Source organism: Paracoccus sp. S3-43, from assembly GCF_029027965.1.
Lineage (GTDB): Bacteria > Pseudomonadota > Alphaproteobacteria > Rhodobacterales > Rhodobacteraceae > Paracoccus.
In genome coordinates this window covers 2,465,001-2,577,442 of the sequence record NZ_CP119082.1, presented here as the reverse complement: position 1 = coordinate 2,577,442, position 112,442 = coordinate 2,465,001, and the positions used below count along the sequence as shown (strand labels likewise).

Below are 112,442 nucleotides of genomic sequence, written 5' to 3'. Positions count from 1 at the left end.
CAAGGGCAAGGGGCTGTTCATGCCGCTGCGCAAGGCCGTCACCGGCCAGGCCCATGGCCCGGACATGGCCCAGGTCATGCCGCTGTTGCAGGTGGTCAAGGCGCGCGGCTGAACCGGCGGGGCTTGCCTGATCGCCCTTGGCGATGCTTCCTGCGCGTGATCCACAGCGCAGGAGCCGATCATGCAGGACCAACACGCGACCGAGGCCGTGAAACGCTGGCTGGGCCGGGATCTCGCCTCGCTGGCCGGGACCGAGCGGCGGGTGCTGGATTATCTGGGCCAGCGCCGCACCATCAGCCGCGACACGACGGTGCCGTCCGACGACGGGCTGGGCGCGCGGCTGGCCGACCGGGTGGCCAGCTTCGGCGGTTCCTGGACCTTCATCCTCATCTTCGCGTCCTTCCTGGTCTTGTGGTGCCTGCTGAACCTGACGCTGGGCCGGGCGGGTTTCGACCCCTATCCGTTCATCTTCCTGAACCTGATCCTGTCGATGCTGGCCGCTTTCCAGGCGCCGATCATCATGATGAGCCAGAACCGGCAGGCCCAGAAGGACCGTCTGGCGGCCGTCCACGACTATGAGGTGAACCTGAAGGCCGAACTGGAAATCATGGCGCTGCACGAGAAGCTGGACCAGCTGCGCAGCGACCAGCTTGCCCATCTGATCGCCCAGCAGCAGGCCCAGCTTGACATGCTGTCCAGGGCCCTGCGCCGGCTGGAAGGGCGCGACTGACGCCGCCCGCGGATTGTCGCGAAAACCGCTTGACGCCCCCCGCGCCACCCCTTACATCGCCCCCACCCGTGGCGGAGTAGCTCAGCTGGTTAGAGCAGAGGAATCATAATCCTTGTGTCGGGGGTTCAAATCCCTCCTCCGCTACCACGGTTTTCCACCAGACCATTTCCCCGCCGCCAAGGTGCCTGTCACCGGGGTTCCGGCTGGATCCGGCGAAGGGTGATCTCGCAGCCCGCATCCTCAAGGGCGCGATAGTTTTCCAGGATCACCCGTTCGGACTTGCCGTCGATCGTCAGTTGGCCTTCGTGCGGTGCGGCGATCCGGCTTTCGTCCAGGGCCGTGTCCGCCACAAGACGCGCATAGTCGCCGCCGGTCTCGACAGTGCCGCTGATCTGTTCCAGGCCGTCCAGCGTCAGGGTGGCGTCGGTCATGTGCTTGTCCTCCATTCGAGCCGTCCAGGCACAACGGCCGAACGGCGCAAAAGGGACCAACCAGACCTGACCTGCGGGACCGTCGGTTTCCTCAGTCGTCCACCACGCTGAGGATCTGCGGCAGCGCGGGGCAGGGCAGCAGCTGGTTCCTGGCGACATCGGCCAGCGAATGGTTGTGCAGGAACACATAGACATGCGCCGACAGGCTTTCCCACAGCCGGTTCGACAGGGTCTGCGCCCGCGATCCCGACACGCCCCCCGATGCGCCCGCGCCGATATGCATGGCGCTGACGGTCTCGTCCACGGCTTCCAGGATTTCGGCGATGCGGATCGTCTCGGGCGCGCGGGCCAGGCGGTAGCCGCCGCCGGGGCCGCGCACCGAGGCGACCAGTCCGGCGCGGCGCAGGCGCACGAACAATTGTTCCAGATAGGGCAGCGAGATGTCCTGGCGGCCCGAAATCTCGGCCAGCGAGGTCAGGTCGTCCCCCCGGACCGTGGCCAGATCGACAAGCGCGATGATCGCATAGCGGCCCTTTGTGGACAGTTTCATCGGCTGGCTCCTCCTGTTGCGGCCGGGGTCGGATTGACGGCGCGCGCACTGCCGCGCTATGCCGCCGGGGCGCGTTTCTTGCGCAATCCCGACCGGCATCCCAGATAGCGGTCTAAGAGCGCCACGCAGATGCGTCAAGAAACCACCGTCATGTCGAAGGAAGACGATGCCAGAGTTGATTTTTCCCGGTCCCGAAGGCCGGCTCGAAGGCCGTTACCACCCCCAGCCCGGCAAACCCGACGCCCCCCTTGCCATCGTCCTGCATCCGCACCCGCAATATGGCGGGACGATGAACAACCGCGTCGTCTATAACCTGCACTATGCCTTTCACAAGCTGGGCTTCACCGTGATGCGGTTCAATTTCCGCGGCGTGGGGCGCAGCCAGGGCGAATTCGACCAGGGGATCGGCGAATTGTCGGATGCGGCCTCGGCGCTGGATTACCTTCAGGCGATGAATCCCAACAGCAAGCATTGCTGGGTCGCGGGCTTTTCCTTCGGCGCCTGGATCGGGATGCAGCTGCTGATGCGGCGGCCCGAAATCACCGGCTTCATCAGCATCGCCCCGCCCGCGAACATGTATGATTTCAGCTTCCTGGCGCCCTGCCCGTCGTCCGGGCTGATCGTGAACGGCACCGCCGACCGGGTGGCGCCGCCGAAGGACACCCATAGCCTGGTCGGCAAGTTGCGCGAACAGAAGGGCATCACCATCACCCACGAGGAAATCGAGGGCGCCGATCACTTCTTCCGCGACGACGAGGCGCATATGAAGCCGATGATCGACCTGGTGCAGTCCTATGTCCGCCGCCGCCTGACCGAAACCAGCCGCTGAGGCGGAATGTCCGACCGCATCGCCCGCCAGTTCGCCTTCCTGGCCGAGGCCGACCGCCTGAAGACGGTCGACCGGGCGAATGTGCTGCTGGATCTGTCGCGCCCGGAAAACAGCGCCGAACACAGCTGGCACGTCGCCTTGCAGGCGATGGTGTTCGGTGCCTCGGACCGCGCGATCCGGATGCTGCTGGTCCACGACCTGGTCGAGATCGACACCGGCGACCAGCCGATCCATCTGGATCACGACGCCGCTGTCCTGGCGACCGCCGAGGCGCGGGCGGCGGATCGCATCTTCGGCCTGTCGCCCGACCGGGACCGGCTGATGGCTCTGTGGCTGGACTTCGAGGCGGCCGCCTGCGCCGATGCGGTCATGGCCAAGCGCATGGATCACAGCCAGCCGCTGTTCCAGGTGCTGCTGGCGCCGCAGCCGCTGGCCGATCATCTGGCCATCGTCCGCGACAATATCGGGGGCGGGCGCGCCGCCCGGCTGCGGGGCGAATGGCCCGAGGCGATGGGCTGGGCCGATGCCGTGCTGGCCGGAACGCCGCCGCCCGACAGCGACCTGCACCGCCGCCTGCGTTTCCTGGCCGAGGCCGATGCGTTGAAATCCGTCCTGCGCGCCAGCCTGCTGATCGACGCTTCGCGCCGGGAAAACAGCGCCGAACACAGCTGGCATCTGGCGCTCTACGCGCTGGCCTTCGCGGATCTGGCGGGGCCGGGCGTCGATATCGGCCGGGTGATCCGCATGTTGCTGATCCACGACTTGGTCGAGATCGACGTGGGCGACGTGCCGCTGCATTCCGCCGGGGGGCTGGCGCATGGCTCCGCCCATATCCAGGCCGCCGAGGCCGAGGCCGCCCTGCGCATCTTCGGCCTTCTGCCGGGTCCGCAGGCGCGGGATTTTCTGGCGCTGTGGCAGGAATTCGAGGCCGCCGCGACGCCCGACGCGGTGTTCGCCAAGGCCCTGGACCGCTGCCAGCCGGTCATCCAGAACCTTGGGTCGGGCGGCATCGGCTGGGTGGATTATGGCGTCACCTTCGCCGATCTCGAATCGCGCGTGGGCGGCAGGATCACCTTGGGCGCGCCCGCCTTGTGGGACTGGCTGCGCCCGCGCGTGCGGGACTTCCTGGGCTGACCGTCAGCCCGCCGGGATAGGAATCCTGCGGCATCGCCAACCGCCAGCGGTCCGGGATAGGGCGATTCGCCCTTGTGAGAATTGCATACCGCTGCATACATTCTTTCCTTTCGCGGCTTTCCCGGCTATAGCGGCAGCCGAATCCAACGCCAAAGGGAATGCCCATGTCGAAGATCAAGGTAGCCAACCCCGTCGTCGAGCTTGACGGCGACGAGATGACCCGGATCATCTGGGACTTCATCAAGCAGAAGCTGATCCTGCCCTATCTGGACGTGGATCTGAAATATTACGACCTGGGCATCGAGGAACGCGACCGGACCGAGGATCAGGTCACCATCGACGCGGCCAACGCCATCAAGCAATACGGCGTCGGCGTGAAATGCGCGACCATCACCCCCGACGAACAGCGGGTCGAGGAATTCGGCCTGAAGAAGATGTGGAAATCGCCCAACGGCACGATCCGCAACATCCTGGGCGGCGTGATCTTCCGCGAGCCGATCATCTGCCAGAACGTCCCGCGCCTGGTTCCGCACTGGACCAAGCCGGTGATCGTCGGCCGCCACGCCTTCGGCGACCAGTACAAGGCCACCGATTTCCGCTTTCCCGGCAAGGGCAAGCTGACCATCAGGTTCGTCGGCGAGGATGGCGAAACCATCGAACACGACGTGTTCGACGCGCCGTCCTCGGGCGTGGCGATGGCCATGTACAACTTGGACGATTCGATCCGCGATTTCGCCCGCGCCTCGCTGAACTATGGCCTGAACCGGGGCTATCCGGTCTATCTGTCGACCAAGAACACCATCCTGAAAGCCTATGACGGCCGCTTCAAGGATCTGTTCCAGCAGGTCTTCGACGAGGAATTCGCCGACCGGTTCAAGAAGGCCGGGATCACCTATGAACACCGGCTGATCGACGACATGGTGGCGTCGAACCTGAAATGGTCGGGCGGCTATGTCTGGGCCTGCAAGAACTATGATGGCGACGTGCAGTCCGATACCGTGGCCCAGGGCTTCGGGTCGCTCGGCCTGATGACCTCGGTGCTGATGACGCCCGATGGAAAGACCGTCGAGGCCGAGGCGGCACACGGCACCGTGACGCGCCATTACCGCGAGCATCAGAAGGGCAACCAGACCTCGACCAACTCCATCGCGTCGATCTTTGCCTGGACGGGCGGCCTGAAGCACCGCGCCAAGCTGGACGACAATGCGCAACTGTTGAACTTCGCCGAGACGCTGGAGCGCGTGACCGTGCAGGCGGTCGAGGACGGCCACATGACCAAGGATCTGGCGCTGCTGGTCGGGCCGGACCAGAAATGGCTGACCACGATGGGCTATCTGGAAAAGGTCGACGAATACCTGAACAAGGCGCTGGCCTGATGGAGGGAAGCGGGCCGGGCATTCGCCCGGCCCTTTTCTTGCCTCCGGCGGGGATATTTGGACCAAAGTGAAAGGCTGCTTCACTTTGGCCCAAATATCCTGGAGGAGTCCCGCAGGGACGGGGGCAACGCCCCCTTTCTTCGGGGGCCAAGCTGCGCTATGTCCCGTGGCGATCCTCAGCAGGAGCAATCCCATGAAAGCCGCCGTCATCACCTTTCCCGGATCGAATTGCGACCGCGATCTGGCCGTGGCGCTTGACCAGGCCGGGGCGCAGGTGACGCGCGTCTGGCACAAGGACGACGCGCTGCCCGACGGCACCGATCTGGTCGCCGTGCCGGGCGGGTTTTCCTTTGGCGATTACCTGCGCTGCGGGGCCATCGCGGCGCAATCGCCGATTGCCGGGGCCTTGCGGCGCCATGCGGAACGCGGCGGCCATGTGCTGGGGATCTGCAACGGTTTCCAGGTGCTGACCGAGCTGGGCCTGCTGCCGGGCGCGCTGATGCGCAATAGCGGGCTGACCTTTCTGTGCAGGACGGCGGTGCTGGAGGTGGCGACAACCGACAGCGATTTCACCGCCGGATACGAAAAGGGCCAGCGGATCGCCATTCCCGTCGCCCATCATGACGGCAACTATCAGATCGCCCCGCAAGGGCTGGCAGCCCTGCGCGACGGGGACCGCATCGCCTTCACCTATGGCCCGGCGATCAACGGATCGGTCGCCGACATCGCCGGAGTGCTGTCCGAAAACCGCCGCGTGCTGGGAATGATGCCGCATCCCGAACGCGCCGCCGATCCGGCGCTTGGCGGGACCGATGGCGCGGCGCTGTTTCGTTCGCTGGTGGGCGGGCTTGTCAACGCCTGACTTGAGCGTCCGCGCGTCTGCGCCTAGAGTGCGGCAGTTGTGCAACATGGCCGGACATTATCGGTGATCGAGGAAAGCGAGTCAGAGCGTTGGCGCCCGCGGCTGTCCCAACCGGGCAACCCGTGGTGGCTGCGCATCGCCGTCGCGCTGATCTTCGTCGTCGCGATCGCCTCGATCTGGACCACGAATGCCTGGCTGACCGCGCGTTTTTCCGAAAACACCCGTGTCCGGTCCGAATTGCGGCTGGCGCTGTATACCGGCAACCTGTTGTCGGAATTGCAGCGCACGGCGGTGGTGCCGCTGCTGCTGGCCCGCGATCCGGCGCTGATCGGGTCGTTGAACAGCAACGATTTCTCGTCCACCTCGGCCCGGCTGATGGCGGCGCAGAAAGAGATCGGCGCGGCCTCGATCCGGCTCTTGGATGCGTCGGGGCGCACGGTGGGGTCGACCGACCGGTATCAGCTTGGCACCAACAACGTCCTGTCGCCCTTCTATGTCGAGGCGCTGCGGTCGCGGGACACGGTCTTTACCGTCGCCAACCAGGCCAGCGGCGCCCATGAGTTCACCTATTCCCGCGCGGTGGTGGCCGACGGCAAGACCTTGGGCGTGATCGTCGTCGGCGCCGACCTGTCGCGGCTGGAACGGTCCTGGGCGGGGATTTCCGACGCGGTGGCCGTCACCGACAGCGAAGGCAACATCATCCTGGCGACCGAACCGCGCTGGCGCGGCCTGACCATGCCCGAGGCGCTTGCGGTGCGCGACGCGCCCTCGGCCATCCAGCGGGCCTTCCAGGTGACGGCCGACTGGACCGCGACCCCCGTGGACGCCTATGTCCAGGGCCGCGCCGTCATGCAGGCCGAGACGCGGATCCCGTTCCGCGGCTGGCGGATGATCAGCTTTACCACCTATGCGTCCGTGCGCGAACAGGTCAACGCCGTCCTGGCGCTGGAGATCATGGGCTTCGCCATCCTGCTGGCCGGGACGTTCTATGCCCTGTCGCGCCGGGCGCGCAGCCAATCGGTCGCCTATATGCGCGAATCGGCCGATCTGCGCGCGCTGAACATGCGCCTGACCCGAGAGATCGCGGAACGCGAGCGGATGCAGAAGGAATTGCGTGTCGCCGAACAGACCGTTCAGCAAAGCTCGAAACTGGCGGCGCTTGGGGAAATGTCGGCGGGCGTCAGCCACGAACTGAACCAGCCGCTGGCCGCGATGAAGACCTATCTGGCGGGCGCGCGGCTGTTGTTGCAGCGCGGCCGGGCCGAGGAGGCGCTGTCCAGCTTCCAGCGGATCGACGACCTGATCGAACGGATGGGCGCGATCACCCGGCAGCTGAAATCCTATGCCCGCAAGGGCGGCGAGGCGGTGGAGCCGGTGGATCTGCGCGCCGCCGTCAGCAGCGCCCTGACCATGATGGAGCCGCAGTTGCGCGGCCGCACCATTCGCGTGATCCGCAACCTGCCGCGTCGACCGGTGATGGTGATGGCCGACCGCATCCGGCTGGAACAGGTGATCATCAACCTGCTGCGCAACGCCGTCGATGCCGTGCGCGAGCGTCGCGACGCGCGGATCGAGATCACCGTGGAAACCGGCGCCCATGCCTATGTGCTGGTGCGCGACAACGGGCCGGGCATTTCCGATCTGGAAAAGCTGTTCGAGCCGTTCTGGACCACCAAGAAGCCGGGCGAGGGGACGGGGCTGGGCCTTGCCATATCGTCCAGTATCATGGCCGATTTCGGTGGCCGTCTGACCGCCCATAACGAAGACGAAGGCGCCGTGTTTGCCGTCGAACTGCCGCTGTTGAAGCCAAGGCAGGACGCGCAGCCGCTGGCCGCCGAATGAATGTTCGAGAGAGGAAGACCCAATGTCCCGCAAACTGAAGATTGCGATTGTCGACGACGAACCAGACATGCGGGAATCCGTCAGCCAGTGGCTGGTCCTGTCCGGGTTCGAAACCGAAACCTATCCCAGTGCGGAAGATGCGCTGAAGGTGATCGGGGCCGACTGGCCCGGCATCGTCGTCAGCGACATCCGAATGCCCGGCATGGACGGCATCGCCTTCCTCAAGCGCCTGATGGGGCTGGATTCGGGCCTGCCGGTGATCCTGATCACCGGCCATGGCGACGTGCCCATGGCGGTCGAGGCGATGCGCCTGGGGGCCATGGATTTCATGGAAAAGCCCTTCAACCCCGACAAGATGACGGCGCTGGCCAAGAAGGCCACGCAGATGCGGCGGATGACGCTGGACAACCGCGCGCTGCGCCGCGACCTGTCCGAAGGCCAGCAGGTCATGTCCAAGCTGATCGGCGCCAGCCCGGTGATGGAACGCCTGCGCGAGGATATCCTGGATCTGGGCCAGGCCGACGGCCATGTGCTGATCGACGGAGAGACGGGGACCGGCAAGACGCTGGTGGCCCATGCGCTGCACGCCGTGGGGCCGCGCGCGTCCAAGAAATTCGTGCCCGTGTCCTGCGCCGCCTATAACGACGAGGCGCTGTCGGCCCGCCTGTTCGGCCCGCTGGAGGACGGCATCCCGGCGGTCGAGGAGGCGCGTGGCGGCACCCTGTGCCTGGAGGATATCGAGGCGCTGTCCGAACCGCTGCAAGCCCGCTTGCTGGCCTTCATCAGCGACGGCGGCACCCCTGCGGAAACCCGGATCATCGCCATTTCCAACGCCCGCGGCGAGGGCCGCAAGGCCGAGGATTCGCTGCGTCCCGACCTGTTCTATCGCCTGTCCGCGCTGAAGATCACCCTGCCGCCGCTGCGCGCGCGGGGCGAGGACATCCTGTCGCTGTTCACCCGCATGACCGAGCAATTCTCCGAGGAATACGGCTGCGAACCCCCGCAGGTCAGCGCGCAAGAGGCAGCCCAGCTTTTGCAGGCCCCCTGGCCCGGCAATATCCGCCAGCTGATCAACGTGGCCGAACGCGCCGTCTTGCAGAACCGGCGTGGGTCGGGGTCGATCGCGTCCCTTCTGATGGCGGATGGCGACGACAACCAGCAGGCCACCACGACCGAAGGAAAGCCGCTCAAGGAATATGTCGAAAGCTTCGAAAAGATGCTGATCGACAACACCATGCGCCGCCACAAGGGCAGCATCGCCGGGGTGATGGACGAATTGTGCCTGCCGCGCCGGACGCTGAACGAAAAGATGGCGAAATACGGCCTGCAACGCGGCGATTATCTGTAAAGGCGACAGCGGGGGCGGATTTCTCCGCCCCCGCTGTATCGTGCCGGGCTGTCACAAAAACAAAAAACGGAATACTCAGCCCAATTCAGACCGATCAGACGACGACCGGTCGGGACAGCAAGCGTCCTACACTACACACGTTCGCAATCCTCCAGGGAAACCGTCGCCGGATCCCGAAGGAACGCGCCGCCACACACACAATCTGGCTTGCCGTCCCGCTCTGTCAATGCCGCCCCCCGGACAAGGGGGCGATCGGAAGGGACAAGCCCGCCGGTCGGACGCGACAGGATGTCGGGATATTCGTTCGCATATTCCAACGCCATGATCGCTTCATCCTTGGCCGGGGGCCATCCATTCCTCGGCAGTCCAATCGTTGACTGCCCGATCAACTTACTTGCGGGTCACCCGCCGCTCAACCTGTCCATTTGGTCAATTGGTATGGCGTCCTTGTTACTCCTTTGCTTTTTCAGGAAAATTGCACTTACTGCAAATATGTCTGACTAAAAGGACAATTGCGCCTGTGCATCTGTGGCGGGTGGGCGAGCCGGTCCTTTCGGGCTTGGCCCTTGCGCCTCAGGGTCGGGGGCGCTAACCCGCTGGCGACAGCACAGGGGCATCTCATGGACGACCGTTCCTCCAAGGCACCTCACCCGCGCACGCAGGCCGTTCACCACGGCATCCGCCGCAGCCAGTATGGCGAGATGGCCGAGGCGATCTTTCTGACCCAGGGCTTCGTCTATGACAGCGCCGAACAGGCCGAGGAACGCTTCAAGGGCGCCGGCCCGGACGAATTCATCTATGCCCGTTATGGCAACCCCACCAGCCGCATGTTCGAGGATCGCATCGCCGCGCTGGAAGGGACCGAGGACGCCTTCGCCACCGCCAGCGGCATGGCCGCCGTCAACGGCGCGCTGTTTTCGATGGTGAAGCCCGGCGATCATGTCGTGGCCTCTCGGGCGCTGTTCGGATCTTGCCTGTATGTGCTGGACCTGCTGAAGAAATTCGGGGTCGAGGTCAGCTATGTCGACGGCACCGACCTGGACCAGTGGAAGGCCGCCCTGCGCCCCGGCACCCGCGCGGCGTTCTTCGAAACCATGTCGAACCCGACGCTGGAGGTGATCGACATTCAGGGCGTCGCCGATCTTGCCCATGCGGTGGGCGCCGTGGTCGTGGCCGACAACGTCTTTGCGACCCCGGTCTTTTCCCGCGCCGCCGAACTGGGGGCGGATGTGGTCGTCTATTCCGCGACCAAGCATATCGACGGCGGCGGGCGGGCGCTTGCGGGCGTGATCTGCGGCACCCGCCAGTTCGTGCGCGAAGTCGCCGAGCCTTACCTGAAGCATACCGGCGGCGCGATCAGCCCGTTCCACAGCTGGATCATGCTGAACGGCCTGACAACCATGGACCTGCGCGTGCGCGCCCAGGCCGACAGCGCGCAGAAGATCGCGCAGGCGCTGCAAGGCCATCCGGCCCTGACGCGCGTCATCTATCCGGGCCTGGCCGATCATCCCCAGCATGATCTGGCGATGCGCCAGATGGGCGCCGGCGGCACCATGATCGCCATCGAGGTGGCCGGCGGCAAGGAGGCCGCCTTCGCCGCCCTGAACCGGCTGGGGATCATCAGCATTTCCAACAATCTGGGCGACGCCAAGTCCATCGTCACCCATCCGGCGACGACCACTCATCAGCGCCTGTCGGACGAGGATCGCGCCCATCTGGGCATCACGCCCGGCCTGCTGCGCCTGTCCGTGGGGTTGGAACATGCCGACGATCTGATCGCCGATCTGCGCCGCGCCCTGGAGGGGTAAGGGGAACGGTCGCGCACGCGGCCCGTCCCGACGGATTCGCCCTTTGGATTTCGGCCCCCTGCCCCCATATTGTCGGCGACCGCGCCGCGAGGATACCCGCATGACCGAAGCCCGCCCCTTGATCCCCGCCTATCCGGCCCTGGCGCGCAGCTATGACGCCGATTTCCGGGTCGATGACGCCTACAAGGCCGGTCTGCCCGACCTGCAAAACGGCCCCGCCAGCCTGATCGTGGGCGCCCGCGCGCCGATCCAGCATGTCGGCATTTCCAATTTCCGCCTGCCGATCCGTTACCAGACCCGCCCCGATTCCCATGGCGAGGGCGGCGAGTTGACGCTGGAAACCAGCGTGACCGGCACCGTCAGCCTTGAGGCCGACCGCAAGGGCATCAACATGTCGCGGATCATGCGGTCCTTCTATGCCCATTCCGAACATGCCTTCAGCCTCAAGGTGCTGGAGGCCGCGCTGGACGATTACCAGGCCGATCTGGACGCCTATGACGCGCGCATCCAGATGCGGTTCTCCTATCCGATCCGGGTCGATTCGCTGCGCTCGGGCCTGTCGGGCTGGCAATATTACGACATCGCGATGGAGGTGCTGGATTTCCACGGCCAGCGGCTGCGGATCATGCATTTCGATTACGTCTATTCCTCGACCTGCCCCTGTTCGCTGGAATTGTCCGAACATGCGCGCGAAACCCGGTCGCGGCTGGCGACGCCGCATTCGCAGCGGTCCATCGCGCGGATCTCGGTGGTGATGCTGGGCCCGGAAAAGATCTGGTTCGAGGATGTGGTGGACCTGTGCCGCCGCGCGGTGCCCACGGAAACCCAGGTGATGGTCAAGCGAGAGGACGAGCAGGCCTTTGCGGAACTCAACGCCGCGAACCCGATCTTTGTCGAGGATGCGGTGCGCGCCTTTGCCCAGCAACTGCTGGCCGATCCGCGATTCGGCGATTTCCGGGTGGTGGCCAGCCACCAGGAATCGCTGCATTCGCATGATGCGGTCAGCCTGATGGTCAGCGGGCCGACCTTTGCCCAGGCATCGCTGGACCCGATGACCTTCGCGGGGCTGCGGGCTTAGGAGAGACCGCCGCCGCCGGGGGCGCTTCGCCCCCCCGACGCGCCTTGCGCGTGGGGGGGCAGACAGCCCCCGTTGCCGGTCAATAGGCCGGGCTGCCCGTCCCCTGCGGCAAGGCGCCATAGGGCAGCCAGATCGTCTTGGTCTGCCTGGCGTGACGCAGGAAGGTTTCGCTCTGCGCCCGCGGGCCGCACCAGTCGCGATGGGCGGGCGACCAGACCGGCTTCAGGTTGCCGCCCGCCGCCTTCTCCACCGTCGTCAGATCGCCGCCGATCATCCACATCGCCGCGACCTCATCATGCGCGGCCAGGGTTCTGGCCAGGTCGTCGCGCGGGCCGGTGACGATATTCACCACGCCGCCCGGCAGGTCCGAGGTGCCGAAGACCTGATAAAGATCCAGCACCGGCAGCGGATCGTCCTGCGCGGCAATCGCGACCACGCGGTTGCCCAAGGCGATGGCGGGCATCACCAGCGACATGAACGCGGCCAGCGGCTGCGCGTTCGGGCAACTGATGCCCATCACGCCGAAGACTTCGTTCACCACGTTCAGCAGATGGCCGGGCCGGGCCTGGACATTGGCGCCATCGAACTTGTCCGCCCAGGCGGCGTAATGGAAGGCGCGGGCGATGGCGGCCTGCACCTCGGCCTGACTGGTGCGGCGGGCGAATTCCTCGGTGCGGGCGGAAAGATTTTCCGCGATGTAATACAGCACCTGCGCGCGGGCATGGCCGCCCATCGCGGTCCATCTCCCGGCCTTGGCCGCCGCCTCGACCGCGTTGCGGATGTCCTTGCGGCTGCCCAGCGGCGCGAGCCCGCCCGGCACCGCATAGCTGGCACCGCCATCGGGCCGCTTCTGCGCGCCGCCGATATACAGCTTGGCGGTGCGGTCCAGACCCTCCGGCCCCGGCTGACCTGTGGTCGCGGCGACCGGCACGGTGGGGGCGGGTTCCGGCGCGGAATCGACCGCCGGTTCCGTCAGATAATCCAGCATTCCCATGCGCCCGCCTTCGCGGCCGAAGCCGCTTTCGCGATAGCCGCCGAAGGGGGCGGCGGCGTCGAACAGGTTGGCGCAGTTGATCCAGATCACGCCCGCCTTGATCCGCGCGGCCAGATCGGTCGCCACCGCAGCACTTTCCGACCAGACCGAGGCGGCCAGCCCATAGCGGGTGTTGTTCGCCAGGTCGACCGCCTCATCCGCCGTGCGGAAGGTCGACAGGGTGGCGATGGGGCCGAAGATTTCCTGCTCGAAGCCCGGATTGGCGGGGGCGATGTTCCTCAGATAGCCCGGCGCGATGAAGCAGCCGTCCTGCGCCGCGCCGCCGACCAGGTCCGCCCCGGCATCGGTGGCGGCCTTGCAGATCGACAGGATCCGGTCCTTCTGGGCGGGATCGACGATGGCGCCGACATCGGTGGACTTGTCCAGCGGCGGGCCGACGCGCAGCCGCGCCATGCGGGTCGCCAGCAGCGTCTCGAATCGGTCCGCCACCGCCTCGGCCACCAGGATGCGCGATCCGGCGCAGCAGACCTGGCCCTGATTGAACCAGATCGACTCCACCACGCCCTCGACAGCCGCGTCCAGATCGGCATCGGGCATGACCACGAAGGGCGACTTGCCGCCCAGTTCCAGCGTCAGCCGCTTGGCCGTGCCCGCCAACTGCCCGGCAATGGCGCGCCCCACCTCGGTGGATCCGGTGAAGGCGATCTTGTCCACGTCAGCGGCCACAAGCGCCGCGCCGGTCTCTCCATCGCCGGTGACGATATTCACGACGCCTGCGGGCAGGCCGATCTCTTGGCAGATTTCGGCGAAGGCAAGCGCGGTCAGCGGGGTGTATTCGGCGGGCTTCAGGACGACCGTGTTCCCCGCCGCAAGCGCGGGGGCGATCTTCCAGGCCAGCATCAGCAGCGGAAAGTTCCAGGGGATGATCTGGCCGCAGACACCCAGCGGCGCATGGCCCGGAAAGGCAGTGTCGCGCAGTTCCGCCCAGCCGGCGTGATGATAAAAATGCCGCGCCACCAGCGGCATGTCGATGTCGCGCGATTCGCGAATGGGCTTGCCGTTGTCCAGCGTCTCCAGCACCGACAGGAAGCGTTCGCGTTTCTGCACATGGCGCGCCAGGGCATAGAGATACCGCGCCCGCCCGGTCCCCGTCAGCGCCGCCCAACCCGGCTGCGCCGCGCGCGCCGCCGCGACCGCCGCCGCCACGTCATCGCCCGTGCCCTGCGTCACCTGCGCCAGAACCTCGCCCGTCGCCGGATCGCGGCTGTCGAACAGCGTGCCGGGGTCGGTGAAGGCCCCGCCGATGAAATGGCCGAAGGCGCCGCGCCGGGCCAGCCAGTCGCGCACTGCCCCGCTGTCCTCGACCGAGGGGCCGTATTCCAGTGTTTCCATCAACTCGCTCACGCTGGTCATGCGGTCCTCAGGCAATGGCTTGGCGGTAACTGGCGGCATAGCGGCCCGTCACATGGTGGCTGATCTGGCGCTCGATATCGCCCAGCAGGCTGGACGCGCCGATACGGAACAGATCCGGGCGCAGCCAGTCGCGGCCCAGCTCCTCTGCCATCAGCACCTGCCAGTTCAGCGCGTCCCTGGCCGTCCGCAGCCCTCCGGCGGGCTTGAAGCCGACCACATGGCCGGTCTGACAGCGATAGTCGCGGATCGCCCGGCACATCACCAGCGACACGGGCAGGGTGGCATTCACGCCCTCCTTCCCGGTCGAGGTCTTGATCCAGTCCGCCCCGGCCTGCATCGCCACATGGCTGGCGCGGGCGACGTTTTCCAGAGATTTCAGGTCGCCCGTCGCCAGGATCGCCTTCATCTTCGCATCGCCGCAGGCCTCGCGCATGGCCCGGATTTCGTCATACAGCGCCGCCCAGTCGCCGCGCAGCACATGGGCGCGGGTGATGACGATGTCGATCTCGTCCGCGCCCTGATCGACGGCATAGAGGATCTCGGCCAGCCGCAGGTTCAGCGGCATCAGCCCGGCCGGAAAGCCGGTCGCCACGCTGGCGACGGGCAGGCCGGAATTGCCAAGCGCGCGCTTGGCCGCGCCGACCATCGTCGGATAGACGCAGACCGCGCCGGTGGTCAGGCCGGAAACCCCCATCGCCTCCAGCAGATCGGGCGCCACAGGCCGCATCGCCTTGGCGCAAAGCCGCGCCACCCGGTCATGGGTGTCGTCGCCCGCCAGCGTCGTCAGGTCGATGCAGCGCACCGCGTTCAGCAGCCAGGCCGCCTGATGGTCCTTCTTCAGGCTGCGCCGCGCGGGCAGGGTCGCGGCGCGGCGTTCGACGGCGGGGGTGTTGATGCGGATGTCCGAAAACCCGTCCAGGCGCAGATCGGTGCCGGGATTGCGGGTCACGGCTTCCTCCGCCAAGAGAGGCCGCGTTCCTGGAACTGCGCCCACATCCGCCACAGCAGCGCCAGCAACATCAGCAAGACCACGCAGACGATGGACGCCGCCCAGTTGCGCGGGCGTTCGCCGGGATCGGCCAGCGTGTCGACGCTGATCGCATTGGGATAGGCCGACAGCCAGGGCAGCCGCCAGCCATAGGCGGTGACGCTGACCCATTGCGGGTTGTCGCGGCCCGACCGCAGGTTCGTCGCCTCGGCATGCAGATTGGCGCTGTCGTATTTGAAATAGGGCGGCCAGATCCAGCCGGTATCCTCGTTGCGATAGACGAAGACCTTGCCGTTGGGCCGCACCGTCTCGATGAAGCGCACGTCGCGCTGTCCGGCGGCGTTTTCCACCGTGCCGGCATTGTCGGACGCATAGAAGATCGCGTTCGAGGCCGTCACCGCAGTCAGGCGGTTATAGGTATTGGTGATGCGCACCGTGTTCTTGGACGGCAGCGCATAGTCCAGGAACAGGAACACCGCGATGCCGAAGATCACGCCGACCGCGACCTTGAGATAATGCATGGAAAGCGGTCCTTATTGCCAGTTGACCCAGTAGATGATGCCCATGACCGCAAGATTGGGCAGAACGAAGACCAGAAGCAACAGCCGCGATTTCAGCGTCTTGTCGAAATGGGTCATGGACCTGCGGACGAACGCGCGCCGGGCCGGGCCGTTCCCCGGCATGGCGGGGTGGCGTTCGTCCCAGATCCCTTCCAGCCTTTCGCGGCGCAGCGAGCGGATATAGACCCGCAGCAACAGATAGAACACCGTCTCGGCGATCAGCAGGAACAGGATCAGGCGGAAGAAGGTGGCCAAGGGCGCGGGGTCCGGGGTTGAGGTTTCGGCCCGACGCTAGCACCCTGGGCCGTGGCCCACCAGCGCAAGGACAGATCATGCCCACCGAACAGGACATCCTGCGGCAGTCCATCGCCGCGACCTTCGCCGTGGCGGCCATCGGCGTGGGCTTCGGCGTGCTGACCGGGTCGTCCTCGATCATCTTCGACGGGATCTATTCGCTGACCGATGCCAGCATGACGCTGCTGGCGCTGCTGGTCTCGCGGCTGATCACGCAGCAGATGTCGGAACGCCGCCAGGCGCGGCTGGTCCAGCATTTCACCATGGGCTTCTGGCATCTGGAACCGATGGTGCTGGGGCTCAGCGGGGTGATGCTGACCGGGGCGGCGGTCTATGCGCTGTTCAACGCGGTCCAAAGCCTGCTGTCGGGCGGGCGAGAACTGCAATTCGGCCAAGCCATCGTCTATGCCGTGGTGGTGGTCGCGGTGGCGGCGGGCATGGCGCTGCGCAACCACCGGGCCAACCGGCGCATCCGGTCGGGCTTCGTGGACCTGGACGCGCAGGGCTGGGCCATGTCGGCGGCGCTGACCGGGGCGCTGCTGGCGGCCTTCGTCTTCGGCTGGCTGATCCAAGGCACCGGCTGGGACTGGATGTCGCCCTTTGTCGATCCGGCGGCGCTGGCTCTGGTCAGCCTTGTGGTGATCCCGCTGCCGATCCCGACGATCCGCCGGGCCTTGGCCGATATCCTGCTGGTGACGCCCGCGGACCTCAAGCAGCATGTCGATGCCGTGGCCCGGCAGGCCGTCGCCCGGCACGGTTTCCTGGACTATCGCGCCTATGTCGCGCGGGTCGGGCGGGGCCGGCAGATCGAGTTGTTCTTCATCGTGCCCCCCGGCGAGCCGCCGCGCCGGCTGGAGCAATGGGACGCGATCCGCGACCGGATCGGAGAGGAGATCGGCGGCGAAAGCCCGGATCGCTGGCTGACCATCGCCTTCACCACCGACCTCGGCTGGGCCGAATAGGCGTCAGAAGGGCACGTCGTCGGCGCCGACGGGCTGGACATAGGCCGCCTTGATGTTCTTGAAGCCCGCCGCGAATTGCACGGTCAGCGTATCCTCGGCAATGCCCATGATCGTGCCTTCGCCGAACTTGGCATGGCTGACCCGGTCGCCCACCGCGAAGCGGGCCGCAGGTTCCGCGTCGATCACGACCGGCGTGCGGTGGACCGGCGCCTTGCGTTCGCTGGCCCGCGCCTGCATCCGCTTCCATCCCGGAGAGTTGTAGACATCCGCCTTGGCCGCGCGCTCATGCAGCGCATTGACCGGCCCGCCCCCCGCGAAGGCCATCGCCGCGCCATAGCCGCCGCCATAGAGACCCGGCGGGGTCAGCACCTCGACATGTTCGGGCGGCAATTCGTCCACGAAGCGCGACGGCAGGGACGATTGCCATTGCCCGTAAAGCCGCCGGTTGCCCGCGAAGCTGATCGTCGCCAGACGCTCGGCCCGGGTGATGCCGACATAGGCCAGGCGGCGCTCCTCCTCCAACCCCTTGGTGCCGTTCTCGTCCATGGCGCGTTGGCTGGGGAACAGCCCGTCCTCCCATCCCGGCAGGAAGACGACGGGAAATTCCAGCCCCTTGGCGGCGTGCAGGGTCATGATGCTGACCTGTTCGCTGGCGTCCCCATCGTCGCGGTCCATGACCAGGGCGACATGTTCCAGGAAGCCTTGCAGGTTCTCGAACTCCTCCAGCGCCTTGACCAGTTCCTTGAGGTTGTCGAGCCGCCCCGGCGCGTCGGGCGACTTGTCGTTCTGCCACATCGCGGTATAGCCGGATTCGTCCAGGATCCGTTCGGCCAGTTCGACATGGTTCACCGAGGTGTCCAAGGCGTCGGCGTGCCAGCGGCCCATGCTCTCGGTGAACTGGCGCATATTGGCGGCGGCCTTGCCCGACAGATCGCCCGCCGTCAGCGCCGCGACCGTGCCGTCCAGCAGCGACAGCGCGCGCGCCCGCGCCATCGCCTGGATCGCCTGCAAGCCCTTCTCGCCCAACCCGCGCTTGGGCGTGTTGGCGATGCGTTCGAAGGCGAGGTCGTCGGCGGGGCTGACCGCCAGCCGGAAATAGGCCATCGCGTCGCGGATCTCGGCGCGTTCATAAAAGCGCGGCCCGCCGATCACGCGATAGGGCAGGCCGATGGACATGAAGCGATCCTCGAAGGCGCGCATCTGGTGCGAGGCGCGCACAAGGATGGCGATGTCGTTCAGGCTGGTGCGGCCGACGCTGGCGCGGTGGCCGCCATGGAAGGCCTCGATCTCCTCGCCGATCCAGCGGGCCTCGGCCTCGCTGTCCCAATGGCCGATCAGGCGGACCTTTTCGCCCGGTTCGGCATCGGTCCACAGGGTCTTGCCCAGCCGCCCCTGGTTCGTCGCGATCAGCCCCGATGCCGCCGCCAGGATCTGCGGGGTCGAGCGATAGTTCTGTTCCAGCCGCACCACCTGCGCGCCGGGGAAATCCTTTTCGAAGCGCAGGATGTTGCCCACTTCGGCCCCGCGCCAGCCATAGATCGACTGGTCGTCGTCGCCCACGCAGCAGATGTTGCGATGCCCCTGCGCCAGCAGCCGCAGCCACATGTATTGCGCGACGTTGGTATCCTGATATTCGTCCACCAGGATATAGCGGAACCGGTCCTGCCAGCCGCGCAGCACGTCGGGATGGGCCTGGAACAGCGTCACGCAATGCATCAGCAGATCGCCGAAATCGACCGCGTTCAGCGTCAGAAGCCGGTCCTGATAGGCGGCATAAAGCCTGCCGCCCCAGCCGTCGAAGGCCGCGCCCTCGCCACGCGGCAGGTTGGCGGGCGTCAGGCAGCGGTTCTTCCAGCCGTCGATCAGGCCCGCCAACTGCCGGGCGGGCCAGCGTTTCTCATCCAGGTTCTCGGCCTGGATCAACTGCTTCATCAGCCGGATCTGGTCGTCGGTGTCCAGGATCGTGAAACTGGGCTTCAGATGCACATCGCCATTGCCGATCAGCTCGGCATGGCGGCGCAGGATCTTGACGCTGATCGAATGGAAGGTGCCCAGCCAGGGCATCCCCTCGACCGTTTCGCCCAGCAGGCGGGCAATGCGGTCCTTCATCTCGCGCGCGGCCTTGTTGGTGAAGGTCACGGCCAGGATCTGCCCCGGCCGGGCCTTGCCCAGCATCAGCAGATGCGCGATCCGCGTGGTCAGCGCCCGCGTCTTGCCGGTTCCCGCGCCCGCCAGCATCAGGACGGGACCGTCCAGCGCCTCGACCGCGGCGCGCTGCGCGGGGTTCAGCCCCTCCAGATAGGGCAGCGGCCGCGCGGCGGTCGCGCGCTGCGACAGCGGCACGGCATCGCCGTTATCGGAATCGTCCAGAAGCTCCATCCCGCTAACATAGGCTCAAGAGCGCGCCATGGAAAGCCCATGTTCTGGATTTGTTCAGGACGCTGTATTATTCGGCGGGATGGTGCGTGGATTCCCGCTCCAGCTTTCGTTCCTCGCGGCGAAGCAAAAGCACGCCCGCCCCGGCCACGGCCAGTGCGATGACGGGAACGATGAACTCGAAGAACGTCATTCCTTCACCTCCTTGCGGATCCTGCCCATAACATAGTGCGAAATTCCATGGATTGCGAGTCCGGTCATTCCCCACCACAGCGTGGACAGGTTCGCGTTGGCCAGACTTTCCGTCAAGGGTCGCAAGACGGCAAAGCCCACCAAACCCAACGCTGTGGCATTCAGAAAGTTCGCCAACAGCTTCAATCGCTCGTTATAGGCGGCCAAGGGGTCGCGGATGGTCCGGATCATTATACCGATTCACCGCCCCCGGATCCTGGGATCCATGGCGTCGCGCAGCCCGTCGCCGATATAGTTCACGCACAGCACCGTCAGCGAGATGAACAGCCCCGGCAGGATCACCCGCCACGGATACATGATCATCTGGTCCACCGCGTCGTAAAGCAGCCGCCCCCAGGTCGGGAAATCGGGCGGGAAGCCCAGGCCCAGGAAGGACAGCGCGCTTTCGGTGATGATCGCCGTGGCGATGCCCAGCGTCGCGGCGACCATGATCGGCGACAGCACGTTGGGCAGCACATGGCGCAGGATCATCCGGTGCGGCGGCGTGCCGATAGACCGGGCCGCAAGGATGAACTCACGCTCTTTCAGGCCCAGCACGTCGCCGCGCACGATCCGCGCGGCCTGCATCCAGCTTGTCGCGCCGATGGCCGACACGATCAGGATGAAGGTGCCCAGGGCGGGACCGAAGGACTGCGACAGGGGCTCGCGGAACAGCGTCACCATCAGCAGCAGCAGCGGCAGCAGGGGCAGGGCCAGGAACAGTTCCGTCAGCCGCATCAGCGGCGCGTCCAGCCGCCGGAAATAGCCCGAGGTGACGCCGATCAGGCTGCCCAGCGTGATGGCGATGATCATGGCGGTCAGGCCCACGGCGATGGAGACCCGCCCCCCCGCCATCAGCCGCGCCAGCATGTCCCGGCCCAGCTGGTCCGTGCCCAGCGGATGGGCCGCGCTGAAACCGGAATTGCGGGCGCGGATGTCCACATAGGTCGGGTCGAGCGTCCAGAGATACGGCCCGGCGGTCACGAACAGGATCGTCGCCACGAACAGCGCCAGGGCCACCATGGCGCCGCGATGGCTGCGAAACTGGCGCCAGATGTCGCGCCACTGGCTGCGCGTCTCGCCCCCCGCGACCTGCGGCGTGTCGGGCGGCAGCCCGGCGACCGCCCCGGCCGAGGCGGCGGTGGCGTCCACGGTTTCCGTCACCGACAGGCCGTGCTGGCGTTCCGTCTCAGTCATAGCGGATCCTCGGGTCGAGAATGCCATAGAGGATGTCGGCAATCAGGGTGAACAGCACGATCAGGATCGCGAAGATGAAGGTCAGCGTCAGCACCATGGGAATGTCGTTGCCGTGGATGGCGGTGATCAGCAACTGGCCCAGGCCATTCACCTTGAACACCTGTTCGGTGATGATCGCGCCGCCGAAGACCGCGGGCAGGCCAAGCGCGATCACGGTGATGACCGGGATCAGGCTGTTGCGCAGCACATGCTTCAGCACCACGGTCTTTTCCGACAGGCCCTTGGCCCGCGCGGTGCGGACATAGTCCTGGCCCAGGTTGTCCAGCATGGATGCCCGCATGAAACGGCTGATCTGGGCGGCGTTATACAGGGCCAGCACCGTCACCGGCATGATCATCTGCCGGACCTGCGCCCAGAAGCTGTCCCAGTCCCGGACCTGCAAGGTTGTGTCATAGACCGACGGGAACCATTGCAGCTTGACCGCGAAGATGATGATCAGCACCACCCCGCTGAAGAAGACCGGCATCGAAAAGCCGATCATCGACACGAAGGTGCCCAACTGGTCGAACCAGGAATACTGCTTGTAGGCCGAGACGATGCCGATCGGGATGGCGATCAGCACCCCCACCAGATAGCTGAACCCCACGACGGTCAGCGTCTGCGGGATCCGCTGCGCGATCACGTCGAAGACCGGGCTGCGCGACTGGAAGCTGATGACCCGCTGCATCCCGGCGCTGAACCGGGTGCCGAAGATCTGGTCGAACCAATACAGCGGCTCGACCCAGAAGAACTGCTTCAGCCACAGGACATAGCGGATATACCACGCCTGCCCCAGGCCAAGCGCCTCTCGCATCCGTTCCTTGACCTCGGGCGGCACGGTCAGGGGAACGTCGCCCAGGGGATCGCCGGGCGAGGCTTCCAGCAGCAGGAAGATCACCAGCGAGATGAACAGCAGCGTCGGAATGGCCAGCAGCAGGCGGCGGATGGCGAATGTCAGCATCGGATGCCTCGGGTGGGTGTCATTCGGCGCGGCTCCAATCGGCGATGTTCCACAGGCTGCCCTCCCACCCGTTCGGGACGACGCCCGCCAGCGTGTTGGCATGGGCCGAGATCATGCCGCGATGGATCAGCGGCAGCACGACATGGCCGTCGGCGGTCAGCATGTCGGTCATCTCCCTTGCGATGCGGTGCCGGCTCTCGGGCGCGCCGGTCTGGTTCAGGGTGGTCATGCGTTCGTCGAAACCCGGATCGCAGAAGCGCACGGAATTGTTGCCCTGCCACTGGTTTTCGTCGTCGGGCACCCGGTCGCAGACGAATTCGTCCAGAAATGACGCGGGATTGGGCAGATAATAAGCGTCGGTGAACATCTGCGCATCGGCCAGGAACCGCGCCTGCGAATCCGGGTTGCCGGAATCGCCGCCGAAGAACACCGTGCCGTCGATGGTCTTGAGGTCGGTTTCCACGCCGATTTCCGACCACCATTGCTTGACCAGCGACTGCACGTCCTGGCGCACCGCGTTGACCGTCGTCTGGAACACCAGATGCAGCCGCACGCCGTCCTTTTCGCGGATGCCGTCCGCGCCGGGCAGCCAGCCCGCCTGATCCAGCAGCGCCCTGGCGCCCTCGATATCCTGCGCAAGGCATTCGTCGCGCCCCGAGGTGAAGGCCGCGGGCGCCGGGACGATGGTGCAGGTCGGCTTGCCCGCCGGACCATAGGTCAATTCGGCCAGCAGCGGCCGGTCGATGGCCATCGACAGCGCGCGCCGCACCGCCGGGTCGGTCAGGAACGGATGCGGATGCGCCAGGGTCGAGCGCGCATCGCCAAGCGCCGGGGACGGGTCGGTCTGGTTCAACTCGATCCGTTCGACCATGGTGCCGAAGGATCCGACCAGCTTGCCCTTGCCCGCGGCCTCCAGCGGCGCGACGAGATCGGGCGCCAGTTGCAGGTTCCAGGCAAAGTCGAACTCGCCGGTCTCCATGACGGCGCGCGCCGCCGCCATCGCATCGCCGCCGCCCTTGATCGTCACGCGGGCGAAGGCGGGCTTGTCGGGGTCGCGGTAATGGGGGTTGGCCTCGTATATGGCGACGTTGCCGGGTTCGAAGCTGGTGACGCGGAACGGGCCGGTGCCGATGGGGCCGAAGTTCTGGTCGGTGCAGCTTGCCCCCGCCGCGCCCAGGCAGGGCTGGAACTGCGCCCGTTGCAGGATCGGCGTGCGGCCGCCCACGAAGGCTTGCAGCGGCGGATATTTGGGCGCGGCATAGCGGATGCGCACCGTCCGGTCGTCGACGGCCTCGACCGTTTCGATCCCGTCGAATTCCGCCAGCACGGCGCAGCCGAAGCCGGGCGCCATGCAATATTGCGCGGTGAAGGCCACGTCCGCCGCCGTGACGGGCGTGCCGTCCGACCAGGTCAGGCCGGGCTTCAGCCGCCAGGTGACCGAGGCGAAATCCTCGGCGATGCCGCCGTTCTCGACCGTCGGGATCTCGGCCGCAAGCACCGGGATCAGCGAGCCGTCATCCGCGACCAGGGCCAGCGGTTCCAAGATCATCGAGGCCGGGTCCACGTCCTTGGCGCCGGTCGACAGATAGGGATTCAGGACCGACGCCGCCTGCCAATACAGCACGCGCAAGTCCCCGTCGCTGCCGCGTTCCGCCAGGGCGGGGGTGGCCATCATCAGCGCCAGGGCCGGAACCAGAGCTTTCTTCACGTTCAACCTTTGTCTTGTCGGAAACCGGCCCTGCGACGGATCGCAGGGCCGGGGCAGGGGCTGTTACTGCACGCGGGTCCAGTCGGCAACGTTCCACAGTTCGGAATCCCAGGCGTTCATCTGGACACCGCCCAGCGTGTTCGAATGGGCCGAGGCGGTGCCGCGATAGATCAGCGGGATGATCGCGTTGCTGTCCTTGGTCAGCATGTCGTTCAGCTTCCGGCCGATCTGGCCGCGTTCGGTCGGATCCACGGTCTTCGACAATTCCACCATCATCGCGTCATAGGCCGGGTCGCAGAAGCGGCTGATGTTTTCGCCCTGCCACTGGTTGTCGGGGCCGGGCGCCTTGTCGCAGGTCCATTTCGCCAGATAGGGCGCCGGGTTGCCGCCCTCGAAGTTGTCGGCATACATCTGCACGTCGGCATAGAACTTTTGCAGCGTGTCGGGCGACCCGGCGTCGGTTCCGAAGAACACCGAGGCATCGACGGTCTTCAGCTCGGTCTCGATGCCGATTTCCGACCACCACTGCTTGATCAGCGCCTGAAAATCCTGGCGCACCGCGTTGACCGAGGTCTGGAAGACCATCTTCAACGGCACGCCGTCCTTTTCGCGGATTCCGCTGCCGCCGACGGTCCAGCCCGCCTGGTCCAGCAGTGCCTTGGCCCCCTCGATGTCCTGGGTCAGGCAGTCCTGGTTGGGCGAGGCCCAGGCCTCGGGCGCGGGGACATAGTTGCAGGTCGGCTGGCCCGCGCTGCCATAGCCGATTTCCGCCAGCAACTGCCGGTCGATGGCCATCGACAGCGCCTTGCGGACCGCGGGGTCGGACAGGAACGGGTGGGGATGCGCCCTGGTCGACCGCTCGCCCTCGGGAAGGGACGACGACGGGTCGGTCAGGTTGACATGGATGCGTTCGACAAGGCTGCCGAAGGCGGCGCTGACCTTGCCCTTGCCCATCTGCTCCATCCCGGCGATCACGTCGGGGGCAAGCTGCGTGTTCCAGGCATAATCGTATTCGCCGGTTTCCAGCACCGCGCGGGCCGCCGCCGCCGCATCGCCGCCGCCCTTCATGGTGGCCGTGGCGAATGCGGGCTTGGCCGGGTCGCGGTATTCGGGGTTCGCCTCGAACGTGATCACGTCGTTGGTCAGGAACCGGGTGACGCGGAACGGGCCGGTGCCGATCGGGTTGAAGTTCTGGTCGGTGCAGGTGGGCGCATTGGCGCCCAGGCAGGCTTCGAACTGCGCCTTCTGGATGATCGGCGACTGCGCGCCGGTGAAGGCCGAGAACGGGTCCGGCATCGGCTCGGTGAAGTTGATGCGCACCGTCAGGTCATCGACCGCCTCGACGCTTTCCACGCCCTCGAACTTGGCAAGCTGCGAGCAGCCGCCCTCGGGATGCATGCAGTATTCGGCCGAAAAGACCACGTCGGCGGCGGTCAGCGGCGTGCCGTCCGACCACTTGACGCCTTCCTTCAGCTTCCAGGTGACCGATTTCAGATCCTCGGCGATGCCGCCGTTCTCGATCGAGGGGATCTCGGTCACCAGGCTCGGGACCAGCTTGCCGTCGGGCGCGGCCTTGGCCAGCGGCTCAAGCACCATGCTGGAGGCGATCACCTCCTTGGTGCCGCCGGTCAGATAGATGTTCATCGTGGACGGCGCCTGCCACATGATGATGTTCAGCGCCCCGTCGCTGCCCCGTTCGGCCATCGCGGCGGGCGCCAGGGCCAAGGTGGCGGCGGCGCCCATCAGCAAAGTCTTCAGCTTCATGAGTTTCTCCTGTCGGAAGTTGCGGCCCCTCAGGGGCGGTCCAGAACGGCAAGGTGCCTTTTTTGCAGGCTTTCTGGTCTTGTTTCCTCCGGTTTCTCCGGGCGTTGTTCTGGTCCGCAGGCCTGCGGAATGGCGCCAGTTTCAATCGAAGCCCATTTGGAAAGCAAGTGCTATCGCGCGCCCGACGGAAGGTTGTTTCGACTTTGACTTTTCCTGCCCACTCGTTAGCCTTCGGCAGGGGCAGAACCGGGAACCGATTGATGCTGGATGACAGGCCGCTTGTTTCAATTGAAAAACTTCGGGTCGAGTTCGAGACCGGCGACGGCGTCGTGGTCGGCGTCAAGGACATCAGCTTTGCCATCAAACCGGGCGAATGCGTCTGCGTGGTGGGCGAATCCGGGTCGGGCAAGTCGGTCAGCTCGCTGTCGCTGATGCGGCTGGTCGAATTCGGCGGCGGCACCATCGCGGGCGGGCGGCTGATGTTCGATCCCGGCGACGGGCGGGTCATCGACCTGGCGCAGCAGTCGGCGCCCGCGATGCGCGACATCCGCGGCAACCAGATCGGGATGATCTTCCAGGAACCGATGACGGCGCTGAACCCGGTCTTCACCGTGGGCGACCAGTTGACCGAGGGGCTGATCGTCCATCGCGGCATGACCAAGGACCAGGCCCGCGCCCGCGCGTTGGAGATCCTGCGCCAGGTCCGCATCCCCGAGCCCGAACGGCGGCTGGACCAGTTTCCGCACGAACTCTCGGGCGGGATGCGCCAGCGGGTGGTGATCGCCATCGCCATGGCCTGCGAACCGCGCCTGCTGATCTGCGACGAACCGACGACCGCGCTGGATGTGACCATCCAGGCCGAGATCCTGGCCCTGATCGACCGGCTGAAGCGCGAAAAGCAGATCGCCGTGCTGTTCATCACCCATGACATGGCGGTGGTCGCCCAGATGGCCGACCGCGTGGTCGTCATGTATCGTGGCGACAAGGTCGAGGAAGGCACGGTCGAGCAGATCTTCGAGGCCCCGCAGCAGGACTATACCAAGATGCTGCTGGCCGCCGTCCCCCGGCTGGGCGAGATGACCGGCAAGCCCGCGCCCGAACGGATGCGCCTGATGCGCGACGGTACGGTCAGCACGCCCGAGCCGATCGTCGTTGCCGATCCGAAGCCGCTGCTGACGGTCCAGAACCTGACGACGCGCTTTGTGGTCAAGGGCGGGCTGCTGCGCCGCACCGTCGCCCGCGTCCATGCGGTCGAGGATGTCAGTTTCACCATCAATGCGGGCGAAACCCTGTCGCTGGTGGGCGAATCCGGCTGCGGCAAATCCACCTGCGGTCGGTCGATCCTGCGGCTGGTGGAACCCGAATCGGGAAGGGTCGATCTGGGCGGGACCGACATCCTGGCGCTGTCGCCGGGCAACCTGCGCCGCGCGCGCCGCGACATGCAGATGATCTTCCAGGATCCCTTCGCCAGCCTCGACCCACATATGAAGCTCTATGACCAGGTGGCCGAGCCGATGGAGAATTTCGGCATCGGCAGCCGGTCCGAACGCCGCGACCGCATCGCCGCGCTGTTCGACCGGGTGGAACTGCCGCGCAGCTTCATGCGCCGCTATCCGCACGAGATGTCGGGCGGGCAGCGCCAGCGCATCGCCATCGCCCGCGCGCTGGCGCTGAACCCCAAGCTGATCATCGCGGACGAGGCCGTGTCGGCGCTTGACGTGTCGGTGCAGGCGCAGGTTCTGAACCTGCTGATGGAACTGCAGCAGGATCTGGGCATCTCGATGCTGTTCATCAGCCATGACATGGCGGTGGTCGAACGGGTCAGCCACCATGTCGGCGTGATGTATCTGGGCCGCATCGTGGAAATGGGCACGCGCGCGCAGGTCTTCGAGAATCCGCAGCACGCCTATACCCGGCAGTTGATGGCCGCCGTGCCGGTCGCCGACCCGCGCCAGAAGAAGATCAGCGAGGATCTGAACTTCAAGCCGATCCCCTCGCCGATCCATCCGGTCGCCTATCAGGCGGTGCCGTCGCTGTATCGCGAGGTCGCGCCCGGCCACAAGGTTCTGATCGAACCGGCGACGCATCACTGATGCAAGGCCCGCCCATCGCGGCCGATGCCGCCCCGCAGTTTCGCGCGCCCCTGCCGGATGCCGCCGACGTGGTGGTGATCGGCGGCGGCATCGCCGGGGTGACGACGGCGCTGTATCTGGCGCGCGACGGGCTGTCGGTGGTGCTGTGCGACAAGGGCCTGGTCGCCGCCGAACAGTCCAGCCGCAACTGGGGCTGGGTCCGGGCGCAGGGCCGGGACGAGGCCGAGATCCCCGTGATGCTGACCGCCCGCCGCCTGTGGCAGGGCTTGGCGCGGGAACTGGGCGACGTTCTGGGCCTGACCACCTGCGGCGTCAGCTATCTGGCGCGGGATCAGGCGACGCTGGCGCGATACGAGGCCTGGCTGGGGGTCGCCCGCAGGCATGGGCTGGACAGCCGCATCCTCGACCGGGCCGAGTTGGCGACGGCGCTGCCCCATAGGGCGGGCTGGGCCGGTGCCTTGCAGACGCCATCCGACATGCGCGCGGAACCCGCCACGGCGGTTCCCGCCATCGCGCGGCTCGCGGCGTCCCAGGGCGTCTCGATCCGCGAACATTGCGCGGTCCGCGCCCTGGACGTGAAGGCCGGCCGGGTCGCAGGCGTCGTGACCGAGGATGGGCCGATCCGCGCCGGGCGCGTGCTGCTGGCGGGCGGCGCCTGGTCGGGGCTGTTCGCTGCCAATGCCGGGCTGCACCTGCCGCAGCTGTCCGTCCGCGCCACCGTGGCCGCGACCAAGGCCTTGCCCGAGATCTGGCCGGGTGCCGCGACCGATCCCGACCTCGCCTTCCGCCGCCGCGCCGACGGCGGCTATACGCTGGCGCCCGGCACCGGGCATGATTTCTGGATCGGACCCGCCGCCTTCCGCCACCTGCGCGCCTTCTTGCCGATGATCCGCCGCGACCTGTCGCAGACCCGCCTGCAAGCGGCGGCCCCGGCGGGCTATCCCGACGCCTGGCGCACCCCGCGCCGCTGGCGGCCCGACCGGCCCACCCCGTTCGAGGCGATGCGCGTCCTGAACCCGCCCCCGAACCCGCGCCGGTTACGCAAGCTGCAAGCGGATTTCGCGGCAGCCTTCCCGCAGATCGGGCGGCCCGCCCTGCGCGCCGCCTGGGCGGGGATGATCGACACCACGCCCGACCAGGTGCCGGTGCTGGACGAAACCCCGATCCCCGGCTTCTTCATCGCCACCGGCCTGTCCGGACATGGCTTCGGCATCGGTCCCGGCGTAGGCCATGTCATGTCGCGGCTGATCCAGAACCGCGATCCGGGCCACGACCTGACGCGCTTTCGCTATTCCCGCTTTGCCGACGGATCGCCCGTCGTGCTTGGACCCGATCTTTGACCGCAGCAGATGCTTGCAGACTCTGCACAAAGGGTTCACCCTGTCGCCGCTGTAGGAGACCAACATGCCCGTCAAGAACCGATTTGCCGAACTGCTGCCCGAGATCACCGCCTGGCGCCGCGATTTCCACGAACATCCCGAACTGCTGTATGATGTCCACCGCACGGCGGGCCGGGTGGCCCAACTGCTGCGCGACTTCGGCTGCGACGAGGTGGTGGAAGGCATCGGCAGGACCGGCGTGGTCGGCGTCATCAAGGGCAAGACCGACAGCCAGGGCCGGGTGATCGGGTTGCGCGCCGACATGGACGCCCTGCCGATCATCGAACAGACCGGGCTGGACTATGCGTCCAGGACGCCGGGCAAGATGCACGCCTGCGGCCATGACGGCCATACCGCGATGCTGCTGGGCGCGGCGAAATACCTGGCCGAGACGCGGAATTTCGACGGCACCGCCGTGGTGATCTTCCAGCCCGCCGAGGAAGGCGGGGCAGGGGGCGAGGCGATGGTCCGGGACGGGCTTGTCAGCCGCTGGAACATCCAGGAATTCTACGGGATGCACAACATGCCGGGCATCCCCGTGGGCACCTTCGCCATCAAGCCCGGGGCGATGATGGCGGCCACGGACCAGTTCGACATCACCGTCACCGGCAAGGGCGGCCATGCCGCCAAGCCCCACGAATGCATCGACACCACCCTGACCGCCGCGCAGATCATCGTGGCGGTGCAATCGGTCGTGTCGCGCAACGTCGACCCGCTGAAGAACGCGGTGGTTTCGGTCTGCGTGGTGTCCACCGATTCGACCGCGCATAACGTGATCCCGCAGGTGGTCACGCTGAAGGGCACCGCCCGCAGCCTGGATCCCGCCGTCCGCGAACAGCTGGAAGAAGGCATCCGCCGCATCGCCACCAATATCGCCGCCGCCATGGGCGCCGTGGCCGAGGTCGATTACCAGCGCGGCTATCCCGTCACCATGAACGACGACCAGGCGACCGAATGGGCCGCCGAGGTCGCGCGCGAGATCGCGGGCGACGTGAACCTGTCCATGCAGCCGATGATGGGCGGCGAGGATTTCAGCTATATGCTGAACGAACGTCCCGGCGCCTATATCTTCGTCGGCAACGGCGACACGGCGATGGTCCACCACCCGGCCTATAACTTCAACGACGACGCGATCCCGGCCGGGTCCAGCTGGTATGCCGGCATGGTCGAATCGCGGATGCCCGCCGCCTGATCCCGCCTTGCCGCCGGGGGATGTCGCGGCTACCCCCGGCGGTGTCGGAAATGCGATTGTCATCGCGCCGCATTCGTCCGAAATGCTGTCAGACCCGGACAGCCAAGGAAGCGGACCCCCCTCATGAAAAGCTATACGCTGCGCGTCACCTGTGCCTCGACCCGCGGGATCGTGGCCGCGCTTTCCGGCTATCTGGCCGGGCATGACTGCAACATCACCGACAGCGCGCAGTTCGACGACGTGGAAACCGGCCGCTTCTTCATGCGCGTCAGCTTCCGCTCGGAAGGCGAGGCGACGCTGGGCCAGTTGCAGCACGGCATCGCCCCCATCGCCGGGCGTTTCGGGATGGAGGCCGAGTTCAGCGACGATGCGGTGAAGAAGAAGGTCGTCATCATGGTCAGCCGGTTCGGGCATTGCCTGAACGACCTGCTGTATCGCTGGCGGATCGGCGCCTTGCCGATCGACATCGTGGCGGTGATCTCGAACCACATGGACTATCAGAAGGTCGTGGTGAACCATGACCTGCCCTATTACTGCATCAAGGTCACCAGGGAAAACAAGGCCCAGGCCGAGGCCGAGCAGATGCGCATCCTGCGCGACACCGGCGCGGAACTGATCGTGCTGGCGCGCTATATGCAGGTGCTGTCGGACCAGATGTGCCAGGCCATGTCCGGGCGGATCATCAACATCCACCATTCGTTCCTGCCCAGCTTCAAGGGCGCCAACCCCTACAAGCAGGCCTATGAGCGCGGCGTGAAGCTGATCGGCGCGACCAGCCATTACGTCACCGCCGACCTGGACGAAGGCCCGATCATCGAACAGGACACGGTGCGCGTGACGCACGCGCAGTCTCCGGGCGACTATGTGTCCCTGGGCCGCGATGTCGAGGCGCAGGTGCTGGCCCGCGCCGTCCACGCCCATATTCATGGCCGGGTCTTTCTGAACGGCGAGAAGACCGTGGTCTTTCCCCCTTCGCCCGGAAGCTATGCCAGCGAGCGGATGGGGTGACGGAAGAAGGGGGGCTTTGCGCCCCCCGCCGCGCTGCGCGCGACTCCCCCCGCAGGATATTTTCGCCAAGGCAAAGAGGCGAAACCATTTCTTAACCTTGAGCCGCTATGACAGGGTTACGGTACAGGCGGGGACGCCGATGACCGTCCAAGGCAAAGCGCCCCGTTTCCTTTCGGAAGCGGGGCGCGATTGCTTTTGCCTTGGTTGAAATATCCCGGGGGGGAGTCCCCTTGGGGACGGGGGGCAGCGCCCCCCTTCTTACTGGGGAAGCTCGGCCGTGATGCCTTCGACATAGAAGTTCATGCCGGACAGTTCCTCATCCGTCGCCGTCTGCCCCTCGGCCAGCCAGACGCTGCCGTCGGCCTTGTTCAGCGGGCCGGTGAAGGGGTGGTATTCGCCCGCCGCGATCTTGTCGCGCAGCGCCTCGGCCTCGGCCTTGACCTCGGCGGGGACCGCCTCGGTGATCTCGCCGATGGCGACGATGCCGTCGCCGATGCCGCCCCAGATCGCCTCGGGCTTCCAGGTGCCATCCAGGATCCGGCCCACGCTTTTCACGTAATGCGCGCCCCAGTTATTGTAGACCGAGGAGACCCGCGGCGTCGGCGCGAACGAGGCCATGTCGCTGGCCTGGCCGAAGCCGATCTTGCCCGCCTTCTGCAACTGCGCCAGCGGCGCGGTCGAGTTGGTGTGTTGCAGGATCACGTCCACGCCCTCGGCCATCAGCGCGTTCGCCGCATCAGCCTCTTTCGCGGGATCGAACCAGCTATAGGCCCAGACGACCCGCATCTCGACCTCGGGGTTCACCTTCCTGGCGTGGATATAGGCCGAGTTGATGCCCTGGATCACCTCGGGGATCGGGAAGGTGGCGATATAGCCGATCTTGTTCGACTTGGTCATCCGGCCCGCGATGGTGCCGGTGACGGCGCGGCCTTCGTAGAAGCGGCCGTCATAGGTGCCCACGTTGTCGGCGCGCTTGTAGCCGGTATTGTGTTCGAACTTCACGTCGGGAAACTTGGCCGCGACGTTGATGACCGCGTCCATGTAGCCGAAGCTGGTCGCATAGATCACGTCGTTGCCCGCCAGGGCCAGTTGCGTCAGCGCGCGTTCGGCATCGACGCCCTCGGGGACGTTTTCCAGATAGGTGGTCTCCACCCGGTCGCCGAATTCCTGTTCCACGGCCAGGCGGCCCTGGTCGTGCTGATAGGTCCAGCCGCCGTCGCTGACCGGGCCGACATAGATGAAGCCGACCTTCAGCGGTTCCTCTTGCGCCCAGCTTGGCAGGGCGAGGCTGATCGTCGTCATGGCGGCGACGCTGGCAATAAGGTTTCTGCGGTTCATGCTTGCCTCTCTGTGTGGTCCCCGCGCGCCTAGCGCAGGGCATGAAAATCCTGTCCCAGCGATCCCGGCGCGGTGCTGCCCGCGCGGCGGCTGAATTTCTGCCGGGCCGAGATCGCCACCAGCACCAGGATGGTCGCCAGATAGGGCGCCATCGACAGAAGCTGCACGGGCACCCGCACGCCCGCCGCCTGAAGGCGCAGTTGCAGCACCGTCACGCCGCCGAACAGCCAGGCCCCCGCCAGCACCCCCGGCGCGGTCCAGTTGGAAAAGACCACGATGGCCAGCGCGATCCAGCCCGCGCCCGCCGTCATGCCTTCGGTCCATTGCAGCACCGTCGCGACCGAAATGAAGGCCCCGCCGATCCCCGCCATGGCGCCGCCGAAGGCGATGGCGGCGATGCGCACGCGGCGCACGTCATAGCCCAAGGCGTGGGCGGCGTCGTGATTCTCGCCCACGGCGCGCAGGATCAGGCCCGCGCGCGAGCGGTTGAGGAACCACCAGATCAGCGGCACCATCAGCAGGCCCAGCCAGACGATCCAGTTGAGATCCAGCGGGCCGGGTGCCATGGCGGGGGCCTTGACCCCTTCCAACGGCTTGCCGAACAGCGCGGCAAGTCCCAGGCCGAACAGCGTCAGCGCCAGCCCCGATGCGACCTGGTTCGACAACAGGAACTGCGTCAGCATCGCGAAGGGCAGGGCGATCAGCGCGCCCGCCAGCGCGGCGGCGGCAAAGCCCAAGGCCGGGTTGCCGCTGTGATGGGCGGCGGCGAAACCGGCCAGGGCGCCGGTGATCATCATCCCCTCGACCCCCAGGTTCAAAACGCCCGCGCGTTCCGCGACAAGCTCTCCCAGGGCGGCGAACAGGATCGGGGTCGAGGCGGTCAGCAGCATCAGGAACAGCGCGACGGGGTCGATCATGCCGCGATCCTTCTGGCGATGCGATAGCGGGTCAGCAGGTCGAAGCCCAGCAGGAAGAACAGCAGCATCCCCTGGAACACCTGTACGGTCGCGCCGGGCAGGTTCAGCGTCAGCTGCGCCAGTTCGCCGCCGATATAGGTCAGCGCCAGCAGCAGCCCCGCCAGCAGGATGCCCAAGGGATGCAGCCGTCCCAGGAAAGCCACGATGATCGCGGTGAAGCCGTAGCCCACGCCGATCTTGTCGGTGATCTGGCCCGCGGGGCCCGCGACCTCGAACAGGCCCGCCATGCCCGCCAGCGCGCCGGACAGGCCCAGGCAGAAGGCGACCAGCGTTTCCGGCCTGACCCCGGCGAAACGGGCGGCGCGCGGCGCGGTTCCGGCGGCGCGGATGTGAAAGCCGCGGATATGGCGGCTCATCAGGAACCAGGTGGCCAGCACCGCCAGGACGGCGGCGACCACGCCCCAATGCGCGCCGGTCCCGGCGATCAGTTCGGGGTTCGAGGCGGCGGGATATTGTTGCAGGTTGCGCGAACCGGGCATCCCGAAGCCCTCGGGGTTCTTCATCGGCCCGAAGGCCATCCAGGCGGCGATGCGCTGCGCGACATAGACCAGCATCAGCGACACCAGGATTTCCGAAGCGCCGAACCAGTTGCGCAGCAGCGCCGGGATCATGCCCCAGGCCCAGCCGCCAACCGCGCCCGCGATCACCATGGCGGGAAAGATCCACATTTCGGGGGCGGGATAGGCGGCCAGGGCGACCGCCGCGCCGGTAAGGGCGCCGATGATGTATTGCCCCTCGGCCCCGATGTTCCAGATGCCCGCGCGGAATCCCACGGCAAGGCCCGAGGCGATCAGGATCAGCGGCGCGGCCTTCACCAGCAGTTGCGGGCGGGAATAGCTGGCGGCGGGGCCGAACAGCGGATCCCAGAAGATCGTGCGGATCGCCGCCACGGGGTCATAGCCCATGATCGCGAACAGGATGCCGCCCGCCAGCATCGTCGCCAGCACCGCAAGAATGGGCGTGGCGACCTGCAACAGGGCGGGCGTGTCGGTGCGAGGGATCAGTCGGATCATAGGTGGGCGACCTCCATCCCATGTGCGCCGCCCAGCATCAGGCCGATCTGGTCCAGGCTCAGCCCCTCGGTCGGGCGAGGGTCGGAGAGGCGGCCTTCGTTCAGCGCGCAGAACCGGTCGGACAGTTCCAGAAGCTCGTCCAGATCCTGGGAAATGACGATGACGCCCGCCCCTGACCGCGCCAGATCCAGCAGCGACTGGCGCAGGGCGGCGGCGGCGCCCGCATCGACGCCCCAGGTCGGCTGGTTCACGACCAGCACGCGGGGGGCCTGCATCACCTCGCGCCCGATGACGAATTTTTGCAGGTTGCCGCCGGACAGCGCCTTGGCGGCGGTCTCGGGGCCGGGGGTGCGCACGTCGAAGGCGCGGATCACCGCCTCGGCATAGGCGCGGGCGGCGGGGCGGTCGATCAGGCCCCGGCGGACCAGCCCCTTGCGCGCGCCCGCCGTCAGAAGGGTGTTGTCGGTCAGGCTGAAATCGGGGACGGCGGCATGGCCCAGCCGATCCTCGGGCGCGGCCAGCAGACCGGCGGCGCGCCGCGCCTCGGGTCCAAGACGCGACAGATCCGCGCCTTCCAGCAGGATCGTGCCCGGCGCGCTGCGGATCTCGCCCGACAGCGCGGCCAGCAATTCGTCCTGGCCGTTGCCCGCGACGCCGCCGACGCCCAGGATCTCGCCCGCGCGCAGGGTCAGGGCCACGGATTTCAGCGACGTTCCCTCGGCCGTGGGGGCGGGCTGGGACAGGGCGCGGATCTGCAACAGCACCTCGCCCGCCTGCCGCCCGCTGCGGTCGATGGGGCGCATGTCGCCGCCCACCATCATCGCGGCGAGGGCGCGGGCGGAATGGGCGCGCGGGTCGCAACTGTCCACCACCCGGCCATGGCGCAGGATCGTGGCGCGGTCGCAATGGCTGCGGATCTCCTCCAGCTTGTGGCTGATATAGAGGATCGCGGTCCCCTGCGCCGCCAGCTTGCGCAGGGTCGCGAACAGCAGGTCCGCTTCCTGAGGGGTCAGCACGCTGGTCGGTTCATCCATGATCAGCAGGCGCGGGTTCTGCAACAGGCAGCGGATGATCTCGACCCGCTGGCGTTCGCCCGCCGACAGGGTGACGACGCGGCGGGCGGGGTTCAGCGGCAGGCCGAAATCCTGGCTGACCTGGGCGATCCGGGCCGACAGCGCGCGCCGGGGCGGCGGGTTCTCCATCCCCAGGGCGATGTTTTCCGCGACCGTCAGCGCGTCGAACAGGCTGAAATGCTGAAACACCATCGCCACGCCGGCGGCCCGCGCCGCGCGGGGGTCGGTTGGCTGATGCGGCCGGCCGTTCAGCAGCATCCGCCCGTCATCGGGGCGCACGAGGCCATAGATCATCTTGACCAGGGTCGATTTGCCCGCGCCGTTTTCCCCCAGCAGGGCGTGGATCTCTCCGGGCGCCACGGCAAAGGACACATCGTCATTGGCGCGCACGCCGGGATAGGATTTGCCGATCCCCTCAGCCCGGAACACTGCGCCCTCGGTCAAATTTTGTCCCCCTGGTCAAAGTCTTTTCCATGCTTATCGCGCAAGTGACGCCCAGGGCAATTGCGCTGTTTCGGCAGGTTGCGATAGATGTCCGACCATGCCCGCGAAAAATCCCCGATTCATCCATCTTCGCACCCATTCCGAGCATTCTCTGCTGGAAGGCGCCATCCCCGTGGGCAAGCTGCCCACGCTTGCGGCGGATGCCGGGATGCCCGCGGTCGCGCTGACCGATACCAACGCGATGTTCGCGGCCCTGGAATTCAGCGTCAAGGCGATGGACAAGGGCGTCCAGCCGATCGTCGGTTGCCAGATGACCCTGCTGGACGGCGCGACCGGGCCGGTGGTCCTGCTGGCCCAGAACGAGGCGGGCTGGCTGAACCTGATGGCGCTGTCATCCTGCCTCTATCTGCGCGAGGGCGGCGCGCTGCCGCATGTCACCGTGGACGAGTTGTGCGCCCATGCCGAGGGGCTGATCTGCCTGACCGGCGGGGCGACGGGGCCGCTGGGCCTGCTGATCGCCCAAGGCGCGCGCGACAAGGCCGATGCCCTGGCCGACCGGCTGGCCGCCGCCTTTCCGACGCGCCTGTATGTCGAATTGCAACGCCATCCGGGCGAGAACGGCGCGCTGATGCCCGCCGAGACCGCGTCCGAATCCGGGCTGATCGACCTGGCCTATGCGAAATCCCTGCCGCTGGTCGCCACGAACGATGTCTATTTCCCCAAGGCCGAGATGTTCGAGGCCCATGACGCGCTGATCTGCATCGCCGAGAAAGCCTATGTCGACCAGTCCCAGCCCCGCCGCCGCCTGACGCCGCAGCATTACTTCAAGTCGGCCGAGGAAATGGCCGTGCTGTTCGCCGACCTGCCCGAGGCTTTGGACAACACGGTGGAAATCGCCCGCCGCTGCGCCTTCGCGGTCAGGAAGCACGCGCCGATCCTGCCGCGCTTTGCCGATGACGAGGTGGACGAGTTGCGTCGCCAGGCCCGCGCCGGGCTGGACGCGCGCCTCAAGGTCATCCCCCACGCCGTCCCGGTCCCGGAATACCACGCCCGGCTGGACTTCGAGCTGGGCATCATCGAGCAGATGGGCTTTCCCGGCTATTTCCTGATCGTGGCCGATTTCATCAAATGGGCCAAGGATCACGACATTCCGGTGGGTCCGGGCCGGGGTTCGGGGGCCGGGTCGCTGGTCGCCTATGCCCTGACCATCACCGATCTGGATCCGCTGCGTTATAACCTGCTGTTCGAACGCTTCCTGAACCCGGAGCGCGTCTCGATGCCGGATTTCGACATCGACTTCTGCATGGACCGCCGCGAAGAGGTGATCCGCTATGTTCAAGAGAAATACGGCAAGGACAAGGTCGGCCAGATCATCACCTTCGGCGCGCTGCTCTCCAAGGCCGCCGTCCGTGACGTGGGCCGGGTGTTGCAGATGCCCTTCGGCCAGGTGGACCGGCTGTCCAAGATGATCCCGGTCGAGGGCGTGAAGCCCGTCAGCATCGCCAAGGCCCGCGCCGACGAGCCCCGCCTGCGCGAGGCCGCCAAGGAAGAGGTCGTCGCCCGGCTGCTGGACTATGCCGAGCAGTTGGAGGGGCTGTATCGCAACGCCTCGACCCATGCGGCGGGCGTGGTGATCGGCGACCGGCCGCTGGACCGGCTGGTGCCGCTGTATCGCGATCCGGCATCCGACATGCCCGCGACGCAGTTCAACATGAAATGGGTGGAACAGGCCGGGCTGGTGAAGTTCGACTTCCTGGGCCTCAAGACCCTGACGGTGATCCAGAACGCCGTGGACCTGATCAATGGCGGCGGGCGGCCGCTGCATGTCGCAGCGGATGGGCGGACGCTCTATGACCCGGCGCCGGGCACGGAAAACCAGATCAACCTGATCCCGCTGGACGACAAGGCGACCTATGACCTGTTCGCCAGCGCCAAGACGGTCGCGGTGTTCCAGGTCGAAAGCAGCGGCATGATGGATGCGCTGCGCCGGATGCGGCCGACCTGCATCGAGGATATCGTGGCGCTTGTCGCCCTGTATCGCCCCGGCCCGATGGAGAACATCCCGACCTATTGCGAGGTCAAGAACGGCGCTCGCGCGCTGGAATCGCTGCACCCCAGCATCGACCCGATCCTTGCCGAGACGCAGGGCATCATCGTCTATCAGGAACAGGTGATGCAGATCGCCCAGGTCATGGCGGGCTACAGCCTAGGCGGCGCCGACCTGCTGCGCCGTGCCATGGGCAAGAAGATCGCCGCCGAGATGGCCAAGGAGCGCCCGAAATTCGTCGATGGCGCGGTGGCGAACGGGGTGGACGCCAAGAAGGCGGGCGAGGTCTTCGACCTGCTGGAAAAATTCGCCAATTACGGATTCAACAAGTCCCACGCGGCGGCCTATGCCGTGGTCAGCTATCAGACGGCCTGGCTGAAGGCGAACCATCCGGTCGAATTCATGGCCGCGGTGATGAACTGCGACATCCACCTGACCGACAAGCTGGCGATCTACAAACGCGAATGCGACCGCATGGGCATCGCCATCGTGCCGCCCTGCGTGAATCGGTCAGCCCCGACCTTCAGCGTCCGCGAGGGCCGCATCCATTACGCCCTGGGCGCGCTGAAGGGCGTCGGCGTGGACGCGATGAAGCTGATCCAGGACGCGCGGGGCGACACCCCCTTCCGCGACATCCACGACTTCGCCCGCCGCGTGGACATGAAGCGCGTGGGCAAGCGCCCGCTGGAAATGCTGGCCCGCGCCGGGGCCTTCGACCTGCTGGACGACAACCGCGCCCGCGTGGTCAAGGGGCTGGACGCGCTGTGTGCCTGGTCGGCGGCGGTGCAGGAGCAGGCGGCCTCCAGCCAGACCTCGCTGTTCGGCGGGGGCGAGGATCTGCCGCCGCCGCGCGCGCCCATTTCAGGCGTCTGGCTGCCCACCGAAAAGCTGGCCGAGGAACACAAGGCCGTCGGCTTCTATCTGTCCGGCCATCCGCTGGACGATTACCTGCCCGCGCTGAAGCGCAAGAAGGTCCAGACCCTGGCCGAGATCAGCGCCGACGCCGCAAACGGTCCCCTGGTCGCCAGCATCGCGGGCACGGTCGCGGCGCGGATGGAACGCAAATCCGCCAAGGGCACGCCCTATGCCTTTGTCAGCCTGTCCGACCCGACCGGGCTTTACGAGGTGACGGTGTTTTCCGACCTGCTGACCGCATCCCGCGACCGGCTGGAACCGGGGCAGAACGTGGTGTTGCAGGTCAAGGTCGAACCCTCGGGCGACCAGGTGAAGATGCTGGCGAACTCGGTCGATCTGCTGGACAATGTCGTGGCCGATGCCGGCGCGGGCTGCCTGGCCGTGGACATGCAGGGCGCCGACACCATCCCGCGCATCGCCGAAACCCTGGACCGCATCCGAACCGAGATTACCGTTCCCGCCCGCTCGCGCGGCCCGGTCCTGCTGCGCATCCGCGAGGGCGAGGAGGTGATCGAGATCGAGATCGCCAACGACGCCCCCCTGACCACCCCCGCCCGCCAGGCCCTGCGCGCCGTGCCGGGCGTCCTGGACGTGGTCGAGGAGTAGGCTTTGCCCCTAGGCAGATGTTCGCGTTTCGTGCTAATCCTTGGGAAAACCGGAAGGGCAGGCTATGCGCGTCCTGGGCATTGATCCCGGATTGAGGAATATGGGCTGGGGCGTGATCGCGGTGGACGGATCGCGCCTGCGCCATGTCGCCAACGGCGTGATCCAGACGGACGGGGGCGACCTGGGCGCGCGGCTGTCGCGGCTGTATCGCGGCCTTTGCGCGGTGATCGCCGCCCATGCGCCCGACGCGGCGGCGGTCGAACAGACCTTCGTGAACAAGGACGCGGTCGGCACGCTGAAGCTGGGCCAAGCGCGCGGCATCGCCCTCTTGGCCCCGGCCGAGGCGGGGCTGGCTATCGGCGAATACGCCCCGAACGCCGTCAAGAAAACCGTGGTCGGCGTCGGCCATGCGGGCAAGGAACAGGTGCAGCACATGGTCAAGGTCCAGCTTCCGGGCGTGGTTTTCGACAGCGCCGACGCCGCCGACGCGCTTGCCATCGCCATCTGCCACGCCCGCCACCTGCAAGGCCGCAGCCTGCGCATCGTGGAGCGTTCCGCATGATCGGCCGCATTGCCGGGATCATCCTGCACCGCGCCCGCGATCACGTCCTGATCGACGTGCGCGGGGTGGGCTATATCGTCCATGTCAGCGAACGCACCGCTGCCGGGCTGCCGCCGGTGGGGCAGGCGGTCGCGCTGTATACCGACCTGATGGTGCGCGAGGATCTGCTGCAACTGTTCGGCTTTCCGACCATGCTGGACAAGGAATGGCACCGGCTGCTGACCAGCGTTCAGGGGGTGGGGGCCAAGGTGTCGCTGGCGATCCTGGGCACGCTGGGGGCCGAGGGGCTGGCGCGGGCGATCGCGCTTGGCGACTGGGCCTCGGTCCGCAGGGCGCAGGGCGTGGGGCCGAAGCTCGCGCAGCGCGTGGTGCTGGAGCTGAAGGACAAGGCGCCCTCGGTGATGGCGCTTGGCGCGACGCTCAGCGTGGATATGGGCGTGCCGGTGGTTGACGCCGATGCCGTGATCGAACCCGCGGGCGCCCCCGCGCCCCGGCCCGCCGCCCCGACGGACGCGATGCTTGCCGCCCGCGCCACCGCCGATGCCCTGTCCGCCTTGGGCAATCTGGGTTATGCTGCCAGCGAAGCCGCGCAGGCCGTGGCCGAGGCGCAGGCGCGGGAACCGGGCGCCGCCACGCCCGCGTTGATCCGAGCGGCGCTGCGGCTGCTGGCGCCGAAGGAATAGGGGGCGCTTGATGCACGGGAACGCAAAGGTCTTTATCCTGATGGCCGCCATGACCGCCCTGGTCATGGCGCTTGGCTGGATGCTGGGCGGGCAGGGCGGCGCGGTGATCGCCCTGCTGCTGGCGGGCGGCATGAACGTCTTTTCCTGGTGGAACAGCGACAAGATGGTGCTGCGCCAGCAGGGCGCGGTCGAACTGTCGCCGCAGCAGGGGGGCGATCTTTATGCGCTGACCGCCGAACTGGCCCGGCGGGCGGATCTGCCGATGCCCAAGCTGTATCTGCTGCCCACCGAACAGCCCAACGCCTTCGCTACCGGCCGCAATCCCGAAAACTCCGCCGTGGCGGTGACGCAGGGTCTGGTCCGCAGCCTGTCGCGGGATGAGCTTGCGGGCGTGATCGCGCATGAACTGGCCCATATCAAGCATCGCGACACGCTGACCATGACCGTCACCGCGACCATGGCCGGGGCCATCGCCATGATGGGCAACATGATGATGTTCACCGGCGGGCGCGACGACCGGGGCGGCGGCCTGGGCGCGATCCTGGCGATGATCTTCGCGCCCTTGGCGGCGATGATGGTGCAGATGGCGATTTCCCGCGCCCGCGAATACGAGGCCGATGCGACCGGCGCGCAAATCAGCGGCCAGCCGCAGGCGCTGGCCTCGGCCCTGGCGAAGATCTCGCAACTTGCGGGGCGGGTGCTGAACATTCCCGCCGAACGCAACCCGGCGGCGGCGGCCATGTTCATCGTGAACCCGCTGAACGGGCTGCGCATGGACCGCCTGTTCGCCACCCACCCTGCGACCGAGGATCGCATCGCCCGGCTGATGGCGATGGATGGCGGGCCGCGCGAACGCGCCTCCTCCATCCCGCGCAGCGGGCGCGACGACGGCCCCTGGGGACGCGGATGATCCAGCCCGATCCGACCCTGCGCCCGGAACCGATCGAGGGCGACTCTGAAGACCGCGCCCTGCGCCCGCAGATGCTGTCCGAATTCGTGGGACAGGCCGAGGCCCGCGCCAACCTGCGGGTCTTCATCGAAAGCGCCAAGATGCGCGGCAAGGCGATGGACCACACGCTGTTCTTCGGCCCGCCGGGCCTGGGCAAGACCACGCTGGCGCAGATCATGGCCCGCGAACTGGGCGTGAACTTCCGCATGACCTCGGGTCCGGTGCTGGCGCGGTCCGGCGATCTGGCGGCGATCCTGACCAATCTGGAAGCCCGCGACGTGCTGTTCATCGACGAAATCCACCGCATGAACCCGGCGGTCGAGGAGATCCTCTATCCCGCCCTGGAGGATTTCGAACTGGATCTGGTGATCGGCGAAGGCCCCGCCGCGCGCACCGTGCGGATCGAGTTGCAGCCTTTCACCCTGGTCGGCGCCACTACCCGCCTGGGCCTGCTGACCACGCCGCTGCGCGACCGTTTCGGTATCCCGACGCGGCTGGAATTTTATACGATCCCCGAACTGGACCTGATCGTGCAGCGCGGCGCCCGGCTGATGGGTATCGCGGCGGACCCGGACGGGACGCGCGAAATCGCTCGCCGCGCCCGCGGCACGCCGCGAATCGCGGGGCGGCTGCTGCGCCGGGTGGTGGATTTTGCCCTGGTCGAGGGGGACGGACGTCTGACGCGCCAGATCGCCGATACGGCGCTGACCCGGCTTGGCGTGGACGACCTGGGCCTGGACGGCGCCGACCGGCGCTATCTGATGCAGATGGCCGAACATTACGGCGGCGGCCCGGTCGGCGTCGAAACCCTGTCGGCGGCGCTGTCGGAAAGCCGCGACGCGATCGAGGAAGTGATCGAGCCTTATCTGCTGCAACAGGGCCTGATCGCCCGCACGCCGCGCGGGCGGCAGTTGACGGCGGGCGCCTGGCGGCATCTGGGGCTGTCCGCGCCGACCGCGCCGTTGCAGGCGACGCTGTTCGACGGCTGACCGGAGGGCAGGGGGCTTTGCCCCCGCCGCGCGTGCCGCCTGGCAGCAGGCAAGGGGGGCGCGAAGCCCCCGGCGCGGGCCCGTGCGCCCCGGTGCCGGGCTCAGGGCGTCAGGCCGTCGGGATCGGGCAGGCCGTTGGCGCGCGCGGTCGCGGTCAGCGTATTGGCCAGCAGGCAGGCGATGGTCATCGGCCCGACGCCGCCCGGAACCGGCGTGATCGCATCCGCGACCCTGGCCGCGCTGTCGAAATCGACATCGCCCACCAGCCCGTCCTCGGTGCGGTTGATGCCCACGTCGATCACCGTCGCGCCCGGCTTGATCCAGTCGCCCTGCACGAAATGCGCGCGGCCCACTGCGGCAACCACGATATCGGCTTGGCGGCAGAGATCGGGCAGGTTCGCGGTGCGCGAATGGGCCACCGTCACCGTGGCGCTGTCGCGCAGCAGAAGCTGGGCCATCGGCTTGCCGACGATATTGCTGCGGCCGATCACCAGGGCGTTTCTGCCCGACAGGCTGCCCAAGTGGTCGCGCAGCAGCATCAGGCAGCCCAGCGGCGTGCAGGGCACCATCGCCTTCTGCCCCGTCGCCAGCAGCCCGACATTCAGGATGTGGAACCCGTCCACGTCCTTGGCCGGGTCGACGGCGTTGATGACGGCGGATTCGTCCATATGGGACGGCAGCGGCAATTGCACCAGAATGCCGTTCACCGCCGGGTCGGCGTTCAGCCGGTCGATCAGCGCCAGCAGGTCGGCTTGGGGCGTGTCGGCAGGCAGGCGGTGTTCATAGGAGTTCATCCCCACCTCGCGCGTCATGCGGCCCTTGGACCGGACATAGACCTGGCTGGCCGGATCCTCGCCCACTAGGACGACGGCCAGGCCGGGGGTAATCCCCTGGGCGGCCATTGCCGCGACCTGGGTCGCGATGCGGGCGCGCAGGGCGGCGGCGAAAGCCTTTCCGTCGATCAGTTTCGCGGTGATGGGCAGCGATGCGGTCACGGGCGGTCTCCGTTCAGATAGCGATCTTCCTGCGCGATGGCGGCTTCGATCAGTTGCCGCCAGACAGTCTGGATCAGCACGGGGTCCAGCCCGCGCGATGCGGCATGGCGGCCGACATTTGCGACCACTTCCTCGACCCGGTCATCGATTCGGGCGGGCAGGCCGACCTGTTCCTTGATCCGGGCGGCGCGGGCGATCAGGGCATGGCGCTGCGCCAGAAGCGCGACAAGCTGTTCGTCCAGCGCGTCGATATGGGCGCGCAGCGTTGCCATGTCTGGAATGTCGTCGATCTGCATCGGCCCCTCCGTTCACCTGGGCAGGGGGATGCACCGGGCGGCATCGGGGTGCAAGGCGTAAAGGAAAACCCCGGCGCAGGGCCGGGGTTCCGGGTGTCATGCCGGGGCGGGATCGCCGCCGGGCGCGGGCTTGCCCGCCTTGGGGATCGCGGTGACCGAGGGGATCACGCTGCCCGGCGTGTCGTCGTCGCCGCCCAAGGGTTCGCCGCGCAGGATCTTGCCGATCTCCTCGCCGGTCAGGGTTTCGTATTCCAGAAGGCCCTGGGCCATGCGCTCGAATTCCTCGGATTTTTCCAGCAGGATGCGGCGGGCTTCCTGATAGCCTTCCTCGATCAGGTCGCGGACTTCCTGCTCGATCAGTTCCTTGGTCGCGGCCGAGATCGAGAAGCCGCCGGTCGAGCCGTTATAGCCCTCATGCGCCTCGGCATAGTCGATATTGCCGACCTTGTCGGACATCCCCCAGCGCATCACCATGGCGCGGGCCAGCTGGCTGGCCTGCTGGATGTCGCCTGCGGGGCCGTTCGACACGCCTTCCTCGCCATACTTGATGATCTCGGCGGCCTTGCCGGCCATGGTCATCGCCAGCTTCTGCTTGGCCTCGTCCTTGTGGAAGTTCAGGCGGTCCATTTCCGGCAGCGACACCACCATGCCCAGGGCACCGCCGCGCGGGATGATCGTCGCCTTGTAGACCGGATCGCATTTCGGCATGGACAGGCCAACCACGGCGTGACCGGCCTCGTGATAGGCGGTCTTTTCCTTCTGTTCCGGCGTCAGAACCATGCTGCGGCGTTCGACGCCCAGCATCACCTTGTCCTTGGCATTCTCGAAATCTTCCATGCTGACGAAACGGCGACCGATGCGCGCGGCCATCAGCGCGGCCTCGTTCACCAGGTTCATCAGGTCGGCGCCGGAAAAGCCGGGCGTGCCGCGGGCGATGATTCGCAGGTCCACGTCGGGACCGACCGGCACCTTGCGGGCATGGACCGACAGGATCTTCTCGCGCCCCTTGATGTCGGGATTGGGGACATGGATCTGGCGGTCGAAGCGGCCGGGTCGCAGCAGGGCGGGGTCCAGCACGTCGCGGCGGTTGGTGGCGGCGACGATGATGATGCCCTCGTTCGCCTCGAACCCGTCCATCTCGACCAGAAGCTGGTTCAGGGTCTGTTCGCGTTCGTCGTTGCCGCCGCCGATGCCCACGCCGCGCGCGCGGCCCACCGCGTCGATCTCGTCGATGAAGACGATGCAGGGGGCGGATTTCTTGGCCTGTTCGAACATGTCGCGGACCCGGCTTGCGCCGACGCCCACGAACATTTCCACGAAGTCGGACCCCGAGATGGTGAAGAAGGGCACGCCCGCCTCACCGGCGATGGCGCGGGCCAGCAGCGTCTTGCCGGTGCCCGGAGGGCCGACCAGCAGCGCGCCTTTCGGGATCTTGCCGCCCAACCGGCTGAATTTCTGCGGGTTGCGCAGGAATTCGACGATTTCCTCAAGCTCCTCCTTGGCCTCGTCGATGCCGGCCACGTCGTCGAAGGTCACCCGGCCGTGCTTTTCGGTCAAGAGTTTCGCGCGCGACTTGCCAAAGCCCATCGCCCCGCCTTTGCCGCCGCCCTGCATCCGGTTCATGAAGAAGATCCACACGCCGATCAGCAGGATGAAGGGCAGCCAGACGCCCAGCAGCGACATGAAGCCGGACTGCTGCTGCGGCACGACCTTCACATCGACGCTTTTGGCGATCAGGCGGTCGGCGATATCCTCGCCCTGCGGGCGGATCGTGGAATACTGGTTGCCGTCGGTGCCGGTGACGGCCAACTGTTCGCCGTCGATGGTGACGGCGGCGATCTGGTCGTTGTCGACCCGCTGGATGAAGTCCGAATAGCTGATCTGCCGGCTGTTCATGGTCGTCGCGCCGTCGCTGAACAGATTGAACAGCGCCAGGATCATCAGGAAAAGGACGACCCAGAAGGCCAGGTTGCGTGCGTTGCCCAAATCGGACCTCCGGCGGAAAGCGGTTTGGCTTGAAAATAGGGATTATCGGGGCAGGTTCAATGCGCCATGACAAGCCTGTGGAAATCTGACGCAACCCGGACCGGACGCAGGTCATAGGGCGCCGCCGGGCGGATCAGCGGCGCGGCCACCAGCCGGTCGCCTTCCCAGATGGCGGGGCTGGCGGCGGCCTCGTCGCGGCCCAGGCAGGACAGGCGCCATTTGACCCGCGCGACCTGGCCCAGCCCAAGCGCCGCGACATGCTGGCCAGGCTTGAGGCCGCTGACATGCCAGCGATTATCCCAGATGCCGTTCCACGCGTCGGGGGCGCGCAGGGCGGCGGCGGTTTCCCGGAACAGCCGGATCCGGTCGCCCTCGGGCTCGATCAGGGCGCCGTCCAGCGTGACCCGGTGGCCGGTGGCGATGGCGTTCAGCGCGTGCAGGGCGGTGTTGCGGCGCGGCGGGTAATCGGCCCCGGTGATCCAGCGGCAGGCGGCGACGATCAGGCGGCGGCGAATCTCGGGCGGGGCGTCGCCATAGGCGCGGCGCGGCAGGGTCAGGCTGCCGTCCTGGGCCACGGCGTCGCGCGCGGCATGGGCGGCGTAATGGGACAGGGCGTCCCGCGCTTCCTGGATATGGTTGGCGGCGCGGGCCAGGGCGGGGACATCCAGGCCCATCGCCTGGATCGCCTTACGGATGCGGATGCGGTCGAAATCCTCGTTCTCGTTGCTGGGATCGTCGATCCAGCCAATGCCGCGCGCCCGCAGCCAGTCGCGCAGCGGCTGCCGCCCGGCCGCCAGCATCGGGCGCAGCCAGCGGATGCCGAATCGGTCGCGCCATTCCGCCATCGAGGCCAGCCCGTCGATCCCCGACCCCCGCGCCAGCCGCATCAGCAGGGTTTCGGCCTGGTCGTCCGCCGTATGGCCAAGCGCCACGGCGGGCAGGTCGTTGCGCTGCGCCCAGCCGGCCAGCAGCCGCAGCCGGGCGTCGCGGGCATTGGCCATCAGGTTGCCGGTCTCGGTGCCGCGCTGCCAGACCAGCGTGGCATGGGGCAGGTCAAGCGCGCGGGCGGCGCGGCCGACCTGGCGCGCCTCGGCCGTGCTTTCCGGGCGCAGGCCGTGATCCACGGTGGCGACCATGATCCTGCGGCCGCGACCCCATTCGGCCATCATGTGCATCAGGGCGATCGAATCGCCGCCGCCCGACACGGCGATGCCGATGGCGGGCAGGTCGCCCGCCAGCCGGTCCAGGGCTGCATGGACGCGAAAGGCTGGATCGGCGGGCGGCAGGGACATGGATGCGCTATTGCCCTTCGCCTTCGGCCAGGTCGGCCTGGGCGGCATCGCCGGGCAGAGGTTCCAGGTCGTTGCTGCCGCAGGCAAGGCGGCTCATCCGGGTTTCCGCCTCGGCGGCGAAGGGGGATCCGGGAAAGCGGGCGGGGATCTCGGCCAGGTAAAGGCAGGCCGCCGTGGCGTCCCCCTCGGCCTCGATGACGCGGGCGATGCCCAGCAGGCTTTCGGCGGCGCGCGGACCGTCGGGATCGGCCGAGAACCCCTCCAGCCAGGCTGCCGCCGCGCCCTTGGCGTCGCCCGCGCTGTCCAGGGCGGCGCCGCGCAGGAACAGTGCCTCGGCCGTCAGCGCGCCCCCGGCATGGGTTTCGGCCACGGTGCCGAACATTTCCGCCGCGCGGCGGAAATCGCCGCTGGCCATGACCTGCCGTGCGGCGTCGAAATCAGCCTGCTCGCCTGCGGAGGCAGGCTTGCCGCCGCCCTGCTGGGGGGGCGGCGGAGGCAGGGGCACGGTCGCCACGCGGCCGGGATCGGGGGTGGTCAGGGCGGACAGGTCGCAGGTCTCGTCCATCTCGCACAGGCGGAATTCCATGTCGGCGATACGGCGGTTGCTGTCGGCGACGATCCGGTCGATGCGGTTTCCCAACTGCTCGGTCCGGTCGGTCAGCCGCGCCAGCCGCTGCTCCATCGCGTTCATGCGGTCGATGGCGGCATCCCCGCCCGCCGCCTGGAACCCCGCCGCGCCCGAGGCGACCAGTTCCGAGCGCAGGGACTGCAACTGGCCGCGAATCTCGGACAATTCCGCCCGCAGATCGGCAAGCCGGGGTTCGTCCGCCAGCGCAGGCAGCGCCACCGTCACGGCCAGGACGGCTGCGGCAATGGCGCGCAGGGTCACGATCCCGCCCCCGTGGCGCTGACCACGGTCACGGCGCGGCGGTTGTTGGCATAGCAGGCCTCGTCCGAGCAGACCTCGCGCGGGCGTTCCTTGCCAAAGCTCAGCGTGCGCAGGCGGTCCGACGCGACGCCCTGGGCGATGAGGTATTCCTGGACCGCGCTGGCGCGGCGCGCGCCAAGCGCCAGGTTGTATTCGCGGGTGCCCGTTTCTTCGGCATGGCCCTGAACCACGGCGGTGAAGTTGGTGTGCCGGTTCAGCCATTCGGCCTGGCGCGCCAGGATCGCGCGGGCGTCGCCGGTCAGCGCCGTCTGGTTGGCCGCGAACAGGACCGTGTTGCCGATGGTATTGTTGAAATATTCCGCCGTCGCCTCGGCCCCCAGGGTGCCGCCGGCCAACTGACCCTGATACAGCGCCCCGCCCGCGGCGTTGGCATAGGGGTCGACCACGGTCTGCGTGACCGGCGGCGCGGGTTGCGCGCAGGCGGCAAGGGCCAGCAGCAGGGCGGCGGCGACAGGCTTTTTCCAGGCGATCATCGGGTCATCCTTCCGGTCGGTGTTCCGGTGCGGGCTTCAGGGCATCAATGGACCCCAAGAGGGATCCGAGGCGGCAAAGTCAAGGCTCAGCGGTCGCATATTGCGCCCGGTGATGTCCACGGAATGCAGGCGCGGCTGGCCATTCCCGCCCGGCGCGACCCGCGTGAACATCACCACGCGGCCATTGGGTGCCCAGGTGGGGGACTCGTCAAGGAAAGATTCGGTCAGGGTCTTTTCGCCCGATCCGTCGACGCGCATCGTGGCGATGTGGAACCGTTCGCCCACCTGCTTGGTGAAGGCGATCAGATCGCCCTTGGGCGACCAGGCGGGCGACCCGAAGCGCCCGTCGCCGAAGCTGATCCGGGTCGGCTCGCCCCCGCCGACGCCCACGACATACAGCTGCGGATTGCCGGACCGGTCGGATTCGAACACGATCCGCTGCCCGTCCGGGCTGAAGCTGGGCGCGGTGTCGATGGCGGGCGACTGCACCAGCGGGCGCTGCGCCCCGGATGCCGCGTCCATCAGCCAGATGTCGGTATTGCCGCCCTGTTCGCGGGAATAGGCGATCCAGCGCCCGTCCGGGCTGAAGCGGGGCGAGAACGCCATGCTGTCGGCGTCCTGCGTCAGCGCGCGGGAGGTGACGGTCGCCACCTCCATCACCCGGATCTGCGGGAAGCCGCTGTCGAAGCTGGTATAGACCAGCCGCCGCCCGTCGCGGGAAAACTGCGGCGCCAGCACCAGCGAGGAACTGTCGGTCATCCACAGGATGTTCTGGCCGTCATAATCCATTACCCCGATCCGCTTGATCCGCGCATCCTTGGGACCGGTTTCCTGCACGAAGGCCACCCGGCTGTCGAAATAGGGCTGTTCGCCGGTCAGCCGGGCATAGATCTGGTCGGCGATCTTGTGCGCCGCGCGCCGCCAGTCACCGGCGCGGGCGTCGAACTGCATCCCGTCGCCCTGGGCCTGGCCCGCATAGACGTCGAACAGCCGGAACTTGACGCTGATCGCCTCGCCCGATTGCGTGACCTCGGCGGATACGAGAGCCTGGGCGCTGACGGAGCGCCAGTCCTCATAGGCGATGGCCTCGCCGAAGCTGCCGGGGCGGGCGACCTGGGCGTCGCGGGGGATTTCGCGGAACAGCCCGGTGCCGGTCAGGTCGGCGGCCACCACGTCGCGGATCCGCTGGGCCACGGCGGCGTCGCCGTGGAAGGCGGGAATGGCGATGGCCATCGGTTCGGTCACGCCGTCGGTGATCTCGATCCTCAGGGGGCCGTCCTGCGCCAGGGCGGGCAGGGCGGCCGATGCGGCGGCAAGGGCCATCGACAGGGTCAGGGTCAGCGTCCGAAGCATCATATCCTCATCATCCTTGCGACGGGACCGGGAAACCGGCCTCAGTCAAATCCGATACCGTCGGGGCGAAACTCGACCACGACATCGCGCCAGCGGCTGTATTTGTCGAAGGGCAGCGGGAAACCCGCGCCCCCGCACATCATGATCGCGCGCCGGGCGACCTGGAAGGCGTGGTCGGCCCCCGATTCCGGCCCGCCCCGGTAACCCGCCATGCGCAGGCTGGCCGCGATCGGCCTGCCGTCGGCGGTCATGCTGAACGCGACCGAGACCGACATCCGCCGCGCCTCGACCGACAGCGCGCCTTCGTTCCAGCATTGGCGCAGCGCCGCGCGGAAGGCGTCCTTTTCGGCCAGCGACAGCGGCTGGGCCTGCGACAGGCTGGACATGTCGATGCCGCCGTCCAGCGGAGCCGGGCGGATGGCCGAGGGGGCAAGCTGCATCGGCTCGACACCCGCCGCCCCGCCGGACGGGCTGTCCGTGGCGCCGCCGCCCGACATCGCCCCGGCCAAAGCCGCCGCCAGCGGATCCTGCGCGGCCGAGGCGCCCGACCCGCCGTCGATCATCTGGCTGTTGCCGCCCGCCGCGTCCCCGGTCGAGGCGGTATCCGTGCCCTCGGCCCCGGCATTGCCGTCCTGCGCCTCGCGCAGCGCGTCCTCCAGCGCCTGCTGGCGCGCGGCCTCGGCCTGGCGGTCGGCTTCGGCGCGTTCGGCGGCCTCTCGTTCGGCGGCGGCGCGGCGTTCTTCCTCGGCACGCCGCTCGGCCTCGGCGCGTTCGGCGGCCTCCCGTTCGGCGGCGGCGCGGCGTTCCTCGGCTTCGCGTTCGGCTGCGGCCTCGCGGGCCTCGGCTTCGCGCCGTTCCGCCTCGGCGGCCTCTGCCGCCCGGCGTTCCTCGGCCTCCCGACGCTCGGCCGCCGCGCGACGTTCCTCGGCGGCACGCTCGGCCTCTGCTGCACGGCGGTCTTCCTCGGCGCGCGCGGCCTCGGCTTCGCGCTGTTCGCGGGCCTCGCGTTCGGCGGCCTCTCGGCGTTCCGCCGCCTGGCGCCGTTCCTCGGCAGCCTGCCGTTCGGCCTCGGCCTCGGCTTCCGCCTGGGCCTGCCGCTCTGCCTCCTCGGCGGCGGCGCGCTCGGCCCGGCGCGCTTCCTCGGCCGCTTCCCGCTCGGCGGTCAGGCGGCGTTCCTCGGCGGCCGCTGCGGCGGCTTCGGCTTCCGCGCGGGCGGCCTCGGCCGCGGCCTGGCGTTCGGCCTCCTGCCGGGCAAGGCGGGCATTGCGCTGCTCGACCAGACCTTCGGGCCGCAGCCGGGGCAGGGCCGAACGATCCAGAGCCAGTTCCGACCGGGGCGCCACCGGCTGCGCGGCGGGCGCGGCATCGGGCGGGGTCTCGGGCTGCGGAGCCGCCGGGACCGCGTCCGCTGCCGTCTGGTTTTGCGCCGGGGCGCCCAGATCGGTGGCGACCGCGACCGGATCGGGGCGGGCGAAATCGGACAGGTCGGGCCGCGCCTCGGGCCGGTCGGGCTGGGCCAGATCCTGCGCGGCCTCCTGCGCATCGGGCCGGCTGGCGGCGGCGGGGGCCTGGGCCGCGGCGTCGGCATCCGCGGGGGCGGGCATCGTCGCCACCGCCGTGGCGTCGCGCCCCACCGGACCGGCCCCGCGCGATGCGGCGGCAAGCGCCTCGAACTCGGCCCCGCTCATGGTGGCGACCTCGGTCGTGCGCAGCGGTGTCGAGGGCTGCGGGCGGAAGAACACCCCGCCCAGGATCGCCCACAGGATCAGCGCCCCATGCGCCGATCCTGAAACCCACCAGCCGATGCGCCCGTCGCGTTCGTCCATCGCCTCAGCCGTCCATCCTCGGCCCGCCGGTATCCGTGACCAGCACGATGTCGGACAGGCCCGCCGCGTTCAGTGCGCCCATCACCTGGACGACGCGGGCATAGGGGATCGTCCCGTCGGCCCGCAGGAACACCCGCTGGCTTTCGCGCGTGGCCAGGATTTCGCGCAGCCGGGTGACGATCTGGTCCTGCGCCACCGGCGCATCCATCAGCGTCACGTCGCCATCGGCGGGAATCGAGATGACCAGCGGCTCCTCGGGTTCGGTCGGCACGGCGGTGGCGGCGGTCTGCGGCAGGTTCAGCGGCACGCCCGCCGTCATCAGCGGCGCCGCGACCATGAAGATCACCAGCAGCACCAGCATCACGTCCACGAAGGGGGTGACGTTGATCTCCGACATCGGCGCGTTGCGGCGGCGACCCCGGCCCTTGCGGCTGACCCGCTTGACGACAGCGGTTGACATGCTCAGGCCTCGTCCATCTGGCGCGACAGCAGGGTCGAGAATTCGTCGGCGAAGGCCTCCCAGTTGCCGGTCACCCGTTCCGCGTCGCCCGACAGCTTGTTGTAGAAGACCACCGCCGGGATCGCGGCCAGCAGGCCGAGCGCGGTCGCCAGCAGCGCCTCGGCGATGCCGGGGGCGACCACGGCAAGGCTGGTGTCCTGGGACATGGCGATGCCTTCGAAGGCGGTCTTGATCCCCCAGACGGTGCCGAACAGGCCGATGAAGGGCGCGGTGGATCCGACGGTGGCCAGGAAGGACAGGCCCCGGAACAGCCGCGCTTCCTCGCGCTGGATGGCGACGTTCATGGCGCGGTCGATGCGGGCCGGGCCGCCGGGGATCAGCGCGCCGTCATCGCGGTGGCTGCGGCGCCATTCGGTCATGCCCGCCGCGAAGATCCGTTCCGACGCGCCCGAGGGGCGGTCGCCCAGCCGGTCATACAGGTCGTCCAGCGGCTCGCCCGACCAGAAGGCGCGGTCGAAACGCGCGGCCTCCCTGCGGGCATGGGCGAAAACCAGAAACTTCTGGATGATGATCGCCCAGGACCAGACCGAGGCGATGATCAGCAGCACCATCACCGCCTGCACCGTCAGCGAGGCGCGCAGGAACAGCGCCATCAGCGAGAAATCAAGGGCCTGCGCGGCCTGGATCGGTTCCATCTTCACTGCCTTTTCGTCGTGATCCATCGCGGACCCGGCCGGCGTGCCGGTCGGTTTGCGGGCCTTCTAGCGCCTTCCTAGCAAAGGTTGCAGCCCCTTGCCGCAACACAATGCCGTCACTTTTCATCATTGCCCGAAGGGGTTGCCAGCCGCCGGGCCAGCGATGCCGGAAGCCGGACCGGCCGACCGGCCGCGTCCAGGCAGGCCAGCGTGACGCGCGCCGTGAACAGCACCGCATCGCCGCGCCGGACAGCCTGGTCCATGACGATCCGCGCGGCGGTCGCCTGGGCCAGCGTGGTTTCCACCGTCAGCAGGTCGTCAAAGCGGGCGGGGCGCAGATAGTCGGCCTCGATCCGGCGGACGGCGAAGACGCGCCCGCCTTCCTTCAGCGCAACCTGATCGACGCCAAGCGCGCGCAGCCATTCCGACCGGCCGCGTTCGATGAATTTCAGATAGTTGGCGTAATAGACGATCCCGGCAAGGTCGGTATCCTCGTAATAGACGCGGACGGGCAGGCTGTGCATCACGCGCGCTCCATCCGCGCCGCCAGCCGCAGCGCATGGGCCGGATCCGTCGCCGCGACCGGCAGCACCGGGTCATAGGCCGCCCGGATCAGCGCGGCCATCGGGGGCGAGGGCGCGATATCCTGCGCGAAGGTCAGCGCGCAGCGCATGAAGACCGCCTCGGCCAGTTGTCCCGGATGGCTGTCGGCCAGCGCGCCCGACATGCGCAGGAACGTCATGCAGGCGCGGATGCCGCCATCCGCGTCGAACCGGAACATGCGGTATTGATCGGCATCCGCGCGGGCCAGCCGGCCGGGAAGGCCGGGTGCATCGGTCAGCCGGTCCAGGTCGGGAATATTCGCCATCTCGGCCCAGTCGCGGACGAAGAACAGCATCAGGTTCGCGCCCATCTCGGGGTCGGTCTCGGCCAGCGGATGGCGCGCATGGGCAAAGCCCGCCCGGATCGCGCCGCGAAAGACGTCCAGGCTTTCGTCGGCCAGCCCGAAGATCACCGGCGCCACCGGCCGCCCCCAGCGGGCGCAGAGGAACGTCCCATCGGCGCGGGTGAAGGTTGCTGCGATCTGATCGGCGGTCATGTCTGGCCTTTCACTTTGGCTGAAATATCCTGGGGGGAGTCGCCGGAACGGCGACGGGGGGCAAGGCCCCCCGCCGACAGTCCCGCGATGCGCGACAGATCAGCCGACGATGGTCGCCTCGGTCGCGGCGCGCAACTCGTCCTCGGTCACGCCCTCGGCGCATTCGACGATCTTCAGCCCGCCGGGCACCACATCCAGCACGCCCAGGTTGGTGATGATGCGGTCCACCACCCCCTTCCCGGTCAGCGGCAGGGTGCATTCGCGCAAGACCTTGGATTCGCCCGCCTTGTTGGTGTGGTCCATGACCACGATCACCCGGCCCACGCCGGCCACCAGATCCATGGCCCCGCCCATGCCCTTGACCAGCTTGCCGGGGATCATCCAGTTCGCCAGATCGCCGTTCTCGGCCACCTCCATCGCGCCCAGGATGGCGGCGGCGATCTTGCCGCCCCGGATCATGCCGAAGCTGGTGGCGCTGTCGAAATAGGACGTGCGCGACAGTTCGGTGATGGTCTGCTTGCCCGCGTTGATCAGGTCGGGGTCTTCCTCGCCCTCGAACGGGAACGGACCCATCCCCAGCATCCCGTTTTCCGATTGCAGGGTGATGTCCTTGTCGCCGACATAGTTCGCCACCAGCGTCGGAATGCCGATCCCCAGGTTCACATACCAGCCGTCTTCCAGTTCCTGCGCCGCCCGCGCGGCCATCTGGTTGCGGTCCCAACCCTTCACGTCCTGGGCCATCATGCGTCCTCCCGCTTGCGAACCGTGCGCTGTTCAATGCGTTTCTCGTGCGGTCCCTGCACGATCCGGTGCACATAGATGCCGGGCAGGTGGATCAGGTCGGGATCCAGCGACCCGCGCGGGACGATTTCCTCGACCTCGGCCACGCAGACGCGGCCGCACATCGCGGCGGGCGGGTTGAAGTTGCGGGCGGTCTTGCGGAACACCAGGTTGCCGGTGTCGTCGGCCTTCCAGGCCTTCACGATGGACAGGTCGGCGACGATGCCGCGCTCCAGGATGTAATCCTGGCCGTCGAAATTCTTGACCTCTTTCCCCTCGGCGATGACCGTGCCGACGCCGGTTCTGGTATAGAAGCCGGGAATGCCGCAACCGCCCGCCCGCATCCGTTCGGCCAGCGTGCCCTGGGGGTTGAATTCCAGCTCCAGCTCGCCCGACAGATACTGGCGCATGAACTCGGCGTTCTCGCCGACATAGGAGCTGATCATCTTCTTGATCTGCCGGGTTTTCAGCAGGATCCCCAGGCCGAAATCGTCGACGCCGCAATTGTTCGAGGCCACCGTCATATCCTTGGTGCCCGCGTCGCGGATCGCGGCGATCAGCAGTTCGGGGATGCCGCACAGCCCGAACCCTCCGGCGGCAATGAACATGCCGTCATGCAACAGCCCGTCCAGCGCCTCGCCCGCCGTGGCGTAAACCTTTTTCATCGTCCCTCCCCAGAATGACCGCAGCCGATTTGTCGCCCGCGTCCGGCGCCAAGTCAATGCGGCGGCGCGGCATGGTTGACTTTGCCGGAACGCCGCGCCATCAGGGCGGCATGAAACATGCTGCCGCCTTCACGACCTATTACCGCCCGCTGACATAGCGGGGGCAGCATCATGTCAACCGCGCGAGGGTGCGGTTGACGGCGACAGGACAACGACCTTTGCGCAAGCCGAAAGGTCCGTCCCATGTCACCCCGTCCCGTGTCCCCGCCTCCCGAAACCCTGTCCATCATCGGCCTCGGCGCCTTCGGCCAACTGATCGCCCGCCACTTGCGCCCGCATCTGGCGCTGACGGTCTGCGATCCGCAGGTCCGGGCGAACGACCTGCCGCAGGTTGACGCGGCGCAGGCGGCGCTTGCCGATATCGTCGTGCTGGCGGCGCCTCTGTCGCGGATGGCCGGGGTGCTGCGCGCCATCGCCCCGCATCTGCGGCCGGGGACGGTGGTGATCGACGTGGCCTCGGTCAAGGTCGAACCGGCGCGGCTGATGCTGGATCTGCTGCCGGGGCATGTGCAGGTCATCGCCAGCCATCCCCTGTTCGGCCCGGCCAGCGCCGCCGAGGGCGTGGCGGGCCACCGCATCGCCTGGTGCCCGCTGCGGGGCAGGGCGCATCGGCGGATCGCGGCCTTCCTGCGCGCCCAGGGGCTGGAAGTGATCCGGACCACGCCCGACCAGCACGACCGCGACATGGCGGTGGTCCAGGGGCTGACGCATCTGATCGCGCGCAGCCTGTCGCGGCTGGGGCCGCTGCCGCAGAGGATGGCCACGCGCAGCTTCGCCCTGCTGGTTCAGGCCGCCGCGATGGTGCAGGACGATTCGCCGGAACTGCTGGCGACGATCCTGCGCGACAACCCCCATGCCGAGGGCGTCCGCAGCCGCTTCCTGGCCGAGGCCGCGGGCATCGCCGCTGGGATCTGACGAACCGTCGGTATGGCCCGCCGCCGCCGGACCTTCGCTATTCCGCCGCTTTCTTCGCCGGTTTCTTCGGCGCGGCCTTTTTCGCGGTCGCCTTCTTGGCCGCGGGCTTTGTCGCCGCCTTGGCCCTGGGCGCGGCCTTCTTCTTCGCGGGCGATTTCGCAGCCTTCGCCGCGATCAGCTCCAGCGCCTGCCCGACGGTCAGATCCTCGGGCGCGACATCGCGGGGCAGGGTGGCGTTCACCTTGTCCCATTTCACATAGGGACCATAGCGGCCGTTCATCACCTGGATCGCGCCGCCATCCGGGTGTTCGCCCAGGTCGCGCAGGGGCGCGGCGGCCGCCGCACGGCCACGGGTCTGCTTGGCGGCCAGCACCTCGACGGCGCGGTTCATGCCGAGGGTGAAGACCTCCTCGACATCCGGCAGGTTGGCGTATTTCGTCCCGTGCTTCACATAGGGACCGAAGCGGCCGATCCCGGCCTCGATCAATTCTCCATCCTCGGGATGCGGGCCGACCGGGCGCGGCAGCGACAGCAGTTGCACGGCGCGGTCCAGATCCAGCGTCGCCGGATCCCAGCCCTTGGGGATCGAGGCGCGGGCGGGCTTGGGATTGTCCTCGGTCGCCTCGCCCCGCTGGACATAGGGGCCGAAGCGCCCGGTCTTCAGGCTGATCGGATCGCCGTCATCCTCGCCCAGGATGCGGTCGCCCACCGCCGCCTCGCCATCGAGGGCCGAGATCGGGCGCGTATAGCGGCATTCGGGATAGTTCGAGCAGCCGATGAAGGCCCCGCCCGACCGCGCCGTCTTCAGGTTCAGCCGGCCCTTGTGGCACAGCGGGCATTCGCGCGGATCGCCGCCATCGGCGCGCGGCGGATACAGATGCGGGGCCAGCGCGTCGTCGATGGCGCCCAGAACCTCGGTGATGCGCAGTTCCGAGGTGCCTTCCAGCGCCTTTGAAAAATCTTTCCAGAAGCGCCCCAGAACCTCGCGCCACATCAGGTCGCCCGCGCTGATCTCGTCCAATTCGTTTTCCAGATCGGCCGTGAAGTCATAGCTGACATAGCGCGGGAAGTATTTCGTCAGGAAGATCGTGACCAGCCGGCCCTTGTCCTCGGGGATCAGCCGGTTCTTGTCCTTGCGGACATAATCGCGGTCCTGGATCGTGGTGACGATGCTGGCATAGGTGGACGGGCGGCCGATGCCCAGTTCCTCCATCCGCTTGACCAGCGTCGCCTCGGTATAGCGGGGCGGCGGCTGGGTGAAATGCTGGCGCGCGGCGACGGCGGCGGTTTCATCGGCAATGAAGCCTTCTGCCGTAAGCTGCCCGGCCGCGGCCGTGTCGATCAGCGCATCCTCCGAGGACGATGCCTTTTCATAATCGGACAGGAAAGCGTCACGCACCAGCGTCGCGGCCTCGCCTTCCCGGATCGCGGGCAGGCGGGCGCTGTCCTCGCCCTCGTCGTCGTCGCGGCCCTGGTCGTAGACGCGCAGGAAGCCGTCGAACAGCACCACCTGGCCGGTGGCGCGCAGCCCGACCTGATTGTCGGGGCTGGCGATCTCGACCGTGGTGCGTTCCATCCGGGCGGCTTCCATCTGGCTGGCAATGGTGCGCTTCCAGATCAGGTCATACAGTTTGCGCTGATCGTCCGCGCTGACGTTCAGCCTGTCGGGCGACAGCATCATGTCGGTGGGGCGGATACATTCGTGGGCTTCCTGGGCGTTCTTGGCCTTGTTCTTGTACATGCGCGGGCTGGATGGGACGTATCTGTCGCCGAACTTGGCCTTGATGGCGTCGCGCGCGGCATGGACCGCCTCGGGCGCCATGTCGATGCCGTCGGTCCGCATATAGGTGATCAGCCCCGCCTCATACAGGCGCTGCGCCGCCGACATGCAGGCCTTGGCGCCCATGCCCAGCTTGCGGCTGGCCTCTTGTTGCAGGGTCGAGGTCATGAAGGGCGGCCAGGGGTTCCGCGTCGCGGGCCTGGCCGCGACGCTGGTCACGCGCAAGTCCCGGCTGGCGACGGCGCTGACGGCCATCGCGGCCTTTTCCGCGTCGGGCAGGTCGAACCGGTCCAGCTTCGCGCCCGCCAGCGAGACCAGCGTCGCGTCGTATTCCGCGCCTTCGGGCGTCGCCAGACGGGCATGGACGGACCAGTATTCGCGGGCCTTGAAGGCCTCGATCTCCATTTCCCGGTCGACGATCAGGCGCAGGCAGACCGATTGCACCCGGCCCGCAGATTTCGCCCCGGGCAGCTTGCGCCACAGCACCGGCGACAGGTTGAAGCCCACCAGGTAATCCAGCGCGCGCCGCGCCAGATAGGCATCGACCAGCGGCTGGTCGATCTGGCGGGGACGGGCCATCGCCTCGGTCACGGCGGCCTTGGTGATGGCGTTGAAGGTGACGCGGTTGACCTCGGCGCCCTTCTTCAGGGCGGGGGACAGCGCCTCCAGCAGGTGCCAGGAAATCGCCTCGCCCTCGCGGTCGGGGTCGGTCGCCAGGATCAGGGTCTGATCGTCCTTCAGCGCGTCCTTGATCGCCTTGATGTGCTTCTTGCTGTCGGCCGCGACCTCCCATTTCATGGCGAAATCGTCGGCGGGATCGACGCTGCCGTCCTTGGGCGGCAGGTCGCGGACATGGCCGAAGCTGGCAAGCACGCGATAGTTGCCGCCCAGATATTTCTCGATGGTCTTGGCCTTGGCCGGAGATTCCACGACGACAACGGGCATTCTTACCTCAAGGCGCATATGCGATGGGCCGGGAACATGGGTCGGGCGCCTGCCGGTGTCAACCGGGCGCAATCAACCGTCCCGTGCGGCGCCCTCAGCCAAGCGCCAGCCGCCCGCCCGGCACCCGCAGCAGCCGCCCCTGCAATTCCAGCGACAGGATCGCCGCATTTGCCGCGGCGGCAGGCAGGCCCAGGTCGCGGATCACATCATTCTCATCCGAGGGCGAGGGGCCAAGCCGCGACAGGATCCGCGCCTCCAGCTCTCCGGGTTCCACGGGTTCCCGACAGGGGGCGGGGGCGGAAACAACGGGTGCCTCGGTCATCGCCACGGCCTCGGCCTCGCGGCCAAGCGCGGCGCAGACATCCGCCGAATTCCTGACCAAGAGCGCGCCGTCGCGGATCAACTGGTTGCAGCCGCCCGCGCGCGCATCCATCGGATGGCCGGGGACCGCCATCACCTCTCGGCCCTGGTCCAGGGCGTTCTTCGCGGTGATCAGGGTGCCCGAGCGATGCGCGGCCTCGATCACCACCACGGCCAGGGACAGGCCCGAGACGATGCGGTTGCGGGTCGGGAAATGCCGGGCCTGCGGTTCGGTGCCGGGGGGCTGTTCCGAGACCAGCACGCCCTTTTCGGCGATCTGGGCGGCCAGGACGAGGTTTTCGGCGGGATAGATCACATCGACGCCCCCCGCCATCACCGCGACGGTGCCGGTCGGCAGGGCGGCGTTATGGGCGGCGGTGTCGATGCCGCGCGCCAGGCCCGCGACGACGGTATGCCCAGCCTCGCCCAGGCCCGCCGCCATGCCGCGCGCCATGCGCAGCCCCAGCGAGGATGCGTTGCGCGCGCCGATGACCGCCACCGGGTTCTTCGCCAGCCAGGCCGGATCGCCACGCACCCACAGGATCGGCGGCGCCCCGTCGATCTCGCGCAGCGCGGCGGGATAGAGCGGCGAATCGCAGCGGATCAGCCGGGCGCCCGCCTTGCGGCCCGCCGCCAGTTCCGCCGCTGCCACGCCTTCGGGGCAGGATTCGTAATCCGAGATGCCCGCCGCCGCCGCGATGGCGGGCAGGGCGTCAAGCGCCGCCCGCGCGCTGCCATGTTCGGCGATCAGCCGGTGATAGGTCGCGGGTCCGACGCGGCGTGACCGGATCAGGCGCAGCACCGTCAGGTCATCGTCCTGCGTGCCTGGCCGTGTGAAAGGAAGATGCCCGGTATCCATGCTGCCCCCGCCTTGTCCGGGAATCATCCTTACCGGCAAGGCGTTAACAACTGGTTAGCGATCCCTTATGCCGCCGAGCCGCCGACCGTCAGCCCGCCGATCAGCAGCGTCGGCTGGCCGACGCCGACCGGCACCCACTGGCCCTGCTTGCCGCAATTGCCGATGCCGGGATCCAGGGCCATGTTGTTGCCGATGGCGCGTATCTGCTTCAGCGCCGTGGCCCCGTCGCCGATCAGTGTCGCGCCCCGGATCGGGTCGCCCACCACCCCGTTCTTCACGCGATACGCCTCGGTGCAGGAGAACACGAACTTGCCGTTGGTGATGTCCACCTGTCCGCCGCCGAAGCCCACGGCATAGATGCCGTCGCGCAGATCCGCCAGGATCGCCGCCGGATCAGCATCGCCGCTGGGCATGTAGGTGTTGGTCATCCGCGGCATCGGCGCATGGGCAAAGCCCTGCCGCCGCCCGTTGCCGGTCGGTTCCACCCCCATCAGGCGCGCGTTCTGGCGGTCCTGCATGAAACCCACCAGAATCCCGTCCTCGATCAGCACGTTACGGGCCGGGGGCATGCCTTCGTCGTCGACGCCGATGCTGCCGCGCCGGTCGGGGATGGTGCCGTCGTCCACGACCGTGACGCCGGGCGCCGCGACCCGGCTTCCCATCAGCCCGGCAAAGGCCGATGCCTTCTTGCGGTTGAAATCGCCTTCCAGCCCGTGGCCCACGGCCTCGTGCAGCAGGATGCCGGGCCAGCCGGGGCCGAGCACCACGTCCATCACGCCAGCCGGGGCGGGGACTGAGCGCAGGTTGACCAGGGCGATGCGTAGCGCCTCGTCCACGGCGGGCTGCCAGTTCGCCGGATCCATCAGGCCGGCCAGCGACACCCGCCCGCCGCCGCCATGGCCGCCGGATTCGCGGCGGTCGTTGTTTTCCACGATCACGCTGACGTTCAGCCGCGCCATCGGGCGGATGTCGGTGACAAGCCCGCCTTCGGGGCGCAGGATTGCCACCTGCTGCAACGAGGAGGCCAGCGACACCGTGACCTGCACCACGCGCGGATCGCGGGACCGGGCGTAATCGTCGATGCGGCGCAGAAGCTCGATCCGGGTGGCGAAGGCGATGCCCTCGGCCGGGTCGGCGGCCATGTACATCGGCTGGACCTGCATCGGCGCGGCGGGCGCCATCACGCCGCCGCCCTGGCCCACCGCCAGGCGGGCCGTTTCGGCGGCGCGGCGCAGGGCGGGTTCCGAAATCTCGGTCGAATGGGCATAGCCCGTCACCTCGCCCCGGACGGCGCGCAATCCAAAACCCTGTTCGGCGGTATAGCCGGAATTGCGCAGCCGCCCGTCGTCGAAGACCAGCGTTTCCGATACGGAATGTTCCAGGAACAGCTCTCCGTCCTCGGCCCCCGCCGTGGCGTCGCGCAGGATCGCCAGCGCGCGGTCGCGGTCCAGATCGGTGGCGAAGGGGTCGAAGGGGGTGCTGCTCATGGCGGGGCGTCGTCTTTCTCTCGGCGAAACAAGGCTGCGAACTGGCCTGGGGGACTGTCCCGGCCCGTGGATTTTGTGAAGGCAGGCTTATGTATCACTTGCCCGTAGGGACGAGATATGGTCATAGAACGGTCAGTGTTAAAGGAAAAGGGGCGGTCTTGGGGCACCCCTGCGGTCGCGCGGCCGCGCCAGGATAACGGGATGGAATGATGGCAATAGCGATGATTCGCCGTGCAGTCGCGGCAGCTTCCGGGCTGGCGGCAGCGGGGATGGTAGCCAACGCGGCTTGGGCGCAGGATGTGCTGGGGGATCTGCCGGTGATCGGCAAGCCCCATGCGCGGGGCGTGAATTTCCAGCCCGCCGCGACCGAACTGGCCCATGACCAGCAATGGCTGGATCATTTCGTGCTGATCATCATTTCGGTCGTGACGCTGGTGGTCTGCGCGCTGCTGCTGTTCGCGATCCTGCGCTTCAACAGCCGGGCGAACCCGGTCCCGGCGAAATTCACCCACAACACACCGCTGGAAATCGCCTGGACGCTGGTGCCGGTGCTGATCCTGGTCGCCATCGGGGCCTTTTCGCTGCCCGCGCTGTTCCGCAGCCAGGAAATGCCCGCCGATCCCGACGTGGTGATCAAGGCCATCGGCAACCAGTGGTACTGGTCCTATGAATATCCCGAAAACGGCATCAGCTTCGACTCGATCATGCTGACCAAGGAAGAACTCGCGGATTACGGCTATAGCGAGGACGAATACCTGCTGGCGACCGATACCGCCGTGGTCGTGCCGGTGGGCCAGACCGTGCTGCTGCAAGTGACCGCGAACGACGTGATCCACAGCTGGACGATCCCGGCCTTCGCGGTGAAGCAGGACGCGGTTCCGGGCCGGATCGCCCAGGCCTGGTTCAACGTCGAACAGGAGGGCGTCTATTTCGGCCAGTGCAGCGAGCTGTGCGGCATCAACCACGCCTATATGCCGATCGTCGTGAAGGCGGTCAGCCCCGAAACCTATGCCGCCTGGGTCGCCGAACAGGGCGGCACCCTGGAAGGGACCGCGGAAACCGCCTCGGCCGCTTCCGCCGACACCGTGACGCTGGCCGGGGCCGACTGAGCGGCGGACCGACCAGCGACAAAGCCAGGCCGAAGGAAAGATGACCGATATCAACACCTATGAAGGCGCCCCCGAGGCCGAGTTCCGCGATTTCGTCGCGCTGCTCAAGCCGCGGGTGATGTCGCTGGTCGTCTTCACCGCCTTCGTGGGGCTGTGGGTGGCGCCGGTCGATCTGCATCCCTTCGTGGCCTTCTGTTCGGTCCTGTTCATCGCACTTGGCGGCGGCGCCTCGGGCGCGCTGAACATGTGGTACGACGCGGATATCGACGCGGTGATGCGGCGCACGCAGAACCGGCCGATCCCCGCCGGCCGGATCGAGGGCGGCGCGGCGCTGTCGCTGGGCCTGATCCTGGCCGGGTTCGCGGTGATGATGCTGGGGCTGGCGGCGAACTGGTTCGCGGCGGGCTTCCTGGCCTTCACGATCTTCTTCTATGCCGTGGTCTATACGATCTGGCTGAAACGCTGGACGCCGCAGAACATCGTCATCGGCGGCGCGGCGGGCGCGTTCCCGCCGATGATCGGCTGGGCCTGCGCGACGGGCGGGATCAGCATCGAATCGCTGCTGATGTTCGCGCTGATCTTCTTCTGGACGCCGCCGCATTTCTGGGCGCTGGCGCTGTTCATGAAGTCCGATTACCACGAGGCGAAGGTGCCGATGCTGACGGTGACGCATGGCCGCGCCGTGACCCGCCGCCACATCTTCGCCTATACGCTGGTGCTGGCGTCCTTCGCGATCTGGCTGGGGCTGACCCAGATCGGGGGGCCGATCTATCTGGCGGCCTCGGTCGTGCTGAATGCGCTGTTCATCCATGGCGGCTGGCGGATCCTGCGCCGGTCCGAGGATGCGGCGATCGCCGACGACTATGCGGTCGAAAAGCGGGTCTTCAAGCTGTCGCTTTATTACCTGTTCCTGCATTTCGTCGCGCTGTTGGTTCAGAACGCAATGGGGGGCTGGTGATGCCGCTGCACGCCGAACACGAAATCCACGTCCGCCGCCGGTCGCGCAATGTCGGGCTGGGGCTGGTGCTGCTGGCTTTTGTCGCGCTTGTCTTCGGTCTGACGGTGGTGAAGGTCCAGCAGGGCGACATGATGGAGGCGTTCGACCACCAGCCCCGCGTGTCCGTCCTGCCGCCCGAGGAGCCTGCGGAATGACCCGGCGCATGTCGCCGGAAACCCGGACCGTCACCGTCCTGGTGGGCATCGTGGTGACGATGGGCGCGCTGGCCTGGGCCGCCGTGCCGTTCTATGACTGGTTCTGCCGCGTTACCGGCTTCGCCGGCACCACGCAGGTCGCGCAATCCGCGCCCGACCAGGTGCTGGACGAGGTCGTCCGGATCCGTTTCGACGCCAATGTCGACAAGAACCTGGACTGGACCTTCCGGCCGATGCAGACCAGCATGCAGCTGAAGATCGGCGAACCCGGCTTGGCCTTCTATGAGGCGGTGAACAATTCCGACGTGGCCGTCACCGGCACGGCCAGCTATAACGTCGCGCCCGAAGTGTCGGGATATTATTTCGACAAGATCGAATGCTTCTGCTTCACGGAACAGACTCTCCAGCCGGGCGAGCGGATCGAGATGCCGGTCAGCTTCTTCGTCGATCCCGACCTGGTCACGGACCGCGACGCAGGCTGGGTCAGGGACATCACCCTGTCCTATACCTTCCACCGCACCCAGCCGAAGCAGGCCGCGCTTGACGCGGCCCCGGCCGGTAACGTCAACTGAACCAAGAGGAGCCGACGGGGACAGCTCATGGCGCACGCAAAGAACCACGATTACCACATCCTTCCGCCGTCGATCTGGCCCTTCGTCGCCGCCGTCTCGGCCTTCCTGATGCTGTATGGCGCGGTCGGCTGGATGCATTCGGGCGATGTGCAACTGCTGTTCATCCCGGTCAACGGCCCCTGGCTGTTCCTGATCGGCTTCGTCGGCGTGCTGTATGTGATGTACAGCTGGTGGGCCGACGTGGTCCGCGAAAGCCAGGCGGGCGATCACACCCCCGTGGTGCGGATCGGCCTGCAATACGGCTTCATCCTGTTCATCATTTCGGAACTGATGTTCTTCACGGCCTGGTTCTGGAACTTCATCAAGAACGCGATGTATCCGATGGGGCCGGAAAGCCCGATCAAGGACGGCGTCTGGCCGCCCGAGGGCATCGTGACCTTCGATCCCTGGCACCTGCCCTTCATCAACACGCTGATCCTGCTGCTGTCGGGCGTCGCCGTGACCTGGGCGCACCATGCGCTTGTCCACGACAACGACCGCAGGACCACCATCAACGGGCTGTTCGTCGCGGTGGTCCTGGGCGTGGTCTTCACGATCCTGCAAGCCTATGAATACAGCCACGCCGCCTTCGGCCTGGCCGACACCTCCTATGCCAGCGCCTTCTATCTGGCGACGGGCTTCCACGGCTTCCACGTCATCATCGGCACGATCTTCCTGGCCGTCTGCCTGCTGCGGATGCTGAACGGCCAGATGGACCAGGAAAAGCACATCGGCTTCGAGGCCGCCGCCTGGTACTGGCACTTCGTCGATGTGGTCTGGCTGTTCCTGTTCGCCGTCGTCTATATCTGGGGCAGCTGATCCCCGCCGAAACCGGAATAGGACGCGCGGGGATGGTTCCCGCGCGTTTTTCTTTTGCGACTGGCTGATCCACTCATGCGCCGCATCCTGATTCCCCTGGTCTTCGGCATCGTCGGCTGCGCGATCCTGGTCAATCTTGGCCTGTGGCAGTTGCGCCGCCTGGACGAGAAAGAGGCGATGCTGGCGCGGATCCGGGCCGCCATCGAGGCCCCCGCCGTGCCGCTGCCCGCCGCCGTCGATCCGTCGATGAAATACCTGCCCGTCACCGTCAGCGGCACCACCACCGGGGCCGAGATCGACGTGCTGTCGGGCAGCAAGGAACAGGGCGGCGGCTATCAGATCGTGTCGCGCTTCATCACCGATGACGGGCGCGCGATCCTGCTGGACCGGGGCTTCGTGCCGCAGGAATTGCGCCATGCCGAACGCGGGCCGACCCGGCTGGCGGTGCGCGGCCACCTGCACTGGCCGGACGAAAAGGGCAGCGCCACGCCCGAACCGAACCTGGACGAAAACATCTGGTTCGCCCGCGACGTGCCCGCCATGGCCAAGGCCCTGGACACCGAACCGATCCTGGTCGTCGCCAGCCTCATCGAGGGCGATGCCCAGGGGGTCCAGCCGATCCCCGTCGCCATCGACGGGATCCCAAACAACCACCTGTCCTATGCCGTGCAATGGTTCCTGATCGCGGCCACCTGGGCAGGGATGACAGCCGGATTGATCTGGCGTATCAGGCAGCGGCAATACTGAGGGAATACGGATGCGCTATGTCTCGACGCGGGGTCAGGCCCCGGTGCTGAACTTCGAACAGGCGATGCTGTCGGGCTTGGCCCGCGACGGCGGCCTGTATCTGCCCGAGACGATTCCCGCCTTCGGTGGCCTGCGCGACCTGGACGGCCTGCCCTACGACGAGGTCGCCTTCCGCGTCATCCGCCCCTTCACCGGCGACAGCTTCACCGACGATGAACTGCGTGGCGCCATCGACCGCGCCTATGCCCGGATCGAGCATGTGGCCAAAGCGCCGCTGCGCCAGCTTGCCCCCGGCCATCACCTGCTGGAACTGTTCCACGGCCCGACGCTCGCCTTCAAGGACTTCGCGATGCAGTTGATCGCGCAGCTGTTTCAGATCGCGTTGAAGCGGTCCGGCCAGAAGATCACCATCGTCGGCGCGACCTCGGGCGATACCGGGTCGGCGGCGATCGAGGCGTTCAAGGGCATCGACAATGTGGACGTCTTCATCATGTTCCCGCATGGCCGCGTCAGCGAGGTGCAGCGCCGCCAGATGACCACGCCCGACGCGGCGAATGTCCATGCGTTGTCGGTGACCGGGCATTTCGACGATTGCCAGGCGCGGCTGAAGGATCTGTTCAACGACCATGCCTTCCGCGACCGGGTGGGGCTGGCGGGCGTCAACAGCATCAACTGGGCGCGGGTGGTGGCGCAGATCGTCTATTACTTCACCGCGACCGCCAGCCTGGGAATGCGCGACACCGACTTCACCGTGCCCACCGGCAATTTCGGCGACATCTTCGCCGGGTCCATCGCCCGCGCCATGGGCCTGCCGATCCGGCGGCTGATCGTGGCGACCAACCAGAACGACATCCTGCACCGCGCGCTGACCACCGGCGAATATCGCGTGGGCACGGTCGAGCCGTCGATCAGCCCGTCGATGGACATCCAGGTCAGCTCCAATTTCGAACGCGCGCTGTATCTGGCCTATGGGGGCGACGCCTCGGCCATCGGGCAGTTGATGGACGAATTGCGGCAGGGCGGCTTCACCATCAGCCAGGGCGCATTGCAGACGCTGCGCGAGCAATACCTGTCGGGCCGCGTCAGCGAGGAGGAGACGCTGGCGATGATCCGCACCATCCGCGCCGAGACGGGCGAGATCCTGTGCCCGCACAGCGCGGTGGGCGTGGCCGTCGCGCGCCAGCATGTCGAACCGGGCGTGCCCATGGTGACGCTGGCCACCGCTCATCCGGCCAAGTTCCCCGATGCGGTGGAAGCCGCCATCGGCGTCCGGCCCCCGCTGCCGCCGCATATGGCCGGGCTGTTCGACCTGCCGGAGCGCGTGACGCGGGTTGAAAACGACGTGCAGGCGCTTAAATCGCTGATCCTTGACCGGAGAACCCAGTGAACCAAGACCCGACCCCGCAGATCACGACCCTTCCCAACGGCCTGCGCGTCGCCACGCGCCTGATGCCGGGGCTGCATTCCACCGCCCTGGGCATCTGGGTCAATGCGGGCGGGCGCAACGAACGCTCTGACCAGAACGGCATCGCGCATTTCCTGGAACATATGGCCTTCAAGGGCACCGCGACGCGGACCGCCTTGCAGATCGCCGAGGCGATCGAGGATGTGGGCGGCTATATCAACGCCTATACCTCGCGCGATGCGACGGCCTATTACGTCCGTGTGCTGGAAGACGATGTCGATCTGGCCTTCGACGTGATGTCCGACATCGTGCTGAACCCGATCTTCGACGAACGGGAAATCGAGGTCGAGCGCGGCGTGATCCTCCAGGAAATCGGGCAGTCGATGGATACGCCCGACGACATCATCTTCGACTGGCTGCAAGAGGCGGCCTATCCGAACCAGCCGATGGGCCGCACCATCCTGGGACCGGCGGAGCGGGTCAGCCGCTTCGGCCGCGCCGATCTGGCGGGCTTTGTCGCGGAAAACTATGGTCCCGGCCAGATGATCGTCGCGGCGGCGGGGGCCGTCGATCACGACCGGATCGTGCGGCTGGCCGAACGCGCCTTCGGCCATCTGGCCCCGGTGGCGCAGGCCCCCAAGGAAGCCGCGCGCTGGCAGGGTCTGGAAACCCGCAAGGTCAAGCGGCTGGAACAGGCCCATTTCGCGCTGGCGCTGGAAGGGCCGGGCTATCTGGCGCCCGATTTCTATGCCGCGCAGATCTTTTCCTCGGCCCTGGGCGGGGGGATGTCGTCCCGGCTGTTCCAGAAGATCCGCGAGGAACGCGGGCTGTGCTATACGATCTTCGCGCAGTCGGGGTTCCATGACGATACCGGGATGCTGACCATCTATGCCGGCACCGGGGCCGAGGATCTGGCGGATCTCTCCACCCTGACCATCGACGAGATGAAGCGGGCCGCCGAGGATATGTCCGAACCCGAGGTCGCCCGCGCCAAGGCGCAGTTGCGCGCCAGCCTGCTGATGTCGCTGGAAAGCCCGTCATCCCAGGCGGAACGCATGGCGCGGACACTGGCGATCTGGGGCCGGGTGCCCAACGCGGCCGAGGTCGCGGACCGCATCGCGGCCGTATCGGTGGCCGAGGTGCGGGCCCATGCCGAACGTCTGATCGGACAGGCCCGGCCCGCCTTGGCGCTCTATGGTCCGGTCAAGGCGGCGCCCGCCCTGGGCACCCTGGCCGAAAGGCTTGCCGCCTGATGTTCCTGCGCGCGCGGCCGGTCAGGCTGGAGGCCGAACGGATCGTGCTGCGCCTGCCTGCCCACGGGGATTTCCACGCCTGGACCTCGCTGCGCCAAGCCAGCCGCGACTTCCTGACCCCGTGGGAGCCGGTCTGGTCCCCCGACCACCTGTCCCGTAAAAGCTTCGTCAACCGCGTCTACTGGGCCGCGCGCGCCAGCCGGGGCGGCACCGCGCTGCCCCTGTTCCTCGTGCGCCGCGACGGCCTGTTGCTGGGCGCGATCACGCTGGACAACATCCGTCGCGGCCCGGCGCAGTCGGGAACCATCGGTTACTGGATCGGCCAGCCCTTCGCCCGTCAGGGCTATATGCGCGAGGCGATCGGCGCGCTGGTCCATCATGCCTTCACCGTCATGGACCTGTCCCGCGTCGAGGCCGCCTGTCTGCCGGAAAATGCCGCGTCGCGCGGTGTCCTGGAAAAGTCGGGCTTCAAGTATGAGGGCGTGGCGCAAAGCTATCTGCAAATCGACGGACGGTGGCGGAACCATGTGCTCTATGCCAACCTGCGCGGCGACCGGCGCGGTCGCAGCGATGCGCGCTGAGGGCCTTGCGTCCCGCGACGCCGGGGGGTGAGGAGCGCCTGGAAAAAGGTCCGCTGGACCTTTTTCAGCGACGAACGGGCGAAGCCCAGCCCCCGGATCTCCGGGGATATTTGGATGAAGAAGAAGGGCGGGCGATGGGATTGAATCCGGCGGATGAGCGGCTGGCGGCGCGGCTGCCGCAGGGCGTTCTGCGCGAGGCGGCGCCCGCCTATCTGGAGGAGCCGCGCGGGCGCTATCGCGGGCGGGCCGGTCTGGTCGCCGCCCCCCGCGATACCGAGGAGGTGGCGGCGGTGATCCGTGCCTGCGCCCAGGCGGGGGTGGCGGTGGTGCCGCGGGGCGGCGGCACAGGGCTGGTTGGCGGGCAGGTGATGCCCGAGGGGCCTGCACCCCTGCTTCTGTCGCTGGAACGCATGACCGCCATCCGCGCCGTCCACCCCGAGGAAGGGGTGATCCTGGCCGAGGCGGGCGCCACCCTGCAACAGGTCCGCGAGGCCGCCGCCGCCGTGGGGCGGCAGTTCCCGCTGGCGCTGGCCTCGCAGGGGACCGCGCAGATCGGCGGGGTGCTGTCGACCAATGCGGGCGGGGTGAACGTGCTGCGTTACGGCAATGCCCGCGCGCTGTGTCTGGGGGTCGAGGCGGTGCTGCCGCAGGGCCAGGTCATGCACGACCTGAAACGGCTGCGAAAGGACAACACCGGCTATGACATCCGCGACCTGCTGATCGGGGCCGAGGGCACGCTGGGCATCATCACCGCCGCATCGCTGGTGCTGGCCCCGGTCCCGCCCCAGATCGGCGTGGCGATGCTGGTCGTCGAATCGCCCGAGGCCGCGCTGACGCTCCTGTCGCTGGCGCAGGCGAAGATGGCGGGGGGCGTGACGGCGTTCGAGCTGATCTCGGGCCAGGGGCTGCGCTTCCTGGACGCGGCCTTTCCGGCGCTGCGCCAGCCCTTCGCGGATCGCCCCGACTGGCTGGTGCTGATCGAGGTCGGCCTGCCCTCGGGCCTGTCGGCCGACGCCGCCCTTGAGGGGCTGTTCACCGAGGCTGCCGAGGCCGGGCTGGTCAGCGACGGCGTGATCGCGCAGTCCGGCCAGCAGGCCGCCGATCTGTGGGCGATCCGCGAAACGATCCCCGACGCCAACCGCCATATCGGCGCCATCGCCAGCCACGACATCAGCCTGCCCCTGTCCGAGGTGGCGCGCTTCATCCGCGATTGCAGCGCCATGCTGGCGGGCAAGGCCGATTTGCGCATCAACTGCTTCGGCCATCTGGGCGACGGCAACCTGCATTTCAACCTGTTCCCCGCCGAGGGGAAGACCCGCGACGCCTATGACGACATCCGCAAGGGTCTGTCCCGCGCGGTGCACCAGATGGTCGTGGCGCGCGGCGGGTCGTTTTCGGCCGAACACGGGGTCGGGCGGCTGAAGGCGGCAGACCTGGCGGAATGGGGCGACCCGGCGCGGCTGGCGGCGATGCGGGCGATCAAGGCTGCGCTGGATCCGGCGGGGATCATGAATCCGGGGGCGGTGCTGGCATAGCTGCGCATATAAGCACCTGCCCCCGTTCACTCCCCCTCGAAACTCGTCAGCGCATGAACCTCATGCCCCAGCCCCTCCAACAGCCGCCGCCCGCCCAGATCCGGCAGGTCGATCACGAAGGCGCAGCCGACCACCTTCGCGCCCAGCCTCTCGCATAACGAAATCCCCGCGGCCGCCGTGCCGCCGGTCGCCAGCAGATCGTCCACGATCAGCACCCGCTCGCCCGGCTTCAAGGCGTCGTCATGAACCTCGACCACGGCCTCGCCGTATTCAAGCTGATAGGCTTGGGAAATCACCGCGCCCGGCAGCTTGCCCTTCTTTCGGATCGGCACGAAGCCGGTGGAAAGCTGATGCGCCACAGCACCCCCAAGGATGAAGCCGCGGGCCTCCAGCCCCACCACCTTGTCGATGCGCGCCCCGGCATAAGGGGCCAGCAGCCGGTCCACCGCGATGCGGAAGCCGCGCGCGTCCGCGAACAGCGTGGTCACGTCGCGGAACATGATCCCTTCATGCGGGAAATCGGCGATGGTGCGGATATAGTCCTTGACATTCAGGCTCATGCGGGGCGTTCCATTTCGAACAACTGGGTAACGGCGGCATAGTCGTGATAGCCCAGCCGGGCGATCCAGCCGCCCGCCGCGCGCGGATCGAAGCGCCCATCCACCACGCAATCGTCGCGGATATGCACGCCGGTCACGACGCCGAAGACGACGAAATTCGCCTGGCCCGCCAGCGGCAGCACGCGGGTCATCCGGCATTCCAGCGCCGCGGCGGCCCCCGCCACGCGCGGGCAGGCGATGGTCTCGCATTCGGCCGCAGGGATCCCGGCGGCATCGAATTCGCTGACCCCGGCGGGCAGGGTGGCCGAACTGGCGTTCACCTGGTCGCGCAGGTCGCCGGTGGCGATGTTGACGCAGAAGACGCCCGATTCGATGATCTGCGCCACGCTGTCCTTGGTGCCCTTGCGGTCTGGCTTCGCACTGGTCGAGGCGAACATCACCTGCGGCGGCACGTAAGCCACCGCGTTGAAGAACGAATAGGGCGCCAGGTTGTCGCCCGCCCTCCCGCGCGTCGAAATCCAGCCGATGGGGCGGGGCGCGATGATCGCGTTGAAGGGATTGTGGGGCAGCCCGTGTCCGGACTCGGGGCGGTAGAACATCGGGGGCCTCCTGACTTGTCGGCTCAACCTGCCATTCGCACGGCCGCGCCGCAATGCCCCGGATGTTTCATCCTCTCCGCCCCCATGCTAAGGGGCGCCAAGACCCGAGAGGAGGCGCGATGTACGAGATCTGCCCCGAGACGCCCGCCGACGAGCCCGAGGTCGAGGGTCTTTACGACCTGTGCTTCGCGCCGGGGCGGACGGCTCTGTCGTCCTATCGCCTGCGGGACGGGGTGCCCAAGGTCGGCGACCTGTGCCTGGTGCTGCGCGACGGGTCGAACACGCTGATGGCCGCGATCCGCTTCTGGCCGGTGCGGGTCGGGGGCCGGCCGGTGCTGCTGCTGGGTCCGATCGCCGTGCATCCCACCGCCCAGGGCGAAGGGCTGGGCGGCCTTCTGATGCGCGACAGCCTGACCCGCGCGCGCAAGCTGGGCTGGGACCGGGTTTTGCTGGTGGGCGACGCGCCCTATTACAGCCGCTTCGGCTTCGCGCGGCTGGATGACGTGGTCATGCCGCCGCCGACCAACCCTGCGCGGGTTCTGGGGCTGGAACTTCGCCCCGGCGCCTGGGTTGATGTCATGGGACCGGTGACGCGCGAAACCCTTCCCGATGCAGGGAAATTGTCGCGCGGCGCCAATGACCTGTCGGCCTGCGTCACGGTCGACCATCCAAAAGAGGATACCGATGCCCGCCACTCCGCAACTGGTGCTTCCGCCGATCAATGATCCCTCGGTCCATGCCCAGGTCGACCGCCTGGCGCGGCGCTATCTGGATGCGGGCGGGCTGGGGATGGAATTGATGACCGCCGTCGGCAACAGCGCCGAGGGGCTGATCGAGAAACTGCCCGGTTTCCTGCGCAGCCGCATGGACCGCATCACCCGCGCCGGGCTGAACCGGGCCTTCGCGGCGGCGACCAGTTCGCGGCGGGTGGTGCGCGACCGGGGCGACTGGTTCAACCGCATGGCCTCGACCGTCAGCGGGGCGGCCGGGGGTGTCGGCGGCTTCGCGGGCGCGATGATCGAGCTGCCCTTCACCATCACGCTGCTGCTGCGGGCGATGCTGGACATCGCGGTGGAACACGGCCTGGATCCCGACAGCGACGAGGTGCGGATGGAATGCCTGCGCATCTTCGCCGCCGCAGGCCCCATGGCCGAGGATGACAGCACCGACCTGGGCCTGCTGGCCGCGCGCATGTCGGTGACGGGCCAGACGGTGCAGGGGCTGATTTCCAAGGTCGCGCCGCGCCTGTCGGTGTCGATGGGCCAGAAGCTGGCCGCCCAGGCGGCGCCGATCTTCGGGGCGGTGGTGGGCGCGTCGATCAACTATACCTTCACGCGCTATTACCAGGAACTGGCCCGCGTTCATTTCGGCATCATGCGCCTGTCGCGCGAAACCGGCATTCCCAAGGAAGCCCTGGTCGAGGCGCTGCGCCTGTCCATCGAACGCCTGGACCACCGCAAGGCGGCGCGCTGATCGGCTCTTTGCCTTGGGTTAAATATCCCACGGGGGTCCGGGGGTGTGAAACCCCCGGCTTTTAATCGTCCTCACCCGCCAGGGTCAGGTCGGCGACCGGCGCGTCCAGGTCATCCGTGCCCAGCGGCGCCGTGGGCCGCGCCAGCCGCGATTTCGTCACCCAGAACAGCCGTTCCTGCGCGCGGGTGATGGCGACATAGGCCAGCCGCTTCCACAGGGGGATCCCGGCCTCGGTCCGGTTCGACCAGGCGGCGGCGCTGATGTCGGGGCCGAAAACCTGAACCTCGGGCCATTGCGAGCCTTGCGACTTGTGGATCGTCACCGCCGCGCCGTGCAGGAAGGTCGCCCCCATGCGGGCGGCGAAGGGGATGAACGGCTCTTCCTCGTCCGGCAGTTCGATCTTGACGATGCTGGCGGCGGACAGGCGCGGATCCTCGGCCCCGATGACGTGCAGCCGCGAGAAGCCCGGCTTGCGGCCCGGTCCCAGATAGACGACCTGCGCCCCCTTGATCAGCCCGCGCGCCTCCAGGTCGATGCGCTTCTTGCGGTGCTTCAGGGGCAGTTCGATCCCGTCGCAGATCAGCGGCTCTCCGGGCAGCAGCGCGTCGCCCGGCGCGCCATAGGCGGCGCGAAAGGCGTGGATCAGCCGGATCCGCGTGGCGTTGCGCCAGACCAGCACCGGACTGCGGGCCATCAGGTCGCTTTCCACACGCTCGGCCCAGACCACCCGGTCGTCGCGGCGGGCGGCGGCGCGGATCTGGCTTTCGAAGCCCTCGAAGGACAGGCTGTCGTCGGACAGCGCATGGGCCAGATCCAGGATCGGGCTGTCATCGGCCTGCCGGTGGATGCGGTTCAGAATCAGCTTCTGCGACGGGGCCAGCGTGTCGAAGACCATCTCGCCCGACTGGCCCACGGGGGCCAGCTGGGCAGGATCGCCGAACAGGACCAGCAGGGGAAAGATCTCGCGCAGATCCTCGAACTGCTTTTCGTCCAGCATGGACGCCTCGTCGATCAGACCCACATCCAGCGCATCCTCGCGCCGTTTCCAGCCGCGGATGAAATCCGACCCGCGCAGGCCCGCCGCCGCCAGCGCGCCGGGGATCGAGGCGTTCTGGTCGTAAAAGGCCTTGGCCCGATCCAGCGCGGCATCCGTCATGCCCTCGACCGCGGGGCGGTCCCCGGTGCCGGTCAGCCATTCGGCCAGCTTTTCATAGTCCGGGTCATAGACGGGGGTATAGAGGATCCGGTGGATCGTCGTCGCCGGAACCCCGCGCATCCGCAGCACGAAGGCCGCCTTGTTGGTCGGTGCCTGGATCGCCACGCTGCGCCGGTCCTTGCGCTTGCGGCCTTCATAATCGCCGCTGACGACCTCGACCCCCGCATTGCGCAGGGCCTTGGTGATCTGCGACAGCAGCAGCGTCTTGCCCGACCCGGCCTTGCCGATCACGGCCATCACGCGCCCCTTGCCGGGCTGGGGCGGGCGCAACTCGCTGGACAGCAGGTCGATGCCTGCCGCCCCGAAGGCGTCGGCAAGACTGTCCCAAGCCTCGGCCTGGTCGGGGGAAAGGGTGGGGGCAAGGGCGTTCATGCCGGGGTCTTACCCCGCCTGCCGCCAAAAGCGAAGCCGCCATGTCGGCGGCCCCGCATTCGCGTCGTCAGATCACGCCGAAGGCGCGCATCGGTTCGGCCACGCGGATGAAACCGGCGATATTCGCGCCGATCACGTAATCGCCCGGTGCGCCGAATTCCTCGGCGGTGGAATAGCAGGCGTCGTGGATGTCGCGCATGATCTCGGCCAGGCGGGCCTCGGTCTTTTCGAACGTCCAGCGGTCGCGGGACGCGTTCTGCTGCATCTCCAGCGCCGAGGTCGCCACGCCGCCGGCGTTCGCCGCCTTGCCGGGGCCGAACTTGACGCCCGCCTGATGGAAAACGCGGATCGCTTCGGGGGTGCAGGGCATGTTTGCGCCTTCGCCGACCGCCTGGATGCCGTTCTTGACCAGCGTCTTGGCGTCCTTGCCGGTCAGTTCGTTCTGCGTGGCCGAGGGGAGCGCCACCTGGCAGGGCACGTCCCAGATCGACCCGTCGCCCGCCTTGACGAAATAGACGCCGCTGCCTTCGCCCTTGATCCGCGCATAGTCGCGGATCCGGCCGCGCCGCACTTCCTTGATCTCCTTGACCAGATCCAGGTCGATGCCGTTTTCGTCGACGAGATAGCCGCCGCTGTCCGAACAGGCGACGACCGTGCCGCCATAGGACTGGACCTTCTCGATCGTGTAGATCGCGACATTGCCCGACCCCGACACCACGACCGTCTTGCCGTCGAAATCGTCGCCGGTGGTTTGCAGCATGGCGCGGGTGAAATAGGTGTTGCCGTATCCGGTGGCTTCCTTGCGGGCCAGCGAGCCGCCATAGAACAGCCCCTTGCCGGTCAGCACGCCCGCCTCGTAGCGGTTGGTCAGGCGTTTGTATTGGCCGAACATGTATCCGATCTCGCGCGCGCCGACGCCGATGTCGCCGGCCGGCACGTCGGTATATTCGCCCAGATGGCGGTAAAGCTCGGTCATGAAGGACTGGCAGAAGCGCATCACCTCGGCATCCGAGCGGCCCTTGGGATCGAAGTCCGATCCGCCCTTGCCGCCGCCGATGGGCAGGCCTGTCAGGGCGTTCTTGAAGGTCTGCTCGAAGCCCAGGAACTTGATGATCCCGACATTCACCGAGGGGTGGAACCGCAGCCCGCCCTTGTAGGGGCCCATCGAGGAATTGAACTGCACCCGGAAGCCCCGGTTGATCTGGACCTGGCCCCTGTCGTCGGTCCAGGGCACGCGAAAGATGATCTGGCGTTCGGGTTCGCAGATCCGCTCGATCAGCGCCGAATCCAGGTATTCGGGATGCTTGGCGACGACGCGGCCCAGGCTTTCCAGCACCTCTCGCACTGCCTGATGGAATTCGGCCTCGCCCGCGTTGCGGCGGACGACCTCGTCATAGATGGGGGTCAACTTGTCGTCGATCTGCGGCATGGCACTGTCCCTTTTGTGATTCTGACAGGGCGTTAGCCGTTATTTCAGGCAAATTAAATGGGCTGTCGCGACATATTCGGGCAAGTCGCGCAAGTTACGGGCAGAACGGGAGGGTCCATGCATCTTTTCCCGGTCTTGCCGCGTGATCGGGCGGTCGCATGGAAATGCCGCCTGCCCGAGGCAGGCGACACCCGGATCCGACGGCGGCCGGTTCAGCCGCGACGGGCTTCCAGCGCATCCTCGAAGGTGCGCAGCCCGGCGGTCGGGGCCTGCACCAGCACCGCCATGTTGCCCGGCTTGTGCTGGTTGCGATACATCTTCAGATGCGCGGCCGGGATTTCCGCCCAGGGAAAGACCTCGGACATGCAGGGATCCAGGCGGCGTTCCAGCATCAGCTTGTTTGCCGCGGACGCCTGTTTCAGATGCGCGAAATGCGACCCCTGGATGCGTTTCTGGTGCATCCACAGATAGCGCACGTCGAAGGTGCAGTTGAAGCCGGTGGTGCCCGCGCAGATCACCACCATGCCGCCTTTCTTGCAGACCAGGGTGCTGACCGGGAAAGTCGCCTCGCCCGGATGTTCGAAGACGATGTCGACGTTGTTGCCCTTGCCGGTGATGTCCCAGATGGCCTTGCCGAACTTGCGCGCCTCGGTGAACCAGTCCTTGTATTCGGGGGTGTTCACGGTGGGTAGCTGGCCCCAGCAGTTGAATTCCTTGCGGTTGATGACGCCGCGCGCGCCAAGGTCCATGACGAAATCGCGCTTGTCTTCTTCGCTGATGACGCCGATGGCGTTGCCGCCGGCGGCGTTGATCAGCTGGATCGCGTATGACCCGAGCCCGCCCGAGGCGCCCCAGACCAGCACGTTCATGCCGGGCTTCAGCTCATGCGGTTCATGCCCGAACAGCATCCGGTATGCGGTGGCCAGCGTCAGCGTATAGCAGGCCGATTCCTCCCAGGTCAGGTGGCGGGGGCGGGGCATCAACTGCTGGGACTGGACACGGGTGAACTGTGCGAAGCTGCCGTCCGGGGTCTCGTATCCCCAGATCCGCTGGGTCGGCGAATACATCGGATCGCCGCCGTTGCATTCCTCGTCGTCGCCGTCGTCCTGGTTGCAATGGACCACGACCTCGTCGCCGACCTTCCAGCGCTTCACCTTGTCGCCCACCGCCCAGACGATCCCCGAGGCATCTGACCCGGCGATGTGATAGGGCGCCTTGTGCCCGTCGAAGGGGCTGATCGGCTGGCCCAGCCCCGCCCAGATGCCGTTATAGTTGACGCCCGCCGCCATCACCAGAACCAGCACCTCGTTGCTGTCGATGCCGGGGGTTTCGACGACTTCCAGCTGCATCGCCTTGTCGGGTTCGCCATGGCGTTCGCGGCGGATCGCCCAGGCGTGCATTTTCGCCGGGACATGGCCCAAGGGCGGCATCTCGCCGATGTCGTACAGATCCTTGATGGGCGCGTCGTAGGGTGCGATCGGAGTGGGTGAGTCGAGGGCCATGCGGGTCTCCTTGTCGTGCCGCGGCGCAGAATCGCCGGATGTGTGGCACAAGTGGTATGAAGCCTTGCGCAACATTGCAACGACGATGCGCCAAAAATCGCAATAAAATGTCTGACAGTCGCATTCTCTTGCCGCGCTGCGGCGAATTGACGACGCATGTTTGTTTCTGTATCGCTTGTTCGACCGAAAGATTGTTGCGAGATGACCGATGGCTGACAAGGACAAACCCTGGCTGTTCCGCACCTATGCGGGCCATTCCACGGCGGAAAAGTCGAACGCGCTCTATCGCGGCAACCTGGCCAAAGGGCAGACCGGGCTGTCGGTGGCCTTCGACCTGCCCACGCAGACCGGCTATGACAGCGATCACGTCCTGGCGCGGGGCGAGGTCGGCAAGGTCGGCGTGCCGATCTGCCATCTGGGCGACATGCGGGCGCTGTTCGATCAGATCCCCTTGGAGCAGATGAACACCTCGATGACGATCAACGCGACGGCGCCCTGGCTGCTATCGCTCTATATCGCGGTGGCCGAGGAGCAGGGGGCCGACATTTCGCGGCTGCAAGGCACGGTGCAGAACGACCTGATCAAGGAATATCTGTCGCGCGGCACCTATATCTGCCCGCCCAAGCCGTCGCTGGCGATGATCACGGATGTCGCGGCCTATACGCGCGAGCATCTGCCGAAATGGAACCCGATGAACGTCTGTTCCTATCACCTGCAAGAGGCCGGGGCGACGCCGCAGCAGGAACTGGCCTATGCCCTGGCCACCGCCATCGCGGTGCTGGACGACCTGAAGGGCAAGGTGCCGCCCGAGGGCTTCCCGGATATGGTCGGCCGCATCAGCTTCTTCGTGAATGCGGGCATCCGCTTCGTCACCGAGATGTGCAAGATGCGGGCGTTTACGGAGTTGTGGGACGAGATCACCCGCGACCGTTACGGCATCACGGACGAGAAATACCGCCGCTTCCGCTATGGCGTGCAGGTGAACAGCCTGGGCCTGACCGAGCAGCAGCCGGAAAACAACGTCTATCGCATTCTGCTGGAAATGCTGGCGGTCACGCTGTCGAAGAACGCGCGGGCGCGGGCGGTGCAGCTGCCCGCCTGGAACGAGGCGCTGGGCCTGCCGCGTCCCTGGGACCAGCAATGGTCGCTGCGGATGCAGCAGATCGTCGCCTATGAGACCGACCTGCTGGAATATGGCGACCTGTTCGACGGCAACCCGGTGATCGCCGCCAAGGTCGAGGAGTTGAAGCAGGGCGCCCGCGACGAACTGCGCCTGCTGGACCAGATGGGCGGGGCGATCGCCGCCATCGACTATATGAAGGCGCGGCTGGTCGAATCGAATGCCGAGCGGCTGGGACGGATCGAGACGAACGAGACGGTCGTGGTCGGCGTGAACCGCTGGCAACAGGGCGAGCCCTCGCCGCTGACGGCGGGCGATGGCGGCATCATGGTCGTCGATCCGGCGGTGGAGCAGGACCAGATCGCCCGGCTGCACGCCTGGCGGCAGTCGCGCGACGAGGGCGCGGTGCAATTGGCGCTGGACGCGCTGCGCGATGCGGCCAGCCGGGGCGAGAATGTCATGCCCTGGTCCATCGCGGCGGCCAAGGCCGGGGCCACCACCGGCGAATGGGCGGGCGTCATGCGCCAGGTCCATGGCGAATATCGCGGCCCGACCGGCGTGTCCTCCAGCCCGTCCAACCGCACCGAGGGGCTGGAGGAGATCCGCGAGGCCGTCGATGCCGTCAGCGCCCGCCTGGGCCGACGGCTGAAATTCGTGGTCGGCAAACCGGGACTGGACGGCCATTCCAACGGCGCCGAACAGATCGCCTTCCGCGCGCGCGATTGCGGCATGGACATCACCTATGAAGGCATCCGCCTGACGCCCGAGCAGATCGTCACCCGCGCGCAGGAAGAAGACGCCCATGTCATCGGCTTGTCGATCCTGTCGGGCAGCCATATGCCGCTGATCGAGGATCTGATGGCGCGGATCCGCGCGGCGGGGCTGGGCCATGTCCCGGTGATCGTCGGCGGCATCATCCCCGACGAGGACGCGGCGCGGCTGCGCGTCCTGGGGGTGGCGCGGGTCTATACGCCCAAGGATTTCCAGTTGAACGCGATCATGATGGATATCGTGGCGCTGGTGGAGCCGGGGGCAGAAGCCGCCTGAAGGCCCGGTTATTCACCTTTGCCCAAATATCCCGGGGGAGTCCCGCAGGGACGGGGGCAGCGCCCCCGCTTCCGTTCCGCAAACGAAAAACGCCGCCCGATCGGGGCGGCGTTCTGCAATTCCGGTGGGGGCGATCAGAAGCCCAAGCCTGCGTATTTCGACTTGAACTTCGACACGCGGCCGCCGGTATCCATCAGCTTGGCCGAACCGCCGGTCCAGGCGGGGTGCGAGGTCGGGTCGATGTCCAGTGCCATGGTCGCGCCTTCCGAACCCCAGGTCGAGCGGGTCTGGTAGGTGGTGCCATCGGTCATCTTGATCTCGATGGTGTGGTAATCGGGATGAATGTCTTTTCTCATCGGATGATCCCTCAGGCTTTCGCGTCGGACAGCGGGCGATAGTTGGTTTTCTCGACGATCCGGGCCGATTTGCCGCGACGGTCGCGCAGGTAATACAGCTTGGCGCGGCGGACCTTGCCGCGGCGGACGACCTCGATCGAATCGATATTGGTCGAATAGAGCGGGAACACCCGTTCCACGCCCTCGCCGAAGCTGATCTTGCGCACGGTGAAGCTGGCGCTGATGGTGCTGCCGCCCTTGCGGGCGATGCAGACGCCTTCATACATCTGCACGCGCGACCGGGTGCCCTCGGTCACCTTGTAGCCGACGCGCACGGTGTCGCCGGCCTTGAAATCCGGGATGGTCTTGCCGAGCGAGGCAATCTGCTCGGCTTCGAGTTCTGCGATCAGGTTCATCGCCTGGGTTCCTTGTCATGCTCGCGGTAGCTCCGCGATTGGTCTGATGCGCCCGAGAGCTGTCGGTCCTTTGCCGGGTCCAGGGGCCCTTCGGCCCATGCCCGCCACAGGTCGGGGCGGCGTTCTTTTGTCAGCCTCTCGGCCTCACTGGCCCGCCAATGATGAATGGCCGCGTGATTGCCCGAGAGAAGAACTTCCGGGATCTCGCGGCCTTGCCACTGGGCGGGCTTCGTGAACTGGGGGGCTTCAAGAAGGCCCCGATTGCCGATGGAAAAGGATTCCTCGGCCAGAGAGTCATGATTCCCCAGCACGCGCGGTATAAGGCGAACCGTCGCGTCGATCAAGACCTGAGCGGCGATCTCTCCGCCCGTCAGGACATAGTCGCCGATGCTGATTTCCTCGACCTGATGCGCGTCCAGAACCCGCTGGTCGACGCCCTCGAACCGGCCGCAGATCAGCGTGACGCCGTTGCCCTGCGCCAGATCGCGGGCGCGGGCCTGCGTCAGCGGGGCGCCGCGCGGGGACATGTAGATCACCGGGCGGGCTGGACCCTGGCGCGCCTCGCGCAGGGCCGCGTCCATCACGTCGGCGCGGATCACCATGCCCGCGCCGCCGCCTGCGGGTGTGTCGTCGACATTGCGATGCCTGCCGATGCCATGGTCGCGCAGGGGGATGGTGCGCAGGTTCCACAGCCCCTGTTGCAGCGCCTTGCCGGTCAGGGACAGGCCCAGGATGCCGGGGAAAGCCTCGGGGAACAGGGTGACGATGCTGGCGGTCCAGGCGCCCGCCACCTGCGGTTCGGCCATCAGCTCGCGCGGGCGCAGGCTGGCGGAGATGGACAGGCGGCCATGGGATTTGGGCGGCTCACTCATCGGTGGCGGGAGGATCGGCGACGATGCGTTTCGCCGTCAGATCGACGGTCGGGACCACCGCACGGGTAAAGGGGAGCAGCAGCACGTCCTTGCCGCCCACGACCTCGAGGATGTCGCCCGCGCCGTGGTCGAAGATCGCCCGCACCCGGCCCAGGACGACGCCGCCGGTATCGACGACCTCCAGCCCCATCAGGTCGGCGTGATAGAATTCGTCGTCGGGCAGCGAGGGCAGCGCGTCGCGCGGCGCCCACAGGGTGGTGCCGCGCAAAGCCTCGGCATCCTCGCGGGTGGCGACGCCCGACAGGCGCGCGCCCAGGCCGCCGGTGACGGGGCGGGTCAGTTTCACGGTGAAGGACCGCGTGCCGTCCGCGGTCGTCAGGGGGGCGTAGCGCGCGATGTCGGCAGGTTCGGCGCAGAAGCTCTTCAGCCGCACCTCGCCATGGACCCCGAAGGCCCCGGCGATCGCGCCCACGCAGATGCGGTCTTCAGTCATGCGGCCCCCGCGATGGCAAAGGGCGGGGTTTGCCCCGCCCGTCGTGATTATTCGGCCTCGACCGGGGCGGCGGCTTTCGCGGCCTTTTCCGCCGCGCGAGCCGTGGCTTTCTTGCCCGGCTCGGCCTTCTTCATGTTGGCGCGGGTGGCTTTCTCGCGGACGCCCGCGGCTTCCAGGAAGCGGGCCACCCGGTCGGTCGGCTGGGCGCCCTGGTCCAGCCAGTGCTTGGCGCGGTCCAGATCCAGCTTGATGCGGTCCTCGCTGTCCTTCGCCAGCAGCGGGTTATAGGTGCCCAGCTTTTCCAGGAAGCGGCCGTCGCGCGGCATCCGCGAATCGGACACGACGATGGCGTAATGCGGGCGCTTCTTGCTGCCGCCACGGGCCAGACGGATTTTCGTTGCCATTGGGTTTCTCCTTGTGAATGGCGTGGTGGGGCGGCGCCCCGTCAGGATTGGAAGGTCTCGTGATGCCGGATCACTTCGGCGATCACGAAGTTCAGGAATTTGCGCGCGAAGTCCGGGTCCAGGTCGGCCTCGCGCGCGAGGCGTTCCAGCCGCTCGATCTGCTGCGCTTCACGCGCGGGATCGGACGGCGGAAGATCATGTTCGGCCTTGAGGCGGCCGACGGATTGGGTGTGCTTGAAGCGTTCGGCCAGCGTATAGACCAGGATCGCGTCCAACCGGTCGATGCTGGCGCGATGGTCGCGCAGCAGGGCGGCGGCGCGGGCGACGGGATCGGCGGGGGCGTCCATCATTTCTTCCCGAACAGGCCCGACAGCCCGCCGGGAAGCCCGGCCTTGCCCAGTTGCCCGCCAAGGCCCTTGGGATCCTGCAACATCTTCTGCGCCTCGGCCATCTTGGCGGGGTCGAAGTTCTCCAGGTCGGGCAGGCCGCCGCCCTTGCCGGTCATGGCGCGCATGGCCTGCTTCAGCATCCCGCCCTTGCCCATCTTGCCCAGCTTCTTCATCGTGTCGGCCATCTGCTTCTGCATCTTCAGAAGCTTGTTCAGCTCGGACACCTCCATCCCCGCGCCCGCCGCGATCCGCTTCTTGCGGCTGGCTTGCAGCATGTCGGGATTGGCGCGTTCCTTTTTCGTCATCGAATTGATCAGCGCGATCTGCCGGGCGATGGCGCGGTCGTCCATGCCCGCGGCCTCGGCCTGCTTGGCCATCTTGGCCATGCCGGGCATCATGCCCATGATGGACTGCATCCCGCCCATCTTCTGCATCTGTTCCAATTGGCCCTTCAGGTCGTTCATGTTGAACAAACCCTTCTGGAACCGCTTCATCATGCGCTCGGCCTGCTCGACCTCCAGCACCTGCTGGGCCTTTTCGACCAGGGCGACGATATCGCCCATGCCCAGGATCCGGCCCGCGACGCGCTGCGCGTCGAAGGTCTCCAGCGCGTCCATCTTTTCGCCCAGACCCACGAAGCGGATCGGCTTGCCGGTGATGGCGCGCATCGAGAGGGCCGCGCCGCCGCGCCCGTCGCCGTCCATCCGGGTCAGCACGACGCCGGAGACGCCGACCTTGGCGTCGAATTCGGTGGCGACATTCACCGCGTCCTGGCCGGTCAGGCCGTCGACCACCAGCAGCGTCTCGCGCGGCTGGGCGATGTCGCGGACGGCCTGCACCTCGTCCATCAACTGCTGGTCGATATGCAGGCGCCCGGCGGTGTCCAGCATCACCACGTCATAGCCGCCCAGGCTGGCCTGCTGCCTGGCGCGCTGCGCGATCTGGGTGGCGGTCTGGCCGGGCACGATGGGCAGGGTATCGACGCCGATCTGGCTGCCCAGGATCGCCAGCTGCTCCATCGCCGCCGGGCGGTTGGTGTCCAGCGACGCCATCAGCACGCGCTTCTTCTCGCGGTCCTTCAGGCGCAGCGCCAGTTTCGCGGTGGTGGTGGTCTTGCCGGACCCTTGCAGCCCGACCATCAGGATCGGCGCGGGGGGGTTGTCGATGCGCAGCGCGTCGGGCGCGTCCTCGCCCTGCAAGACCTTGATCAGCTCGTCATGGACGATCTTCACGACCTGCTGGCCGGGGGTGATCGACTTGGTGACGGCCGATCCGGTGGCCTTCTGCGTCACCGCCTTGACGAAATTGCGCGCCACCGGCAGCGACACGTCGGCTTCCAGCAAGGCCACGCGGACCTCGCGCATGGCGGCGGCCACGTCGTCCTCGGTCAGGGCGCCCTGCTTGGTCAGCCGGTCGAAGACGCCGCCCAAACGGTCGGAAAGGTTCTCGAACATCGCCGGGCCTCCTTCGGTCCAAAACGGGTTTGCCCCCGTGGGCGCGACGCGCTGACGGGGGGCGATCCCCGCGCATAAGGCAGGGACCGGAAGGGCGGTCCTTCCGGGAATCCGGGGGCTGATACGAAAAAACGGCCCGCGAGTCAACGCAGGCCGTCATAACTCTTTACCTCGCGCGTCCAGACGCTCTCAGGCGGCCAGCTTTTCCAGCGCGTCCTGCGCGCGGGCAAGGCCAGCCTCGCGGTCCATCGCCAGACGGTCGGCGGCCACGAACTCGACATCGGTGATGCCCAGGAATCCCAGCATGAAGCGGATATAGTCCGAGGCATGGTCCAACTCGGATCCCAGCGGCGTGCCCGCCGCGCTGTAGGCGATGATGGCGCGCTTGCCCTTCAGCAGGCCTTCGGGACCGGCTTCGGTATAGCGGAAGGATTTCCCGGCCCGCGCGATCTGGTCCAGCCAGTTCTTCAGCTGCGCGGTCAGGGTGAAGTTATAGATCGGCATCCCGATCACCACCACGTCGGCGGCCTGCACCTCGGCCAGATAGGCATCGGAGATATCGATCAGCTTCTGCTGGTCCGGCGTGGGATTCGCCGGGGCCAAGCGCACGGCCTTGAACCAGTCGGTGTCGATGGCGGGCACGCCCTGGTTCAGGTCGCGATAGGTGACGGTCGCATCGGGGTTGGCGGCGGTCAGCTTGGCCACGATGTCGGCGGTCAGCTTGCGGGAAACCGAGGCCTCGCCCGTGATGGCGCTGTCGATATGCAGGATGTTCATGGGGTTAGTCCGTTATCCATAATGATGTGGGGCTGATTTAGGTCTATGCCTGCGCGAACGAAAGGGCGATAAGCGCGCATCGTCTGTGCGGGGATGCACATGAATATCGAAAGCTGGGACGACCTTCGCATCGCGCTTGCCGTGGCGCGCACCGGCACCGTCAGCGCCGCGGCCGCGGCCCTGGGCATCCACCACGCCACCGTGATCCGCCGGATCGACGGGCTGGAATCGCAACTGGGCGTCAAGCTGTTCCAGCGCCATCCGCGCGGCTATGCCCTGACCGAGGCGGGGCGGGCCATGCTGACGGTGGCGGGGGATGCCGACGAACGCTTCGCCCAGCTTGCCGCGCGGATCGCGGGCGGGGCCGACCGGATCGAAGGCGAGTTGGTCGTGACCTCGCTGCCCGATCTGGCGGACCGGGTGATGCCGCCGCTGGTCGGCCTGATGCGCCGGCATCCGGCGCTGCGGATCAACTATGTCACCGATGTGCGGCTGTTCCGCCTGGACGCGGGCGAGGCGCATGTCGCGATCCGCGCGGGCAGCCAGCCGACGGAACCGGATTACGTCGTCCTGCCGATGGGAAAGATGCGCCACCCGATCTATGCCGCGCCCGCCTATGTCGCCGCGCATGGGCCGGTGACGGGGATCGAGGGCCATCCCCTGGCCCTGCCGGGGCCGCAGGCGCGCAAGGCGCCGCTGATGGTCTGGCTGCGCGACCGGATCCAGCCCCAGCAGGTCGTGCTGACCGCCAATGACGACATCGCCCGCGAAGCCGCGATCCGCGCGGGCCTGGCCATCGGCCCGTTGCCGCCAACCCGCGCCGCAGGCCTGGTCGAGGTGATGGCCCTGCCCGAATGGGAATCGCGGCTGTGGCTGGTGACGCATGTCGATCTGCACCGCACGCCCAAGGTGCAGGCGGCGGTCGCCGCGCTGCGGGGCGACTGACCCCCTTCACAGTCTGCAATCGCCGCGCCAATCTGCCCCGCAGGAGGAACCCGTCATGACCCACCCCATCAGCCGCTTCGCGGTGCCCGACCTGAAGACCCTGCCGCAGGACATGCAGGATGCCATCGCCAAGGTGGCCGAGAAATCCGGCTTCGTGCCGAACGTCTTCCTGGCGCTGGCGCATCGGCCCGACGAATTCCGCGCCTTCTTCGCCTATCACCAGGCGCTGATGGACAAGGATGTCGGGCTGTCCAAGGCCGAACGCGAGATGATCGTGGTGGCCGTCAGCGGCATCAACAACTGCCAGTATTGCGTGGTGGCCCATGGCGCGATCCTGCGGATCCGGGCGAAGAACCCGCTGATCGCCGATCAGGTCGCGGTCAACTGGCGCAAGGCCGATCTGTCCGACCGCGAACGGGCGATGCTGGCCTATGCCGAAAAGGTCACGACCGCCGCCCATCAGATCGGCGATGCGGAACATCAGGCGCTGCGCGAGGCAGGCTTCGATGCCGACGAGATCTGGGACATCGGCGCCATCGCGGCCTTTTTCGGCATGTCGAACCGCATGGCCAATGCCGGGGATTTCCGCGCCAACGATGAATTCTACATGCTGGGCCGCCAGATGCCGGTCGCCCCGTGACGCGGACCGAGGCGCTGCGCGGCCATGCGGCGATGCTGCTGTTTTCCGCCCTGGTGGCGGGGTCGTTCTCGCTGGGCGTGAGGGCGGCGAACCTGATCGACCCGGCGGCGATCACGGTGGCGCGCTTCATCATCGCGGCGGGGGTGCTGGTCGGGGTCGTGCTGCTGGTCCCCGGCGCGGGCAGGCCGCGCGCGCTGTTGCAGGCGCCGTGGCGGTATCTGCTGCTGGGCGGCGCCTTTGCCGGCTATTTCGTGCTGATGTTCGAAGGGTTGAAGACCGCCCCCGCCGTGTCGGCAAGCGCGGTCTTCACGCTGACGCCGATCATGGCGGCGGGATTCGGCTGGCTGCTTTTGCGCCAGCGGATGACCGGGCATCTGGCCGTGGCCCTGGCCTTGGGCGGGGCGGGGGCGCTGTGGGTGATCTTTCGCGGCGACCTGGCGGCGATGGCGCGGTTCCAGATCGGCCGGGGCGAGGCGATCTATGTCATCGGTTGCGCGCTGCACGCGCTCTACACCCCGCTGGTGCGCAAGCTGAACCGGGGCGAGGGGCCGCTGATCTCGTCCCTGGGGACGCTGGTGGCGGGCGGGATCCTGACGGCGGTCTGGGGCTGGGGGGCGCTGACCGCGACCGCCTGGGGGCAGTTGCCCGCGATCGTCTGGATCACCATCTTCTATGTCGCGATCTTCGCCAGCGCGATCACGACGATGCTGGTGCAATACGCGGCGCTGCGCCTGCCTTCGGCCAAGGTGATGGCCTATACCTATCTGACGCCGCTATGGGTGATCGTTCTGGAAGCTGCCCTGGGCAAGGAAACGCCCGGCATCGTCCTGCTGCCGGGCATCCTGGCGACGCTGGGCGCGCTGGCCCTGCTGCTGCGGTCGGATCAGCCCGCAGGGCTTAGCCGCGTCCGCTGAGGCGCGCCCACAGGCTGCGCGGCGCGGGCCGGGGCGTCACGGTATGGCCGGTCAGGATGCGGCCCCCGGCCTCGATGCTGACCCGCCCGTCGGGAAGGCGGCCGACGATCGGTCCCTGCGCCTGCTGGCGCGGGCCCACGGAAATGGTGGCATAGCCCGGATCCCGGCGGTGGCCGGGCAGGTCGTCCATCCACAGCGCCACGGGGCTGACGACGGCCGTCGGCGTCTGAAGCGCAAGGCCGGTGATGAAATTCGGAGTCATGTCGGTCATCCTCCCTCTGGTCGCCGTGCAGGCCTGGGACCATTAGGGCAGAGGGGGACCGCCTTGGCAAGAAAAATCTACTTTCCCGGTCGTGATTGTGTCCTGTCCCGCCCCGCACGATCCGGCAGGCGCGGCTTTGCGGCATCAGCGGCCGGGCGATCTCGCCGGGCGGCGCTTTCCTTCGTGCGGCGGCGCGGCTAGGGTCCGCGCCGACATCAGGACCGGCAAGGGGCGGCTGTGGCGCATATCATCGTTGTGGGAAACGAAAAGGGCGGGTCGGGCAAATCCACCACCTCGATGCATGTGGCGACCGCCCTGGTGCGCATGGGACACCGGGTCGGCGGGCTGGATCTGGACGTCCGCCAGCGCAGCTTCGGCCGTTATTTGGAAAACCGCGCCCATTTCGCCCAGCGGGAAGGGCTGGACCTGCCCATGCCGGTCATCGGCGCCATGGGCGATGGCGGCGATCCGCTGACCCCGGCGCTGACCCAGCTGGAAAAGACCTGCGATTTCATCCTGCTGGACTGCCCCGGTTCGCACACGAAATTAAGCCAGATGGCCCATACGGTCGCGGACACGCTGATCACGCCGATGAACGACAGCTTCGTCGATTTCGACCTGCTGGCCCGGCTGTCGCCCGAGGGCAAGATCCTGGGGCCGTCGATCTATGCGGAAATGGTCTGGTCGGCCCGGCAGATGCGCGCGCAGGCGGGGGCGGGGCCGATCGACTGGCTGGTGCTGCGCAACCGGCTGGGCACGCAAGCGATGCACAACAAGCGCAAGGTCGGCGGCGCGCTGCAAACCCTGTCCAAGCGGATCGGTTTCCGGGTGGCGCCGGGCTTTTCGGAACGGGTCATCTTCCGCGAACTGTTCCCGCGCGGGCTGACGCTGCTGGATCTGAAGGACATCGGCACCGAACAGCTGTCCATGTCCAACATCGCCGCGCGGCAGGAACTGCGCGACCTGATCGCGGAACTGAACCTGCCGGGCGTCTCGGTCACCTTCTAGAGGGCGGCGACGGCGCGCGTTGTTGGCGCGGCAATCTGTCGATATGGTCGTGCTGCCAATCCTGGGGATGTCGGGCCGATCCATGCGCCTTCTTGCCGTTCTTCTTGCCGCCCTCGCCCTGCCGGCATCCGCCTGGGCCAACGAACCCGCATCCGCATCGGAACCCCCCGCCCGCACGGCCCCGGCGGTCACCGTCGCCACCGCCGCGATGGCCGAGGTTCAGGCCCGCATCCCCGTCTCGGGCAGCATCGTCGCCCGCCAGCTTGTGCAGGTCTTCCCGCAGGTCTCGGGTTACGAGGTCACCGAAATCCTGGCCGAGGCGGGGGACAGCGTGACCAAGGGCCAGGTGCTGGCGCGGCTGTCCACCGACACGCTGTCGGCGCAACTGGAACAGGCCGAGGCGGAATTCCTGCGGGCCGAGGCGGGCGTGGGCCAGGCGCACAGCACCATCGACAGCGCGGCGGCGTCGCTGACCCAGGCGCAGACCACCTTGCAGCGCGTGCAGCGCCTGCGCCAGGCGGGCACCGCGTCGCAATCGGCCCTGGACGACGCCGTCGCGGCCGAGGCGAACGCGCGCGCACAGGCCGCATCCGCCGCCGACGGGCTGGCGGTGGCGCGCGCGGCGCTGGCGCAGGCCCAGGCGGCGCGGCGGATCGCGCAACTGAACCTGGACCGGGCGCAGATCGCCGCCCCGGTCGCCGGGGTGGTCGTGACCCGCAACGCCGAACTGGGCGCTTTGGCGGGCGGCGGCACGGAGCCGCTGTTCACCCTGCTGGCCGATGGCGCGGTCGAGATGTCGGCCGAGGTGATCGAGACCGCGCTGCCCGGCCTGAGCGTCGGCGACCCGGCCCAGATCAGCGTCGCGGGCGTCGGCTTCGTGTCGGGAACGGTGCGGCTGGTTCCCGCCTCGGTCGATCCGGTGACGCGGCTGGGGATCATGCGCGTCGCGCTGGATGCCGCCAGCGGCGTCAGGACCGGGCAGTTCGCCAGCGGCTGGATCATCACCGACCGCCGCCAGGCCATCACCGTTCCCGCAGGCGCGGTCCTGGCCGACGACGCGGGCGAACGGGTTCAGGTCGTCCGCGACGGCGTTGTCGAAACCCGCCCGGTGCGGGCGGGCCTGTTGTGGGACGGGCGGCGCGAAATCCTTCAGGGCCTGGCCCTAGGCGAACAGGTCATCGCCCGATCCGGCGCGTTTTTCCGCAGCGGCGACCAAGTTCGCCCGTCCCCGGCCGAGGGGGCGGGGCCATGAACTTTTCCGCCCTGTCGATCCGCCATCCGGTCCCGCCCATCGCGGTCTTTCTGGTGCTGGTAATCGTCGGGCTGCACAGCTTCATGCGGCTGCCGGTCACGGCGATGCCCAATATCGACCTGCCCATCGTCCAGGTCACCATCGACCAGCCGGGCGCGGCGCCCGCCGAACTGACTACCCAGGTCATCCAGCCGGTCGAGGACAGCATCGCATCCGTCACCGGGGTCCGGCACATCACCTCGACCGCGACGGACAGCACGGCGCTGATCGTGGTCGAGTTCGAACTGGAGACCGACAGCGACCGCGCGGTCAACGACGTCAAGGACGCGGTGTCGAACGTCCGCCAGCAGATGCCCGAAAGCATCAGCGAGCCGCTGGTCCAGAGGCTGGACGTGACCGGGATGCCGATCCTGACCTATGCCGTCAGCGATCCGACCCAATCCATCGAATCGCTGTCGAAATTTGTGGACGACGTGATCGGGCGCGACCTGTCCACGGTCGATGGCGTCGGCAAGACCGCCCGCATCGGCGGGGCGGCCCGCGAAATCAAGGTGGAGCTGGACCCCGACCGGCTGCTGGCCCATGGGCTGACGGCGGCGGATGTCTCGAACCAGTTGCGCGCCCGCAACATCGACCTGGGCGGCGGACGCGGCGATCTGGCGGGGCGCGAATATTCGATTCGCACCCTGGGCGCCGCCGGCAGCGTGGACCAGCTTGCCGCCGCGCCGATCTCGATCGCCGAGGGCCGCACGATCCGGCTGGACCAGTTGGGCCGCGTGATCGACGGCCCGGCCGAGGAACGCAGCTTCGCCCTGCTGGACGGCCAGCCGGTCGTGGCCTTCGGCATCTATCGGACCACCGGCGCCTCGGATCTGACGGCGGGCGACGGGGCCAAGGAACGGCTGGCCCGGATCGGCGAGCGGTTTCCCAACGTGCGGATCAGCCTGATCGACGATGCCACCACCTATACCCAGGCCAGCTATCACAGCGCCATGGAGACGCTGTACGAAGGCGCGGCATTGGCGGTGATCGTGGTGTTCCTGTTCCTGCGCAACTGGCGCGCCACGCTGGTCGCGGCGGTGGCGCTGCCCCTGTCGATCATTCCCACGTTTTTCGTGATGCACTGGCTGGGTTTTACCCTGAACGGCATCAGCCTGCTGGGCATCACCCTGGTCACCGGCATCCTCGTCGACGACGCCATCGTGGAAATCGAGAACATCGTCCGCCATATCGGCATGGGCGTGCCCCCGTATGAGGCCAGCGAGGAAGCCGCGAACGAGATCGGGCTGACCGTCATCGCTATCAGCTTTTCCATCGTCGCGGTCTTTGCGCCGGTCAGCTTCATGGGCGGGATTCCGGGGCAGTATTTCAAGCAGTTCGGGCTGACGGTCGCGGTCTCGGTCCTGTTTTCGCTGCTGGTGGCGCGGATCATCACGCCGATGATGGCGGCCTATCTGATGCGCGGCACGGTCCATGGCACCGAACAGCGCGACGGTTTCGTGATGCGGAACCTGATGCGCGTCGTCGGCTGGACCATGCGCCATCGCGGCCTGACGCTGCTGACGGGGATCGGGATCTTCGCGGGCTCGATCTATTCCGCGACGCTGCTGCCGACCGAATTCATCCCGGCCTCGGACATCGGCCGCAGCCAGATCGAGGTCGAACTGCCCCCCGGCGCCACCATCGCCCAGACCGAGGACGCCGCCCGCCGCCTGTCCGCCCGGATCGCCGACCTGCCGGAAACGCAATCGGTCTTTGTCTATAGCGACGGGTCCGACGTGACCCATGCGCGGGTGATGATCAACTATGGCAAGAAGGAAACCCGCGAACGGTCGCAATTCGTGCTGGAGGAAGAGTTGAAAAGCCGCCTGTCGGGCACCCCCGACATGCGCATCAACTTCCAGAACGAGAACGGCCAGAACGACCTGACCGTCAACGTCCTGGGCAGCACCGAGGAGGGCGCCGCCCTGGCCGCCGAACGCCTGACCGCCGCGATGGCGCAACTGCCCTCGCTGGAAAGCGTGACCAGTTCGGCCAGCCTGCAACGCCCGGAAATCCAGATCACGCCGCGCGCCGATCTGGCCGCGCAACGGGGCGTGTCGGCCAGCGACATGGCGACGACGCTGCGGGTCGCGACCCTGGGCGATACCGAGGCCAACCTGGCCAAGTTCAACGCGGGCGACGAACAGATCCCCATCGTCGTGCGGCTGAACGCCGCCGCGCGGGCCGATCTGATGACGGTGCAGAACCTGCGGGTCAACTCGTCCCAGGGCCAGGTGCCGCTGGGGGCGGTCGCCGATGTGGCGCTGTCGGCGGGCGCGACCGAGATCGGGCGATACGACCGCCAGTTCCAGACCACCGTGAACGCCAACCTTGCCGACGGGCAGCTGCTTGGCCCGGTCAGCGCCCAGGTGACCGAGCTGCAAGGCCGGATCGAGCTTCCGCCGGGCACGCGCATCCAGCCCTCGGGCGACGCCGAGATCATGGCCGAGGTGTTCGGCGCCTTCGGCACCGCCATGGGCGCGGGGGTGATGCTGGTCTATGTCGTGCTGGTTCTGCTGTTCCACAATTTCATCACGCCGGTCTCGATCCTGCTGTCGCTGCCGCTGGCCATCGGCGGGGCGATCCTGGCGCTGTTCGCGACCGGCCATTCGATCAGCATGGCGGTGGTGATCGGCTTCCTGATGCTGATGGGGATCGTCACCAAGAACTCGATCATGCTGGTGGAATTCGCGCTGACCGCCATCGAGAAGGGCGTGCCCAAGCGCGAGGCGATCCTGGACGCCGTTCACAAGCGCGCCCGCCCCATCGTCATGACCACCATCGCGATGAGCGCGGGGATGATCCCGTCCGCCCTGGCCACGGGCGAGGGCGGCGAATTCCGCGCGCCGATGGCGATTGCCGTGATCGGCGGGCTGCTGCTGTCCACGGTCCTGTCGCTGCTGTTCGTGCCCGCGCTGTTCTCTCTGATCCAGGGCGGGCAGGGTCGGCTGACCGGCTGGATCGCGCGGCGGATCGGGCTGAACCGGCCCCGGCAGGCGGCGGAATAGGCCGGAACTTCGGCGGCGGCCTCGCATTGGGTGGGCTGATGCGAAACAGGAGGCCATCATGGCGAAGGTTCTGATCGTGGCGTCGGACGGGTTCGAGGAATCCGAGCTGTTCGTGCCGCTGGAAAAGCTGAAGGACGCCGGTCATCAGGTCGAGATCGCCGCCCCCGAGGCAGGCAGGATCACCGGCTGGAACAAGGACGACTGGGGCAAGTCGGTGTCTGCCGAGCGGGCGATTTCGGATGTGGAGGCCGGGGATTACGACGCCCTGGTCCTGCCCGGCGGCGTCATCAACCCCGACACCCTGCGGCAGGATCAGACGGCGGTGGCGCTGATCCGCAGCTTTGCCGACGCGGGCAAGCCGGTCGCCGCCGTCTGCCACGCGCCCTGGCTGCTGATCGAGGCCGGGCTGGCCAAGGGCCGCCGGTTGACCGGCTATGGCTCGATCCGCACCGATCTGCGGAATGCCGGGGCCGAGGTGGTGGATGAGAAGGTCGTGGTGGATCGCGGCGTCATCACCAGCCGCAACCCCGACGACCTGGATGCCTTCGTGAGCGCGGTCGAGGACGCGTTGCGCTGATTGCGTTCTGCGAGCGCCGGGGGCTGTCTGCCCCCGGCGCCGGCCGGTTCTCGAACCAGGGGCGCACCGACCGGCGTCCCCCGAGGATATTTAAGCCAAGGCAAAGATGCGAAGGGGGCGCCCACGGAGGCGCCCCCTGTCAGGCGTCAAGATGGCTGGCTCAGGCCAGCATCCCCATCGGGTTTTCCAGATGGGTGACGATGGCTTCCAGCAATTGCGCGCCAAGCGCGCCGTCGATGACGCGGTGATCGACCGAGAGGGTCATCGACATGACGTTGCGGATCACCACCTCGCCCTTTTCCACCACGGGGGTCTGGATGCCCGCGCCCACCGCCAGGATCGCGCCATGCGGCGGGTTGATGACCGCGTCGAAATTCTCGATCCCGAACATGCCCAGGTTCGAAATGGCGAAGCTGCCGCCTTGGTATTCGTGGGGGGCGAGCTTCCTGGTCTTGGCGCGGGCGGCCAGATCCTTCATCTCGGCCGACAGGGCTGACAGCGTCTTCTGATGCGCGTCCTTCAGGACCGGGGTGAACAGCCCGCCCTCGATGGCGACGGCGACCGCCACGTCCGAGGGCTTCAGCTTCAGGATCCGGTCGCCCGCCCAGACGGCGTTCGCATCCGGCACCTCTTGCAGAGCAAGCGCGCAGGCCTTGATGATGAAGTCGTTGACCGACAGCTTCACCTTGCGGGCTTCCAGCTGCGTGTTCAGCGTCGCGCGGAATGCCATCAGCGCGTCCAGCTTGGCCGACCGGCGCAGATAGAAATGCGGGATGGTCTGCTTGGCTTCGGACAGGCGCGCGGCGATGGTGCGGCGCATCCCGTCCAGCGCGACCTCGGTCGTGTCGCGGTCGGCATATATTTTCAGCACGGTTTCCGCAGACGGACCGGCGGGCGCAGCGGCGGCGATCGGCACGGCGGCGGGTTGCGCGGCCTCGGGCGCCGGAGCGGCGGCGGGCTTGGCCGCGCCGGGCGTGGCGCCTTCGACATCGGCCTTGACGATCCGGCCATGCGGGCCGCTGCCGATGATGGCCGACAGGGCGATGCCCTTTTCGGCCGCGATGCGCCTTGCCAGCGGCGAGGCGAAGACGCGCTTGCCGTTGTCAGCCTTGGCGGCCTCGTCAGCCTTGGCGGCCGCCGGGACAGCGGCGGGGGCCGCGGCTTTCCGGGCCCCGGCGGCGGTTTCGGCCTTGGGCGCCTCTGCCGTGGTTTCGGCTTTCGGCGCGCTGCCGATGGCGTCGGCGCTTTCGCCCTCTTCCAGCAGCACCGCGATGGGGGTGTTCACCTTGACCCCGGCGCTGCCTTCGGCGATCAGCAGCTTGCCGATGGTGCCTTCGTCGACGGCCTCGAACTCCATGGTGGCCTTGTCGGTCTCGATCTCGGCGAGGATGTCGCCGGACTTGACGGCGTCACCTTCCTTGACCAGCCATTTGGCCAGCGTGCCTTCCTCCATGGTGGGGGACAGGGCGGGCATCAGGATTTCTGTCGGCATCTCGATAATCCCTTACCTGTAGGTGACTTTTTTGACCGCCTCGACCACCTCGGCGACGGTGATCAGGGCGTGTCTTTCAAGGTTGGCGGCATAGGGCATGGGCACGTCCTTGCCGGTGCAGTTGATGACCGGGGCGTCCAGGTAATCGAAGGCGTTTTCCATGATATAGGCCGACAGGTGGTTGCCGATGGAGCCCACGGGGAAGCCTTCCTCGACCGTCACGGCGCGGTTGGTCTTCTTCACCGAGTCGAGGATGGTGGCATAGTCGAGGGGTCGCAGGGTGCGCAGGTCGATCACCTCGGCCTCGATCCCGTCCTGGGCCAGCTTGTCGGCGGCTTCCAGGGCATGGGCCATGCCGATGCCGAAGCTGATGATCGTCACGTCCTTGCCGGATCGCGCGATGCGCGCCTTGCCGAAGGGGATGGTGAAATCGGCCAGATCCGGCACCTCGAACGAGCGGCCATAGAGGATCTCGTTTTCCAAGAAGATCACCGGGTTCGGGTCGCGGATCGCCTGTTTCAGCAGGCCCTTCGCGTCGGCGGCGGTATAGGGCATGACGACCTTGAGGCCGGGAATCGCCGAATACCACGCCGCGTAATCCTGGCTGTGCTGCGCGCCCACGCGGGCGGCGGCGCCGTTCGGGCCGCGGAAGACGATGGGACAGCCCATCTGCCCGCCCGACATGTAGAGCGTCTTGGCGGCCGAATTGATGATGTGGTCCATCGCCTGCATGGCGAAGTTGAAGGTCATGAACTCGACAATGGGGCGCAGGCCCGCAAGCGCGGCGCCCGTGCCGATGCCCGCGAAGCCGATCTCGCTGATCGGGGTATCCACGACGCGGCGGGAACCGTATTTGTCCAGCAGGCCCTGGCTGATCTTGTAGGCGCCCTGGTATTCGCCGACTTCCTCGCCCATCAGGAAGACGGTTTCGTCGCGGGCCATCTCCTCGTCCATGGCCTCGCGCAGGGCTTCGCGCACGGTCATGGTCTTCGTTCTGGTGCCTTCCGGCCAGTCGGGGCTGCGGTCGGGTTCGGGGGTCTTGATCTGTTCGACGGCGGATGCGGCGGGGGCTTCGGCCTTCGCCTCGGCGGGCGCGGCTTCTGCCGGTGCGGCTTCGGTCTTGGCGTCGTCTGCCGATTCGCCTTCCTCGACCAGCACGGCGATGGGGGTGTTCACCTTCACGCCCTGCGAGCCTTCGGCGATCAGGATCTTGCCCAGGATGCCTTCATCCACGGCCTCGAATTCCATCGTCGCCTTGTCTGTCTCGATCTCGGCGATGATGTCGCCGGATTTGACCGCGTCGCCTTCCTTCTTCAGCCATTTCGCCAGGGTGCCCTCCTCCATCGTGGGGGACAGGGCGGGCATCAGGATTTCGGTAGCCATTCGTTCAACCCTCCCTCAGGCCATTTCTTCGGCGCTGCCCTGGGGCAGGTTTTCGGCGTAAATGTCGGTCCACAGTTCTTCCAAGGCCGGTTCCGGGCTTTCCTTGGCGAATTCGGCCGAATCGTTGACGATATCCTTGATGTCCTTGTCGATGGCCTTCAGGTCATCTTCGCTGGCATGGCTGCCCTGCAGCAGCAGTTCGCGGACATGTTCGATGGCGTCGCGTTCGTCGCGCATCTTCTGCACCTCCTCGCGGGTGCGGTATTTCGCCGGGTCGGACATCGAATGGCCGCGATAGCGATAGGTCATGACCTCTAGGATATACGGCCCCTTGCCGGCGCGGCAGTGGGCCACGGCCTTTTCGCCCGCCGCCTTTACGGCCAGCACGTCCATGCCGTCGACCTGTTCGCCGGGGATGCCGAAGGCCTCGCCCCGCCCGAACAGCGTGGTGGACCGGGTGGACCGCTTCATCGAGGTGCCCATGGCATACTGGTTGTTCTCGATCACGAAGACCACCGGCAGATCCCACAGCACGGCCATGTTGTAGGTCTCGTAGACCTGGCCCTGGTTGGCGGCGCCGTCGCCGAAATAGGTGAAGGTGACGTTGTCGTTGCCCAGGTATTTGTCGGCGAAGGCCAGGCCCGCGCCCAGCGGCACCTGGGCCCCGACGATGCCATGGCCGCCGTAGAAATGCTTTTCGCGGCTGAACATGTGCATCGAGCCGCCCTTGCCCTTGGAATAGCCGCCCTCGCGGCCGGTCAGCTCGGCCATGACGCCGCGCGCTTCCATGCCGCAGGCCAGCATATGGCCGTGGTCGCGATAGCTGGTGATGCGCTTGTCGCCGTCCTTCGCGGCCGCTTCCAGCCCGACGACGACCGCTTCCTGGCCGATATACAGGTGGCAGAAGCCGCCGATCAGGCCCATGCCGTAAAGCTGGCCGGCCTTTTCCTCGAACCGGCGGATCAGCAGCATGTCGCGGTAATATTTCAGCAGTTCATCCCGTGATACGTTCGACGGTGTCTCGGGGGCCTGTGTCTGGGTTGCGGGGGCAGGCTTCCTGGCCATGCGGGGGTTCCTCCTCGAAGCGCGGTCAGAATAGTTCAGCGTTAAACTATCCGTAGCGCATCGGTATGGGGGGTGCAATCCGCGAACCGCAGCGCGGCTTTCAGCGCAGGATCACCTCGTCGGCGCGGATCAGGCCCAGGATTTCGCGGGCGCGTTCGTCCAGCAGATCCAGGTCCAGATATTCGTCCGACATGCGGCGCGTCAGGTTCTGCATGTCCTGGACCTCGGCCTTCAGCCTGTCGCGTTCGATGGCCAGTTCGGCGGTTTCGGATTCGATCTGGATGCGGCGCAGAATGCCGGACGGGCCTTGCACGGCGGCGAAGGCGAAATACAGGCCCAGGGCCACGGCCAGAGCCAGAAGCACGGTGGCGCTGAGGGAAAGACGCTGCGACATGACGGGGCCGTTTCAGTTGGTCGGGGGATCATGCCACAGGGGCGGGGGCAGGGGAATCCCCCGGTTCAGGCATTGGCGCGGAAGATGGCGTCCAGCCGCGCGGCCTCGTCGGCCAGCCCGAAGGGGGCGTTCAGCACCCATATGCCCGATCCGATCATCGAATGGCCGGGGCGGGCCGGGGGGAAGGACACCTGGGACAGCAGGGCCGAGGGATGGGCGACGGTCAGCGCCTCCAGCATCGGCGCATGGCGGCCGTCGGTCAGGACCGGATACCACAGCGCGATGACGCCCACGTTCCATTTGCGCGCGATCAGCCCGATCTGACGCGGGATGGCGGCATAATCCGCCTTCACCTCGTAACTGGGGTCGATCAGGATCATCCCGCGCCGGGGCGTGGGCGGGCAGACGGCCTGCGCCATCTGGAAACCGTCCTGGCGATGCAGCGTGGCAAAGCCCGCCACCTGGGTCAGGGCGTCGTATTCGGCGGGGTGAAGCTCGGCCAGATGCGCGGCGTCGCCCCGGCGCAGGAAATGCGCGGCGATCAGCGGCGATCCGGGATAGGACTGCGGGCCATGGCTGCGGCGGACCTGCGCCAGGGCGCGCATCAGCGGGTGGTCCGGCGGCAGCCATCCCTGCGCCTCGGCCCGCTGGATGCCGGCGCGCGCCTCGCCGGTCTTGGCGGCCTCGGCCCCGTCCAACCGGTAAAGGCCGCGCCCGGCATGGGTCTCCAGATAGGACAGCGGCTTGTCTTTGCGCGTCAGGTAATCCAGCGCGGCGGCCAGCAGCGCGTGCTTGTGCAGGTCGGCCAGGTTTCCCGCATGATAGGCGTGTTGATAGCTGAGCATGTCGCGCCCTTAGCCCGCGCCGCCCTGGGGGAAAAGCCCTATGTCGTCCTGCGCAGTTCGGAATGGCTTTTCAGCACCCGGCCGCCATCCTGCTGTTCGATCAGAGAGGCGGGATTGTCGGGGTCGGCATTGCGCCGGATCATGGCGCCCTGGATGGTCCGTTCCACGGGTTCGGGGGCGCAGTTCCGGTGGCTGAAACGAAAAGCGGCGGCGCCCAGGGAGGAGGAGGGGCGCCGCCGCAGAACGCTGGCCCAGGGAGGAGGGAGGGCCGCGTTTGGGGTGCGGCACGGCCAGGGAGGAGGAGAGCCGATGCCGCCAACGATCGGACCAATGGGAGGAGGGGTCCGTCGCATCCGGGTGCCGCAAATGGGGCGGCTATATGGGGGCGGCGGCGCCCAGGGAGGAGGAGGGGCGCCGCCGCAGAACGCTGGCCCAGGGAGGAGGGAGGGGCCGCGTTTGGGGTGCGGCACGGCCAGGGAGGAGGAGAGCCGATGCCGCCAACGATCGGACCAATGGGAGGAGGGGTCCGTCGTATCCGGGTGCCGCAAATGGGGCGGCTATGGGGTGCGGATCAGCCGGGGAGGAGAGAGGCTTCACCGCAGACGGCGCACCCGTGGGAGGAGGAGAGGGCGGGCCGTATCGGGTGCCGCGATCAGGGCGGCTATGTCAGGTCGCGGCGACCCCATGGGAGGAGGAAGGGACCGCCGCCTGTCGCTGGAACCCTGGGGGAGGAGACGGGTTCCGGCGCTGTCTTTGGGCGGCATCCTCGGGGGGAGGAGAGAGAGGATGCCGCCGGTTTCCGCGCCCCAGGGAGGAGGGGGGGCGGAAAATTCCGTCGTTATTTCGTGCCCCAGGCCGCTTCGTGGGCCAGGCGACCGATCATTGCGCGGTTGATGCCCAGATCGGCCAGGTCGCGGTTGGTCAGCACGTTCAGTTCGCGGACCGTCTGGCGATAGATCGCACGGCGGGCGCGGTTTTCCTGCATGTGCTGGATCGCAGCCATCAAACGACCGGCGAAGCCCGTGGCGGCGGCGGCGTTGTGGGTATGTGCGATGGCAGCCATGATGTATCCTTTCAGCGTCTCTTGCGTCTGCGCCCTGCCCGGATGGCCCGGCGCCGTTTCGATGCACCCAAGATGGCGCTGATGCTGCGACTGCACAATGGGTCATTGGGGAATGCTGCCATGCAGCAACCGCATGACTGGCACATCAATTAGCCGCAAGCCCATTAATATTCATGTCAAAAAAATAACAGGCCCGGTGCGTTAGCGTTCACGCCGCGCCGCAAAAATGCGCGGATCCGGGGGTGCGGCGGTCATCTTGCCACATATTGCGGCGGGCGGTTGATGCCGCCGCCGGTGTGGACCATGGTTGCGTCAATCTCTCAAACAGGTCCTGACATGTCCGTGAACCGCGAAGCTGCCCTAAGGGAAATCTCTGATATCGTCCTGCCGGACGGCCGAACGCTGGAAAAAGCCGATCTGGTGCGGGCATTTTCGGTCGATGGCGACACGGTCAGATTCGTGCTGGAGGTGGCGGATGCCGCCGCGGCGCGCAGCCTTGCCTCCGTCGAGACCGAGGCCCGGCGCCGCCTGGAGGCCATGCCGGGCGTGGCCAGGGTCCAGATCGTCATGACCGCGCCCGCAGGCAAGGCGGCCCCCGCCCAGCCGGTGCGCAGTTCCGGCGCCGCGCCGTCCTTGCAGATCGGCCGTCATCCGACCGGGCAGGCCGGGCCGCAGCCGATTCCCGGCGTGAAGAACATCATTGCCATCGGGTCGGGCAAGGGCGGCGTCGGCAAGTCCACCGTCACCTCGAACCTGGCGGTGGCGCTGGCGCGCGCGGGGCGGCGGGTCGGGCTGCTGGACGCCGACATCTATGGCCCCTCGCAGCCGCGCATGATGGGCGTGTCGGGCCGCCCGGCCAGCCCCGACGGCCAGCATATCGAGCCGCTGCACGCCCATGGCGTCACCGTCATGTCCATCGGCCTGATGCTGAAGGAAGGCGAGGCGGTGGTCTGGCGCGGCCCGATGCTGATGGGGGCGATGCAGCAGATGCTGCAACAGGTGAACTGGGGCGAGCTGGACGTGCTGCTGATCGACCTGCCGCCGGGCACCGGCGACGTACAGCTGAGCCTGTGCCAGAAGGCCGCCGTGACCGGGGCGATCATCGTTTCGACCCCGCAGGACGTGGCGCTGCTGGATGCGCGGCGCGCCATCGACATGTTCAACAAGCTGAAGGCTCCGATCCTGGGGCTGATCGAGAACATGTCCACCTATATCTGCCCGAGTTGCGGGCACGAGGCGCATCTGTTCGGCCATGGCGGCGTCGCGGCCGAGGCAGATGCCCTGGGCCTGCCCTTCCTGGGCGAGTTGCCGCTGGAACTGGACGTGCGCCTGGCGGGCGATTCGGGGCGTCCGGTGGCGCTTGGCGACGGCGCGACGGCCGATGCCTATGCCCGGCTGGCGGATCGGCTGATCAAGGACGGCCTGGCCTGATTCCCTGGCTCTGGGAAAACGCGGGAATAGGCAAAGAAGCATCCGCGCCCGCGTTGCCTGACGGGATCACCCCACCGTGAGGCGGCGTGAAGGCGCATAGCCGCATTTCTGCTTTCTTGTGGATAAGTGGCAACAGGTCCGCCCGCGCGGGAAGCTGTGCTGGCCATGGATCCGGGCCTGTATCAAATATTAATCCTCGATATCTTGAGTGAATCGAAGCTTTGAACCCAAGGACTTGGGTTTCAAGGCGATTCGTCGTGATTTCGTCACAATCCGCGACATTTCGCTGTTCGCGGTTTGGCTTCCTCACCGGGCGCAGAATTCCATTGCTTCCCATGAATTCCCATGCCACAACCTGATCACGAAGACGGGCAGTAAAGGGGCGTCCAAGACCCCAAAAAGGCGAAGCAGGCTTTCATACAGGCGTCCGTTTTCCAACAAAGCCGTCCGCAGGCGCGAGCAGCACCTCCCCCAGGTGGCGCCTGACAAGGACGGACCCCGAAAACGGGGAAGACCGTGGGAACGAGGGCGGCGGATCGGGCAGTGGCAGCAGCCCGGTCCGCCCTTTCTCTTTCAGGCGGGCGGAAGGGCTGGGCAGTGAGGCAGGGCCAAGGTGGCGCGGAAGTTCAGAGGCACTGAATCCGTCAAGGTCGATGGCAAGGGTCGGATGTCGATCCCCGCCCGGCTGCGCCGCGTCTTCGATGCCGGCGATCCCGGATTTGCCAGTGCCAATACCGGCCGCACCCAACTGGTCGCCGTCTATGGTCCCGACTGGTGGAACTGGATCGAACTTTACACCATTGAAGCCATTGAAGAAATCGACGAACAGATCGACAAGCTGACGCGCGGGTCGCCCGAACGGCGTTGGCTGGAAATGCTGATGAACGGCCAGTCCACCGATCTGGAAATCGACCGCGAGGGCCGTCTGGTCCTGCCCCAGAAGCTGCGCGAGAAGCTGGGCTTCACCGAGGGCGCCGAGACGATCTTCGAATCGCGCGGCGACTATATCCAGGTCTATCACCCCGATACCCGTCCCAAGGATGTCGCCGCGCTGGAGGATTTCACCGCCCGGCACGGCCCGGATTTCGACCCGCGGTCCTTCCTCGACCAGGTGGACGAGGGCTGAGCAATGGCCGAATCGCATGTGCCCGTCCTTCTGAACCCCCTGCTGCGGACGGTCGCGCCTGTCGCCGGTGTCTGGCTGGACGGCACTTTCGGGGCGGGCGGGTATGCGCGGGGCCTTCTGGCGGCGGGGGCCGGCCGGGTGATCGGCGTCGACCGCGATCCGCTGGTCTTCGACATGGCCGCCGGATGGGCGGGCGAATACGGCGACCGGCTGCGGCTGGTCGCGGGGACGTTTTCGGATCTCGATTCGCTGGCGGGCGAGCCGCTGGACGGGGTGGTGCTGGATCTGGGCGTCAGCTCGATGCAGCTCGACCTGGCCGAACGCGGCTTTTCCTTCCTGCGCGACGGCCCGCTGGACATGCGGATGGAGCAGGCGGGACCGTCCGCCGCCGATCTGCTGAACAGCGCCGACGAATCGGTGATCGCCGATGTGCTGTATCACTATGGCGAGGAACGCGCGGCCCGCCGCATCGCCCGCGCCATCGTCGTCGCGCGGCCGCTGACCCGGACGGCCGAACTGGCCGAGGTGGTCGCCTCATGCCTGCCGCGCCCCAAGCCGGGCCAGAGCCATCCCGCCACCCGCAGTTTCCAGGCGATCCGCATCTGGGTGAACGATGAATTCCGCCAACTGGTGGACGGCCTGTCGGCGGCCGAACGCGCGCTGAAGCCCGGCGGCAAGCTGGCCGTTGTCAGCTTCCATTCGCTGGAAGACCGGATCGTCAAGCGCTTCATGCAGGCGCGGTCGAACAGCGCGGGCGGCGGCAGCCGCTATGCCCCCGCGCAGGACATGGCGCCCCCGGCCTTCGCCATGCCGTTCCGCCGCGCCATCGGTCCCGATCCCGACGAGGAATCCGCCAACCCCCGCGCCCGGTCCGCCCTGCTGCGCGTGGCGATCCGCACCGACGCGCCCGCCGGGGCGGTGGATGCCGATGCCCTGGCCATGCCGCGCCTGCCGAAAGGGGGCCACTGATGCGCCCGCTGACCTATCTGGCCTGCGCGCTGCTGGTGATGGGCCTGGCCTTCTGGGCCTATCGGGAAAATTACCGCACCCAGGCGTCGCTGGCCGACATGCGCCAGATCCAACGGGAAATCGCGGGACTGCGCGAGGATCTGGGCGTGCTGCGCGCCGAATGGGCCTATCTGAACCGTCCCGAACGGCTGCGCGAACTGGTCGATCTGAACTTCGACCGCCTGCAACTGATTCCGCGCGAATCCGGGCAGGTGATGGGCCTGGGCCATATCGACTATCCCAAGCCGCCCCCGCCCCCGGAACCCGCCCCCGAAGCCGGGGCCGTCCCCGGCGCCGACGCCGCCCCACAGGAGTGACCGTCATGATCCGCACCCCCCTGCGCCCCCTGGCCAAGATCCTCCGCGCCCGCGAGCGGGGCGAAAATCCCGACGATATCGAGGCCGAGGCCCGCCGCCAGCGGCACGAGGCCGTCCAGGACAAGGCCCGCCGCCGGGCCGAAGGGCGGCTGGCGCTGATGGCCAGCTGCTTCGTGCTGGCCTTCGGCGTCGTGGGGGTGCGCATGGGGACGCTGGCCTCGAGCGACCCGATCGAGCCGCAGAACGAGGTGATGTCGGCCCAGATCGTCTCGCAGCGCGCCGACATCACCGACCGGCAGGGCCGGGTTCTGGCGACGAACCTGCTGACCCATTCGCTGTATGCCCATCCCCACCAGATGGTCGATCCGGTGGGCGCGGCGAACGAACTGGCGCGGATCTTCCCCGACCTGGACGCGACCGAGCTGACGAAGGATTTCACCGGCAGCCGCAAGTTCCTGTGGATCAAGCGCAAGATGTCGCCCGAACAGATGCAGGCCGTCCATGACATCGGCGAACCCGGCCTGCTGTTCGGCCCGCGAGAGATGCGCGTCTATCCCAACGGCCATATCGCCAGCCATATCCTGGGCGGATCGGGCTTCGGCAACGAGGGCGTGGACAGCGCCGAGGTTCTGGGCGTGGCGGGCGTCGAAAAGGCCTTCGACGGCTGGCTGCGCGATCCCGCCAATGACGGCGCGCCGTTGCAGCTGTCCATCGACCTGCCCGTCCAGTCGGCGATGGAGCAGGTTCTGGCCTCGGGCATGGAGGTGATGAGCGCCAAGGGTGCCACCGGCATCCTGATGGAAATCGAATCGGGCGAGATCCTGGCCATGGCCAGCCTGCCCGATTTCGATCCGAACGACCGCCCGCGCCCGCTGCTGAAGGGCGATCCGTCCGACAGCCCGCTGTTCAACCGCGCGGTGCAGGGACAATACGAACTGGGTTCGACCTTCAAGATCTTTCCGGTCGCCCAGGCGCTGGATTTGCAGATCATCAACCCCAACAGCGGCATCAACACCACGACGCCGATGCGGATCGGCAAATACCGGATCAGCGACTTTTCGAACTATGGCCCGCAGCTGTCGGCGACGGACGTGATCGTGAAATCCTCGAACGTCGGCACGGTCAGGATCGCGCAGATGATCGGCGTGGACCGGCAAAAGGCCTTCCTGCAAAAGCTGGGCTTCTTCGACCCGCTGCCGATCGAGATGGTCGAGGCCCCGACCGGCAAGCCGCTGGTGCCCAACCGCTGGCCCGCCGTGACCGCCGCCACCGTGTCCTTCGGCCACGGCCTGGCCGCCAGCCCGCTGCATCTGGCCGCCGCCTATGCGACCGTCGCCAATGGCGGCGTGAAGGTGACGCCGACGCTGATCCACGGCCGCACCCGGCCTCAGGGCGAACGGATCCTGTCGGAACGCGCCGCCGCCCGCGCGGTGGACATGCTGCGCCAGGTCGTGACGCGCGGCACCGCCAGGCAGGCCGAGGTCGAGGGTTACGAGATCGCGGGCAAGACCGGCACCGCCGACAAGCCGCGCCCCTCGGGCGGGTATTACGACAACAAGGTGGTCTCGACCTTCGCGTCGGTCTTTCCGGCAAGCGCGCCGAAATATGTGATGATCGTGACGCTGGACGAACCCTCGGTCACCGGGCCGGGTGGGGAAAGCCGCACGGCGGGGGCCACCGCCGCGCCGGTCGCCGCCGCCATCGTCCGCCGCCTGGCGCCCCTGGTCGGGCTGAAACCCCTGAGCGACGAAAACCTGCCGGTCATCGCCCCGCGCTTCGCGCCCCGTGTTGAATCGCGACCGGGCGATGAGCTAAAGCTCAGCGCAAATCAATGACGGGTGAGACGGTGCAGGGCAGAAAGACGCTGTCGCAGTTGGGGCTGCGGGCAAGGGACGGGCGCGACCCGCAGATCACCGGGCTGTCGCTGGACAGCCGCACCGTGAAACCCGGCCATCTGTTCGCGGCCCTGCCGGGATCGGCGCTGCATGGGGCGGACTTCATTCCCTATGCCCTGCGGATGCAGGCGGCTGCCGTTCTGACCGACCGCGCGGGGGCCGAGATGGCGGCCCATGCCCTGTCCGGCTGGGACGGCGCCGTGGTCGTGGCCGAGGATCCGCGCGCCGCCCTGGCCGGCGCCGCCGCGCTGTGGTTCGAAGCGCAGCCCGATCATGTCGTGGCCGTCACCGGCACATCGGGCAAGACCAGCGTCGCCAGCTTCACCCGCCAGATCTGGCAGCATCTGGGCCACAAGGCGATCAGCCTGGGCACCATGGGCGTTCAGGGCGATTTCCAGGCCAAGCTGGCCCATACCACGCCCGACCCCCTGACCCTGCACCGCATCCTGGCCGAGGCCGCGGCGGCGGGCGTCACCCATGCCGCGATGGAAGCCTCCAGCCACGGGCTTGATCAGCGACGCCTGGACGGCGTGCGGGTCGAGGCCGGGGCCTTCACCAATTTCAGCCAGGATCACTTGGATTACCACGCGGGTTTTGACGACTATTTCGCCGCCAAGGCGCTGTTGTTCAATCATATCCTGGAAGACGGCGGCTCGGCCGTCATCAACGTGGACGGCGACCGGGGACGGCAGATGGTCGACATCGCCACCGACCGAGGCCTGGCCGTCACCACCGTTGGCACGCGCGAGACGGCGATGCTGCGGATCCTGGGTCAGCGTTACGATGCGACCGGGCAGGATCTGCGATTCTCGGTCATGGGCCAGCCGCACATGGTCCGCCTGCCGCTGATCGGCGGGTTCCAGGCGGAAAACGTGCTGGCGGCGATGGGGCTGGTGCTGGCGGCGGGCGATCCCGCCGATGCCGTCCTGCGCGCGCTGCCGGAACTGCATACGGTGCGCGGCCGGATGCAGCTTGTCGCGCAGCGCGAAAACGGCGCGACGGTCTTTGTCGATTACGCCCATAAGCCGGGCGCGGTGATCGCCGCGCTTGGGTCGCTGCGCCCGCATGTGATGGGCCGGATCGTCTGCGTGATCGGCGCGGGCGGCGACCGCGACCGGGGCAAGCGCCCGCTGATGGGGCAAGCGGCGCGCGACTTCGCCGATGTGGTGATCGTCACCGACGACAACCCCCGCACCGAGGATCCCGCCCTGATCCGCGCCGCCGTTCTGGAAGGCGCCGGTCCCGACGCCACCGAGATTCCCGACCGGGCCGAGGCGATCCTGCGCGGCGTCGATGCGCTGCTGCCGGGCGACGCGCTGCTGATCTGCGGCAAGGGTCACGAGACCGGCCAGATCATCGGCACCGACGTCTATCCCTTCGACGACGCCGAACAGGCATCGGTCGCGGTCGCGGCACTGGACGGCAAGATATGACCTTGTGGACCGCCAATGATGCCGCCGCCGCGACAGGTGGACGCGCGCAAGGCGACTGGACCGCGACGGGCGTCTCCATCGACACCCGCACGATCCGGCCGGGCGACCTGTTCGTGGCGCTGACGGACGCGCGCGACGGTCACGATTTCGTGGCGCAGGCGCTGGACAAGGGTGCCGCGGCAGCCCTGGTCAGCCGCATCCCCCAGGGCGTTTCGCCGACCGCGCCGCTGCTGATCGTGCCGGATGTGCTGGCGGCGCTGGAATCGCTGGGCCGGGCCGGGCGCAGGCGCATGGCGGGCAAGGTCATCGCCATCACCGGATCCGTGGGAAAGACCTCGACCAAGGACATGGCGCGGCTGGCCTTGGCGGGGCAGGGACGCGTCCACGCCGCCGAGGCCAGCTATAACAACCATTGGGGCGTGCCGCTGACGCTTGCGCGGATGCCGCGCCACACCGATTTCGCCATCATCGAGATCGGCATGAACCATCCGGGCGAGATCGCGCCCCTGTCGCGACTGGCCCGCCCGCATGTGGCGATGATCACCACCGTCGCCGCCGCCCATCTGGAAGCCTTCGGCGCCATCGAGGGCATCGCCCGCGAAAAGGGCGCGATCTTCCAGGGGCTTGAGCCCATCGGCCATGCCATCATCCCCGAGGATCTGCCCGTTACCCAGATCCTGCGCGATTGCGCCGACGAGGCGGGCGCCTTGGTCATGGGCTTTGGCCGCGACGGCCAGGCGAAGCTGGTCCAGGCCAGGGCTGAACAGGGCGCCTTGAGATGCCGCGCGCGGATCGGCGGCGAAACGATTGATTTCAAGTTACAAACCACCGGCGCGCATTTCGCGATGAACGCGGTCGGCGTGCTGGCCGCGCTGGCCGCCGCCGGGGCGGATGTGAAGGAAGCGGGCAAGCGCCTTGGCGACTGGCTGCCGCCCAAGGGGCGCGGCGCGGTCGAGGAATTGGCGGGCCTGCGCCTGATCGACGATGCCTATAACGCCAACCCCACCTCGCTGTCGGCGGGGCTGGCGACGCTGGCCGGGCTTCGGGGCGGGCGCCGCGTGGCGATCCTGGGCGACATGCTGGAACTGGGCGCGGAGGAGATGGCGATGCACCGCGCCATGGCCGAGGATCCCGCCATGGCGCAGGTCGATCTGGTCCACAGCGCCGGTCCCCGGATGCGCCATCTGCATGACGCCCTGCCGGCCGCCAAGCGCGGCCTCTGGGCGGAAACGGCGGCGGACCTGGCGGTGCGTGCTGCCGATCTGGTCAGGCCCGGCGATATCGTGCTGGTGAAGGGCTCCAAGTCCTCGAAGATTTCGACCGTCGTTGACGCCTTGCGGAAAACGGCGCAGACGCCCGTCCCTGAAACGAAAGAATAACCGATGCTCTATTGGCTAAGCAGCCTTTCCGAGGGGGGCGACCTCTTCAACCTGTTTCGCTATATCACCTTCCGGGCGGGCGCGGCCTTCTTCACGGCGTTGATCTTCGGTTTCATCTTCGGGCGTCCGCTGATCAACTATTTGCGCCGCGTCCAGAAAAAGGGCCAGCCGATCCGCGACGACGGCCCCGAGGGTCATTTCGTCAAGGCCGGCACCCCGACGATGGGCGGCATCCTGATCCTGTCGGCGCTGTTCTTTTCGACGCTTTTATGGGCGCGGCTGGACAACGGCTATGTCTGGATCGTGCTGCTGGTGACGGCGGGCTATGCCGCGATCGGATTCGCCGACGATTACGCCAAGGTCAGCAAGCAGAACACCAAGGGCGTCTCGGGCCGGGTGCGGATGGCCCTGGGGCTGGCGCTGGCCTTCGTCGCCTCGGCCTGGGCGATGTGGCTGCATCCGGCGGATCTGTCGGGGCAACTGGCCCTGCCGGTCTTCAAGGACGCGCTGCTGAACCTGTGGCTGTTCTTCATCCCCTTCGGGATGCTGGTGATCGTCGGATCGGCCAATGCGGTGAACCTGACGGACGGGCTGGACGGGCTGGCGATCATGCCGGTGATGATCGCCGCCGGGACGCTGGGCGTGATCGCCTATACCGTGGGCCGGGTGGACTTCACCACCTATCTGGGCGTCAATTATGTGCCCGGCACGGGCGAGATCCTGATCTTCGTCTCGGCCCTGATCGGCGGGGGCCTGGGCTTTCTATGGTATAACGCCCCCCCGGCGGCGGTCTTCATGGGCGATACCGGGTCGCTGGCCCTGGGCGGCGCGCTTGGCGCCATAGCGGTAGTGACCAAGCACGAGATCGTGCTGGCCATCGTCGGCGGGCTGTTCGTGGTCGAGGCGCTTTCGGTCATCATCCAGGTCGCCTATTTCAAGCGCACCGGCCGCCGGGTCTTCCTGATGGCGCCGATCCACCACCATTTCGAAAAGAAGGGCTGGGCCGAACCGCAGATCGTGATCCGCTTCTGGATCATCTCGCTGATCCTGGCGCTGATCGGGCTGGCGACGCTGAAGCTGCGGTGATCTCTGCCTTGGCTCAAATATCCCGCGGGGGTCCGGGGGCGCGAAGCCCCCGGCGAGGTTGAAAGGTTGCGCTGATGATTCCGGTTCAGGGTGTCGAAGGACAAACCATTGCCGTTCTGGGCCTCGGCCGGTCCGGCAAGGCCACCGCTGCCGCCCTGGCGGCGGGCGGCGCCAAGGTCATTGCCTGGGACGACGGCAATGACACGCGAGAGGCTGCGGCGGCGGATGGGCTTACCATCGCCGATCTGACCCGCGACGATGCCTGGCAGGGTGTGGCCGCGCTGATCGCCAGCCCCGGCATTCCGCATCTTTACCCGAAACCGCATCCGGCGATCGCCAGGGCCTTTGCCTTGGGCATTCCGGTCGACAACGACATCGGCCTGTTCTTCCGCAGCTATGCGACCGAGGATTGGGAGGGCTTCGACCGCGCCCCCCGCGTGATCGCCGTGACCGGCTCGAACGGCAAATCCACCACCACCGCGCTGATCCACCATATCCTGCGGGAATCGGGCCGTCCGACGCAAATGGGCGGCAATATCGGCACCGGCGTGCTGTCGCTGGAGCCTGCCCATGACGGAGAGGTCGTGGTGCTGGAACTGTCCAGCTATCAGACGGAACTCGCCCGCGCGCTGACGCCGGATGTCGCGGTCTTCACCAACCTCTCGCCCGATCACCTGGACCGGCACGGCGGGCCGGGCGGCTATTTCGCGGCCAAGCGCAGGCTGTTCGCCGAGGGCGGGCCGGATCGCGCGGTGATCGGCGTCGATGAGGTCGAGGGGCTGTATCTGGCGGACCAGTTGTCGATGGGACCGGCGGATGACCGGGTGATCCGCGTGTCCTCGGGGCAGAAGCTGGACGGGGCGGCCTGGTCGGTCTTTGCGCGCAAGGGGCATCTGGCCGAATACCGCAAGGGGCGGCAGGCGGCTTCCATCGACCTGCGCGGCGTCCAGGGACTGCCCGGCGCGCATAACCACCAGAATGCCTGCGCGGCCTATGCCGCCTGCCGCGCCCTGGGTCTGGCGCCGCGAGAGATCGAGGCGGCGTTCCACAGCTTCGCGGGCCTGCCGCATCGCAGCCAGACCGTGGCCGAGATCGGCGGGGTCCGTTACGTCAACGATTCCAAGGCCACCAATGTCGATTCCGCAGCCAAGGCCTTGCAGGCTTTCGACCGGATCCGCTGGATCGCCGGGGGGCTGGGCAAGGAAGGCGGGATCGGCGCGCTTGCGCCCTATCTGACCCGTGTGACCAAGGCCTATCTGATCGGCCATTCCGCCCGCGATTTCGCGCTGGAAATCGGCCCGACCCCTTACGAGATCGCCGAGACGATGGAAGCCGCCGTCGCCCGCGCCGCCTCCGAGGCCGAGCCGGGCGAAACGGTGCTGCTGGCCCCGGCGGCGGCCAGCTTCGACCAGTATCCGAATTTCGAGAAGCGCGGCGAGCATTTTACCGACCTGGTGAAGGGGCTTGCGTCGCGCTGACGGCACCGGGGCAGGGGGCTTTCCGCCCCCGTCGCTTCGCGACTCCCCCGGAGGATATTTAGCCAAGGCAAAGCATATCACGACCAGCTTGGCGGGCGCTTTTCCAGGAAGGCCGCCATGCCTTCGGCGGTGTCGGGCAGCAGGATGTTCTGGCACATCGTCTGTCCCGCTGTCGCATAGGCATCGGTCAGGCCAAGCCGCAACTGGTCGTGGAAGGCGCGCTTGCCCAGGCGGATCGCGGCGGGCAGCTTGGCGGCGATGGTCGCGGCCATCCGCATGGTGGTGTCGGTCAGCGTCTCGCGCGTCGTGACGCGGTTGACCAGGCCAAGCTGCTGGGCGCGGGCGGCGTCGATGAAGTCGCCCGTCGTCAGCATCTCGAACGCGGCCTTGGGCGGGACGGCGCGGGTCAGGGCAACCATCGGGGTCGAACAGAACAGGCCGATATTCACGCCATTGACCCCGAAGCGCGCCGTGTCGGACGCCACCGCCATGTCGCAGGAGGCGACCAGCTGGCAGCCCGCCGCCGTGGCGATGCCCTGAACCTCGGCGATCACCGGCTGGGGCAGGACGGGGATCATCTGCATCATCCGGGCGCAGCGGTCGAACAGGTCCGCGAAGGCCGCCGCGCCGCCGTCCGCCCCGTCCCGCGCCGCCTGCATCTGCCGCAGGTCATGGCCTGCGCAGAAGGCTTTGCCCTGTGCGGCAAGGACG

At 67.5% G+C, this 112,442-nt stretch carries 106 protein-coding genes and 1 tRNA gene (2 of these 107 cut by a window edge); 51 read left to right on the top strand and 56 right to left on the bottom strand.

The genetic code is table 11. The features are described 5' to 3' along the window. The 3 genes from gltX to PXD02_RS13315 all read left to right on the top strand — a co-directional run. Positions 1–112 carry the 3' portion of a glutamate--tRNA ligase gene (gene gltX, locus PXD02_RS13325; RefSeq protein WP_275104328.1) on the top strand. The gene continues 1,214 nt to the left of window position 1, outside the view, so the window shows 112 of its 1,326 coding nt (coding positions 1,215–1,326); its start codon lies off the left edge, out of view; it ends in the stop codon at positions 110–112. 69 nt (positions 113–181) lie between these two features. After that, positions 182–730 carry a DUF1003 domain-containing protein gene (locus PXD02_RS13320; protein ID WP_275104327.1) on the top strand — a complete coding sequence of 183 codons (549 nt, stop codon included), beginning with the start codon at positions 182–184 and terminating at the stop codon, positions 728–730. A gap of 70 nt (positions 731–800) precedes the next feature. Then, positions 801–877, top strand: a tRNA-Met gene (locus tag PXD02_RS13315). Positions 878–918: 41 nt separating this feature from the next. Here PXD02_RS13315 and PXD02_RS13310 read toward each other — a convergent pair. Together PXD02_RS13310 and iscR are read right to left on the bottom strand one after the other, a co-directional pair. Continuing rightward, on the bottom strand, positions 919–1,161 hold the full coding sequence (locus PXD02_RS13310) for a hypothetical protein (RefSeq protein ID WP_275104326.1): 243 nt from the start codon (positions 1,159–1,161) through the stop codon (positions 919–921). A 91-nt stretch (positions 1,162–1,252) separates the two neighbouring features. Next, complete coding sequence (gene iscR, locus PXD02_RS13305; protein ID WP_275104325.1) at positions 1,253–1,711, bottom strand: Fe-S cluster assembly transcriptional regulator IscR; 459 nt, start codon at positions 1,709–1,711, stop codon at positions 1,253–1,255. A 166-nt stretch (positions 1,712–1,877) separates the two neighbouring features. On the opposite strand from iscR, the gene PXD02_RS13300 reads away from it, so the two are divergent. From PXD02_RS13300 to folE2, 8 genes are all read left to right on the top strand, one after another. After that, complete coding sequence (locus PXD02_RS13300; protein WP_275104324.1) at positions 1,878–2,540, top strand: alpha/beta hydrolase; 663 nt, start codon at positions 1,878–1,880, stop codon at positions 2,538–2,540. A gap of 6 nt (positions 2,541–2,546) precedes the next feature. Then, entirely contained in the window at positions 2,547–3,674 is a 1,128-nt protein-coding gene (locus PXD02_RS13295) for an HD domain-containing protein (protein WP_275104323.1), read from the top strand. A gap of 164 nt (positions 3,675–3,838) precedes the next feature. Next, a complete protein-coding gene (locus PXD02_RS13290; protein WP_275104322.1) occupies positions 3,839–5,050 on the top strand; it encodes an NADP-dependent isocitrate dehydrogenase in 1,212 nt (403 codons plus the stop codon). Between the two features lie 193 nt (positions 5,051–5,243). After that, positions 5,244–5,912 (top strand): phosphoribosylformylglycinamidine synthase subunit PurQ, encoded by a 669-nt coding sequence (gene purQ, locus PXD02_RS13285; RefSeq protein ID WP_275104321.1) that lies wholly within the window; start codon positions 5,244–5,246, stop codon positions 5,910–5,912. Positions 5,913–5,975: 63 nt separating this feature from the next. Further along, positions 5,976–7,754: a sensor histidine kinase gene (locus tag PXD02_RS13280; RefSeq protein ID WP_275104320.1), complete on the top strand. Its 1,779-nt coding sequence runs from the start codon at positions 5,976–5,978 to the stop codon at positions 7,752–7,754. Positions 7,755–7,776: 22 nt separating this feature from the next. Beyond that, positions 7,777–9,102, top strand: a complete 1,326-nt coding sequence (locus PXD02_RS13275) for a sigma-54-dependent transcriptional regulator (RefSeq protein WP_275104319.1) — start codon at positions 7,777–7,779, stop codon at positions 9,100–9,102. 620 nt (positions 9,103–9,722) lie between these two features. Then, positions 9,723–10,910, top strand: coding sequence for an O-succinylhomoserine sulfhydrylase (gene metZ, locus PXD02_RS13270; protein ID WP_275104318.1), 1,188 nt, complete (start codon positions 9,723–9,725; stop codon positions 10,908–10,910). Between the two features lie 100 nt (positions 10,911–11,010). Next, positions 11,011–11,988: a GTP cyclohydrolase FolE2 gene (gene folE2, locus PXD02_RS13265; RefSeq protein ID WP_275104317.1), complete on the top strand. Its 978-nt coding sequence runs from the start codon at positions 11,011–11,013 to the stop codon at positions 11,986–11,988. A gap of 79 nt (positions 11,989–12,067) precedes the next feature. Here folE2 and PXD02_RS13260 read toward each other — a convergent pair whose 3' ends face one another. The 4 genes from PXD02_RS13260 to PXD02_RS13245 are packed head-to-tail and all read right to left on the bottom strand — an operon-like array spanning position 12,068 to position 16,198. Continuing rightward, positions 12,068–14,395: an aldehyde dehydrogenase family protein gene (locus PXD02_RS13260; protein WP_275104316.1), complete on the bottom strand. Its 2,328-nt coding sequence runs from the start codon at positions 14,393–14,395 to the stop codon at positions 12,068–12,070. Positions 14,396–14,402: 7 nt separating this feature from the next. Then, positions 14,403–15,344 carry a deoxyribose-phosphate aldolase gene (deoC, locus tag PXD02_RS13255; RefSeq protein WP_275104315.1) on the bottom strand — a complete coding sequence of 314 codons (942 nt, stop codon included), beginning with the start codon at positions 15,342–15,344 and terminating at the stop codon, positions 14,403–14,405. Next, entirely contained in the window at positions 15,341–15,904 is a 564-nt protein-coding gene (locus PXD02_RS13250; protein ID WP_275104314.1) for a DUF1523 family protein, read from the bottom strand. The genes deoC and PXD02_RS13250 overlap by 4 nt, the downstream gene beginning before the upstream one ends. Before the next feature lie 12 nt (positions 15,905–15,916). Then, entirely contained in the window at positions 15,917–16,198 is a 282-nt protein-coding gene (locus PXD02_RS13245) for a hypothetical protein (RefSeq protein WP_275104313.1), read from the bottom strand. 77 nt (positions 16,199–16,275) lie between these two features. Here PXD02_RS13245 and PXD02_RS13240 point away from each other — a divergent pair, with 77 nt between their 5' ends. Next, complete coding sequence (locus PXD02_RS13240) at positions 16,276–17,199, top strand: cation diffusion facilitator family transporter (protein WP_275104312.1); 924 nt, start codon at positions 16,276–16,278, stop codon at positions 17,197–17,199. Positions 17,200–17,202: 3 nt separating this feature from the next. Here PXD02_RS13240 and PXD02_RS13235 read toward each other — a convergent pair whose 3' ends face one another. From PXD02_RS13235 to PXD02_RS13205, 7 genes are all read right to left on the bottom strand, one after another. Continuing rightward, positions 17,203–19,578, bottom strand: a complete 2,376-nt coding sequence (locus tag PXD02_RS13235; protein WP_275104311.1) for an ATP-dependent helicase — start codon at positions 19,576–19,578, stop codon at positions 17,203–17,205. A gap of 67 nt (positions 19,579–19,645) precedes the next feature. After that, positions 19,646–19,768, bottom strand: a complete 123-nt coding sequence (locus PXD02_RS13230; RefSeq protein WP_275104310.1) for a hypothetical protein — start codon at positions 19,766–19,768, stop codon at positions 19,646–19,648. Further along, on the bottom strand, positions 19,765–19,998 hold the full coding sequence (locus PXD02_RS13225) for a hypothetical protein (protein WP_275104309.1): 234 nt from the start codon (positions 19,996–19,998) through the stop codon (positions 19,765–19,767). The genes PXD02_RS13230 and PXD02_RS13225 overlap by 4 nt, the downstream gene beginning before the upstream one ends. A gap of 9 nt (positions 19,999–20,007) precedes the next feature. Further along, on the bottom strand, positions 20,008–21,003 hold the full coding sequence (locus PXD02_RS13220; RefSeq protein WP_275104308.1) for an ABC transporter permease: 996 nt from the start codon (positions 21,001–21,003) through the stop codon (positions 20,008–20,010). Further along, the gene (locus PXD02_RS13215; RefSeq protein WP_275104307.1) at positions 20,996–22,003 is read right to left on the bottom strand and encodes an ABC transporter permease; all 1,008 of its coding nucleotides are present in this window, start codon (positions 22,001–22,003) and stop codon (positions 20,996–20,998) included. Before PXD02_RS13215 ends, PXD02_RS13220 begins: the two co-directional genes overlap by 8 nt. A gap of 19 nt (positions 22,004–22,022) precedes the next feature. Next, complete coding sequence (locus PXD02_RS13210; RefSeq protein ID WP_275104306.1) at positions 22,023–23,717, bottom strand: peptide ABC transporter substrate-binding protein; 1,695 nt, start codon at positions 23,715–23,717, stop codon at positions 22,023–22,025. Between the two features lie 57 nt (positions 23,718–23,774). Then, positions 23,775–25,475 carry a peptide ABC transporter substrate-binding protein gene (locus tag PXD02_RS13205; protein ID WP_275104305.1) on the bottom strand — a complete coding sequence of 567 codons (1,701 nt, stop codon included), beginning with the start codon at positions 25,473–25,475 and terminating at the stop codon, positions 23,775–23,777. Positions 25,476–25,735: 260 nt separating this feature from the next. Here PXD02_RS13205 and PXD02_RS13200 point away from each other — a divergent pair, with 260 nt between their 5' ends. The 4 genes from PXD02_RS13200 (at position 25,736) to purU (ending at position 31,147) form a co-directional block, all read left to right on the top strand. After that, positions 25,736–27,568, top strand: coding sequence for an ABC transporter ATP-binding protein (locus tag PXD02_RS13200; RefSeq protein ID WP_275104304.1), 1,833 nt, complete (start codon positions 25,736–25,738; stop codon positions 27,566–27,568). Continuing rightward, positions 27,568–28,908, top strand: coding sequence for an NAD(P)/FAD-dependent oxidoreductase (locus PXD02_RS13195; RefSeq protein ID WP_275104303.1), 1,341 nt, complete (start codon positions 27,568–27,570; stop codon positions 28,906–28,908). The genes PXD02_RS13200 and PXD02_RS13195 overlap by 1 nt, the downstream gene beginning before the upstream one ends. Before the next feature lie 64 nt (positions 28,909–28,972). Next, entirely contained in the window at positions 28,973–30,139 is a 1,167-nt protein-coding gene (locus PXD02_RS13190) for a M20 aminoacylase family protein (RefSeq protein WP_275104302.1), read from the top strand. Between the two features lie 123 nt (positions 30,140–30,262). Then, a complete protein-coding gene (gene purU / locus PXD02_RS13185) occupies positions 30,263–31,147 on the top strand; it encodes a formyltetrahydrofolate deformylase (RefSeq protein WP_275104301.1) in 885 nt (294 codons plus the stop codon). A 258-nt stretch (positions 31,148–31,405) separates the two neighbouring features. Here purU and PXD02_RS13180 read toward each other — a convergent pair whose 3' ends face one another. The 4 genes from PXD02_RS13180 to PXD02_RS13165 are packed head-to-tail and all read right to left on the bottom strand — an operon-like array spanning position 31,406 to position 35,992. Further along, positions 31,406–32,485, bottom strand: a complete 1,080-nt coding sequence (locus PXD02_RS13180; protein WP_275104300.1) for a BMP family ABC transporter substrate-binding protein — start codon at positions 32,483–32,485, stop codon at positions 31,406–31,408. Between the two features lie 29 nt (positions 32,486–32,514). Further along, complete coding sequence (locus PXD02_RS13175) at positions 32,515–33,402, bottom strand: ABC transporter permease (RefSeq protein ID WP_275104299.1); 888 nt, start codon at positions 33,400–33,402, stop codon at positions 32,515–32,517. Beyond that, positions 33,399–34,475, bottom strand: coding sequence for an ABC transporter permease (locus tag PXD02_RS13170; protein ID WP_275104298.1), 1,077 nt, complete (start codon positions 34,473–34,475; stop codon positions 33,399–33,401). The genes PXD02_RS13175 and PXD02_RS13170 overlap by 4 nt, the downstream gene beginning before the upstream one ends. After that, positions 34,472–35,992, bottom strand: coding sequence for an ABC transporter ATP-binding protein (locus PXD02_RS13165; protein WP_275104297.1), 1,521 nt, complete (start codon positions 35,990–35,992; stop codon positions 34,472–34,474). Before PXD02_RS13165 ends, PXD02_RS13170 begins: the two co-directional genes overlap by 4 nt. A 97-nt stretch (positions 35,993–36,089) precedes the next feature. On the opposite strand from PXD02_RS13165, the gene dnaE reads away from it, so the two are divergent. From dnaE to ruvB, 5 genes are all read left to right on the top strand, one after another. Then, positions 36,090–39,560: a DNA polymerase III subunit alpha gene (dnaE, locus tag PXD02_RS13160; protein WP_275104296.1), complete on the top strand. Its 3,471-nt coding sequence runs from the start codon at positions 36,090–36,092 to the stop codon at positions 39,558–39,560. Positions 39,561–39,624: 64 nt separating this feature from the next. Further along, on the top strand, positions 39,625–40,122 hold the full coding sequence (gene ruvC, locus PXD02_RS13155; RefSeq protein WP_275104295.1) for a crossover junction endodeoxyribonuclease RuvC: 498 nt from the start codon (positions 39,625–39,627) through the stop codon (positions 40,120–40,122). Continuing rightward, complete coding sequence (gene ruvA / locus PXD02_RS13150) at positions 40,119–40,805, top strand: Holliday junction branch migration protein RuvA (protein WP_275104294.1); 687 nt, start codon at positions 40,119–40,121, stop codon at positions 40,803–40,805. Before ruvC ends, ruvA begins: the two co-directional genes overlap by 4 nt. A 10-nt stretch (positions 40,806–40,815) precedes the next feature. After that, positions 40,816–41,715, top strand: coding sequence for a zinc metalloprotease HtpX (gene htpX, locus PXD02_RS13145; RefSeq protein ID WP_275104293.1), 900 nt, complete (start codon positions 40,816–40,818; stop codon positions 41,713–41,715). Continuing rightward, the gene (gene ruvB / locus PXD02_RS13140; RefSeq protein ID WP_275104292.1) at positions 41,712–42,743 is read left to right on the top strand and encodes a Holliday junction branch migration DNA helicase RuvB; all 1,032 of its coding nucleotides are present in this window, start codon (positions 41,712–41,714) and stop codon (positions 42,741–42,743) included. The genes htpX and ruvB overlap by 4 nt, the downstream gene beginning before the upstream one ends. A 101-nt stretch (positions 42,744–42,844) precedes the next feature. Here ruvB and folD read toward each other — a convergent pair whose 3' ends face one another. From folD to PXD02_RS13070, 14 genes are all read right to left on the bottom strand, one after another. Beyond that, entirely contained in the window at positions 42,845–43,720 is an 876-nt protein-coding gene (gene folD / locus PXD02_RS13135) for a bifunctional methylenetetrahydrofolate dehydrogenase/methenyltetrahydrofolate cyclohydrolase FolD (RefSeq protein ID WP_275106427.1), read from the bottom strand. Between the two features lie 14 nt (positions 43,721–43,734). Continuing rightward, a complete protein-coding gene (locus tag PXD02_RS13130) occupies positions 43,735–44,034 on the bottom strand; it encodes a chorismate mutase (protein WP_275104291.1) in 300 nt (99 codons plus the stop codon). A gap of 96 nt (positions 44,035–44,130) precedes the next feature. Next, entirely contained in the window at positions 44,131–46,020 is a 1,890-nt protein-coding gene (gene ftsH, locus PXD02_RS13125) for an ATP-dependent zinc metalloprotease FtsH (protein WP_275104290.1), read from the bottom strand. Between the two features lie 56 nt (positions 46,021–46,076). Then, positions 46,077–47,312 carry a tRNA lysidine(34) synthetase TilS gene (gene tilS / locus PXD02_RS13120; protein ID WP_275104289.1) on the bottom strand — a complete coding sequence of 412 codons (1,236 nt, stop codon included), beginning with the start codon at positions 47,310–47,312 and terminating at the stop codon, positions 46,077–46,079. A gap of 7 nt (positions 47,313–47,319) precedes the next feature. Continuing rightward, complete coding sequence (locus tag PXD02_RS13115) at positions 47,320–48,201, bottom strand: tol-pal system YbgF family protein (protein WP_275104288.1); 882 nt, start codon at positions 48,199–48,201, stop codon at positions 47,320–47,322. Further along, entirely contained in the window at positions 48,198–48,734 is a 537-nt protein-coding gene (gene pal / locus PXD02_RS13110; RefSeq protein ID WP_126153356.1) for a peptidoglycan-associated lipoprotein Pal, read from the bottom strand. The genes PXD02_RS13115 and pal overlap by 4 nt, the downstream gene beginning before the upstream one ends. A 36-nt stretch (positions 48,735–48,770) precedes the next feature. Beyond that, complete coding sequence (tolB, locus tag PXD02_RS13105) at positions 48,771–50,087, bottom strand: Tol-Pal system beta propeller repeat protein TolB (RefSeq protein ID WP_275106426.1); 1,317 nt, start codon at positions 50,085–50,087, stop codon at positions 48,771–48,773. A 41-nt stretch (positions 50,088–50,128) separates the two neighbouring features. Then, entirely contained in the window at positions 50,129–51,913 is a 1,785-nt protein-coding gene (locus tag PXD02_RS13100; protein WP_275104287.1) for a protein TolA, read from the bottom strand. Between the two features lie 4 nt (positions 51,914–51,917). Further along, on the bottom strand, positions 51,918–52,373 hold the full coding sequence (locus PXD02_RS13095) for an ExbD/TolR family protein (RefSeq protein WP_275104286.1): 456 nt from the start codon (positions 52,371–52,373) through the stop codon (positions 51,918–51,920). A 2-nt stretch (positions 52,374–52,375) separates the two neighbouring features. Further along, on the bottom strand, positions 52,376–53,068 hold the full coding sequence (gene tolQ, locus PXD02_RS13090; protein ID WP_473092026.1) for a protein TolQ: 693 nt from the start codon (positions 53,066–53,068) through the stop codon (positions 52,376–52,378). A gap of 116 nt (positions 53,069–53,184) precedes the next feature. Further along, the gene (gene ybgC, locus PXD02_RS13085; protein ID WP_275104285.1) at positions 53,185–53,592 is read right to left on the bottom strand and encodes a tol-pal system-associated acyl-CoA thioesterase; all 408 of its coding nucleotides are present in this window, start codon (positions 53,590–53,592) and stop codon (positions 53,185–53,187) included. Next, the gene (locus PXD02_RS13080; protein WP_275104284.1) at positions 53,592–54,167 is read right to left on the bottom strand and encodes a hypothetical protein; all 576 of its coding nucleotides are present in this window, start codon (positions 54,165–54,167) and stop codon (positions 53,592–53,594) included. The genes ybgC and PXD02_RS13080 overlap by 1 nt, the downstream gene beginning before the upstream one ends. Positions 54,168–54,266: 99 nt before the next feature. After that, complete coding sequence (locus tag PXD02_RS13075) at positions 54,267–54,908, bottom strand: CoA transferase subunit B (protein WP_275106424.1); 642 nt, start codon at positions 54,906–54,908, stop codon at positions 54,267–54,269. Further along, positions 54,908–55,612, bottom strand: coding sequence for a CoA transferase subunit A (locus PXD02_RS13070; protein WP_275104283.1), 705 nt, complete (start codon positions 55,610–55,612; stop codon positions 54,908–54,910). Before PXD02_RS13070 ends, PXD02_RS13075 begins: the two co-directional genes overlap by 1 nt. 243 nt (positions 55,613–55,855) lie before the next feature. On the opposite strand from PXD02_RS13070, the gene PXD02_RS13065 reads away from it, so the two are divergent. Beyond that, positions 55,856–56,587, top strand: a complete 732-nt coding sequence (locus PXD02_RS13065; protein ID WP_275104282.1) for a prephenate dehydrogenase — start codon at positions 55,856–55,858, stop codon at positions 56,585–56,587. Between the two features lie 37 nt (positions 56,588–56,624). Here PXD02_RS13065 and topA read toward each other — a convergent pair whose 3' ends face one another. From topA to tldD, 3 genes are all read right to left on the bottom strand, one after another. After that, entirely contained in the window at positions 56,625–59,312 is a 2,688-nt protein-coding gene (gene topA / locus PXD02_RS13060) for a type I DNA topoisomerase (RefSeq protein WP_275104281.1), read from the bottom strand. Between the two features lie 94 nt (positions 59,313–59,406). Further along, entirely contained in the window at positions 59,407–60,531 is a 1,125-nt protein-coding gene (gene dprA / locus PXD02_RS13055) for a DNA-processing protein DprA (RefSeq protein ID WP_275104280.1), read from the bottom strand. A 65-nt stretch (positions 60,532–60,596) separates the two neighbouring features. Further along, positions 60,597–62,018 (bottom strand): metalloprotease TldD, encoded by a 1,422-nt coding sequence (gene tldD, locus PXD02_RS13050; RefSeq protein WP_275104279.1) that lies wholly within the window; start codon positions 62,016–62,018, stop codon positions 60,597–60,599. A gap of 221 nt (positions 62,019–62,239) precedes the next feature. Here tldD and coxB point away from each other — a divergent pair, with 221 nt between their 5' ends. From coxB to PXD02_RS13000, 10 genes are all read left to right on the top strand, one after another. Next, the gene (coxB, locus tag PXD02_RS13045) at positions 62,240–63,127 is read left to right on the top strand and encodes a cytochrome c oxidase subunit II (RefSeq protein WP_275104278.1); all 888 of its coding nucleotides are present in this window, start codon (positions 62,240–62,242) and stop codon (positions 63,125–63,127) included. A 40-nt stretch (positions 63,128–63,167) separates the two neighbouring features. Then, positions 63,168–64,085, top strand: coding sequence for a heme o synthase (gene cyoE, locus PXD02_RS13040; RefSeq protein ID WP_275104277.1), 918 nt, complete (start codon positions 63,168–63,170; stop codon positions 64,083–64,085). Then, complete coding sequence (locus tag PXD02_RS13035) at positions 64,085–64,279, top strand: hypothetical protein (RefSeq protein WP_275106423.1); 195 nt, start codon at positions 64,085–64,087, stop codon at positions 64,277–64,279. The genes cyoE and PXD02_RS13035 overlap by 1 nt, the downstream gene beginning before the upstream one ends. Continuing rightward, positions 64,276–64,851, top strand: coding sequence for a cytochrome c oxidase assembly protein (locus PXD02_RS13030; RefSeq protein ID WP_275104276.1), 576 nt, complete (start codon positions 64,276–64,278; stop codon positions 64,849–64,851). Before PXD02_RS13035 ends, PXD02_RS13030 begins: the two co-directional genes overlap by 4 nt. Before the next feature lie 27 nt (positions 64,852–64,878). Beyond that, positions 64,879–65,709, top strand: coding sequence for a cytochrome c oxidase subunit 3 (locus tag PXD02_RS13025; RefSeq protein ID WP_275104275.1), 831 nt, complete (start codon positions 64,879–64,881; stop codon positions 65,707–65,709). A gap of 75 nt (positions 65,710–65,784) precedes the next feature. Beyond that, entirely contained in the window at positions 65,785–66,456 is a 672-nt protein-coding gene (locus PXD02_RS13020) for an SURF1 family protein (RefSeq protein WP_275104274.1), read from the top strand. A gap of 10 nt (positions 66,457–66,466) precedes the next feature. Beyond that, positions 66,467–67,843 carry a threonine synthase gene (gene thrC / locus PXD02_RS13015; RefSeq protein ID WP_275104273.1) on the top strand — a complete coding sequence of 459 codons (1,377 nt, stop codon included), beginning with the start codon at positions 66,467–66,469 and terminating at the stop codon, positions 67,841–67,843. Then, the gene (locus PXD02_RS13010) at positions 67,840–69,114 is read left to right on the top strand and encodes a M16 family metallopeptidase (protein ID WP_275104272.1); all 1,275 of its coding nucleotides are present in this window, start codon (positions 67,840–67,842) and stop codon (positions 69,112–69,114) included. Before thrC ends, PXD02_RS13010 begins: the two co-directional genes overlap by 4 nt. Further along, positions 69,114–69,695 carry a GNAT family N-acetyltransferase gene (locus PXD02_RS13005; protein WP_275104271.1) on the top strand — a complete coding sequence of 194 codons (582 nt, stop codon included), beginning with the start codon at positions 69,114–69,116 and terminating at the stop codon, positions 69,693–69,695. Before PXD02_RS13010 ends, PXD02_RS13005 begins: the two co-directional genes overlap by 1 nt. A gap of 134 nt (positions 69,696–69,829) precedes the next feature. Further along, entirely contained in the window at positions 69,830–71,230 is a 1,401-nt protein-coding gene (locus PXD02_RS13000) for an FAD-binding oxidoreductase (RefSeq protein ID WP_275104270.1), read from the top strand. A 26-nt stretch (positions 71,231–71,256) separates the two neighbouring features. Here PXD02_RS13000 and PXD02_RS12995 read toward each other — a convergent pair whose 3' ends face one another. Beyond that, positions 71,257–71,790 carry an adenine phosphoribosyltransferase gene (locus tag PXD02_RS12995; RefSeq protein WP_275104269.1) on the bottom strand — a complete coding sequence of 178 codons (534 nt, stop codon included), beginning with the start codon at positions 71,788–71,790 and terminating at the stop codon, positions 71,257–71,259. Then, positions 71,787–72,389 carry a flavin reductase family protein gene (locus PXD02_RS12990; protein ID WP_275104268.1) on the bottom strand — a complete coding sequence of 201 codons (603 nt, stop codon included), beginning with the start codon at positions 72,387–72,389 and terminating at the stop codon, positions 71,787–71,789. Before PXD02_RS12990 ends, PXD02_RS12995 begins: the two co-directional genes overlap by 4 nt. 119 nt (positions 72,390–72,508) lie before the next feature. Between PXD02_RS12990 and PXD02_RS12985 the strand changes: the two genes are divergently transcribed. Together PXD02_RS12985 and PXD02_RS12980 are read left to right on the top strand one after the other, a co-directional pair. Continuing rightward, positions 72,509–73,114 (top strand): GNAT family N-acetyltransferase, encoded by a 606-nt coding sequence (locus PXD02_RS12985; protein ID WP_275104267.1) that lies wholly within the window; start codon positions 72,509–72,511, stop codon positions 73,112–73,114. Further along, positions 73,074–73,862: an EcsC family protein gene (locus PXD02_RS12980; protein WP_275104266.1), complete on the top strand. Its 789-nt coding sequence runs from the start codon at positions 73,074–73,076 to the stop codon at positions 73,860–73,862. The genes PXD02_RS12985 and PXD02_RS12980 overlap by 41 nt, the downstream gene beginning before the upstream one ends. A gap of 61 nt (positions 73,863–73,923) precedes the next feature. On the opposite strand, the gene PXD02_RS12975 is transcribed toward PXD02_RS12980, so the two are convergent. The 3 genes from PXD02_RS12975 to ccrA form a co-directional block, all read right to left on the bottom strand. After that, positions 73,924–75,450: an ATP-dependent DNA helicase gene (locus PXD02_RS12975; RefSeq protein WP_275104265.1), complete on the bottom strand. Its 1,527-nt coding sequence runs from the start codon at positions 75,448–75,450 to the stop codon at positions 73,924–73,926. Positions 75,451–75,517: 67 nt separating this feature from the next. Next, the gene (gene gdhA, locus PXD02_RS12970; protein ID WP_275104264.1) at positions 75,518–76,879 is read right to left on the bottom strand and encodes an NADP-specific glutamate dehydrogenase; all 1,362 of its coding nucleotides are present in this window, start codon (positions 76,877–76,879) and stop codon (positions 75,518–75,520) included. Between the two features lie 212 nt (positions 76,880–77,091). Then, entirely contained in the window at positions 77,092–78,381 is a 1,290-nt protein-coding gene (gene ccrA / locus PXD02_RS12965) for a crotonyl-CoA carboxylase/reductase (protein ID WP_275104263.1), read from the bottom strand. Between the two features lie 208 nt (positions 78,382–78,589). Between ccrA and PXD02_RS12960 the strand changes: the two genes are divergently transcribed. Beyond that, positions 78,590–80,548, top strand: a complete 1,959-nt coding sequence (locus PXD02_RS12960) for a protein meaA (protein ID WP_275104262.1) — start codon at positions 78,590–78,592, stop codon at positions 80,546–80,548. Positions 80,549–80,682: 134 nt separating this feature from the next. Here PXD02_RS12960 and rpmE read toward each other — a convergent pair whose 3' ends face one another. The 8 genes from rpmE to PXD02_RS12920 all read right to left on the bottom strand — a co-directional run bounded on the left by rpmE (position 80,683) and on the right by PXD02_RS12920 (position 85,688). After that, positions 80,683–80,904, bottom strand: a complete 222-nt coding sequence (rpmE, locus tag PXD02_RS12955; RefSeq protein ID WP_126153385.1) for a 50S ribosomal protein L31 — start codon at positions 80,902–80,904, stop codon at positions 80,683–80,685. 11 nt (positions 80,905–80,915) lie between these two features. After that, positions 80,916–81,299 carry a 50S ribosomal protein L19 gene (rplS, locus tag PXD02_RS12950; RefSeq protein WP_275104261.1) on the bottom strand — a complete coding sequence of 128 codons (384 nt, stop codon included), beginning with the start codon at positions 81,297–81,299 and terminating at the stop codon, positions 80,916–80,918. Then, on the bottom strand, positions 81,296–82,171 hold the full coding sequence (trmD, locus tag PXD02_RS12945) for a tRNA (guanosine(37)-N1)-methyltransferase TrmD (protein ID WP_275104260.1): 876 nt from the start codon (positions 82,169–82,171) through the stop codon (positions 81,296–81,298). The genes rplS and trmD overlap by 4 nt, the downstream gene beginning before the upstream one ends. Continuing rightward, positions 82,164–82,664, bottom strand: coding sequence for a ribosome maturation factor RimM (gene rimM / locus PXD02_RS12940; protein WP_275104259.1), 501 nt, complete (start codon positions 82,662–82,664; stop codon positions 82,164–82,166). Before rimM ends, trmD begins: the two co-directional genes overlap by 8 nt. A gap of 47 nt (positions 82,665–82,711) precedes the next feature. Further along, on the bottom strand, positions 82,712–83,068 hold the full coding sequence (rpsP, locus tag PXD02_RS12935) for a 30S ribosomal protein S16 (RefSeq protein ID WP_275104258.1): 357 nt from the start codon (positions 83,066–83,068) through the stop codon (positions 82,712–82,714). Positions 83,069–83,109: 41 nt separating this feature from the next. Then, positions 83,110–83,418, bottom strand: coding sequence for a chorismate mutase (locus PXD02_RS12930; protein ID WP_275104257.1), 309 nt, complete (start codon positions 83,416–83,418; stop codon positions 83,110–83,112). Further along, positions 83,415–84,911 carry a signal recognition particle protein gene (gene ffh, locus PXD02_RS12925; RefSeq protein WP_275104256.1) on the bottom strand — a complete coding sequence of 499 codons (1,497 nt, stop codon included), beginning with the start codon at positions 84,909–84,911 and terminating at the stop codon, positions 83,415–83,417. Before ffh ends, PXD02_RS12930 begins: the two co-directional genes overlap by 4 nt. 189 nt (positions 84,912–85,100) lie before the next feature. Continuing rightward, complete coding sequence (locus PXD02_RS12920; RefSeq protein ID WP_275104255.1) at positions 85,101–85,688, bottom strand: FMN-dependent NADH-azoreductase; 588 nt, start codon at positions 85,686–85,688, stop codon at positions 85,101–85,103. A 99-nt stretch (positions 85,689–85,787) separates the two neighbouring features. Here PXD02_RS12920 and PXD02_RS12915 point away from each other — a divergent pair, with 99 nt between their 5' ends. The 3 genes from PXD02_RS12915 to PXD02_RS12905 are packed head-to-tail and all read left to right on the top strand — an operon-like array spanning position 85,788 to position 88,187. Beyond that, positions 85,788–86,633 carry a LysR family transcriptional regulator gene (locus tag PXD02_RS12915; RefSeq protein WP_275104254.1) on the top strand — a complete coding sequence of 282 codons (846 nt, stop codon included), beginning with the start codon at positions 85,788–85,790 and terminating at the stop codon, positions 86,631–86,633. A 55-nt stretch (positions 86,634–86,688) separates the two neighbouring features. Next, complete coding sequence (locus tag PXD02_RS12910; protein WP_275104253.1) at positions 86,689–87,273, top strand: peroxidase-related enzyme; 585 nt, start codon at positions 86,689–86,691, stop codon at positions 87,271–87,273. A 32-nt stretch (positions 87,274–87,305) separates the two neighbouring features. Continuing rightward, positions 87,306–88,187 (top strand): DMT family transporter, encoded by an 882-nt coding sequence (locus PXD02_RS12905; RefSeq protein WP_275106422.1) that lies wholly within the window; start codon positions 87,306–87,308, stop codon positions 88,185–88,187. Here the strand turns inward: PXD02_RS12905 and PXD02_RS12900 are convergent. Beyond that, positions 88,171–88,458: a hypothetical protein gene (locus PXD02_RS12900; RefSeq protein WP_275104252.1), complete on the bottom strand. Its 288-nt coding sequence runs from the start codon at positions 88,456–88,458 to the stop codon at positions 88,171–88,173. The genes PXD02_RS12905 and PXD02_RS12900 overlap by 17 nt on opposite strands. A gap of 228 nt (positions 88,459–88,686) precedes the next feature. Between PXD02_RS12900 and PXD02_RS12895 the strand changes: the two genes are divergently transcribed. The 4 genes from PXD02_RS12895 (at position 88,687) to PXD02_RS12880 (ending at position 94,336) form a co-directional block, all read left to right on the top strand. Further along, complete coding sequence (locus PXD02_RS12895; protein ID WP_275104251.1) at positions 88,687–89,457, top strand: division plane positioning ATPase MipZ; 771 nt, start codon at positions 88,687–88,689, stop codon at positions 89,455–89,457. Between the two features lie 82 nt (positions 89,458–89,539). Further along, complete coding sequence (locus tag PXD02_RS12890; protein ID WP_275104250.1) at positions 89,540–90,709, top strand: efflux RND transporter periplasmic adaptor subunit; 1,170 nt, start codon at positions 89,540–89,542, stop codon at positions 90,707–90,709. Then, complete coding sequence (locus tag PXD02_RS12885) at positions 90,706–93,759, top strand: efflux RND transporter permease subunit (RefSeq protein ID WP_275104249.1); 3,054 nt, start codon at positions 90,706–90,708, stop codon at positions 93,757–93,759. Before PXD02_RS12890 ends, PXD02_RS12885 begins: the two co-directional genes overlap by 4 nt. Before the next feature lie 58 nt (positions 93,760–93,817). Then, a complete protein-coding gene (locus PXD02_RS12880) occupies positions 93,818–94,336 on the top strand; it encodes a type 1 glutamine amidotransferase domain-containing protein (RefSeq protein WP_275104248.1) in 519 nt (172 codons plus the stop codon). 160 nt (positions 94,337–94,496) lie between these two features. Here PXD02_RS12880 and PXD02_RS12875 read toward each other — a convergent pair whose 3' ends face one another. From PXD02_RS12875 to PXD02_RS12850, 7 genes are all read right to left on the bottom strand, one after another. Then, entirely contained in the window at positions 94,497–95,828 is a 1,332-nt protein-coding gene (locus tag PXD02_RS12875) for a pyruvate dehydrogenase complex dihydrolipoamide acetyltransferase (protein ID WP_275104247.1), read from the bottom strand. Positions 95,829–95,840: 12 nt separating this feature from the next. After that, complete coding sequence (locus PXD02_RS12870; RefSeq protein WP_275104246.1) at positions 95,841–97,211, bottom strand: pyruvate dehydrogenase complex E1 component subunit beta; 1,371 nt, start codon at positions 97,209–97,211, stop codon at positions 95,841–95,843. 15 nt (positions 97,212–97,226) lie between these two features. Next, complete coding sequence (pdhA, locus tag PXD02_RS12865) at positions 97,227–98,276, bottom strand: pyruvate dehydrogenase (acetyl-transferring) E1 component subunit alpha (RefSeq protein ID WP_275104245.1); 1,050 nt, start codon at positions 98,274–98,276, stop codon at positions 97,227–97,229. 100 nt (positions 98,277–98,376) lie between these two features. Then, entirely contained in the window at positions 98,377–98,670 is a 294-nt protein-coding gene (locus PXD02_RS12860) for an FtsB family cell division protein (RefSeq protein ID WP_275104244.1), read from the bottom strand. A gap of 65 nt (positions 98,671–98,735) precedes the next feature. Continuing rightward, on the bottom strand, positions 98,736–99,515 hold the full coding sequence (rlmJ, locus tag PXD02_RS12855; RefSeq protein WP_275104243.1) for a 23S rRNA (adenine(2030)-N(6))-methyltransferase RlmJ: 780 nt from the start codon (positions 99,513–99,515) through the stop codon (positions 98,736–98,738). A gap of 38 nt (positions 99,516–99,553) precedes the next feature. Further along, positions 99,554–99,868 (bottom strand): HVA1 family protein, encoded by a 315-nt coding sequence (locus PXD02_RS16785; protein ID WP_342759036.1) that lies wholly within the window; start codon positions 99,866–99,868, stop codon positions 99,554–99,556. A 485-nt stretch (positions 99,869–100,353) separates the two neighbouring features. Further along, a complete protein-coding gene (locus PXD02_RS12850) occupies positions 100,354–100,578 on the bottom strand; it encodes a DUF1127 domain-containing protein (RefSeq protein WP_241232613.1) in 225 nt (74 codons plus the stop codon). A gap of 336 nt (positions 100,579–100,914) precedes the next feature. Here PXD02_RS12850 and PXD02_RS12845 point away from each other — a divergent pair, with 336 nt between their 5' ends. From PXD02_RS12845 to murD, 9 genes are all read left to right on the top strand, one after another. Further along, positions 100,915–102,009, top strand: coding sequence for an Mrp/NBP35 family ATP-binding protein (locus tag PXD02_RS12845; protein ID WP_275104242.1), 1,095 nt, complete (start codon positions 100,915–100,917; stop codon positions 102,007–102,009). Positions 102,010–102,622: 613 nt separating this feature from the next. Beyond that, complete coding sequence (locus PXD02_RS12840) at positions 102,623–103,135, top strand: division/cell wall cluster transcriptional repressor MraZ (protein ID WP_473092025.1); 513 nt, start codon at positions 102,623–102,625, stop codon at positions 103,133–103,135. A gap of 3 nt (positions 103,136–103,138) precedes the next feature. Beyond that, complete coding sequence (rsmH, locus tag PXD02_RS12835; protein WP_275104240.1) at positions 103,139–104,104, top strand: 16S rRNA (cytosine(1402)-N(4))-methyltransferase RsmH; 966 nt, start codon at positions 103,139–103,141, stop codon at positions 104,102–104,104. Beyond that, positions 104,104–104,460 (top strand): cell division protein FtsL, encoded by a 357-nt coding sequence (ftsL, locus tag PXD02_RS12830; RefSeq protein ID WP_275104239.1) that lies wholly within the window; start codon positions 104,104–104,106, stop codon positions 104,458–104,460. The genes rsmH and ftsL overlap by 1 nt, the downstream gene beginning before the upstream one ends. Positions 104,461–104,465: 5 nt before the next feature. Beyond that, positions 104,466–106,295 carry a peptidoglycan D,D-transpeptidase FtsI family protein gene (locus PXD02_RS12825; RefSeq protein WP_275104238.1) on the top strand — a complete coding sequence of 610 codons (1,830 nt, stop codon included), beginning with the start codon at positions 104,466–104,468 and terminating at the stop codon, positions 106,293–106,295. Next, the gene (locus tag PXD02_RS12820) at positions 106,292–107,788 is read left to right on the top strand and encodes a UDP-N-acetylmuramoyl-L-alanyl-D-glutamate--2,6-diaminopimelate ligase (protein WP_275104237.1); all 1,497 of its coding nucleotides are present in this window, start codon (positions 106,292–106,294) and stop codon (positions 107,786–107,788) included. Before PXD02_RS12825 ends, PXD02_RS12820 begins: the two co-directional genes overlap by 4 nt. After that, on the top strand, positions 107,785–109,167 hold the full coding sequence (locus PXD02_RS12815; protein WP_275104236.1) for a UDP-N-acetylmuramoyl-tripeptide--D-alanyl-D-alanine ligase: 1,383 nt from the start codon (positions 107,785–107,787) through the stop codon (positions 109,165–109,167). Before PXD02_RS12820 ends, PXD02_RS12815 begins: the two co-directional genes overlap by 4 nt. Before the next feature lie 3 nt (positions 109,168–109,170). Beyond that, positions 109,171–110,253 (top strand): phospho-N-acetylmuramoyl-pentapeptide-transferase, encoded by a 1,083-nt coding sequence (mraY, locus tag PXD02_RS12810; RefSeq protein WP_275104235.1) that lies wholly within the window; start codon positions 109,171–109,173, stop codon positions 110,251–110,253. Positions 110,254–110,327: 74 nt separating this feature from the next. Then, on the top strand, positions 110,328–111,731 hold the full coding sequence (gene murD, locus PXD02_RS12805) for a UDP-N-acetylmuramoyl-L-alanine--D-glutamate ligase (protein WP_275104234.1): 1,404 nt from the start codon (positions 110,328–110,330) through the stop codon (positions 111,729–111,731). 77 nt (positions 111,732–111,808) lie between these two features. Here murD and PXD02_RS12800 read toward each other — a convergent pair whose 3' ends face one another. Then, positions 111,809–112,442, bottom strand: the 3' portion of a protein-coding gene (locus tag PXD02_RS12800; RefSeq protein ID WP_275104233.1) for an enoyl-CoA hydratase. Its footprint extends 152 nt past the window's final position; 634 of the gene's 786 nt are visible here — the last part of the coding sequence; its start codon lies beyond the right edge, outside the window; it ends in the stop codon at positions 111,809–111,811.

What these genes read in the sequence shown, in the direction of transcription:
- PXD02_RS13320 (WP_275104327.1), top strand. Translation starts at nt 182, where the DNA reads ATGCAGGACCAACACGCGACCGAGGCCGTGAAACGCTGGCTGGGCCGG.
- PXD02_RS13310 (WP_275104326.1), bottom strand. Translation starts at nt 1,161, where the DNA reads ATGACCGACGCCACCCTGACGCTGGACGGCCTGGAACAGATCAGCGGC.
- iscR (WP_275104325.1), bottom strand. Translation starts at nt 1,711, where the DNA reads ATGAAACTGTCCACAAAGGGCCGCTATGCGATCATCGCGCTTGTCGAT.
- PXD02_RS13300 (WP_275104324.1), top strand. Translation starts at nt 1,878, where the DNA reads ATGCCAGAGTTGATTTTTCCCGGTCCCGAAGGCCGGCTCGAAGGCCGT.
- PXD02_RS13295 (WP_275104323.1), top strand. Translation starts at nt 2,547, where the DNA reads ATGTCCGACCGCATCGCCCGCCAGTTCGCCTTCCTGGCCGAGGCCGAC.
- PXD02_RS13290 (WP_275104322.1), top strand. Translation starts at nt 3,839, where the DNA reads ATGTCGAAGATCAAGGTAGCCAACCCCGTCGTCGAGCTTGACGGCGAC.
- purQ (WP_275104321.1), top strand. Translation starts at nt 5,244, where the DNA reads ATGAAAGCCGCCGTCATCACCTTTCCCGGATCGAATTGCGACCGCGAT.
- PXD02_RS13275 (WP_275104319.1), top strand. Translation starts at nt 7,777, where the DNA reads ATGTCCCGCAAACTGAAGATTGCGATTGTCGACGACGAACCAGACATG.
- metZ (WP_275104318.1), top strand. Translation starts at nt 9,723, where the DNA reads ATGGACGACCGTTCCTCCAAGGCACCTCACCCGCGCACGCAGGCCGTT.
- folE2 (WP_275104317.1), top strand. Translation starts at nt 11,011, where the DNA reads ATGACCGAAGCCCGCCCCTTGATCCCCGCCTATCCGGCCCTGGCGCGC.
- PXD02_RS13260 (WP_275104316.1), bottom strand. Translation starts at nt 14,395, where the DNA reads ATGACCAGCGTGAGCGAGTTGATGGAAACACTGGAATACGGCCCCTCG.
- PXD02_RS13250 (WP_275104314.1), bottom strand. Translation starts at nt 15,904, where the DNA reads ATGCATTATCTCAAGGTCGCGGTCGGCGTGATCTTCGGCATCGCGGTG.
- PXD02_RS13240 (WP_275104312.1), top strand. Translation starts at nt 16,276, where the DNA reads ATGCCCACCGAACAGGACATCCTGCGGCAGTCCATCGCCGCGACCTTC.
- PXD02_RS13235 (WP_275104311.1), bottom strand. Translation starts at nt 19,578, where the DNA reads ATGGAGCTTCTGGACGATTCCGATAACGGCGATGCCGTGCCGCTGTCG.
- PXD02_RS13230 (WP_275104310.1), bottom strand. Translation starts at nt 19,768, where the DNA reads ATGACGTTCTTCGAGTTCATCGTTCCCGTCATCGCACTGGCCGTGGCC.
- PXD02_RS13225 (WP_275104309.1), bottom strand. Translation starts at nt 19,998, where the DNA reads ATGATCCGGACCATCCGCGACCCCTTGGCCGCCTATAACGAGCGATTG.
- PXD02_RS13220 (WP_275104308.1), bottom strand. Translation starts at nt 21,003, where the DNA reads ATGACTGAGACGGAACGCCAGCACGGCCTGTCGGTGACGGAAACCGTG.
- PXD02_RS13215 (WP_275104307.1), bottom strand. Translation starts at nt 22,003, where the DNA reads ATGCTGACATTCGCCATCCGCCGCCTGCTGCTGGCCATTCCGACGCTG.
- PXD02_RS13205 (WP_275104305.1), bottom strand. Translation starts at nt 25,475, where the DNA reads ATGAAGCTGAAGACTTTGCTGATGGGCGCCGCCGCCACCTTGGCCCTG.
- PXD02_RS13200 (WP_275104304.1), top strand. Translation starts at nt 25,736, where the DNA reads ATGCTGGATGACAGGCCGCTTGTTTCAATTGAAAAACTTCGGGTCGAG.
- PXD02_RS13195 (WP_275104303.1), top strand. Translation starts at nt 27,568, where the DNA reads ATGCAAGGCCCGCCCATCGCGGCCGATGCCGCCCCGCAGTTTCGCGCG.
- PXD02_RS13190 (WP_275104302.1), top strand. Translation starts at nt 28,973, where the DNA reads ATGCCCGTCAAGAACCGATTTGCCGAACTGCTGCCCGAGATCACCGCC.
- purU (WP_275104301.1), top strand. Translation starts at nt 30,263, where the DNA reads ATGAAAAGCTATACGCTGCGCGTCACCTGTGCCTCGACCCGCGGGATC.
- PXD02_RS13180 (WP_275104300.1), bottom strand. Translation starts at nt 32,485, where the DNA reads ATGAACCGCAGAAACCTTATTGCCAGCGTCGCCGCCATGACGACGATC.
- PXD02_RS13175 (WP_275104299.1), bottom strand. Translation starts at nt 33,402, where the DNA reads ATGATCGACCCCGTCGCGCTGTTCCTGATGCTGCTGACCGCCTCGACC.
- PXD02_RS13170 (WP_275104298.1), bottom strand. Translation starts at nt 34,475, where the DNA reads ATGATCCGACTGATCCCTCGCACCGACACGCCCGCCCTGTTGCAGGTC.
- dnaE (WP_275104296.1), top strand. Translation starts at nt 36,090, where the DNA reads ATGCCCGCGAAAAATCCCCGATTCATCCATCTTCGCACCCATTCCGAG.
- ruvC (WP_275104295.1), top strand. Translation starts at nt 39,625, where the DNA reads ATGCGCGTCCTGGGCATTGATCCCGGATTGAGGAATATGGGCTGGGGC.
- ruvA (WP_275104294.1), top strand. Translation starts at nt 40,119, where the DNA reads ATGATCGGCCGCATTGCCGGGATCATCCTGCACCGCGCCCGCGATCAC.
- htpX (WP_275104293.1), top strand. Translation starts at nt 40,816, where the DNA reads ATGCACGGGAACGCAAAGGTCTTTATCCTGATGGCCGCCATGACCGCC.
- ruvB (WP_275104292.1), top strand. Translation starts at nt 41,712, where the DNA reads ATGATCCAGCCCGATCCGACCCTGCGCCCGGAACCGATCGAGGGCGAC.
- PXD02_RS13130 (WP_275104291.1), bottom strand. Translation starts at nt 44,034, where the DNA reads ATGCAGATCGACGACATTCCAGACATGGCAACGCTGCGCGCCCATATC.
- tilS (WP_275104289.1), bottom strand. Translation starts at nt 47,312, where the DNA reads ATGTCCCTGCCGCCCGCCGATCCAGCCTTTCGCGTCCATGCAGCCCTG.
- pal (WP_126153356.1), bottom strand. Translation starts at nt 48,734, where the DNA reads ATGATCGCCTGGAAAAAGCCTGTCGCCGCCGCCCTGCTGCTGGCCCTT.
- tolB (WP_275106426.1), bottom strand. Translation starts at nt 50,087, where the DNA reads ATGCTTCGGACGCTGACCCTGACCCTGTCGATGGCCCTTGCCGCCGCA.
- PXD02_RS13100 (WP_275104287.1), bottom strand. Translation starts at nt 51,913, where the DNA reads ATGGACGAACGCGACGGGCGCATCGGCTGGTGGGTTTCAGGATCGGCG.
- PXD02_RS13095 (WP_275104286.1), bottom strand. Translation starts at nt 52,373, where the DNA reads ATGTCAACCGCTGTCGTCAAGCGGGTCAGCCGCAAGGGCCGGGGTCGC.
- tolQ (WP_473092026.1), bottom strand. Translation starts at nt 53,068, where the DNA reads ATGGAACCGATCCAGGCCGCGCAGGCCCTTGATTTCTCGCTGATGGCG.
- ybgC (WP_275104285.1), bottom strand. Translation starts at nt 53,592, where the DNA reads ATGCACAGCCTGCCCGTCCGCGTCTATTACGAGGATACCGACCTTGCC.
- PXD02_RS13080 (WP_275104284.1), bottom strand. Translation starts at nt 54,167, where the DNA reads ATGACCGCCGATCAGATCGCAGCAACCTTCACCCGCGCCGATGGGACG.
- PXD02_RS13075 (WP_275106424.1), bottom strand. Translation starts at nt 54,908, where the DNA reads ATGGCCCAGGACGTGAAGGGTTGGGACCGCAACCAGATGGCCGCGCGG.
- PXD02_RS13070 (WP_275104283.1), bottom strand. Translation starts at nt 55,612, where the DNA reads ATGAAAAAGGTTTACGCCACGGCGGGCGAGGCGCTGGACGGGCTGTTG.
- PXD02_RS13065 (WP_275104282.1), top strand. Translation starts at nt 55,856, where the DNA reads ATGTCACCCCGTCCCGTGTCCCCGCCTCCCGAAACCCTGTCCATCATC.
- topA (WP_275104281.1), bottom strand. Translation starts at nt 59,312, where the DNA reads ATGCCCGTTGTCGTCGTGGAATCTCCGGCCAAGGCCAAGACCATCGAG.
- dprA (WP_275104280.1), bottom strand. Translation starts at nt 60,531, where the DNA reads ATGGATACCGGGCATCTTCCTTTCACACGGCCAGGCACGCAGGACGAT.
- tldD (WP_275104279.1), bottom strand. Translation starts at nt 62,018, where the DNA reads ATGAGCAGCACCCCCTTCGACCCCTTCGCCACCGATCTGGACCGCGAC.
- coxB (WP_275104278.1), top strand. Translation starts at nt 62,240, where the DNA reads ATGATTCGCCGTGCAGTCGCGGCAGCTTCCGGGCTGGCGGCAGCGGGG.
- cyoE (WP_275104277.1), top strand. Translation starts at nt 63,168, where the DNA reads ATGACCGATATCAACACCTATGAAGGCGCCCCCGAGGCCGAGTTCCGC.
- PXD02_RS13035 (WP_275106423.1), top strand. Translation starts at nt 64,085, where the DNA reads ATGCCGCTGCACGCCGAACACGAAATCCACGTCCGCCGCCGGTCGCGC.
- PXD02_RS13030 (WP_275104276.1), top strand. Translation starts at nt 64,276, where the DNA reads ATGACCCGGCGCATGTCGCCGGAAACCCGGACCGTCACCGTCCTGGTG.
- PXD02_RS13025 (WP_275104275.1), top strand. Translation starts at nt 64,879, where the DNA reads ATGGCGCACGCAAAGAACCACGATTACCACATCCTTCCGCCGTCGATC.
- PXD02_RS13020 (WP_275104274.1), top strand. Translation starts at nt 65,785, where the DNA reads ATGCGCCGCATCCTGATTCCCCTGGTCTTCGGCATCGTCGGCTGCGCG.
- thrC (WP_275104273.1), top strand. Translation starts at nt 66,467, where the DNA reads ATGCGCTATGTCTCGACGCGGGGTCAGGCCCCGGTGCTGAACTTCGAA.
- PXD02_RS13005 (WP_275104271.1), top strand. Translation starts at nt 69,114, where the DNA reads ATGTTCCTGCGCGCGCGGCCGGTCAGGCTGGAGGCCGAACGGATCGTG.
- PXD02_RS13000 (WP_275104270.1), top strand. Translation starts at nt 69,830, where the DNA reads ATGGGATTGAATCCGGCGGATGAGCGGCTGGCGGCGCGGCTGCCGCAG.
- PXD02_RS12995 (WP_275104269.1), bottom strand. Translation starts at nt 71,790, where the DNA reads ATGAGCCTGAATGTCAAGGACTATATCCGCACCATCGCCGATTTCCCG.
- PXD02_RS12990 (WP_275104268.1), bottom strand. Translation starts at nt 72,389, where the DNA reads ATGTTCTACCGCCCCGAGTCCGGACACGGGCTGCCCCACAATCCCTTC.
- PXD02_RS12985 (WP_275104267.1), top strand. Translation starts at nt 72,509, where the DNA reads ATGTACGAGATCTGCCCCGAGACGCCCGCCGACGAGCCCGAGGTCGAG.
- PXD02_RS12980 (WP_275104266.1), top strand. Translation starts at nt 73,074, where the DNA reads ATGCCCGCCACTCCGCAACTGGTGCTTCCGCCGATCAATGATCCCTCG.
- PXD02_RS12975 (WP_275104265.1), bottom strand. Translation starts at nt 75,450, where the DNA reads ATGAACGCCCTTGCCCCCACCCTTTCCCCCGACCAGGCCGAGGCTTGG.
- gdhA (WP_275104264.1), bottom strand. Translation starts at nt 76,879, where the DNA reads ATGCCGCAGATCGACGACAAGTTGACCCCCATCTATGACGAGGTCGTC.
- ccrA (WP_275104263.1), bottom strand. Translation starts at nt 78,381, where the DNA reads ATGGCCCTCGACTCACCCACTCCGATCGCACCCTACGACGCGCCCATC.
- PXD02_RS12960 (WP_275104262.1), top strand. Translation starts at nt 78,590, where the DNA reads ATGGCTGACAAGGACAAACCCTGGCTGTTCCGCACCTATGCGGGCCAT.
- rpmE (WP_126153385.1), bottom strand. Translation starts at nt 80,904, where the DNA reads ATGAGAAAAGACATTCATCCCGATTACCACACCATCGAGATCAAGATG.
- rplS (WP_275104261.1), bottom strand. Translation starts at nt 81,299, where the DNA reads ATGAACCTGATCGCAGAACTCGAAGCCGAGCAGATTGCCTCGCTCGGC.
- trmD (WP_275104260.1), bottom strand. Translation starts at nt 82,171, where the DNA reads ATGAGTGAGCCGCCCAAATCCCATGGCCGCCTGTCCATCTCCGCCAGC.
- rimM (WP_275104259.1), bottom strand. Translation starts at nt 82,664, where the DNA reads ATGACTGAAGACCGCATCTGCGTGGGCGCGATCGCCGGGGCCTTCGGG.
- rpsP (WP_275104258.1), bottom strand. Translation starts at nt 83,068, where the DNA reads ATGGCAACGAAAATCCGTCTGGCCCGTGGCGGCAGCAAGAAGCGCCCG.
- PXD02_RS12930 (WP_275104257.1), bottom strand. Translation starts at nt 83,418, where the DNA reads ATGATGGACGCCCCCGCCGATCCCGTCGCCCGCGCCGCCGCCCTGCTG.
- ffh (WP_275104256.1), bottom strand. Translation starts at nt 84,911, where the DNA reads ATGTTCGAGAACCTTTCCGACCGTTTGGGCGGCGTCTTCGACCGGCTG.
- PXD02_RS12920 (WP_275104255.1), bottom strand. Translation starts at nt 85,688, where the DNA reads ATGAACATCCTGCATATCGACAGCGCCATCACGGGCGAGGCCTCGGTT.
- PXD02_RS12915 (WP_275104254.1), top strand. Translation starts at nt 85,788, where the DNA reads ATGAATATCGAAAGCTGGGACGACCTTCGCATCGCGCTTGCCGTGGCG.
- PXD02_RS12910 (WP_275104253.1), top strand. Translation starts at nt 86,689, where the DNA reads ATGACCCACCCCATCAGCCGCTTCGCGGTGCCCGACCTGAAGACCCTG.
- PXD02_RS12905 (WP_275106422.1), top strand. Translation starts at nt 87,306, where the DNA reads ATGCTGCTGTTTTCCGCCCTGGTGGCGGGGTCGTTCTCGCTGGGCGTG.
- PXD02_RS12900 (WP_275104252.1), bottom strand. Translation starts at nt 88,458, where the DNA reads ATGACCGACATGACTCCGAATTTCATCACCGGCCTTGCGCTTCAGACG.
- PXD02_RS12890 (WP_275104250.1), top strand. Translation starts at nt 89,540, where the DNA reads ATGCGCCTTCTTGCCGTTCTTCTTGCCGCCCTCGCCCTGCCGGCATCC.
- PXD02_RS12885 (WP_275104249.1), top strand. Translation starts at nt 90,706, where the DNA reads ATGAACTTTTCCGCCCTGTCGATCCGCCATCCGGTCCCGCCCATCGCG.
- PXD02_RS12880 (WP_275104248.1), top strand. Translation starts at nt 93,818, where the DNA reads ATGGCGAAGGTTCTGATCGTGGCGTCGGACGGGTTCGAGGAATCCGAG.
- PXD02_RS12875 (WP_275104247.1), bottom strand. Translation starts at nt 95,828, where the DNA reads ATGCCGACAGAAATCCTGATGCCCGCCCTGTCCCCCACCATGGAGGAA.
- PXD02_RS12870 (WP_275104246.1), bottom strand. Translation starts at nt 97,211, where the DNA reads ATGGCTACCGAAATCCTGATGCCCGCCCTGTCCCCCACGATGGAGGAG.
- pdhA (WP_275104245.1), bottom strand. Translation starts at nt 98,276, where the DNA reads ATGGCCAGGAAGCCTGCCCCCGCAACCCAGACACAGGCCCCCGAGACA.
- PXD02_RS12860 (WP_275104244.1), bottom strand. Translation starts at nt 98,670, where the DNA reads ATGTCGCAGCGTCTTTCCCTCAGCGCCACCGTGCTTCTGGCTCTGGCC.
- rlmJ (WP_275104243.1), bottom strand. Translation starts at nt 99,515, where the DNA reads ATGCTCAGCTATCAACACGCCTATCATGCGGGAAACCTGGCCGACCTG.
- PXD02_RS16785 (WP_342759036.1), bottom strand. Translation starts at nt 99,868, where the DNA reads ATGCGACGGACCCCTCCTCCCATTGGTCCGATCGTTGGCGGCATCGGC.
- PXD02_RS12850 (WP_241232613.1), bottom strand. Translation starts at nt 100,578, where the DNA reads ATGGCTGCCATCGCACATACCCACAACGCCGCCGCCGCCACGGGCTTC.
- PXD02_RS12845 (WP_275104242.1), top strand. Translation starts at nt 100,915, where the DNA reads ATGTCCGTGAACCGCGAAGCTGCCCTAAGGGAAATCTCTGATATCGTC.
- rsmH (WP_275104240.1), top strand. Translation starts at nt 103,139, where the DNA reads ATGGCCGAATCGCATGTGCCCGTCCTTCTGAACCCCCTGCTGCGGACG.
- ftsL (WP_275104239.1), top strand. Translation starts at nt 104,104, where the DNA reads ATGCGCCCGCTGACCTATCTGGCCTGCGCGCTGCTGGTGATGGGCCTG.
- PXD02_RS12825 (WP_275104238.1), top strand. Translation starts at nt 104,466, where the DNA reads ATGATCCGCACCCCCCTGCGCCCCCTGGCCAAGATCCTCCGCGCCCGC.
- PXD02_RS12820 (WP_275104237.1), top strand. Translation starts at nt 106,292, where the DNA reads ATGACGGGTGAGACGGTGCAGGGCAGAAAGACGCTGTCGCAGTTGGGG.
- PXD02_RS12815 (WP_275104236.1), top strand. Translation starts at nt 107,785, where the DNA reads ATGACCTTGTGGACCGCCAATGATGCCGCCGCCGCGACAGGTGGACGC.
- mraY (WP_275104235.1), top strand. Translation starts at nt 109,171, where the DNA reads ATGCTCTATTGGCTAAGCAGCCTTTCCGAGGGGGGCGACCTCTTCAAC.
- murD (WP_275104234.1), top strand. Translation starts at nt 110,328, where the DNA reads ATGATTCCGGTTCAGGGTGTCGAAGGACAAACCATTGCCGTTCTGGGC.